General features: G+C 72.1%; 75 protein-coding genes and 1 pseudogene. 39 read left to right on the top strand and 37 right to left on the bottom strand.

Annotated elements, in window-relative coordinates:
- Nucleotides 1-99 precede the first annotated feature (99 nt).
- Nucleotides 100-1,401, bottom strand: a complete 1,302-nt coding sequence (locus tag Pma05_RS38225) for an MFS transporter (RefSeq protein WP_275414813.1) — start codon at nucleotides 1,399-1,401, stop codon at nucleotides 100-102.
- A complete protein-coding gene (locus Pma05_RS38220; protein WP_203862407.1) occupies nucleotides 1,398-2,042 on the bottom strand; it encodes a winged helix-turn-helix domain-containing protein in 645 nt (214 codons plus the stop codon). Before Pma05_RS38220 ends, Pma05_RS38225 begins: the two co-directional genes overlap by 4 nt.
- Nucleotides 2,043-2,384: 342 nt before the next feature.
- Between Pma05_RS38220 and rapZ the strand changes: the two genes are divergently transcribed.
- The 9 genes from rapZ (at nucleotide 2,385) to Pma05_RS38175 (ending at nucleotide 9,973) form a co-directional block, all read left to right on the top strand.
- Complete coding sequence (gene rapZ, locus Pma05_RS38215) at nucleotides 2,385-3,233, top strand: RNase adapter RapZ (RefSeq protein ID WP_203862423.1); 849 nt, start codon at nucleotides 2,385-2,387, stop codon at nucleotides 3,231-3,233.
- 79 nt (nucleotides 3,234-3,312) lie between these two features.
- The gene (locus Pma05_RS38210; RefSeq protein ID WP_203862406.1) at nucleotides 3,313-4,278 is read left to right on the top strand and encodes a gluconeogenesis factor YvcK family protein; all 966 of its coding nucleotides are present in this window, start codon (nucleotides 3,313-3,315) and stop codon (nucleotides 4,276-4,278) included.
- A gap of 75 nt (nucleotides 4,279-4,353) precedes the next feature.
- Nucleotides 4,354-5,334 carry a DNA-binding protein WhiA gene (gene whiA, locus Pma05_RS38205; protein WP_107263068.1) on the top strand — a complete coding sequence of 327 codons (981 nt, stop codon included), beginning with the start codon at nucleotides 4,354-4,356 and terminating at the stop codon, nucleotides 5,332-5,334.
- 266 nt (nucleotides 5,335-5,600) lie between these two features.
- The gene (gene gap, locus Pma05_RS38200) at nucleotides 5,601-6,605 is read left to right on the top strand and encodes a type I glyceraldehyde-3-phosphate dehydrogenase (RefSeq protein WP_203862405.1); all 1,005 of its coding nucleotides are present in this window, start codon (nucleotides 5,601-5,603) and stop codon (nucleotides 6,603-6,605) included.
- Between the two features lie 88 nt (nucleotides 6,606-6,693).
- Nucleotides 6,694-7,950 (top strand): phosphoglycerate kinase, encoded by a 1,257-nt coding sequence (locus Pma05_RS38195; protein WP_203862404.1) that lies wholly within the window; start codon nucleotides 6,694-6,696, stop codon nucleotides 7,948-7,950.
- A 32-nt stretch (nucleotides 7,951-7,982) separates the two neighbouring features.
- Complete coding sequence (tpiA, locus tag Pma05_RS38190; RefSeq protein ID WP_203862422.1) at nucleotides 7,983-8,747, top strand: triose-phosphate isomerase; 765 nt, start codon at nucleotides 7,983-7,985, stop codon at nucleotides 8,745-8,747.
- 51 nt (nucleotides 8,748-8,798) lie between these two features.
- The gene (secG, locus tag Pma05_RS38185; RefSeq protein ID WP_101367013.1) at nucleotides 8,799-9,053 is read left to right on the top strand and encodes a preprotein translocase subunit SecG; all 255 of its coding nucleotides are present in this window, start codon (nucleotides 8,799-8,801) and stop codon (nucleotides 9,051-9,053) included.
- Nucleotides 9,054-9,152: 99 nt separating this feature from the next.
- A complete protein-coding gene (locus Pma05_RS38180) occupies nucleotides 9,153-9,497 on the top strand; it encodes an RNA polymerase-binding protein RbpA (RefSeq protein ID WP_203862403.1) in 345 nt (114 codons plus the stop codon).
- 62 nt (nucleotides 9,498-9,559) lie between these two features.
- Entirely contained in the window at nucleotides 9,560-9,973 is a 414-nt protein-coding gene (locus tag Pma05_RS38175; RefSeq protein ID WP_203862402.1) for a hypothetical protein, read from the top strand.
- 18 nt (nucleotides 9,974-9,991) lie between these two features.
- On the opposite strand, the gene pgl is transcribed toward Pma05_RS38175, so the two are convergent.
- From pgl to tkt, 6 genes are all read right to left on the bottom strand, one after another.
- Nucleotides 9,992-10,756: a 6-phosphogluconolactonase gene (gene pgl / locus Pma05_RS38170; RefSeq protein WP_203862401.1), complete on the bottom strand. Its 765-nt coding sequence runs from the start codon at nucleotides 10,754-10,756 to the stop codon at nucleotides 9,992-9,994.
- Nucleotides 10,753-11,736, bottom strand: a complete 984-nt coding sequence (locus Pma05_RS38165; protein ID WP_203862400.1) for a glucose-6-phosphate dehydrogenase assembly protein OpcA — start codon at nucleotides 11,734-11,736, stop codon at nucleotides 10,753-10,755. The genes pgl and Pma05_RS38165 overlap by 4 nt, the downstream gene beginning before the upstream one ends.
- Nucleotides 11,737-11,790: 54 nt before the next feature.
- On the bottom strand, nucleotides 11,791-13,305 hold the full coding sequence (gene zwf, locus Pma05_RS38160) for a glucose-6-phosphate dehydrogenase (protein ID WP_203862399.1): 1,515 nt from the start codon (nucleotides 13,303-13,305) through the stop codon (nucleotides 11,791-11,793).
- Between the two features lie 139 nt (nucleotides 13,306-13,444).
- Nucleotides 13,445-15,124 (bottom strand): phosphoglucose isomerase-related protein, encoded by a 1,680-nt coding sequence (locus Pma05_RS38155; RefSeq protein ID WP_203862398.1) that lies wholly within the window; start codon nucleotides 15,122-15,124, stop codon nucleotides 13,445-13,447.
- Nucleotides 15,125-15,200: 76 nt separating this feature from the next.
- Nucleotides 15,201-16,388 carry a transaldolase gene (gene tal, locus Pma05_RS38150; RefSeq protein ID WP_203862397.1) on the bottom strand — a complete coding sequence of 396 codons (1,188 nt, stop codon included), beginning with the start codon at nucleotides 16,386-16,388 and terminating at the stop codon, nucleotides 15,201-15,203.
- Nucleotides 16,389-16,403: 15 nt separating this feature from the next.
- On the bottom strand, nucleotides 16,404-18,542 hold the full coding sequence (tkt, locus tag Pma05_RS38145) for a transketolase (protein ID WP_203862396.1): 2,139 nt from the start codon (nucleotides 18,540-18,542) through the stop codon (nucleotides 16,404-16,406).
- A 261-nt stretch (nucleotides 18,543-18,803) separates the two neighbouring features.
- On the opposite strand from tkt, the gene Pma05_RS38140 reads away from it, so the two are divergent.
- From Pma05_RS38140 to Pma05_RS38130, 3 genes are all read left to right on the top strand, one after another.
- Complete coding sequence (locus tag Pma05_RS38140; RefSeq protein WP_203862395.1) at nucleotides 18,804-19,751, top strand: heme o synthase; 948 nt, start codon at nucleotides 18,804-18,806, stop codon at nucleotides 19,749-19,751.
- Between the two features lie 195 nt (nucleotides 19,752-19,946).
- A complete protein-coding gene (locus tag Pma05_RS38135) occupies nucleotides 19,947-20,282 on the top strand; it encodes a hypothetical protein (RefSeq protein WP_203862394.1) in 336 nt (111 codons plus the stop codon).
- Between the two features lie 2 nt (nucleotides 20,283-20,284).
- Nucleotides 20,285-21,199, top strand: a complete 915-nt coding sequence (locus Pma05_RS38130; RefSeq protein ID WP_372441626.1) for an ATP-grasp domain-containing protein — start codon at nucleotides 20,285-20,287, stop codon at nucleotides 21,197-21,199.
- Nucleotides 21,200-21,233: 34 nt separating this feature from the next.
- On the opposite strand, the gene Pma05_RS38125 is transcribed toward Pma05_RS38130, so the two are convergent.
- Nucleotides 21,234-22,187 (bottom strand): COX15/CtaA family protein, encoded by a 954-nt coding sequence (locus Pma05_RS38125; protein ID WP_203862393.1) that lies wholly within the window; start codon nucleotides 22,185-22,187, stop codon nucleotides 21,234-21,236.
- 107 nt (nucleotides 22,188-22,294) lie between these two features.
- Here Pma05_RS38125 and Pma05_RS38120 point away from each other — a divergent pair, with 107 nt between their 5' ends.
- From Pma05_RS38120 to Pma05_RS38085, 8 genes are read left to right on the top strand one after another with little or no spacing between them, the layout of a single operon-like run.
- Nucleotides 22,295-23,059, top strand: coding sequence for a helix-turn-helix transcriptional regulator (locus Pma05_RS38120; RefSeq protein WP_275414812.1), 765 nt, complete (start codon nucleotides 22,295-22,297; stop codon nucleotides 23,057-23,059).
- Nucleotides 23,056-24,486 carry a Fe-S cluster assembly protein SufB gene (gene sufB, locus Pma05_RS38115; RefSeq protein WP_203862392.1) on the top strand — a complete coding sequence of 477 codons (1,431 nt, stop codon included), beginning with the start codon at nucleotides 23,056-23,058 and terminating at the stop codon, nucleotides 24,484-24,486. The genes Pma05_RS38120 and sufB overlap by 4 nt, the downstream gene beginning before the upstream one ends.
- A 55-nt stretch (nucleotides 24,487-24,541) precedes the next feature.
- On the top strand, nucleotides 24,542-25,699 hold the full coding sequence (gene sufD, locus Pma05_RS38110; protein ID WP_203862391.1) for a Fe-S cluster assembly protein SufD: 1,158 nt from the start codon (nucleotides 24,542-24,544) through the stop codon (nucleotides 25,697-25,699).
- Nucleotides 25,699-26,028: a non-heme iron oxygenase ferredoxin subunit gene (locus Pma05_RS38105; protein WP_203862390.1), complete on the top strand. Its 330-nt coding sequence runs from the start codon at nucleotides 25,699-25,701 to the stop codon at nucleotides 26,026-26,028. The genes sufD and Pma05_RS38105 overlap by 1 nt, the downstream gene beginning before the upstream one ends.
- A complete protein-coding gene (gene sufC / locus Pma05_RS38100) occupies nucleotides 26,025-26,798 on the top strand; it encodes a Fe-S cluster assembly ATPase SufC (RefSeq protein WP_203862389.1) in 774 nt (257 codons plus the stop codon). Before Pma05_RS38105 ends, sufC begins: the two co-directional genes overlap by 4 nt.
- 22 nt (nucleotides 26,799-26,820) lie before the next feature.
- Nucleotides 26,821-28,125 (top strand): cysteine desulfurase, encoded by a 1,305-nt coding sequence (locus Pma05_RS38095; protein ID WP_203862388.1) that lies wholly within the window; start codon nucleotides 26,821-26,823, stop codon nucleotides 28,123-28,125.
- On the top strand, nucleotides 28,125-28,613 hold the full coding sequence (gene sufU / locus Pma05_RS38090) for a Fe-S cluster assembly sulfur transfer protein SufU (RefSeq protein WP_203862387.1): 489 nt from the start codon (nucleotides 28,125-28,127) through the stop codon (nucleotides 28,611-28,613). Before Pma05_RS38095 ends, sufU begins: the two co-directional genes overlap by 1 nt.
- Nucleotides 28,610-28,987 carry a metal-sulfur cluster assembly factor gene (locus tag Pma05_RS38085; protein WP_203862386.1) on the top strand — a complete coding sequence of 126 codons (378 nt, stop codon included), beginning with the start codon at nucleotides 28,610-28,612 and terminating at the stop codon, nucleotides 28,985-28,987. Before sufU ends, Pma05_RS38085 begins: the two co-directional genes overlap by 4 nt.
- Before the next feature lie 92 nt (nucleotides 28,988-29,079).
- Here Pma05_RS38085 and Pma05_RS38080 read toward each other — a convergent pair whose 3' ends face one another.
- Nucleotides 29,080-32,349: a penicillin acylase family protein gene (locus Pma05_RS38080; protein ID WP_203862385.1), complete on the bottom strand. Its 3,270-nt coding sequence runs from the start codon at nucleotides 32,347-32,349 to the stop codon at nucleotides 29,080-29,082.
- Between the two features lie 362 nt (nucleotides 32,350-32,711).
- Here Pma05_RS38080 and Pma05_RS38075 point away from each other — a divergent pair, with 362 nt between their 5' ends.
- The 6 genes from Pma05_RS38075 (at nucleotide 32,712) to Pma05_RS38050 (ending at nucleotide 39,720) form a co-directional block, all read left to right on the top strand.
- A complete protein-coding gene (locus Pma05_RS38075; protein WP_203862419.1) occupies nucleotides 32,712-33,314 on the top strand; it encodes a LysE family transporter in 603 nt (200 codons plus the stop codon).
- 160 nt (nucleotides 33,315-33,474) lie between these two features.
- Entirely contained in the window at nucleotides 33,475-34,122 is a 648-nt protein-coding gene (locus Pma05_RS38070; RefSeq protein ID WP_275414811.1) for an acVLRF1 family peptidyl-tRNA hydrolase, read from the top strand.
- A gap of 308 nt (nucleotides 34,123-34,430) precedes the next feature.
- Nucleotides 34,431-36,038, top strand: a complete 1,608-nt coding sequence (locus tag Pma05_RS38065) for an ABC-F family ATP-binding cassette domain-containing protein (RefSeq protein ID WP_203862384.1) — start codon at nucleotides 34,431-34,433, stop codon at nucleotides 36,036-36,038.
- 556 nt (nucleotides 36,039-36,594) lie between these two features.
- On the top strand, nucleotides 36,595-36,822 hold the full coding sequence (locus tag Pma05_RS38060) for a helix-turn-helix domain-containing protein (RefSeq protein WP_007462679.1): 228 nt from the start codon (nucleotides 36,595-36,597) through the stop codon (nucleotides 36,820-36,822).
- A gap of 46 nt (nucleotides 36,823-36,868) precedes the next feature.
- The gene (locus tag Pma05_RS38055) at nucleotides 36,869-37,633 is read left to right on the top strand and encodes an enoyl-CoA hydratase/isomerase family protein (RefSeq protein WP_203862417.1); all 765 of its coding nucleotides are present in this window, start codon (nucleotides 36,869-36,871) and stop codon (nucleotides 37,631-37,633) included.
- A gap of 131 nt (nucleotides 37,634-37,764) precedes the next feature.
- A complete protein-coding gene (locus tag Pma05_RS38050) occupies nucleotides 37,765-39,720 on the top strand; it encodes an ABC transporter ATP-binding protein (protein WP_239314000.1) in 1,956 nt (651 codons plus the stop codon).
- On the opposite strand, the gene mug is transcribed toward Pma05_RS38050, so the two are convergent.
- The 7 genes from mug to Pma05_RS38015 all read right to left on the bottom strand — a co-directional run bounded on the left by mug (nucleotide 39,705) and on the right by Pma05_RS38015 (nucleotide 45,676).
- Complete coding sequence (mug, locus tag Pma05_RS38045; protein WP_203862383.1) at nucleotides 39,705-40,358, bottom strand: G/U mismatch-specific DNA glycosylase; 654 nt, start codon at nucleotides 40,356-40,358, stop codon at nucleotides 39,705-39,707. The two genes, Pma05_RS38050 and mug, sit on opposite strands and share 16 nt — an antisense overlap.
- A 334-nt stretch (nucleotides 40,359-40,692) precedes the next feature.
- Complete coding sequence (locus Pma05_RS38040) at nucleotides 40,693-41,454, bottom strand: SDR family oxidoreductase (protein WP_203862382.1); 762 nt, start codon at nucleotides 41,452-41,454, stop codon at nucleotides 40,693-40,695.
- A gap of 9 nt (nucleotides 41,455-41,463) precedes the next feature.
- Nucleotides 41,464-42,012, bottom strand: a complete 549-nt coding sequence (locus Pma05_RS38035) for an SCO6045 C-terminal-like domain-containing protein (RefSeq protein ID WP_239313989.1) — start codon at nucleotides 42,010-42,012, stop codon at nucleotides 41,464-41,466.
- 140 nt (nucleotides 42,013-42,152) lie between these two features.
- The gene (locus Pma05_RS38030) at nucleotides 42,153-43,061 is read right to left on the bottom strand and encodes an MbnB/TglH/ChrH family RiPP precursor modification enzyme (RefSeq protein WP_203862381.1); all 909 of its coding nucleotides are present in this window, start codon (nucleotides 43,059-43,061) and stop codon (nucleotides 42,153-42,155) included.
- On the bottom strand, nucleotides 43,058-43,984 hold the full coding sequence (locus Pma05_RS38025) for a TIGR04222 domain-containing membrane protein (protein WP_203862380.1): 927 nt from the start codon (nucleotides 43,982-43,984) through the stop codon (nucleotides 43,058-43,060). Before Pma05_RS38025 ends, Pma05_RS38030 begins: the two co-directional genes overlap by 4 nt.
- Nucleotides 43,985-44,222: 238 nt before the next feature.
- Entirely contained in the window at nucleotides 44,223-44,801 is a 579-nt protein-coding gene (locus Pma05_RS38020; RefSeq protein WP_203862379.1) for a TetR/AcrR family transcriptional regulator, read from the bottom strand.
- Nucleotides 44,802-44,878: 77 nt separating this feature from the next.
- Nucleotides 44,879-45,676: a thioesterase family protein gene (locus Pma05_RS38015; RefSeq protein ID WP_203862378.1), complete on the bottom strand. Its 798-nt coding sequence runs from the start codon at nucleotides 45,674-45,676 to the stop codon at nucleotides 44,879-44,881.
- Between the two features lie 72 nt (nucleotides 45,677-45,748).
- On the opposite strand from Pma05_RS38015, the gene Pma05_RS38010 reads away from it, so the two are divergent.
- The 3 genes from Pma05_RS38010 to Pma05_RS38000 all read left to right on the top strand — a co-directional run bounded on the left by Pma05_RS38010 (nucleotide 45,749) and on the right by Pma05_RS38000 (nucleotide 48,654).
- A complete protein-coding gene (locus Pma05_RS38010; RefSeq protein WP_239313986.1) occupies nucleotides 45,749-46,615 on the top strand; it encodes a carbon-nitrogen hydrolase family protein in 867 nt (288 codons plus the stop codon).
- Between the two features lie 83 nt (nucleotides 46,616-46,698).
- Nucleotides 46,699-47,343 (top strand): HAD family hydrolase, encoded by a 645-nt coding sequence (locus Pma05_RS38005; RefSeq protein ID WP_203862377.1) that lies wholly within the window; start codon nucleotides 46,699-46,701, stop codon nucleotides 47,341-47,343.
- Nucleotides 47,344-47,703: 360 nt separating this feature from the next.
- The gene (locus Pma05_RS38000) at nucleotides 47,704-48,654 is read left to right on the top strand and encodes a serine protein kinase RIO (protein ID WP_203862376.1); all 951 of its coding nucleotides are present in this window, start codon (nucleotides 47,704-47,706) and stop codon (nucleotides 48,652-48,654) included.
- Nucleotides 48,655-48,658: 4 nt separating this feature from the next.
- On the opposite strand, the gene Pma05_RS37995 is transcribed toward Pma05_RS38000, so the two are convergent.
- Nucleotides 48,659-48,904, bottom strand: a complete 246-nt coding sequence (locus Pma05_RS37995) for a DUF2630 family protein (RefSeq protein ID WP_203862375.1) — start codon at nucleotides 48,902-48,904, stop codon at nucleotides 48,659-48,661.
- A 355-nt stretch (nucleotides 48,905-49,259) separates the two neighbouring features.
- Between Pma05_RS37995 and Pma05_RS37990 the strand changes: the two genes are divergently transcribed.
- From Pma05_RS37990 to Pma05_RS37980, 3 genes are all read left to right on the top strand, one after another.
- On the top strand, nucleotides 49,260-50,381 hold the full coding sequence (locus Pma05_RS37990; RefSeq protein ID WP_239313983.1) for a pectate lyase family protein: 1,122 nt from the start codon (nucleotides 49,260-49,262) through the stop codon (nucleotides 50,379-50,381).
- A 299-nt stretch (nucleotides 50,382-50,680) separates the two neighbouring features.
- Nucleotides 50,681-51,325 (top strand): hypothetical protein, encoded by a 645-nt coding sequence (locus tag Pma05_RS37985; RefSeq protein ID WP_203862374.1) that lies wholly within the window; start codon nucleotides 50,681-50,683, stop codon nucleotides 51,323-51,325.
- A 6-nt stretch (nucleotides 51,326-51,331) separates the two neighbouring features.
- Complete coding sequence (locus Pma05_RS37980; RefSeq protein ID WP_203862373.1) at nucleotides 51,332-52,288, top strand: nucleoside-diphosphate kinase; 957 nt, start codon at nucleotides 51,332-51,334, stop codon at nucleotides 52,286-52,288.
- Nucleotides 52,289-52,312: 24 nt separating this feature from the next.
- On the opposite strand, the gene Pma05_RS37975 is transcribed toward Pma05_RS37980, so the two are convergent.
- From Pma05_RS37975 to Pma05_RS37960, 4 genes are all read right to left on the bottom strand, one after another.
- Entirely contained in the window at nucleotides 52,313-53,095 is a 783-nt protein-coding gene (locus Pma05_RS37975) for a TIGR03089 family protein (protein WP_203862372.1), read from the bottom strand.
- Nucleotides 53,096-53,210: 115 nt separating this feature from the next.
- Nucleotides 53,211-54,122, bottom strand: coding sequence for an NADP-dependent oxidoreductase (locus tag Pma05_RS37970; RefSeq protein WP_203862371.1), 912 nt, complete (start codon nucleotides 54,120-54,122; stop codon nucleotides 53,211-53,213).
- Between the two features lie 151 nt (nucleotides 54,123-54,273).
- Nucleotides 54,274-57,099 (bottom strand): aconitate hydratase, encoded by a 2,826-nt coding sequence (locus Pma05_RS37965; protein WP_203862370.1) that lies wholly within the window; start codon nucleotides 57,097-57,099, stop codon nucleotides 54,274-54,276.
- Between the two features lie 198 nt (nucleotides 57,100-57,297).
- Nucleotides 57,298-57,510 carry a hypothetical protein gene (locus tag Pma05_RS37960; protein WP_203862369.1) on the bottom strand — a complete coding sequence of 71 codons (213 nt, stop codon included), beginning with the start codon at nucleotides 57,508-57,510 and terminating at the stop codon, nucleotides 57,298-57,300.
- Nucleotides 57,511-57,528: 18 nt separating this feature from the next.
- Here Pma05_RS37960 and Pma05_RS37955 point away from each other — a divergent pair, with 18 nt between their 5' ends.
- Nucleotides 57,529-58,302 (top strand): hypothetical protein, encoded by a 774-nt coding sequence (locus tag Pma05_RS37955; protein WP_239313980.1) that lies wholly within the window; start codon nucleotides 57,529-57,531, stop codon nucleotides 58,300-58,302.
- On the top strand, nucleotides 58,299-58,994 hold the full coding sequence (locus tag Pma05_RS37950) for a hypothetical protein (RefSeq protein WP_203862368.1): 696 nt from the start codon (nucleotides 58,299-58,301) through the stop codon (nucleotides 58,992-58,994). The genes Pma05_RS37955 and Pma05_RS37950 overlap by 4 nt, the downstream gene beginning before the upstream one ends.
- On the opposite strand, the gene Pma05_RS37945 is transcribed toward Pma05_RS37950, so the two are convergent.
- Together Pma05_RS37945 and Pma05_RS37940 are read right to left on the bottom strand one after the other, a co-directional pair.
- A complete protein-coding gene (locus Pma05_RS37945) occupies nucleotides 58,954-59,415 on the bottom strand; it encodes an ankyrin repeat domain-containing protein (RefSeq protein ID WP_203862367.1) in 462 nt (153 codons plus the stop codon). The genes Pma05_RS37950 and Pma05_RS37945 overlap by 41 nt on opposite strands.
- A gap of 57 nt (nucleotides 59,416-59,472) precedes the next feature.
- Entirely contained in the window at nucleotides 59,473-60,402 is a 930-nt protein-coding gene (locus Pma05_RS37940; RefSeq protein WP_203862366.1) for a LysR family transcriptional regulator, read from the bottom strand.
- 71 nt (nucleotides 60,403-60,473) lie between these two features.
- Here Pma05_RS37940 and Pma05_RS37935 point away from each other — a divergent pair, with 71 nt between their 5' ends.
- Nucleotides 60,474-61,370 (top strand): dihydrodipicolinate synthase family protein, encoded by an 897-nt coding sequence (locus Pma05_RS37935; protein WP_203862365.1) that lies wholly within the window; start codon nucleotides 60,474-60,476, stop codon nucleotides 61,368-61,370.
- 57 nt (nucleotides 61,371-61,427) lie between these two features.
- Complete coding sequence (gene pulA, locus Pma05_RS37930; protein WP_203862364.1) at nucleotides 61,428-66,980, top strand: pullulanase-type alpha-1,6-glucosidase; 5,553 nt, start codon at nucleotides 61,428-61,430, stop codon at nucleotides 66,978-66,980.
- A gap of 125 nt (nucleotides 66,981-67,105) precedes the next feature.
- Here the strand turns inward: pulA and Pma05_RS37925 are convergent, their stop codons facing one another.
- The 3 genes from Pma05_RS37925 to Pma05_RS37915 form a co-directional block, all read right to left on the bottom strand.
- A complete protein-coding gene (locus Pma05_RS37925; RefSeq protein ID WP_203862363.1) occupies nucleotides 67,106-67,924 on the bottom strand; it encodes a hypothetical protein in 819 nt (272 codons plus the stop codon).
- Nucleotides 67,925-68,250: 326 nt separating this feature from the next.
- Complete coding sequence (locus Pma05_RS37920) at nucleotides 68,251-68,712, bottom strand: hypothetical protein (protein ID WP_203862362.1); 462 nt, start codon at nucleotides 68,710-68,712, stop codon at nucleotides 68,251-68,253.
- 101 nt (nucleotides 68,713-68,813) lie between these two features.
- Nucleotides 68,814-70,448 carry a peptide ABC transporter substrate-binding protein gene (locus tag Pma05_RS37915; RefSeq protein WP_203862361.1) on the bottom strand — a complete coding sequence of 545 codons (1,635 nt, stop codon included), beginning with the start codon at nucleotides 70,446-70,448 and terminating at the stop codon, nucleotides 68,814-68,816.
- Between the two features lie 260 nt (nucleotides 70,449-70,708).
- Between Pma05_RS37915 and Pma05_RS37910 the strand changes: the two genes are divergently transcribed.
- Nucleotides 70,709-71,689, top strand: a complete 981-nt coding sequence (locus Pma05_RS37910; protein ID WP_203862360.1) for an ArsR/SmtB family transcription factor — start codon at nucleotides 70,709-70,711, stop codon at nucleotides 71,687-71,689.
- Between the two features lie 113 nt (nucleotides 71,690-71,802).
- Here Pma05_RS37910 and Pma05_RS37905 read toward each other — a convergent pair whose 3' ends face one another.
- The 3 genes from Pma05_RS37905 to Pma05_RS37895 all read right to left on the bottom strand — a co-directional run bounded on the left by Pma05_RS37905 (nucleotide 71,803) and on the right by Pma05_RS37895 (nucleotide 75,706).
- On the bottom strand, nucleotides 71,803-72,285 hold the full coding sequence (locus tag Pma05_RS37905) for a hypothetical protein (protein WP_203862359.1): 483 nt from the start codon (nucleotides 72,283-72,285) through the stop codon (nucleotides 71,803-71,805).
- A gap of 20 nt (nucleotides 72,286-72,305) precedes the next feature.
- Nucleotides 72,306-74,039: a RyR domain-containing protein gene (locus Pma05_RS37900; protein ID WP_203862358.1), complete on the bottom strand. Its 1,734-nt coding sequence runs from the start codon at nucleotides 74,037-74,039 to the stop codon at nucleotides 72,306-72,308.
- Between the two features lie 149 nt (nucleotides 74,040-74,188).
- A complete protein-coding gene (locus Pma05_RS37895; protein WP_203862357.1) occupies nucleotides 74,189-75,706 on the bottom strand; it encodes an aminopeptidase P family protein in 1,518 nt (505 codons plus the stop codon).
- Nucleotides 75,707-75,919: 213 nt separating this feature from the next.
- Here Pma05_RS37895 and asnB point away from each other — a divergent pair, with 213 nt between their 5' ends.
- Nucleotides 75,920-77,878 (top strand): asparagine synthase (glutamine-hydrolyzing), encoded by a 1,959-nt coding sequence (gene asnB / locus Pma05_RS37890; RefSeq protein WP_203862356.1) that lies wholly within the window; start codon nucleotides 75,920-75,922, stop codon nucleotides 77,876-77,878.
- 140 nt (nucleotides 77,879-78,018) lie between these two features.
- Here asnB and Pma05_RS37885 read toward each other — a convergent pair whose 3' ends face one another.
- From Pma05_RS37885 to Pma05_RS37860, 6 genes are all read right to left on the bottom strand, one after another.
- Nucleotides 78,019-79,092 carry a lytic polysaccharide monooxygenase auxiliary activity family 9 protein gene (locus Pma05_RS37885; RefSeq protein ID WP_372441625.1) on the bottom strand — a complete coding sequence of 358 codons (1,074 nt, stop codon included), beginning with the start codon at nucleotides 79,090-79,092 and terminating at the stop codon, nucleotides 78,019-78,021.
- 605 nt (nucleotides 79,093-79,697) lie between these two features.
- Nucleotides 79,698-80,528, bottom strand: coding sequence for an MBL fold metallo-hydrolase (locus Pma05_RS37880; protein WP_203862410.1), 831 nt, complete (start codon nucleotides 80,526-80,528; stop codon nucleotides 79,698-79,700).
- Between the two features lie 8 nt (nucleotides 80,529-80,536).
- Complete coding sequence (locus tag Pma05_RS37875; protein ID WP_239313977.1) at nucleotides 80,537-81,016, bottom strand: thioesterase family protein; 480 nt, start codon at nucleotides 81,014-81,016, stop codon at nucleotides 80,537-80,539.
- Nucleotides 81,017-81,437: 421 nt separating this feature from the next.
- Nucleotides 81,438-83,726 (bottom strand): FtsX-like permease family protein, encoded by a 2,289-nt coding sequence (locus Pma05_RS37870; protein WP_203862355.1) that lies wholly within the window; start codon nucleotides 83,724-83,726, stop codon nucleotides 81,438-81,440.
- A gap of 103 nt (nucleotides 83,727-83,829) precedes the next feature.
- On the bottom strand, nucleotides 83,830-84,486 hold the full coding sequence (locus tag Pma05_RS37865; protein ID WP_203862354.1) for an ABC transporter ATP-binding protein: 657 nt from the start codon (nucleotides 84,484-84,486) through the stop codon (nucleotides 83,830-83,832).
- Complete coding sequence (locus Pma05_RS37860; protein ID WP_203862353.1) at nucleotides 84,483-85,037, bottom strand: PadR family transcriptional regulator; 555 nt, start codon at nucleotides 85,035-85,037, stop codon at nucleotides 84,483-84,485. The genes Pma05_RS37865 and Pma05_RS37860 overlap by 4 nt, the downstream gene beginning before the upstream one ends.
- Before the next feature lie 137 nt (nucleotides 85,038-85,174).
- Between Pma05_RS37860 and Pma05_RS37855 the strand changes: the two are divergent.
- Nucleotides 85,175-86,141, top strand: a pseudogene (locus tag Pma05_RS37855) (phosphatase PAP2 family protein); the annotation flags it as partial.
- A gap of 267 nt (nucleotides 86,142-86,408) precedes the next feature.
- Here the strand turns inward: Pma05_RS37855 and Pma05_RS37850 are convergent.
- Entirely contained in the window at nucleotides 86,409-87,800 is a 1,392-nt protein-coding gene (locus tag Pma05_RS37850; protein ID WP_203862408.1) for a PH domain-containing protein, read from the bottom strand.
- Between the last annotated feature and the right edge of the window lie 14 nt (nucleotides 87,801-87,814).

Raw genomic sequence — 87,814 nt, 5'->3', positions numbered from 1 at the left:
AGCACAAGCAAACAGGCACAAGCAGACAGGCACGAACCCGCTGGCCGGGTCCCCACCACCGGGGACCCGGCCAGCGGCGTCTTCGGATCAGGAACCGGATCACCCGGTGACGGCGTGGTCGTCTGGCTCCGGCAATTCGCGCAGCTTCGGGATGGCGGTCGGCAGTACCCAGAGCAGCCCGGCGACCGCCCCGACGGTGGCGATCCACAGCGTCGGGCGTACCCCGAGGGCCGCGCCCAGGCTGCCACCCAGCACTGCGCCGATCGGCCGGATGCCGTAGTTGACGGTCCGCTTCGCACCGGTGACCCGGGCCAGCAGCCTCTCCGGGATGACCGCGGTCTGTAGCGAGCCGACGGTGATGTCCAGCATCATCACCCCGAGCCCGGAGAGGAACTCCGCGACGAAGAGTGCGCCCAGCACCGCCGGGGTCGGACCGCCGCCGGCCAGCGGCACCAGCACCAGCGGTGCCGGAAAGAGTACGAAGCTGACCAGCACGGTCCGGCCGATGCCGAGCCGGCGGACGAGTCGACCGGTGACCGCCGCGCCGAGCAGCGCGCCGACCGACCCGGCACCGATCACGAGCCCGAGCAGGCCGGGGGAGAGCCCCAGTTCGGTGCTGGCGTAGAGCACGAAGAGCGCGCTGAACATGTAGTTGAAGAGGTTCAGCGTGGTGGTGCCGAGCAGCAGCGAGCGGAGGATCGGCGAGCGGGCCACGAACGTCAGTCCCTGCCCGATGCCGAGCCCGCGTCCGCCGGGCGACGCCGGCTCCGTCTGCCGAATCGGCCCGATCCGGGCCAGGAACAGTGCGGAGACCAGGTACGACACCGCGTCGGCGAGCAGTGCGACCGGTGCGGTGAGGGTCTGCACCAGGATTCCGCCGGCGCTCGGCCCGGCGACGTACGACATCGCCCGGCTGCCGTTGGTCAGCGCGTTCGCGTCGACGTAGTCCTTGCGGTGTACCAGCGAGACGAAGAGGGTGCTGTGCGCGACCTCGAAGAGCACCGCCAGGGTACCGGTCAGGAAGGCCACCACGTAGAGCTGGCCGAGCGAGAGCACCCCGAACAGGTACGCCACCGGCACGGCGGCGAGCAGCACCGCCCGGCCGAGGTCGGCGAGGACCATCACCCGGCGCTTGTGCGGGTAGCGGTCGATCCAGGCGCCGAGGAGCAGCGAGAAGAGCAGGTTCGGGATCAGCGCGGCGGCGGTGAGGTAGCCCATCTCGGCCGGGCCGGCGTCGGTGCCGAGTACTGCCAGCAGGGGCAGGGCGAGCGCGGAGATCTGGTCGCCGAAGAGTGACACGGTCTGGGCCGACCAGTACTGCCGGAACGGTGCCCGGCGCAGCAACTCCGGCACCCAGCGCCGGCGGCGGTCGACCGCCGGTGGAGTCAGCGTGCCGGTCACCGTCCCGGCTCCCCGGCCGACCCCGATTCCGACGGCGGTGCCGAGTCCGAGCCCGACGGCGGCGCGGACTCCGTTGGCGGCTCGATGGGTACGAGCAGTTGGATGAGGCCGATCGCCCGGGAGCCTTCGGGTCGGGTCGACGGGTCGGTCATCCGTTCGTCGTACTCGGCGAGCAGGGCTTCGATCCGGCGGGTCAGTTCGGCCAGTTCGGCCGAGGTGACGTGCACGAGCGCGTCGCCGAAGCCGAGCACGGCCCGCCAGTCCGCCGGCTCGTACGCCCGCTGTGCCAGGTGGGCGCGGGCCCGGGCGACGTAGTGGTCCAGGACCATCGCGTTGAGGTGGTTGGCCGCCGCCCGGGCCTCCGGATCGTCGGAGAGGTCGTCCCAGGAGGTGTTGAGTGCGGTCGCCTGCCAGGGCCGTTCCCGGGCGTCGGCGCCCTCGGACCGCTCGGCGAGGCCGTACTTGGCGAGCTGGCGCAGGTGGTAGGAGCAGTTCGGCACACTCTCGTCGAGCCGCTCGGCGGCCTGGGTCGCGGTCAGCGGGCCCTCTCGACGGAGCAGCCCGATCAGGGCCATCCGGAGCGGGTGCGCGTACCCCCGGAGAGCCCTCGGGTCGGTGAGTCGGATCTCGGACCTCGGCATATCCTAAAGGTAGCTCTAGAAAGATTCCTTTAGCAATTGCCGGCGGCGACCCGCCTGGGCCACCGGCCCGGGAGATTCCGACGGCCGGGTAGATTACGTCTCCTACCTCGCCGGGTGGTCGACCCTCGGGAACCCGCCTCCGGGCGCGTACCGTCGATCCGGCAGGCGGGTACGGCTGGGGGGTGGAACGTGAGCGAGACTCGGCTGGCGACCGACGAGTCGCCGACGGGCGCGGACGACCAGAGCAGGGAGCACGAGACGGAACCGGCACCGGACGGGGGAGCGCCGGCGCGGACCCGGTCCGAGGCGGAGTCGGCGGAACCGACCCGCTCGGACACCACGTTGGTGGTGGTCACCGGGGTCTCCGGCGGCGGGCGCAGCACGGTCGCCCGAGCCCTGGAGAACGTCGGCTTCTACGTGGTGGACAACCTGCCGCAGGCGCTCATGCTCGACATGGCCGAGCTGGCGTTCCGGGCCGGTGGGGCGGCCCGGCAGACCGCGATGGTGCTCGACGTGCGCAGCCGGGCGTTCTCCACCGACCTCGCCGGGGCGATCCGGGCGCTGAAGGAACGCGGCTTCCAGCCCCGGGTGGTCTTCGTGGACGCCGACGACGAGGTGCTGATCCGGCGCTTCGAGAGCGTCCGCCGGTCGCACCCGCTCCAGGGCGACGGCCGGCTCGCCGACGGCATCGCGGTCGAGCGCGGGCTGCTGGAGGAGGCCCGCGACCAGGCCGACGTGATCATCGACACCTCCCACCTGAACGTGAACCAGCTCCGCAGCCGGGTCGAGGAGCTGTTCGGCGGCGAGGACGCCCGCCGGCTCCGGGTGACCGTGCTCTCCTTCGGCTTCAAGTACGGCCTTCCGCCGGACGCCGACTTCGTGCTCGACGCGCGCTTCCTGCCCAACCCGTACTGGGTGCCGGAGCTGCGCGAGCACACCGGCCGGGAGGAGGACGTCAGCCGGTACGTGCTCGGCCAGCGCGGCGCGGTGACCTTCGTGGAGACGTACGCCCGGTTGATCAACGCTACCGCGCCCGGCTTCGAGCGGGAGGGGAAGCGCTACCTGACCGTGGCGGTCGGCTGCACCGGCGGCAAGCACCGCAGCGTGGCGATTGCCGAGGAACTGTCCGCCCGGCTGCGCCAGGCCCGGCTGGCCGCCACGGCGCACCACCGTGACCTGGGGCGCGAGTGAATCTTTTCCCACCTGACCCGCGCGGCGTGTGTCCCCCGACTTCCACCTGCGGTCACGACGGACCGCAAGGGGAGGTTCGGTGAAGCAGCGGGTGGTCGCCTTCGGTGGCGGGCACGGGCTGTCGGCGTCGCTGCGGGCGCTTCGCCGCTGCGCGCCGGAGCTGGACCTCGACATCACCGCGGTGGTGACCGTCGGCGACGACGGCGGCTCCAGCGGCCGGCTGCGGCTCGAACGCGGCGCGCTGCCCCCCGGTGACCTGCGGCAGGCGCTCGCCGCGCTGGCCGCCGACGAGGCCGGGACCCGGCGCAGCGCCGAACTGTTCCAGCACCGGTTCGCCGGCGGCGGCCCGCGGCCCGACCCGCTGGCCGGGCACGCGGTCGGCAACCTGGTGCTCTGCGGGCTGATGGAACTGCTCGGCGACCCGGTGGCCGCGCTCGACCACGCCGCCGCGATGCTCGGCGCGGTCGGCCGGGTGCTGCCGATGGCCTGCCAGCCGGTCGGCATCGAGGCCCGGGTCCGCGGCGCCGACCCGCGGCGCCCCAGCGCTGTCCAGACGGTACGCGGACAGCACGCCGTGGCGGTCACCGACGGCCGGGTCGAGTCGGTCCGGCTCGCCCCGGAGGGGCCGAGCGCCTGCCCGCAGGCGGTGGCGGCGGTCCGCGAGGCCGACTGGCTGGTCTTCGGCCCGGGAAGCTGGTACACCAGCGTCATCCCGCACCTGCTGGTGCCGGAGCTGGCCGCGGCGATGGTGGCCAGCCCGGCCCGTCGGCTGGTCACGCTCAACCTCGCCAACGAGGCGGAGACGCTCGGCCTCTCCCTCGCCGACCACCTGGCCGCGCTCGGCTGGTACCTGCCCGGGCTCACGGTCGACGTGGTGCTGGCGGACGGAAAGGCGGTGGGTGACCCCGAACCGGTGCACCGTGCGGCAGAATCGCTGGGTGCGCGGCTCGTGCTCGCCCCGGTGGCCGTACCGGACGGTGGGCCCCAGCACGATCCGGCAGCGCTGGGCGCCGCACTGGTGCCTCTCCTGGGCGCCGATCGTTAAGCACCTACGAATCAACAACGAAGCACCTACGAATCACCGGCACCCGCCGGGACCGGCCCACGAGGTGACGACAAAATGGCGATGACGGCTGCGGTCAAGGACGAGTTGAGCCGGGTGGACGTACCCAAGCCCTGCTGCCGGCGGGCGGAGATGGCCGCCCTGCTGCGTTTCGCGGGCGGACTGCACATCGTCTCCGGACGGGTGGTGGTCGAGGCCGAACTCGACACCGGCGCGGTGGCCCGTCGGCTGCGCCGGGAGATCGCCGAGGTCTACGGCTATCCGAGCGAGATCCACGTACTCGCCTCCGGCGGGCTGCGCAAGGGCAGCCACTACATCGTCCGGGTGGTCAAGGACGGCGAGGCGCTGGCCCGGCAGACCGGGCTGCTCGACGTACGCGGCCGGCCGGTACGCGGGCTGCCCCCGCACGTGGTGGCGGCGAACGTCTGCTGCGCGGTCTCGGCCTGGCGGGGCGCGTTCATGGCGCACGGCTCGCTGACTGAGCCCGGCCGCTCCTGCGCGCTGGAGATCACCTGTCCCGGCCCGGAGACCGCGCTCGCCCTGGTCGGCGCGGCCCGCCGGATCGGCATCACCGCCAAATACCGCGAGGTGCGCGGGGTGGACCGGGTGGTGGTGAAGGACGGCGACGCGATCGCCGCGCTGCTCACCCGGATCGGCGCGCACTCCAGCGTGCTCTCCTGGGAGGAGCGCCGGGTACGCCGCGAGGTGCGTGCCACCGCCAACCGGCTGGCCAACTTCGACGACGCCAACCTGCGCCGCTCGGCCCGGGCCGCCGTCGCCGCCGCCGCCCGGGTGACCCGGGCCCTGGAGATCCTCGCCGAGGACGCCCCGAACCACCTCACCTCGGCCGGCCGGCTGCGGCTGGAGCACCGGCAGGCGTCCCTTGAGGAGTTGGGGGCGCTGGCCGACCCGCCGCTGACCAAGGACGCGATCGCCGGGCGGATCCGCCGGCTGCTGGCGCTGGCCGACAAGCGGGCCCGTGACCTGGGGATCCCGGACACCGAGGCGGCGGTCACCCCGGACATGCTGGCGGTCTGAGCCGTCCCGGCGAGGGCGTCTGACCTCCACCGGGGGAGTCGATTGGCCGGATTGTGCCCCGACGCAACGCGGAGCGGCGCGCTCGGATAAGGTCGCAGCGTACGGCGACGGGGCCGGTACCGGCCTTCTCCGCCGTGCTGACCGCCCAGAGGTCGCGGTGAGACGGCCGGGGTGACATCCAGCGGCCGGCTCCAGGGTCGGCGCACCCACCTTCGCCGCCGCGCGCTCTCACCGACGGCGAACCGAAACACGAGGAGATGGACGCAGTGACCATCCGGGTTGGCATCAACGGATTCGGCCGGATCGGCCGCAACTTCTTCCGCGCGGTGCTCGCGTCGGGCGCTGACGTCGAGGTGGTCGGCGCCAACGACCTGACCGACAACGCCACGCTGGCGCACCTGGTCAAGTACGACAGCATCCTCGGCCGGCTGCCGCAGGAGGTCAAGGCGACTGCCGACGAGATCACCGTCGGTGGGCACACCCTGAAGGTGTTCGCCGAGAAGGACCCGGGCAAGCTGCCCTGGGGCGACCTCGGCGTCGACGTGGTGATCGAGTCGACCGGCTTCTTCACCGACGCCACCAAGGCGAAGGCGCACATCGACGGCGGGGCCAAGAAGGTCATCATCTCGGCGCCGGCCAAGAACGAGGACGTCACGGTCGTGATGGGGGTCAACCACCAGTCGTACGACCCGGCGAAGCACAACATCATCTCCAACGCCTCGTGCACCACCAACTGCCTCGCGCCGATGGCGAAGGTGCTCCAGGACACGGTGGGCATCGAGAAGGGGCTGATGACCACCATCCACGCGTACACCCAGGACCAGAACCTCCAGGACGGCCCGCACAAGGACCTCCGCCGGGCCCGGGCCGCCGCGCTGAACATCGTGCCGACCTCGACCGGTGCCGCCAAGGCGATCGGCCTGGTGCTGCCCGACCTGAAGGGCAAGCTGGACGGCTTCGCGCTGCGGGTGCCGATCCCGACCGGCTCGGCCACCGACCTGACCATCGACGCCGGCCGGGACACCTCGGTCGAGGAGATCAACGCCGCGATGAAGGCCGCCGCCGAGGGCCCGCTGAAGGGCATCCTCACCTACACCGAGGACGAGATCGTCTCCTCCGACATCGTCACCGACCCGGCCTCGTGCATCTTCGACTCCGGCCTGACCAAGGTGATCGGCAACCAGGTCAAGGTCGTCGGCTGGTACGACAACGAGTGGGGCTACTCGAACCGCCTGGTCGACCTCGTCAAGCTGGTCGGCGCCGGGCTGTGAGCACGGCACGAACGAACGGGGGGGCTCTCGCGGTGAACGCGAGGAGTGAGCTTGCGAGCCCCGCAGTCGTGAACGGAGGGCAAGCTCTGTGAGCATCCGCAACCTCGACGATCTGCTCGCCGAGGGGGTCTCGGGTCGGCGCGTGCTGGTGCGCGCCGACCTGAACGTGCCCCTCGACAAGCAGACCGGCGCTATCGACGATCATAATTCGGCCTCCGCGCCGCAAGGCGGCACTCCGGACCGAATGAGGATCGCTGACGACGGCCGGATCCGGGCCGTGTTGCCGACGCTGACCGCGTTGCGGGACGCCGGGGCCGCCGTCGTGGTCTGTTCGCACCTGGGCCGCCCCAAGGGTGCGCCCGACCCGAAATACACCCTCGCCCCGGTCGCCGCCCGGCTCGGTGAGCTGCTCGGCGCCGAGGTCGCGTTCGCCACCGACACGGTCGGCGAGTCGGCCCGCAAGGCGGTCGAGGAGCTCGGTGACGGCCAGGTCGCACTGCTGGAGAACCTGCGGTTCAACCCGGGCGAGACCAGCAAGGACGAGACCGAGCGGGGCGCCTTCGCCGACCAGCTCGCCGCGTTCGCCTCGGCGTACGTCGACGACGCGTTCGGCGCCGTGCACCGCAAGCACGCCAGCGTCTACGACGTACCGGCCCGGCTGCCGCACTTCGCCGGCCAGCTCGTGTTGCGCGAGGTCGAGGTACTGGCCCGGCTGCGGCACGAGCCGGACCGCCCCTACGTGGTGGTGCTCGGCGGCTCCAAGGTCTCCGACAAGCTCGCCGTGATCGAGGCGCTGCTGCCCACCGTCGACAAGCTGCTGATCGGCGGCGGCATGTGCTTCACCTTCCTGCGTGCCCAGGGGCACGAGGTGGGCAAGTCGCTGCTCGAGGAGGAGATGGTCGACACCTGCCGCGACCTGCTGGCCCGGGGCGAGGGGCGGATCGTGCTCCCGGTCGACGTCGTCGCGGCGACCGAGTTCAGCGCCGACGCCGCGCACGACACCGTACCGGTCACCGAGATCCCGGCCGACCGGCTCGGCCTGGACATCGGCCCCCGGACGGTCTCCGAGTTCGCCGAGGCGGTCGGCACCGCCCGGATGGTGTTCTGGAACGGCCCGATGGGCGTCTTCGAACTGGCCCCGTTCGCCGCCGGCACCCGGGGGGTGGCCGAGGCGATCACCACCGTGAAGGGCTTCACCGTGGTCGGTGGCGGTGACTCCGCCGCGGCCGTCCGCGCGCTCGGTCTGGACGAGTCGTCGTTCGGGCACATTTCCACCGGCGGGGGCGCCTCGCTGGAATACCTGGAGGGTAAGGCCCTCCCCGGCATCGTCGCTCTGGAGCAGTAGTGGCCACCCCTACCCCCGCCCGCCGTCCGTTGATGGCCGGCAACTGGAAGATGAACCTCAACCACCGGGAAGCCAACCTGCTGATCCAGAAGCTCGCCGCGAGCCTCAACGAGAAGCAGTTGACCGACGTGGAGACGGTGGTGCTGCCGCCGTACACCGACCTGCGGACGGTGCAGACCCTGGTCGACGGCGACAAGCTGCTGATCGGGTACGGCGCGCAGGACCTCTCGCCGCACAAGGGCGGGGCGTACACCGGGGAGATCTCGGCCGCGCTGCTGACCGCGCTGGGCTGCACCTACGTGGTCGTTGGGCACTCCGAGCGGCGGACGTACCACCACGAGGACGACGCGCTGGTCAACGCCAAGGCGAAGGCGGCGCTGGCCAGCGAGTTGACTCCGATCGTCTGTGTCGGCGAGGGCCTGGACATCCGCGAGCAGGACGGGCAGGTGGCGTACGTGCGCGGCCAGCTCGACGGCTCGCTGGCCGGGCTGACCGCCGAGCAGGTGGCCAAGCTCGTCGTCGCGTACGAGCCGGTCTGGGCGATCGGCACCGGCAAGACCGCGACTCCGGAGAACGCCCAGGAGGTCTGCGGCGCGATCCGGCAGCGGCTCGCCGAGGTGCATGGTCAGGAGACCGCCGACCAGGTCCGGGTGCTCTACGGCGGGTCGGTGAAGGCGGCCAACATCGCCGCGATCATGGCGCAGCCCGACGTGGACGGCGCACTGGTCGGCGGGGCGAGCCTGGATGCCGAGGAGTTCGCGCAGATCTGCCGGTTCCCGGAGCACATCGCCCGCTGAGGGTCGCTATCCTTGACGAGCCCCGCGTAGCTGAGAGGACTGACCCCTACCATGCCGATCTGGTTCGCATACACGTTGATCGTGTTGCTGGTGATCACGAGCGTGCTGCTCACCTTGCTGATCCTGCTGCACCGGGGCAAGGGCGGCGGGATGTCGAGCATGTTCGGCGGAGGGGTCAGCTCCAGCCTGGCCGGCTCCTCGGTGGCCGAGAAGAACCTCGACCGATACACCGTTCTGGTGGGTCTTGTCTGGTTCGCATGCATCGTCGGGCTGGGTCTCTGGCTGCGTCTCGCCGAGACCACCTGACAACCAGGGCGTACAAACTGCGCGCGGTCCGCTAACGTGGGCCGCGCGCAGTTTGTCATACCCCTCTGGGACCCCCTCTGACGAACGGAGCGAGCAGCCGTGCCCAGTGGCAGCGCCATCCGTGGCAGCCGAGTCGGTGCCGGCCCAGCCCGGCCGACCGAGCGATGCGAACCCGCCCCCCGCCGTCCGGTCACCTACTGGTGCGGCAGCGGGCACATGCTGGAGATCCTGTTGGCGGCCGAGGCCGAGATCCCGGAGACCTGGGACTGCCCGCACTGTGGGCAGCCGGCCGGGCAGGACGTGCACAATCCGCCGGGGCGGCAGCGGACGGAGCCGTACAAGTCGCACCTGGCGTACGTGAAGGAGCGGCGCAGCGAGGCGGATGCCGAGGCGATCCTCGCCGAGGCGCTGGCCGCGCTGCGGGCCCGCCGAGGTGAATCCTGACCGAAGCCGGGCCTGCGCCACCGGGCCGACCGTAGGGTGAAAGGGACGATGGGAGCACACCGGTGGCCTCGTTCCGAGACAACCTTGCCGAGAACGTCACCCTCGAAGGCGCCGTGATGAACGGGGTGCTCAAGGGGCGGGACGCCGTGCTGGCCCAGTTGGCGGTGGTGAACGACTTCTACCGGGATCGCGTCGACGTCGCCCGCTTCGACCAAGGTGAATATGTCGTCGAGCAGTACACGGCGGTGGTCGCCGGCCGCCCCGTCCAGGCCATCGCGATGATGCACCGGGGCGGGGACGGCCGGTTCGACCGGGTGGTCGTCAACCACTGGCCGCTCTCGGCCGCCCTCACCTTCTCGCGCCTGCTGGCGGAGTCCCCGGTCGGCCGGGCCGAGGATCCCGCCCGCTTCTACCGGCCGGACGGGCAGAGCTACCAGGAGTTGCTGGACTACGCGGACCGGCAGCAGGCAGGCTGAGCCAGCGGGGCGGTCCGGTCAGCGGAGGCTGCGGAACTGCGGCTTCACCTCGGCCGCCGCCGCCCGGTCCAGCAGCCACCGGGTCCGCTGCACCCCGGCGACCCCGGCCGCCGGCACCTGCACCGGGCCGGCACCGCGCAGCGCCATCCCGACCGCCCGGGCCTTGCCGCCGCCGCTGGCGATCAGCCATACGTCCTCGGCGGTGTTGATGGCACCCCTGGTCAGCGTGATCCGTACCGGTGGTGGCTTCGGGCTGCCCCGGACCGCGCTCACCGGCCGGCTCTCGTAGCCGACCGGATGCTCGGGGAAGAGCGAGGCGACGTGGCCGTCCTCGCCCACCCCGAGCATCAGCACGTCGAAGTACGGCAGGGTGGCCGTACCCGGGCCGGCGGCCGAGGCGAGTTCGGCAGCGTACCGGGCCGCCGCCGCCTCCGGATCGGCACCGTCCGGGCCGTCCGAGGCGGGCATCGGGTGCACCCTGAGCTGCGGCAGCGCGTCGAGCAGCGCCTCCCGGGCCTGGGTCTCGTTCCGCTCCGGGTGCCCGGTCGGCAGGAACCGTTCGTCACCCCACCAGACGTCGACCCGGGACCAGTCGACCGCGTCCCGGGCCGGCAGGTCGCGTACCGCCCGATGGACCGCCGCCGCGATCCGCCCGCCGGTCAGTACGACGCTCGCCTCGCCCCGTTCCGCCTGGGCGTCGATGATCCTGACCAGCAGCCGGGCCGCGACCGCCTGCGCGAGCAGCTCGGGGTCGGCGTGCACCACCACCGTGGTTTCGGTCACGCCACGCCCTGCGGCTGCTTCGACGGGTCCTTCCAGACGTGCACCCGCTGGGCCGGCCGGCTCTCCAGCCCGGCCACCCCGGCGGCGGCACCCAACGCGTCGGCGTAGATCTGGTCCGGGTCGAGCCGGCGCAGCTCCTCGGCGAGCTCGTCGCCGAGCGGGCGGCGTACCAGCGGCAGTTGCCGGTCGGCCTGCCCGGTACGCCGGAACGTCGCCTGGTTGTCGTCCCGGGTCAGCACCAGCTCGTCGCCGTTGGCGCAGCGCAGCTCCACCGAGCGCATCCGAGGGAACTCGCTGGTGTGCTCCCAGTGCGGGTGCAGCCCCAGCCGGGACCTCAGCCAGCCGATCATCAGGGCCGCGGTCGGGTCGGTGTGCGGCGCGACCACGGTGGCCGAGGTGACCCGGTTGCCCTCGGTGGTGTCGAACGCCCCGGCGACCAGGGTGCGCCACGGGGTGATCCGGGTCCACGCCAGGTCGGTGTCGCCGGGCGCGTAGTCCCGGGCCCGCTGCCGCAGCGCCTCCACCGGATCGGCCGCCTGCGCCGAGTCGGTGATCCGGCGGTCCGCCACCACCCCGAGGAAGTCGTTGGCGATCTCGGCCGGCGGTTCGCCGTGCCACCAGGTCACCACCGGCACGTCCGGCACCAGCAGCGGCATCACCACCGACTCGGCGTGCAGGGCGAGCCGGCCGTACATCCGGGTCACCACCGCCTCGCCCGGGCCGAGCCGGCCGCCGACGACGATCTCGGCATCGAGCCGGTTGCGGTCGCGTTCGATGTCGGAGCGGACCACCACCACCATCCGGCACGGGTGTGCGGCCGAGGCGATCGTCACCGCCGCCTCGGCCTCCCGGACCCGGGGCTCGTCGACGACGACGATCAGGGTCAGCGCCATGCCGCTGGCCACTCCACCCGCACTTCGCCGCTCGGCGGCAAGGGCCTTGACCACCTCGTTACCGGTGGTGTCCCACAAGCCGATCAACGATGCCTCCTGGTTGCTGCTGTCGTTGTTGTCGTTGTCGAGATCCTCGGGGAATCAGGCCCGCCGCCACGCCCGGCCCTCCCGGGCCAGCAGTTCGTCGGCCGCCCGGGGACCCCACTCGCCGGCCCGGTACGGCTCCGGCTTGACGCCGCTCCAGGACTCCTCCAGCGGGTCGATCACCTGCCAGCTCTGCTCGACCTCGGCGGCGTCCGGGAAGAGGGTCCGGTCCCCGATCAGTACGTCCAGCACCAGCCGCTCGTACGCCTCGGGGCTGGACTCGGTGAACGCCTCGCCGTACTGGAAGTCCATCGCGATGTCCCGGACCTCCATGGTGGTGCCGGGAACCTTGGAGCCGAACTTCAGCACCACGCCCTCGTCCGGCTGCACCCGGATGACGAGCTGGTTGTTGCCGAGCATCTCCATGTCGGCCGGGTTGAAGGGCAGGTGAGGCGCCTTCTTGAACATGATGGCGACCTCGGTCACCCGGCGCGGCAGCCGCTTGCCGGCCCGGATATAGAACGGCACCTCGGCCCAGCGCCGGTTCTGGATGCCGAGCCGGACCGCCACGTACGTCTCGGTGGTGGACTCGGGAGGTACGCCCTCCTCGTCGAGGTAGCCGACCGCCCGCTTGCCGGCCACCCAGCCGGGCAGATACTGCCCGCGTACGGTGCCGGTGTGCACGTCCTTCGGCAGGGTGATCGCGCGCAGCACCTTCAGCTTCTCGGCCCGGATCTCGCTGGCGTCGAAGCTGGTCGGCTCCTCCATCGCCACCAGGGCGAGCAGTTGCAGCAGGTGGTTCTGCAACACGTCCCGGGCGGTGCCGGTCGCGTCGTAGAAGCCGGCCCGCGAGCCGATCCCGACGTCCTCGGCCATGGTGATCTGCACCGAGTCGACGTACTTGGAGTTCCAGAGCGGCTCGAAGAGGTTGTTGGCGAACCGCAGGGCGAGGATGTTCTGGACGGTCTCCTTGCCCAGGTAGTGGTCGATCCGGAACACGTCGTCCCGGGTGAAGACGTCGTCGACCAGGTCGTTGAGCGCCTTCGCCGAGGGCAGGTCGTGCCCGAACGGCTTCTCCACCACCACCCGCCGCCAGCCGCCGCACTTGTCGTTGTCGGCCATCCCGGTCCGGGCGAGCTGCTTGAGCACGGTCGGGAACGCGGCCGGCGGGATGGAGAAGTAGAACGCGGCGTTGCCGCCGATCCCGTGGGTGTCCCGCAGCTCGTCCAGGCAGGTTGCCAGCTTGTCGAACGCGTCGTCGTCGTCGAACGCGCCACCGACGAACTTGATGTTGCCGGCCAGCCGGGCCCAGACCTCTTCCCGCCACGGTGTCCGGGCGTGCGCCTGGGCCGCGTCCCGGGCCATCGACTCGAAGTCGCCGTCACCCCAGTCGCGCCGGGCGAACCCGAGCACCACGAAGCTCGGCGGCAGCAGCCCCCGGTTGGCCAGGTCGTAGACCGCCGGCAGCAGTTTCTTGCGGGCCAGGTCCCCGGTGACGCCGAAGATCACCAGCGCGCACGGCTCCGGGATCCGCGGCAACCGCCGGTCCTGCGGGTCGCGCAGCGGATTCACGGCTTCCCCTCCTCGCTCGGTCGGTTCCCGGACCTTTTCAGCCTGAAAAGGGTGGAGCCTGCGCCCCGACCTTCTCCCGGGCCACGACGGACCGCAAGGGAAGGCTGGAAAGGTTCACTGTCAGGATGCCCGGTCGTCGTCAACTCCGCAGACCCCGTACCGCATCGAGCAGGTGTGGAATTCCGGCGGCCCGGTCCGTCAGGTGCAGCCGGAGCACCGGCCGGCCCCGCTGGGCGAGGGCCTCGCGGTCGCCCGCGGCCTGCGCGGCCTGCAACTGCCCGAACGAGTACGGCTTGCCGGGCACCGCCAGGTCGTCGGCCACGTCCCCGGTGATCTGGAGGTACGACCCGAGCTGCGGCCCGCCCTTGTGGTATTGCCCGGTGGAGTGCAGGAACCGGGGGCCCCAGCCGAAGGTGACCGGTCGACCGGAGGCGGCGGCGAGCCCGGGGCGCACCTGTGCGGTCTTGGCATCGGCGAACCGGTCCAGGTACGCCATCACGGCCAGGTAGCCGCCGTCGCCGAGCCCGTCCAGCAGCCGCCGCAGCGCCCCGGCCAGGTCACCGGGGAGCGGGTCGGTCCGCTGCGGCTCGCCGGGGAACCAGTACCCCTCGATCCCGTTGTCGGCGAAGGTCGGCGTCTCGATCGGCAGCCCGGTGCCGAGCAGCCGGTTGGTGTTCTCCTTGGACTCGGTCACGTTCGGCTGGTTGAACGGGTCGATCCCGAGCACCACCCCGGCGACCGCGGTCGCGTACTCCCAGGCCAGGAACTGCGCGCCGAGCGGTCCGTTCACCGCCAGGTCGGGCCGGATCCCGCCGCCGGGTACGGCACCGGCGGCGAGCCCGCCGCCGTAGGTGACGGTGAGTACGTCCGGCCCGGTCGCCCCCGGGCTGCCCGGGTCCTCGACCACCACCGGCAGGATGCCGACGCCGTTCTTGCCGGTCGACTCGGCGATCAACTGCTCGGCCCAGTCGCCGAGGCCGTCGATGCCGGTGCCGTCCGAGACCAGTGCGACCTTGTCCCGGCCGGTGGTGGCGGCGGCACCGAGCGCGGCGCCGAGCGCCAGCCCGGGGTTGTCCTGCGGCCCGCCGAGCGCCCCGGCCAACTCCTCGGCCTGGTCCAGCAGTTCGGCCACCTCGACTCCGGCCAGTGCCGACGGGACCAGCCCGAACGCGGTCAGCGCCGAGTAGCGCCCGCCGACGTCCGGGTCGGCGAGCACCACGAAGGCGCCCATCTCGGCGGCGGTGTCGGCCAGCGGCGAACCGGGGTCGGTGACCACCACGAAGTGCCGGCCGGCCTCCGCCTCGGTCAGTCCGGCGTCCAGGAACGCCTGCCAGTACGCCCGGCGGTGGCTGTCGGTCTCCACCGTCGAGCCGGACTTGCTGGCCACCACCACGACGGTCCGGTCCAGCCGGTCGGCGATCGCCGCGCGTACCTGCCCGGGGTCGGTGGTGTCCAGCACCGTCAGCGACCTGCCGAGGGTACGAGTGATCACCTCGGGGGCCAGCGACGAGCCGCCCATCCCGGCGAGTACGACGTGGTCGAGGTCGGCCAGTTCGGCCTTCAGCTCGGCGAGTTGGGGGAGCAGCTCCCGGCCGCGCCGGAAGGTGTCCACCCAGCCGAGCCGGATCGCCGCCTCGGCCTGCGCGTCCGGCCCCCACAGCGTCGGGTCCTTGGCCACCAGCCGGGCCGGTACGTCCTCGGCGAGCAGTGCGGCCCGGGCCGAGGCCGGGGCGGCGGCGTCGACCGCCTCCGCCCCGTAGACGGCGAGCCCCGCCGCCCCCTCACACCCGCCGTCGAGCAGGTCCCCACTGTTGCTCATGCCGGCACTCCGCTTCGCTCCGTGCCGTCATGAGGCACATTGGCACTGAGCTGGCTGGTTCGCTCACTACGTTCGTTCACGCGTTGCCTCCGGCTTGGACGGCCGCGTCGGCGTTCTCCCCGGCGGCCTGGTTCGGCTCCCCGGCGCCCTGCGCGGCGGCCTCCAGCGACTTGCGAACCCCGTCCAGCAGCTCCAGCCAGCTCGCCTCGAACTTCTCCACGCCCTCCCGCTCCAGGGTGGCGATCACGTCGTCGAAGTCGATGCCGGTCGCGGCCAGCCCGGTGAAGACCTCCTGGGCCTCGATGTAGGCGCCGGTGACGGTGTCCGGGCGGGTCTCGCCGTGGTCGGCGAAGGCGTCGATCACCGGTTCCGGCATGGTGTTCACGGTGCCGGGGGCGATCAGCTCCTCGACGTAGATCACGTCGCGGTACTCCGGGTTCTTGGTGGAGGTGGAGGCCCAGAGCGGGCGCTGCGGGTGGGCACCGGCGTCGGCCAGCGCCTGCCAGCGGTCCGAGGAGAAGACCTTGGAGTATCGCTCGTACGCGAGCTGGGCGTTGGCGACCGCCGCCCGGCCCTTCAGCGCCTTGATGTCCGGCCGGCCGGCGCCGCCGAGGTTGTCCAGCCGCTTGTCCACCTCGCTGTCGACCCGGGAGACGAAGAACGACGCCACCGACGCGATCCTGCTCAGGTCATGCCCGTTCGCCTTCGCCTGCTCCAGGCCGGTCAGGAACGCCTCCATCACCTGCGAGTAGCGGTCCAACCCGAAGATCAGCGTTACGTTCACGCTGATCCCGGCGGCCAGCGTCGCGGTGATGGCCGGCAGCCCGGCCTCGGTCGCCGGGATCTTGATGAACAGGTTCGGCCGGTCGATCAGCCACCACAGCGCCTTCGCCTCGGCCACCGTCGGCTCGGTCTGGTACGCCAGCCGCGGGTCCACCTCGATCGAGACCCGACCGTCCACCCCGGCACTGCTGTCGTACGCCGGGCGCATCACGTCGCAGGCCCACCGCACGTCGTACGTGGTCAGCGAGCGGACCGCCTCCTCGACGCTGACCCCGCGCACCGCCAGGTCCCGCAGTTGCCAGTTGTACTCGTCGGCGTCGCTGAGCGCCTTGGCGAAGATGGTCGGGTTGCTGGTCACCCCGACCAGGTGCTTCTCCCTACGCAACTGGTCCAGGCCGCCCGAACTCAGCCGTACCCTCGAAAGATCGTCGAGCCAGACCGCCACTCCCGCGGCGGTGAGCTCACCCAACCGGTCAGTCATGTCTGCAACGCTCCCTCAGTTGCCGGTGGTCTCACCGGTGATCTGGCCCACCCGGGTCAGCGACGCGTGTGCGGCCGCGACGACCCGGTCGGGGGTGAATCCGAACTGTTCGAAGAGCACGCTGTGCGGTGCGCTCGCGCCGTAGTGCTCCAGGCTGACCGCCTCGCCGGTGTCGCCGATCAGGTCCCGCCAGGACATCGCGATGCCGGCCTCGACGCTGACCCGGGCCTTGACGTCGCGGGGCAGCACCGAGTCCCGGTAGGCGGCGTCCTGCTCCCGGAACCACTCCTGGCAGGGCATCGAGACCACCCGGGTCGGGGTGCCCTCGGCCTCCAGCCGCTCCCGGGCGGTCAGGCAGAGCTGCACCTCGGAGCCGGTGCCGATCAGGATCACCGCCGGCTGCGCGTTCGACGCCTCGGCCAGTACGTAACCGCCCTTGGCGGTCTGGTCGGCGCCGGCCAGCTCGGTGCGGTCCAGCGTCGGCAGCGGCTGCCGGCTCAGCGCCAGCGCGGACGGCCGGTCGGTGTGCTCCAGCGCCTGCCGCCAGGCCCAGGCGGTCTCGTTGGCGTCGGCCGGCCGGATCACGTCCAGGCCGGGAATGGCACGCAGCGCGGTCAGGTGCTCGACCGGCTGGTGGGTCGGGCCGTCCTCGCCGAGACCGATCGAGTCGTGCGTCCAGACGTAGACCACCGGCAGCTTCATCAGCGCGGCGAGCCGGACCGCCGGGCGCATGTAGTCGCTGAAGACCAGGAAGGTACCGCCGTAGGGGCGGGTGCCGCCGTGCAGCGCGATGCCGTTCAGGATGGCACCCATCGCGTGCTCGCGGATGCCGAAGTGCAGGGTGCGGCCGTACTCGTTGCCCGGGAACGCCTTGGTGGCGTACTGGCTGGGGATGAAGGACGGCTCGCCCTCCATGGTGGTGTTGTTGCTCTCGGCCAGGTCGGCCGAACCGCCCCAGAGTTCGGGCAGCACCGGGGCGAGGGCCTGGAGGACCTTGCCGGAGGCGGCCCGGGTGGCGATCCCCTTGGCGTCCGCCGGAAACTCCGGCAGCACGTCGGTCCAGCCGGCCGGCAGGGTACGGGTGGCCAGCCTGTCGTGCAGCGCCCTGCCCTCCGGGTTGGCGTCGGCCCACGCCTGGTACCCGGTCTGCCACTCGGCGTGCGCCGCCCGGCCCCGCTCCAGTACCTGGCGGGCGTGTGCCAGTACCTCCTCCTCGACCTCGAAGTGCTGGGCCGGGTCGAAGCCGAGCAGCTTCTTGGTCTCGGCCACCTCGTCGGCACCGAGCGCCGAACCGTGGATCTTGCCGGTGTTCTGCTTGGTCGGCGCCGGCCAGCCGATGATGGTGCGCAGCGCGATGAACGACGGCCGGCCGGTCTCCGCCCTGGCGGCCAGCAGTGCGGCGTGGAGCGCCTGGACGTCCTCGTGGTAGTGGCCCTCGTCCGCGTCCCCGGCCCGCCAGTCCACGGTCTGCACGTGCCACCCGTACGCCTCGTAGCGGGCGGCCACGTCCTCGCTCTTGGCGATCCGGGTGTCGTCCTCGATCGAGATCTCGTTGTCGTCGTAGATCAGGGTCAGGTTGCCGAGCCGCTGGTGCCCGGCGAGGGCGCTCGCCTCGTGGCTGATCCCCTCCTCGATGTCGCCGTCCGAGGCGATGCACCAGATGTGGTGGTCGAACGGGGAGGTGCGGGGTGCGGCGTCCGGGTCCAGCAGGCCGCGTTCGCGGCGGGCGGCCATCGCCATCCCGACCGCGTTGCCGAGCCCCTGGCCGAGCGGGCCGGTGGTGGTCTCGACGCCCCGGGTGTGCCCGTGTTCGGGGTGGCCCGGGGTCAGCGAACCCCACTGGCGCAGTGCCTTGAGGTCGGTCAGGCCGAGGCCGTATCCGCTCAGGTAGAGCTGGATGTAGAGGGTGAGGCTGCTGTGGCCCGCCGACAGCACGAACCGGTCCCGCCCGGCCCAGTCAGGGTGCGTCGGGTCGTGCCGGATGACCCGGTTGAACAGCAGGTAGGCGGCCGGCGCCAGGCTCATCGCCGTACCCGGATGGCCGTTGCCGGACTTCTCCACGGCGTCCATGGCCAGCACGCGGACGGTGTCGACGGCACGCTGGTCGAGATCGGACCAGTTCAGCGAGGTTTGCTCGGGTCGATTGTCAGCCACGATCGTGTGTGCTCCTCGGCGTGATGGGCGGAACCCTCCCTCAAGACCCTAGCGACCGCTTCCGCGCGCCAACCCCCGGATCTCGTCCACCGGCGACACGGTTCGCCGGAAGTGTGATCGTTCGCACCGAAGACGGGTCGCCCGGGCAGCGAAAACGACGACGCGTAGGCTGTCGGTCGGCGTGCTGGCCCTTCGGTCGGCCGCCACCCGTGCTGCCTCCGCAGCCAATCACTTCTGCCCGACGCCGGAAGGTGGCAATCCGTGAGCATGATCACCGAGCGCCCCGTGACCGGCGGTGCCCCGGCTGCGGGGACCCCGGGCGAGGTGACCCGGCGACGCGACGTCGCCGCCCTGATCCGGGCGTACGTCGCGTTGACCAAGCCACGGATCGTCGAGCTGCTGCTGATCTCCACGGTGCCGACGATGATGCTGGCGGCGGGCGGGATCCCGTCGCTCTGGCTGGTCGGGGTGGTGCTGGTCGGCGGGTCGCTGGCGGCGGGCGCGGCCAACGCGCTGAACTGCTACATCGACCGCGACATCGACCAGGTGATGAAGCGGACCAAGCGCCGGCCGCTGCCGACGCACACCGTGGCGCCCCGCAACGCGCTGGTCTTCGGGCTGGTGCTCGCGGTGGTCTCGGTGACCCTGATGGCGGTCTTCACCAACTGGCTGGCCACCGGCCTGACCCTGGGCGCGATCCTCTACTACGACCTCGTCTACACGCTGTGGTTGAAGCGGACCACCTGGCAGAACACCTTCTGGGGCGGCATCTGCGGCTCGGCCCCGGTGCTGATCGGCTGGGCGGCGGTGACCGGCTCGCTGGCGCCGCGGGCCTGGGGGCTGTTCGCGGTGGTGTTCTTCTGGCAACTGCCGCACTTCTACGCCCTGGCCATCAAGTTCAAGGACGACTACGCCCGGGCCGGCATCCCGATGCTGCCGGTGGTGGCCTCGATCCGCCGGGTCACGGCCGAGATCGTGGTCTACACCTGGTTGACCGTGGCGGCGTCGGTGCTGGTCTGGCCGCTGGGCATGGGGCCGGTCTACGGGGTCACCGTGCTGGTGGCGGGCGGGATGTTCATCGTCGAGGCGCACCGGTTGAGCCAGCGGGCCGCCCGGGGCGGGCCGGTCAAGCCGATGCGGCTGTTCCACTGGTCGATCACGTATCTGACGATCGTCTTCGCTGCGGTCGCGGTCGACGCGCTGCTTTGAGGTTTTCGAGGCTTTCGTGCCTCTTCGTCCTGTTCGCCGGGCTTCAACGTGAATGATGGCTTTGAATTAATCGCGTATACACCGAAAAATCACCCAAAGATGGTGAGTGGTTTCGGTTAACCCCACCGTAATCGGCATCACAAATTATCGGTAGCTGCCCCTCGCGGTGGGAGAAGTCTGCTTAGGCTTCGCGTTATGGCAGAAGGTTCCGATACGACGCCGACGGCCGAGCAGACCGTCGCGGGTCAGACCCCCAACGGTCTGGTCGCCGGCATCCAGTCGTTCGCCGCCGGGCACGGCGGCGCGAAGGCGGTCATCGAGTACGTCGGCAAGCGGGGCGCACGCATTGTCCTGGTGGGGGAGGACGGCGTGTGGGCTGACCAGTTCGCGGAGAGCACCGATGTCGCGCGACTGGCCTGCGCCAAGGCGGGGGTTGCCGTGGAAAACGAATGGGAGCGGGAACTGATGGACCAGATGCGCCCGAGTAATGACCTATGGCGGTCGATGGCTCGACGCACCCTGGCTCGTTGATAATTTTGTCCGATAACAACCGTGCGGCCCGGGGTGAGCCCCGGGTCGCTCTCATTACCTGCGCCGACCTTCCCGAACTCGACCCCGACGACCGGCTGGTACTGGAGCCGCTCGCCGAACGCGGCATCCGGGTCGAGGCGGCGGTCTGGGACGACCCGGACGTGGACTGGGCCGGCTACGCCCTGGCGGTGCTCCGCTCGGCCTGGGACTATCCGAGCCGGCGCGCCGAGTTCGTCGCCTGGGCCGACACCGTGCCCCGGCTGGCCAATGCGGCCGACCTGGTGCGCTGGAACACCGACAAGCGCTACCTGCGGGAACTCGCCGAGGCCGGGCTGCCGACGGTGCCGACGAGCTGGCTCGGCCCCGACGCCGACTGGACGCTCCCGGCCGAGCCCGGCGAGTACGTCGTCAAGCCCGTCGTCGGCGCCGGGAGCGTGGACACCGGCCGGTACGACCTGGCCGACGAGGAGAACCGGGAGTTGGCCGCCGGACACGTCAAGCGGCTGCACGCGGCCGGACGGTGGGTGATGGTGCAGCCGTACCTGACCGCCGTGGACACCGCCGGGGAGACGTCGCTGCTCTTCGTCGCCGGCCCGGACGGGCTCCGGTTCAGCCACGCGGTCCGGAAGGGGCCGATGCTGGTCGGCCCGGACTACGGCGTCGACGGGCTGTTCCGGCCGGAGCGGATCACCCCGCGTACCCCGGCGGAGCCGGAACTCGCGGTCGCCGAGCGGGTACTCGCGGCGCTCCCCGGCGGTCCGGGTCGGCCGCTCTACGCCCGGGTGGACCTGATTCCGGGCCCGGACGGCGCGCCGATGCTGGTCGAGCTGGAACTCACCGAGCCGTCGCTCTTCCTGGCCCACGAGCCGGGCGCGGCCGACCGCCTCGCCGACGCCATCGCCGCCCGGCTCGGCTGATCTCCTGCCGCCGGGCCGGGCACAGTTCCGATCGTCAGTGCGCCGTGCCGGCGTACTCGGGCTGGGCCTGGCTCGGCGGGACGGCCGGTGCGGCGGTGCGTTCCCGGGTCGACCAGAGCACCGCGAGCGCGGCGAGCCAGACCAGGCAGGAGCCGAGCATGTGCGCGCCGACCAGTGCCACCGGCAGGCCGGTGAAGTACTGCACGAAGCCGATCAGGCCCTGGCCGAGTTCGGCGAGCACGAGCAGGCCGGCCGCCCGGACCGCGCCGGCCGGTGCGCCCACCGCGCGGAACGCGAACCAGGCCGCGATCGAGAGCCCCAGCAGCAGGAAGACCGTGTCGGCGTGCACCTGGGAGATGGTCTCCGGGTCCAGTCCGTTGCGGGCCGCCCCGGAGTCGCCGGAGTGCGGGCCGCTGCCGGTCACCCAGGTGCCGACCACGAGTACGGCCGCGGCCACCCCGGCGGTGAGCCAGCCGAGGGCACGCAGCGGTGCCGGTACGGTCGGCCGGGCCGGTCCGTCCGGTTCGAGGGTCCGGCGCCAGAACGCGTACGCCGCCGCGATCACCGCCATCGAGGCGAGGAAGTGCAGCCCGACCACCCACGGGTTCAGATCGGTGAGCACGGTGATCCCGCCGATCACCGCCTGTGCCGGGATGCCGAACGCGGCGCCGACGCTGAGCCACCGGAGCCCCCGGCGGGCCGGGCGCTGCCGCCAGGCGGCCACCACTGCGGCGATGACCACGGCGGCGAGCGCGAAGGTGAGCAGCCGGTTGCCGAACTCGATCACCCCGTGCACGCCCATCTCGGCGGTCGCCACGTACGACTCGTCGGTGCAGCGGGGCCAGGTGGGGCAGCCGAGCCCGGACTTGGTCAGCCGGACCGCGCCACCGGTCCCGACGATCAGCACGTTTCCCACCACGGAGGCGAGAGCCAGTCGCGATAGGGTGGGTTTGCCGGAAAATTCGCCGAATCGGCTCACGCCGGCCATGGTACGTGCAAATGTGATCATGCTGGGCGGCGCGTCCGCCGCCCGGTGGTCTGGATCACCGGACCCCGGGTTTGCGGACCTTCGAGGAAATACGTAACGTTGGCGTAGTGAAAAACCTGGCGGCGTACTCGGAGCAGGAGCGGGTGACCGATCCGGTCGCCGGTTCCGCCGCGCCCGCCGCCGCTGAGGTCGCCGGTCCGGACGGCCGCCCCACCCGGGACAGGGTGACCCAGTTGCTGCTGGAGCACGGCGCGGCAACCGCCGCGCAGCTCGGCGCGGAGCTGGGGCTCAGCCCGGCGGCGATCCGCCGGCACCTGGACGCGATGCTCGCCGACGGCGACGTGGTCGCCCGTGACCAGGTCATCCGTGGCCAGCGCGGTCGCGGCCGGCCCGCCCGGATCTTCCGGCTCACCGACTCCGGCCGGCGGCGCTGCGGCACCCACACCTATGACGGGATGGCCACCGCCGCGCTGCGCTGGATCTCCCGGCACGGTGGGCCGGACGCCGTCGACGCCTTCGCCGCCGAGCAGGTCGCGGCGCTGGAGGCCCGCTGCCGGGCCGCCCTGGAGGATGCCGGGGACGACCCGCTGGCCAGGGCAGAGGCACTCGCCGAGGCGCTGACCGCCGAGGGATACGCTGCCAACGCGTCCACGATCGCCTCCGGCGGGCAGCTCTGCCAGCACCACTGCCCGGTGGCCCACGTGGCCGTGGAGTTTCCCCAGCTGTGCGAGGCCGAGACGGCGGTCATCTCCCGCCTGGTCGGCACCCACGTGCAGCGGCTCGCCACCATCGCCCACGGCGACGGGGTGTGCACCACGCACATCCCGACCCAGCCCAAACCTTCCGTCAGCAGTGTGAGGACAGATAGATGACCGAGCAGATCGTCCAGCCCATGACGCAGGAGGAGCAGCTCGCCGCCCTGGGTCGCTACGAGTACGGCTGGGCCGACTCCGACGTCGCCGGTTCCGCCGCCCAGCGTGGCCTGAACGAGGCCGTGGTCCGGGACATCTCCGCCAAGAAGAACGAGCCCGCCTGGATGCTCGACCTGCGGCTGAAGGGGCTGCGGCTGTTCGGCCGCAAGCCGATGCCGAACTGGGGTGCCGACCTCGGCGGGATCGACTTCGACAACATCAAGTACTTCGTCCGGTCCACCGAGAAGCAGGCCGCGAGCTGGGAGGACCTGCCCGAGGACATCAAGAACACCTACGACAAGCTGGGCATCCCGGAGGCCGAGAAGCAGCGGCTGGTCGCCGGTGTCGCCGCCCAGTACGAGTCCGAGGTGGTCTACCACAAGATCCGTGAGGACCTGGAGGAGCAGGGCGTCGTCTTCCTGGACACCGACACCGCGCTCAAGGAGCACGAGGACCTCTTCAAGGAATACTTCGGCACGGTGATCCCGGTCGGGGACAACAAGTTCGCCGCGCTGAACACCTCGGTCTGGTCCGGCGGCTCCTTCATCTACGTGCCGAAGGGCGTCAACGTCGAGATCCCGCTCCAGGCGTACTTCCGGATCAACACCGAGAACATGGGCCAGTTCGAGCGGACGCTGATCATCGTCGACGAGGGCGCGTACGTGCACTACGTCGAGGGCTGCACCGCGCCGATCTACTCCTCCGACTCGCTGCACAGCGCGGTCGTCGAGATCGTGGTGAAGAAGAACGCGCGCTGCCGCTACACGACCATCCAGAACTGGTCGAACAACGTCTACAACCTGGTCACCAAGCGGGCGGTCTGCCACGAGGGCGCGACCATGGAGTGGATCGACGGCAACATCGGCTCCAAGGTGACGATGAAATACCCGGCGGTCTGGATGACCGGCGAGCACGCCAAGGGCGAGGTGCTCTCGGTGGCGATGGCCGGCGAGGGCCAGCACCAGGACGCCGGCGCCAAGATGGTGCACGCCGCCCCGCACACCTCCAGCACGATCGTCTCCAAGTCGATCGCCCGGGCCGGTGGGCGGACGTCCTACCGGGGCCTGGTGCAGGTGCTGGAGGGCTCGCACCACAGCAAGAGCACCGTCAAGTGCGACGCGCTGCTGGTGGACACCATCTCCCGGTCGGACACCTACCCGTACGTCGACATCCGCGAGGACGACGTGGCGATGGGGCACGAGGCGACCGTCTCGAAGGTCAGCGAGGACCAGCTCTTCTACCTGATGAGCCGGGGGCTGACCGAGGACGAGGCGATGGCGATGATCGTGCGCGGCTTCATCGAGCCGATCGCCAAGGAACTCCCGATGGAGTACGCGCTGGAGCTGAACCGGCTGATCGAGCTCCAGATGGAGGGCGCGGTCGGCTGACGCCGGTCGCCCCGCCGATCCGCCTCGGACCTCGCGAGACAAGACCAAGGAAGAGATGACTACCGAAGCATTCGCGCCCGCCGCGCCGGTCGCGCAGACCAAGGCGCAGACGCTCCGCTCGTACGACGTCCGCGACTTCCCGGCCCTGACCGGCCTGGAGGAGGAGTGGCGGTTCACCCCGCTGAAGCGGCTGCACGGCCTGGCCGACGACACGTTCACCCCGGTCGACGGCCGGCTGCGCTACGAGGTCGCCGCGCTGCCCGACGGGGTGACCTTCGGCGGCGTACACGAGGGTGACGCCCGGATCGGCAGCGTGCTGACCCCGTTCGACCGGATCAGCGCGCTGGCGCACGGCCGGGCCGGCGAGGCGGTGGTCGTCGCGGTGGCCCCGGAGACCCGGCCGGCCGAGCCGGTGACCGTCCGGCTGGTCGGGCAGGGCGCCGACGGTGCCTCCTTCGGGCACACCTTCGTCGACGTCGGCCGGTTCGCCGAGGTGACGCTGGTGCTGGAGCAGACCGGTTCGGTGACCCTGGCCGACAACGTCGAGGTCGCGGTCGACGAGGGTGCCAGGCTGACCCTGGTGACCGTCGCCGACTGGGCATCGGACGCGGTGCAGGCCCAGCACCTGAAGGTCCGGCTCGGCCGGGACGCCAAGGTGACGCACGTCCAGGTGAGCCTGGGCGGGGAGCTGGTCCGGCAGTACACCAGCGTGGAATACACCGGCCGGGGCGGCGAGGCCGAACTCTACGGCCTCTACTTCGCCGACGCCGGCCAGCACCTGGAGCACCGCCAACTCGTCGACCACAGCGTGCCGGACTGCCGCAGCTACGTCGGCTACCGGGGCGCGCTCCAGGGCGCCAGCGCGCACACCGTCTGGGTCGGCGACGTGCTGATCCGGGCCGCCGCCACCGGTACCGACACGTACGAGATCAACCGCAACCTGGTGCTGACCGACGGCGCCCGGGCCGATTCCGTACCCAACCTGGAGATCGAGACCGGCGAGGTGGCCGGCGCCGGGCACGCCAGCGCGACCGGGCGCTTCGACGACGAGCAGCTCTTCTACCTGATGGCTCGGGGCATCCCGGAGGACGAGGCGCGCAAGCTGGTGGTCCGGGGCTTCTTCGCCGAACTGCTGAACAAGATCCCGGCCGAGGGACTGCGGGACCGGCTGGGCGAGCAGATCGAGACCCGACTCGCGAAGGCTGCGGCCTGATGATCCGGATCTGTTCGACCGAGGACGTACCGAAGGGCACCGCCATCTCCGCCGACGTGGACGGCACGGAGATCGCCGTCGTGCACGCCGAGGACGGCAACTTCTATGCCGTACGCGACGAGTGCTCGCACGCCGCCGTCGCGCTCTCCGAGGGCGAGGTCGACGGCTGCACCCTGGAGTGCTGGCTGCACGGCTCCCGCTTCGACCTGCGTACCGGTGAGCCGACCGGGCTGCCCGCCACCGAACCCGTACCCGTCTATCCCGTCGAGATCCGCGACGGCGACATCTACCTGAGTCTCACACCGAGCAATGGAGTTACCGCACCATGAGCGTTCTGGAGATCCGTGACCTACAGGTGTCGGTCCGGCTGCCCGAGGGCGAGCTGAAGCCGATCCTGGCCGGGGTCGACCTCACCGTGCGGGCGGGGGAGACCCACGCCATCATGGGCCCGAACGGGTCCGGCAAGTCGACGCTGGCGTACTCGATCGCCGGGCACCCGAAATACGAGATCACCGGCGGTTCGGTGACCCTGGACGGCGTCGACGTGCTGTCGATGGCCGTCGACGAGCGGGCCCGCGCCGGCCTCTTCCTGGCCATGCAGTACCCGGTCGAGGTGCCCGGGGTGTCGGTGGCGAACTTCCTCCGCACCGCGAAGACGGCGGTGGACGGCGAGGCGCCGAAGCTGCGCACCTGGGCCGGCGAGCTGCGCGGCGCGATGGAGCGGCTCCAGATGGACCCGGCGTTCGCCCAGCGGAACGTGAACGAGGGCTTCTCCGGCGGTGAGAAGAAGCGGCACGAGATCGTCCAGCTCGAACTGCTCAAGCCGAAGGTGGCGATCCTCGACGAGACCGACTCCGGCCTCGACATCGACGCCCTGCGGGTGGTCAGCGAGGGCGTCAACCGGGTCCGCGAGACCGGCGAGACCGGGCTGCTGCTGATCACCCACTACACCCGGATCCTCCGCTACATCACGCCGGACTTCGTGCACGTCTTCGTCGCCGGCCGGATCGTCGAGGAGGGCGGCCCGGAGCTGGCCGAGAAGCTCGAGGCCGAGGGCTACGAGCGGTACGTCGCCGGCGCCGGCACGGCCCGGGCCTGAGAGCCGGAAGGGCACCATCGAGATGACCAGCATCGCGATCCCACCGGGGATGCCACAGTACGACGACGTGCCGCGCTACGACGTCGAGGCGGTACGCGCCGACTTCCCGATCCTGGGGCGCGAGGTCAACGGCCACCCGATGGTCTACCTCGACAGCGCGAACACCTCGCAGAAGCCCCGGCAGGTGCTGGACGCGCTGCGCCAGCACTACGAGCGGCACAACGGCAACGTCTCCCGCTCGGTGCACACGGTCGGCACCGAGGCGACCGAGGCGTACGAGGGGGCCCGGGCGAAGGTCGCGACCTTCATCAACGCGCCGAGCCCGGACGAGGTGGTGTTCGTCAAGAACTCCACCGAGGCGATCAACCTGGTCGCGTACGCCTTCTCCAACGCCTCGGTCGGCGCGGGAGGTGACCCGAGGTTCCGGCTCGGCCCCGGCGACGAGATCGTGATCTCCGAGATGGAGCACCACTCCAACATCGTGCCGTGGCAGCTCCTCTGCGAGCGGACCGGCGCGACGCTGCGCTGGTTCCCGGTCACCGACGGCGGCCGGCTCGACGAGTCGGGGCTGGAGGAGCTGGTCAACGAGCGGACCAAGCTGGTCTCGTTCGTGCACATGTCCAACATCCTCGGCACGATCAACGCCACCGCCCGGATCACCGAGCGGGTCCGCCAGGTCGGCGCGCTGCTGCTGCTCGACTGCTCGCAGTCGGTGCCGCACCTGCCGGTCGACGTGGTCGACCTGGACGCCGACTTCATCGCGTTCACCGGGCACAAGATGTGCGCGCCGAGCGGGATCGGGGTGCTCTGGGGCCGGGGCGAGCTGCTGGCCGCGATGCCGCCGGTCTTCGGCGGTGGTTCGATGATCGAGACGGTCGCGATGACCGGCTCGACCTACGCGCCGCCGCCGGCCCGGTTCGAGGCGGGTACCCCGCCGATCGCCGAGGCGGTGGCGCTGGGCGCGGCGGTGGACTACCTGACCGGGATCGGCATGCGGGCGATCCAGTGGCACGAGAAGGAGCTGACCGCGTACGCGCTGGACGCCCTGGAGACCGTTCCCGGGCTGCGGATCTTCGGTCCGACCGTACCCGTCGGCCGGGGCGGGACGATCTCGTTCGGGCTGGAGGGCATCCACCCGCACGACGTGGGTCAGGTGCTGGACGCCGAGGGCGTCGAGGTGCGGGTCGGCCATCACTGTGCGCGACCGGTCTGCGTCCGGTTCGGCGTACCGGCGACCACCCGCGCCTCGTTCTACCTGTACACCACGACCGGCGAGGTCGACGCTCTGGTGCGCGGGCTGGAACAGGTACGGAAGGTGTTCGGGTAATGCAGGTCGACCAGCTCTACCAGGAGATCATCCTGGACCACTACAAGCACCCGCACGGGCGCGGGCTGCGCGAGCCGTACGCCGCCGAGGCGCACCACGTGAACCCGACCTGCGGGGACGAGGTGACCATCCGGGTGGCCCTGGACGACGACACGCTCAGTGACGTCTCGTACGACGGAATGGGTTGCTCGATCAGCCAGGCGTCGGCAAGTGTGCTGCACGAGCTGCTCACCGGCCGGGACACCGGGCAGGCGTTCGCGGTGCACGCCGCCTTCGTCGAGCTGATGTCCGGGCGCGGGCAGGTGACCCCGGAGGAGGAGCTGCTCGGCGACGCGGTGGCGTTCGCCGGGGTGGCCCGCTATCCGGCCCGGGTGAAGTGCGCGCTGCTGCCCTGGATGGCGTTCAAGGACGCCGCGGCCCGGGCCGGCGTGGACGTCGAGGCCGGCAACGAGGACAGTAACGAGCGGAGCGAGGTGAAGACGGCATGACTGATCAGGACACGACGACCGCGTCGGCCGAGTCGACGGGGTCGACCGGCAAGGCGGCGGTCGCCGACATCGAAGAGGCGATGAAGGACGTCGTCGACCCCGAGCTGGGCATCAACGTGGTCGACCTGGGTCTGGTCTACGGGGTACACGTCGACGACGAGAACGTCGCGACCCTGGACATGACGCTCACCTCGGCGGCCTGCCCGCTGACCGACGTGATCGAGGACCAGGCCCGCTCGGCGCTGACCACCGGCCCCGGCGGCGGCCTGGTCAACGACATCCGGATCAACTGGGTCTGGCTCCCCCCGTGGGGCCCAGACAAGATCACCGACGAGGGCCGCGACCAGCTCCGCGCCCTCGGCTTCAACGTCTGAGCGGCTCGTCCGGGTGTGGTAGATGTTGACGACTTGTTGTCGCCGGAACGACAGTCGCCGGAACGACAACACGTCGTCAAGGTCTGCCGATCTCAGTGTGCGTACGCCTCGAACTCCCAGAGGGAGAAGCCGTAGGTGGTGGCGCGGGTGAGGCCCTGCATCCGCAGGTAGCGGGTGGTGGTGTCGGGGAAGTCGAGGGTGTCGGTGCCGCCGTCGCCGGCCGTGGTCGACCAGACCGGGCTCCAGTTCGTACCGTCGGCGGAGACCTCGATCCGGTACGACTTCGCGTACGCCGCCTCCCAGTGCAGCACCACCCGACCCACGGTCCGGGTCGACCCGAGGTCGACGGTGATGGACTGGTTGTCGGACCAGGAGCTGGCCCAGCGGGTACCCGGATCGCCGTCCACCGCGCGGGCGGCGCCGTTGCCGAGTTGGCTGCTGGACGCGGAGACCGGTCGCCCGGCGGCGAGGTTGGTCAGGTCGTCGCCGCGCCCGGCCGGGAACGACACCACCTGCTGGTACGTCGGCCGGTTCTGCCAGGCGATCGTGCCGTGCCGGATCCCGCCCAGCGGGGACTGCACGATGGCGTCGGCGCACCACTGGTCCCCGGCGGCGCAGTGCTCGTCGCCGGGATAGACCTCGGCGGCCGGCTGGGCGGCGGCGGTCCGCAGCGTGTCCAGCAGGATCTGCCGGCAGGCGGTCAGCCCACCGTCCCCGCAGTACGTCCGGCCGAGCCCGCCGGACACCGGCTCGCCGAGTACCGCCCGCAGGTCGGCGTCGACATAGCCCCACCAGCCGTACTGGAAGGACGAGCCCTTGTGCGTCTGCGCGTCGGCGGCCGACCCGGGCAGGTCCGAGGTGTCCCCCTGCTGGTGCCCCGAGGGTGACTCGTTGAGCTGCATCGCGTTGACCAGCGCCTGGTAGAGGTCGCCGCCGAGCGGCCCGGCGAACTGGCCCCGGACCAGCAGCGGCCACCAGGCGTCGAAGACCCGGATCGCCTCGGCGTGCTGGTAGGTCTTCGCGCCGGCGGAGGTCTCCACCCGCAGCGCCCCGGCCTGCCGCCACGCCTTCAGCCGGCCGACCACCCCGGCCAGCCCGGCGTCGCCGACCGGTTGGCTCTCCAGCACCCGGATCAGCTCGTCCAGCACCTCGACCCCGCGCAGGTCGGTGAGGCCGGCCCGCTGTACCAGCGCGGTCAGCGAGGCGCGGTCGAACTTCTGCCCGGCCTCGATCGCCGCCCGGATCGGCTTGTCCAGCAGGTCGCCCCGGTGCACCGGGGCGAAGCTGAAGTTGCCGTCCGAGGCGCCGTAGTCGGCGGCCTGCTTGTTGTTCCAACTCACGTAGTAGTCCTGGTCGACCGAGTTCGGGTGCGCCGACGCGGGGTGGTAGGTCGCGGTGTTGGTGGCCGGGTCGAAGCCCTGCCACTCGTACGCCGGCTCGGCCCGGATCGGCAGGTTCGGGTTGCTGCCGGCGGCCCGGACCGGGTTCAGCCCCGAGTTGACGTATGCCGCCTGGCGGGAGTTGACGTAGAACCAGTTGAAGGCGTACCCGATCTCGGACGCCGCGGCGGTGAACTGGGCGGCGGAACCCATCGCGGCGGGGTCGTTGAACATCTGGAACCCGATCGCCGAGTCGGCCTCGTGCCGGTACGTCGACCGGAGCTGGGTGAACGCGTGCGGCACCCCGCCGACCGTGCCCCGCCAGGCCACCAGCCCCAGCCTGGTCCGTCGGGCGACCATCGTGTACGAGCCGGCCGCCGTGCCGTCCGCGACCGTCGGCCGCCACGAGTTGACGTGCGAGATCTCCTCCATCGCCAGGCACTGGCCGCGATAGCGGTAGAAGGTGCTGTTGAGCGTCGGCGCACTGCCGTCGGTGGTGCAGAGCGGCACCGCGTAGGTGTCGGTGATGTCCTGGGTGGCCGAGGTGGCGCTCCAGGCGTAGTCCTGGCCCCGGCCGAGCAGCACGTAGAGGTTCACCCCGGCGAACGCGGCGCCCCGGGCGCTGATCCCCGGCCCCTGCAACTCCTGCATCATCAGCAGTTGCGGCGCGAAGTAGCCGGTCTGCGGCCCGAAGACCGCGATCGGATGTCCGGTGACGGAGTGCGCGCCGGAGATCACGGCCGCGTTCGACATCCCCCGCGGTGTGATGGTCAGCCCCGACAGCGCGGCGGCCAGCTCGGACGGCCCGCCGGTGGCCTGCCGGGCCGAGCCGGTCGGGTTGGCGGTGACCGCCTCCGGCCGGGCCGAACCCGGGTCCGGCAGTACCACGCTGGGCGCGTCCGGGTCGGCGGCGCCGTACGGGAAGCGCTGCCCGTCGTGCAGGGTCAGCACGGTCTCCGGGTTGTTCTGCATCCGGAACGCCGTCCACACCCGGTCACCCTCGACCGGCCCGTACTTCGCCCGGGCGGCGATCCGGACCAGTGCCGACTGCATCTCGTGCCCGCCACCGCCGCCGAAGAGCCCGCCGACCACACCGGAGATCGCGATCAGGTCGGTCATCTGGAACGGCTCCGGCCCGCCCGCGTTGGTGATCGCGTCCAGGTGCCCGGTGAGGACGTACTCCCCGGGGCAGTTGCGGTTGGCCATGCAGTGCCGGATGTACGCGTTGATCCCGGCGATGTACTCCTGCACGTCGGCGTGGAGCTGTTCACCCCGGGGACCGCGCTGGCGCAGCGCGGCGACCTGGGCCGCCAGGTCCGCCTCGGTGTACGGCGAGTTCCGCCAGACGCTCTGTTCGAGTGCCCGGTTGCCGGGTGCCCCGCCGGCGAACGGGGTGAGGGTGCCCCGGCCGACGTGCCGGAGCAGGTCCATGGTGAAGAGTCGATCCTCCGCGCCGACATACCCGGCGCCAAACATCGTGCCGCCCCGGGTGCTGCCGGTGACGTGCGGGACGCCGGTCGCCCGGTCCCGCACCACCGTGACGTCGGCGCGCGGCGAGTAGCTGCGTTCCACCTGGCCGGGCGGTACCCCGAAGGAGGCGTCGTTGAAGAACGCCCCGAGTTGCTCCTCGCGCAGCCCGGCGTACCCGTAGACCAGGCTGGCGTACCGGTCGAGCTGGTCGCCGGCGTGCCGGGGCAGTACCCCGAGCGCCTGGTTGGCCAGTACCTCGACCAGGGTCGCGTTGCCGTTCTGGCCCGGCGGCAGGATGTCGGCGCACTCGCCCAGGCAGTAGTCGTCGGCCGTGAAGGCGGTGCTGGCCCGGGTGGCGGCGGGAGCGGCGGCCAGCGCGGCGCCCAGGCCAGCCGGCGCGGCGGGCGGGGCGGCGGGTGCGGCGGCCGGGGCCGGGGCGGCGGTGAACGCGAGCACGGCCGCGCCGAGCAGCGCGATCCCGGCGGCGACGTGGCGGCGGGGACGGTGGGCCATCGGAAGATCCTTCCGCCGGTACGGGCGAATGTGAGCAACATTCGGCTACCGGATGGTAACGAGTTCACCGGGCCGATAGATAGTCCTGGATCGGCGCCACCGTGCTGGCGATCTCTCCTCGGGCGAACATGGCGGACCTCGCCCGTGCCGGCGGAGAACCTGTGCCGGCGGATAACCGCCACCGGCGGATAATCCGTCGCGGGCCGGTGCGGGACGGGCCAGAATCGTCCCGTGATCGCGCCTACCTCGTGCACCTCCGCTCCCGCCGCCGCGCCCGTCCGGGCCGCCCGGCGACAGCGGAAGCGCACCCGGCCGGCCCCGATCACCCCGGCATCGTCGTGACCGACGCGCTCGTCGCCGGCATGCTCGCCGGATACGGCGTAGCCGTGCCGGTCGGCGCCATCGCCATCCTCGTGATCGGACTGACCGCGCGTACCTCGATCCGGGTCGGCGTCGCCGCCGCGCTCGGGGTCGCCACCGCCGACGGGCTGTACGCGGCTGTCGCCGTGCTCGGCGGTGCCGCGCTGGCCGGCCTGATCGAGCCGATCGCCGAGCCGCTGCGCTGGGTCGCGGTCGGCGTACTGCTGCTGCTGGCCGGTACGGGAGCCTGGGGCGCCATCCGGCACCGGGCCGATCCCGGCCGGGCTGCCAGGACCGACCGGAGCCTGGGTACGCCGTTCCGGGCGTACGGCGGGCTGCTGGCGCTGACCCTGCTGAACCCGATGACGATCCTCTACTTCGCCGCCCTGGTGCTCGGCCGGCGGGCCGGTACCGACTGGTCGGCCGGCGCGGAACTGGTCTTCGCGTTCGCCGCCTTCGTCGCCTCGGCGAGTTGGCAGTTGCTGGTCGCCTCCGGCGGTTCGCTGATCGGCCGGGTACTCTCCGGGCCCCGGGGCCGGTTGGGCACCGCCCTCGTCTCCAGCACACTGATCGCCGCGCTCGCCGTCCAACTGCTGCTCCGCTGATCGGCGCGCTCGCCGTCCAGCACTGCGCTGAATCTCGCTGTCCTGCCGCTGATCCCGGTGGAGCCGGAACTCGACCGGGTGACTGCGCTGAATCTTGCTGTCCTGCCGCTGTTCGGACCCGGTGACGGGGTGGCGGTGGTGGGCGTCGTACCGTTCGGGGGTGAACAGCCGACCCGCTGCCGGTGGCGGCCGGTGGGTGGACGTGCCCCCGGCCCGGCTCGCCCGCTGGCTCGACGGCTTCGCCGAGCGGCACGGCGGGCCGCCCGAGGTCGCCGCCGAGCCGGACGGGCTGCGGCTGACCGCCCCGGACGGCACGCTCGCGGTGCTGCACCCGCCGCCGGGCGCGCCCGGCGCGGAGGACCTGCCCGGCTTTCTGACCGGTGCCGAGGCGCCCCGCCGGCTGGGCCTGCTGCTGGCTCGCAAGGGGGCGGTGGCGGTCGGCGTCGCCGACGGCGACCAACTCGTCGTCTCCAAGGTGGACAGCCGCTACGTGCAGGGCCGTACCGCGGCCGGCGGCTGGTCACAGCAGCGGTTCGCCCGGCGGCGGGACAACCAGGCGAAGGCAGCCGCCGCGGACGGGGCGGAGTTGGCCGTCCGGCTGCTGCTGCCCGAGGCCGGCCGGCTCGCCGCGGTGGTGGCCGGCGGCGACCGGCGGGCGGTGGAGACCATCCTGGCCGACCGGCGGCTGGCCCCGGTGGCGGCGCTGCGGGCCGAGCGGCTGCTCGACGTACCCGAACCCCGGCACACCGTACTGGTCGACGCGATCTCCGCCGCCCGGGCGGTACGCGTGCTGGTCCGCGACCCCTGACGGGCCGCCGAGCCGGTCAGGGTTCGGTGCCGTAATCGATCCGGACGTCCTCCTGAGTTCCCTCACGTACCCTGATCGCCCTGGTCGCCGATGTCTTGCCGGATGTCGTGTGCCCGGCCGTACGTCGCGAATGGTCGATATCCGGTGATCTTGATCGGTAATCCGGCACCGGTCCGGTTCGGGCGCCCGGTACAATCGGACCGTGCTGCTCTGCGAAGGCTGAACGCCCCGAGCCGACGGATCCGTGGTCCGCCGGCTTGTTCGTGTGCCCTGAGTCAGCCTTCGACCCCGAGAGCGAGTCCTCCGACATGATCACTGCGAACGGCCTGGAACTCCGTGCCGGCGCCCGGATCCTGCTGTCCGACACCACGCTGCGGGTCCAGCCCGGCGACCGGATCGGCCTGGTCGGCCGCAACGGCGCCGGCAAGACCACCACCCTCAAGGTGCTGGCCGGCGAGGGTCAGCCCTACTCCGGCCAGCTCGACCGGCGTAGCCAGGTCGGCTACCTGCCGCAGGACCCGCGCACCGGCGACCTCGGCGTCACCGCCCGGGACCGGGTGCTCTCCGCCCGGGGCCTGGACGTGCTGATGGCCCAGATGAAGGAGATCGAGCAGCGGCTCGCCGACGAGGCCGGCGACGACCGGCTGGTCCGCCGGTACGGCGCGCTGGAGGACCAGTTCGCCTCCCTCGGCGGGTACGCCGCCGAGGCGGAGGCGGCACGGATCTGCGCCAACCTCGGCCTGCCGGACCGGGTACTCGCGCAGACCATCGGCACCCTCTCCGGCGGCCAGCGCCGCCGGGTCGAGCTGGCCCGGATCCTGTTCCGGGACGCGGCCGAGAACGGCGGCGGGATCCTGCTGCTCGACGAGCCGACCAACCACCTGGACGCCGACTCGATCACCTGGCTGCGCGGTTTCCTCCACGGGCACAAGGGCGGGCTGATCGTGATCAGCCACGACGCCTCGCTGCTGGAGGCCGTGGTCAACAAGGTCTGGTTCCTGGACGCCACCCGCTCGGTGGTGGACGTCTACAACGTCGGCTGGCAGAAATACCTGGAGCAGCGGGAGACCGACGAGCGGCGCCGCCGCCGGGAGCGGGCCAACGCCGAGAAGAAGGCCGGCGCGCTGATGGCCCAGGCCGACAAGATGCGGGCCAAGGCGACCAAGACGGTGGCCGCGCAGAACATGGCCCGGCGGGCCGAGAAGCTGCTCTCCGGACTGGAGGAGGCCCGGGTCGCCGACAAGGTGGCCAAGGTCCGGTTCCCCAGCCCGGCGCCGTGCGGCAAGACGCCGCTGACCGCCAGCGGGCTCTCCAAGTCGTACGGCTCGTTGGAGATCTTCACCGACGTCGACGTCGCCGTCGACCGGGGCTCCCGGGTGGCGATCCTCGGGCTCAACGGTGCCGGCAAGACCACCCTGCTGCGGATCCTCGGCGGGCTGCTGGAGTCGGACACCGGCGAGGTGCGGCCGGGCCACGGGCTGCGGCTGGGCTACTACGCGCAGGAGCACGAGACGCTCGACGTGGACCGCAGCGTGCTGGACCACATGCGCAGTGCCGCCAGCGAGCAGTCCGACACCGATCTGCGAAAGATCCTCGGCGCGTTCCTCTTCTCCGGCGACGACGTGGACAAGCCGGCGGGGGTGCTCTCCGGCGGTGAGAAGACCCGGCTGGCGCTGGCCACCCTGGTCTGCTCGGGCGCGAACGTGCTGCTGCTGGACGAGCCGACCAACAACCTCGACCCGGTGAGCCGGGAGCAGGTGCTCGACGCCATCGCCCGCTATCCCGGCGCCATCGTGCTGGTCACCCACGACCCGGGCGCGGTGCTGGCGCTCAAGCCCGACCGGGCGATCCTGCTGCCCGACGGCGACGAGGACGCCTGGAGCGACGACCTGCTCGAACTGGTCGAGCTGGCCTGACGGCGGTCCCGCCGCCGCCCGGCGGCGGGATTTTCGGGTACTGACCGACGACGATCTGCCAGGATCGGCAAGGTCCCGCCCGTGCCGAGGTGACGAAGAGGACGGTCAGTACGACAATGTCTCGGGGTTGCCGCCGGCGAGCACAGACGACACTGCGGGGACCGGAACGCCATTCTGCGGAATCCGCCCCGACGGAATCCGCGCCGGGAACGAAACTCTCCGCGACCTGAGCCGAAACTTGACGTCGGCGGAACGAAACTCGCCGGATGATGAGGCGAAACTCCCGTGGCGTGGAAGGAAACTCGACCGAGGGGCGGGAAAACCGCGTCGGCCGCGGTCGTGACCGGACGGTCGCGGCCCGACATCCCCGCTGACGTGCGGCGGAAGCCCGGATGGTGGGTGTGGACGACGTCGGCGGCGCAATCACTCAATCGGGAAACTGACACTGCTGTGCGTGTCGGTTGGCGAAGAGTTGATATCTAGCGCATGATCGTTCGAGGCGGTCTAATAGGTGGGACCGTATCGAACCGCACAGTCTGGGACGTGAGGAATCAACATGGCAGCCACTGGCACAGCCACCAGCACTGAGAAGGGTCGCCGGATCGTCGGAGCCGAGCGTCAGACGCTCGCCAAGGACCTGGTCAAGCGGTATACCTCCGGCGAAAGCATCCGCGCCCTGGCGGCCTCGACCGGCCGTTCCTACGGGTTCATCCACCGGGTGCTCACCGAGTCTGGTGTACAGCTTCGTCAGCGTGGCGGCGCGCGCCGTCGGAAGAAGGCGTGACCCGCTCAGCAGCCTGGTCCGGACCCGTACGCCTGCGGAGTTCTTCGTGACCGTCGGCGTACGACTCAATTGCGACGGGCCGGTCGCGACACTGACGTTGTGCCGGCCCGACGTACTCAACGCACAGACGCCGCAGATGTGGCGGGCGATGCACGACTTCTCCCGGGACCTCCCGGGTGACGTCCGCGTCGTGGTGGTACGGGGCGAGGGTCGGGCCTTTTCCGCCGGGCTCGACCTCTCGGTGCCGACCGGGGGCGCCGGGGCGGAGAACTCCCTGGTCGAGCTGGCCGGGTTGCCGCCCGAGGAGTGTGCCGAGCGGATCGCCGGCTTCCAGGCCGGCTTCACCTGGCTGCACCGCCCCGACCTGATCTCGGTCGCGGCGGTGCAGGGGCACGCGATCGGGGCCGGCTTCCAGCTCGCGCTCGCCTGTGACCTCCGGGTGCTGGCCTCGGACGCCACCTTCGTGATGGCCGAGGTCACCCTCGGCCTGGTCCCCGATCTCGCCGGCACGAAGCGGCTGGTGGAGTTGGTCGGCTACGCCCGGGCGCTGGAGATCTGCGTGACCGGCCGGCGGATCGACGCGGCCGAGGCCGAGCGGCTCGGCCTGGCCACCGTGGTCGTGCCGCCGGACGACCTCGACGCGGCGGTCCAGGACCTGACCGCGGCGATCCTGAGCGGCAACCGGGACGCGGTGGTGGAGATCAAGGCGCTGCTGGCCGGTGCCTCCGGGCGCTCCCCGGCGGAGCAGCAGCGGGCCGAGCGCGAGGCGCAGACCCGCCGCATGCGCGATCTTGTCGGAGCCGGCGAATAGGCTGTACGCCGACGGCGTGCATGATCAGCCGGCGGCGTGTGTGACCAGGGGATCATTCGGGAAGAATCGGGCCGCCACTCCGGTTGTCGTAGTCGTCGAGGACGACTGGGAGGTCGCGCGTGGTGAACCCGATGGGTGCCGGTGCCAGCATGGGCGGTTGGAACATGCTGCGCTCGTTGCGTAACCGCGACGAGGTGACCGCACACCGGGTGAGCCGGCGCAGCGTACGCCGGGTCGTCGAATTCGCCCGACCCTACCGGCGCGACATCGTGGTGTTCCTGGTCACGGTGGTCTTCGCCGCGATCATCGGGGTGGCGACCCCGGTCCTCGCCGGTGACGTGATCAACGCGATTTCCCGGGGCGGCTCCGACGCGGGCGGGCTGGTGATCCGGCTGGCCTTGGTGATCGCCGGCCTCGCGGTGCTGGACGCACTGCTCTCGCTGGCCCAGCGCTGGTATTCGGCGCGGATCGGCGAGGGGATCATCCTCAACCTGCGGACCCGGGTCTACGACCACGTCCAGCGGATGCCGCTGCCGTTCTTCACCCGTACCCAGACCGGGGCGCTGGTCAGCCGGCTCAACAACGACGTGACCGGCGCGCAGCGGGCCTTCACCAGCACCCTCTCCGGGGTGGTCAGCAACATCATCCAGCTCGTGCTGACCGCCGCCGTCATGTTCACGCTCTCCTGGCAGATCACCGCGCTCTCCCTGATCCTGCTGCCGATCTTCATCATCCCGGCCCGCCGGGTCGGCCGGCGGCTGGCGGAGATCACCCGGGAGTCGTACGACCTCGACGCCAAGATGAACGCCACCATGACCGAGCGGTTCGGGGTGTCCGGGGCGCTGCTGGTCAAGCTCTTCGCCCGGCCCGACGTCGAGGCGCGGCGGTTCGGCGACCGGGCCGAGCGGGTCCGGGACATCGGCATCCAGTCCGCGATGTACTCCCGCACCTTCTTCGTGGCGATGCTGCTGGTCGCCTCGCTGGCCCAGGCGCTGACCTACGGGCTCGGCGGCTGGCTCGCGGTGCAGGGCAACGTCAGCGCCGGCACGGTGGTGACGCTTGCCCTGCTGCTCACCCGCCTCTACGGCCCGCTGACCGCGCTGTCGAACGTCCGGGTGGACGTGATGAGCGCGCTGGTCTCCTTCGACCGGGTCTTCGAGGTGCTCGACCTGACCCCGTCGATCGCCGAGAAGCCGGCCGCGGTCGAGATCCCGCGCGGTGCCGGGCGGCTGGAGTTCTCCGACGTACGGTTCCGCTATCCGACCGCCGCCGAGGTGTCGCTCGCCTCGCTGGAGGAGGTCGCCACACTCGACCGTACGGTCAACGAGCCGGTGCTGCGCGGCGTCTCGTTCACCGTCGAGCCGGGCCAGATGGTGGCCCTGGTCGGGCCCTCCGGTGCCGGCAAGTCCACCACCTCGATGCTGGTCTCCCGGATCTACGACGTGACCGACGGGGCGGTCCGGGTCGGTGACGTCGACGTCCGGGACGCCACCCTCGACTCGCTGCGCGACACCATCGGGGTGGTGACCCAGGACTCGCACCTGTTCCACGAGACGATCGCGGAAAACCTGCGCTACGCCAAGCCCGACGCGACCGACGACGAACTCTGGGCGGCGCTGCGCGGCGCCCAGGTGGCGGAGCTGGTCCACTCGCTGCCGGACGGGCTCGACACCATGGTCGGCGAGCGGGGCTACCGCTTCTCCGGCGGCGAGAAACAGCGGATCGCCATCGCCCGGCTGCTGCTCAAGGCCCCGTCGATCGTGATCCTCGACGAGGCGACCGCGCACCTCGACTCCGAGTCGGAGGCGGCGGTACAGCGGGCGCTGTCGGTGGCGCTGAGCGGGCGTACGGCGCTGGTGATCGCGCACCGGCTGTCGACCGTACGGGAGGCCGACCAGATCCTGGTACTGGACGGCGGGCGGATCGTCGAGCGGGGCCGGCACGAGGAACTGGTCGCCGTCGGCGGCCTCTACGCCGAGCTGTACCGGACGCAGTTCGCCGTCGCCGGCTCCCCGGCCCCATACTCCGACGCGGTCGGCCCGGAGCCGGTGATCACGATGCCACGCCCCGACTACGACCCGGTCTGACCGAGTCCACTCTTCAGGCGGTCGCCCGGCCCCTGGCCCCGCGTCTCCGCCAGGGTCGCCGCCCGCAGCGCCGCGAACTCGGCGGCCAGCCCCGGCCCGGTGAAGTGTGCGTTCAGCCCGCTCGGGTTCGGCAGTACCCACAGGTGTGCCCCGCCGATCGTCTCCGGTTGCCGGCCGATCCTCGCCGTACGCCGCTCGAACGCCGTCCGGTACGCCGTGACCCCGAGCACCGCCACCCAGCGCGGCCGGTACCGCCGGACCTTGCGGACCAGCAGCCGACCGCCCTCGACGAGTTCGTCCCGGGTCAGTTCGTCGGCCCGGGCGCTGGCCCGGGCCGCCAGGTTGGTGATGCCCAGCCCGTGACCGAGCAGTTCGGCCTGGTCGGCCGGGTCGACCAGGTGCGGTGTGAACCCACCCCGGTGCAGGGCCGGCCAGAACCGGTTGCCGGGCCGGGCGAAGTGCCAGCCGGTCGCCGCCGAGTAGAGACCCGGGTTGATCCCGCAGAAGAGTACGTCCAGGTCCGGGGCGATCAGGTCGGGGAGCAGCCGGTCGGCCGCCGCCGCCACCTCGGCCGGGGTCGGACGGGGCCGGACCCGTCGGGCCGTCGTCAACTCTTGTTGTTTCGCCTGACCGCCCATACCACCACCAGCACCACAGCCGTCACCACCGCCAGACAGCAGAGCGCGCCGACGGCGAGCACCACCAGGCTCAGCAGTTCGATGATGGAAACCTCCAGGCTCGACGGGTGGCAACTCTATCCCGGCCCGGGGCCGGGCCGGCGGCAGGCCGAGACCGGCTCGGCGGCCGAGTCGCATGGTCTTCCGGAACTGGCCGTACCGGGAGCGGATCGGTGACGCGCCGCGACCCGGACCCGTCACCCGGCCCTCCATCTGGAGGGCGACCGGAGTCAGCCGGTGGCGGGCGAAGGTCGGTTCGGCGGCTGGCGGGAGCCGGTGGCCGGCCGGAGGCAGCTCAGAGGCTCCGCAGTGCGCCGCCGTCGACCGGGATGGTGACCCCGGTCAGGTAGCTGGCGGCGGGGGAGAGCACGAACGCGGCCACCCGGCCGAACTCGTCCGGGTCGCCGATCCGGCGCAGCGGTATCGCCGCCTCCGCGTCGGCCCGGGCTCGCTCCGGGTCCCCGCTGGCGGCGAAGAGTTCCCGGTTACGGTCGGTGAGAATCCGGCCCGGCAACAGGCTGAGTACGCGTACGCCGCGCGGACCGTACTCGTCGGCCATGTCCTTGGCCACCCCGGCCAGCCCCGGCCGCAGCCCGTTCGAGATGCCGAGCCCCGGAATCGGTGCCCGGACCGAGTTGGAGAGCACCAGGCCGAGCGCGCCGCCGACCGGCAGTGCCGCCGCGATCGTCCGGGCGGCCCGGACCGTGCCGAGGAAGATGGTCTCGAAGGAGTCCCGCCACTGCGCGTCGGTGGCCTGGGCGGCGCTGCCCGGCGGCGGTCCGCCGACCGAGACCAGCCCACCGTCGAGCCCGCCGAACCGCTCCAGGGCGGTGTCGACCAACCGGGTCGCGGTGTCCGGGCTGGCCAGGTCGGCGGTGACCCCGACCACCCGGTCGTCCGGGCCGAGTCGTTCTGCCGCCGTGGCCACCTGGTCGGGATCCCGGGCCGAGATCACCACCCGGGCGCCGTCGGCCACCAGGGCGCGTGCGGTGGCGAAGCCGAGTCCCTTCGATGCGCCGGTCAGCACGTACACCCGGTCCGCGAGTCCGAGATCCATAGCGGGATCCTATGACCCGGGCGACGCCGAGTCGATCTTCGGGTTGGTGGAGCCGGGCGCGGTCCAGATGCGTACCCGGCCGGCGAACTGCACCACCAGCACGTTTCCGGCCCGGCGCAGTGCCGGCAGCCGGCGTCGGCGCGGGGGCGTGTGGCCGTCGTACCGCCAGCCGGCCTCCCGGACGGCGAGTTCCTCGGCGGCGGGCGCCGGCAGCGCCTCCTCGGCGGCCAGGTGCCGGGCCAGGTCCCAGCCGTCCCGGACCGAGCCCGAGGTCGGGCGCTCGGCCGCCCAGGCCGCGAAGACGGCCCGCCAGCTCCGGCCGTGCCCTGCGGCGAGCAGCGGCCAGTGCCGGGCGACCTCGCCGGCCCGCTTGTGCAGCAGCGCCGACCGGGCCACCCCGACCAGCCGGGCGTCGAAGCCCGGTGGCAGCGGCGCCCCGGCCACCAGGGCGGCTACCAGCGCGGCCTGCCGGTCGGCCAGCGTCCCGGCCGCTCCGGCCCGACTGCTCCGGTCGTTCCGTGATCGTGGTCGGTCCGCAGGCCGGGTCTCGTCGGTCATCTGCGGTCACCGCCGGGCAACCGGAGGCGGGCGGTGATCGGGTCAGTCATCTCCGGTCACCTGCGGATAGCCGGAGGCGGAAGGCGATCGTGTCGCTCATCTCCGGATGACCGGAGGCGGCGGCGATCGTGTTCGACATCTCAGGTCACCCTCGGATAGCCGGAGGCGGCGGCGATGGCGTCGAGTTCGGCGCGCAGGGTGGCGGCCGGTGGATAGTGTCCGTCGCGCTCCAGCAGCAGCGCTGGCGGCCGGTGCCGGGCGGAGAGTTCGGCGACCAGGTCGAGTACCTCCGGCGGGACCGGGTCGGTGTGCGTGTCGTGGTAGATCCCGTCGCTGGCCGCACCGCCCGCGACGTGTACGTAGCCGACCCGCTCCAGCGGCAGCCGGTCGAGCAGGTCGAGCGGATCGGCACCCCGGTTGCGGGCGTTGGCGTAGACGTTGGCGATGTCCAGCAGCAGCAGCGCGCCGGTACGGTCGAGGATCTCGGTGAGGAAGTCCGCCTCGTCCAGTTCGTCGTCCGGCCAGTCGAAGATGGCGGCGATCGGCTCCAGGGCGAGTGGGACGGAGAGTTCGGCCCGTACCCGGGCGACGTTCCCGACCACCGCGTCGACCGCCTCCCGGGTACGCGGCAACGGCAGCAGGTGCCCCGCCTCGATCCCGCCGGCCCGGACGAAGGCGATGTGCTCACTGGCCAGCGGCGCGTCCAGCAGTTCGGCGGCCCGGGCGAACTGGCGTACCCGAGCAGGCTCGACCGGGTCGGCGCCGCCGAGGGAGAGCCGCACCCCGTGCGGTATCACGGTCACGCCGCGTTCACGCAGTTCGGCGAGGCCCGGCGGTGGCCCGGCAGCGGGTATCGACTCGGCGATCACCTCGACGAAGCGCAGGCCGGGCAGGTCCGCGACGAAGCCGGCGATCTCGGGCCGCCAGCCGATCCCCACGCCGTATCCGGCCTCCGGTGTCCGCACACCGGCCGGCACCGGCACACCGGAGGCCGGCACCGGCACACCGTCTCCAACCTCCGGCGCCCGCACACCATCCCCGGTCGTCATCCGCCGCACCCGCCGCACCCACCGCACCCGCCACCACCACCGCAGCCACTGCCGCCCGAACCGTCGCCGCCACCGGAGCTGTCCCCGCCGCCGGATCCGCCGCTGCCGCCCACTGCCGGTGTGCTCACCGCGCGCTGCACCTCCGCCTCGACCGCGAACGCCGGGTCGAACTGGACCAGCGCGGCCGTGCCGAAGAGGGCGATCCCCAGCGCCGCACCGGCCGCCCCGTAGGTGGCGTAGGCGGGCGAGTGCCGGGGCGCGAGGTGCTGGTGCTGCCGGCGCAGGTCGCGCAGGAGTGCGTTCGCCGCCCGGGTCCGGTGGGGGACCACGCAGAGCAGCACCACGCTGGTGGGCGCCAGCACCAGCAGGCTCAGCCCGAGGTAGCCGACCGGCTGACCGCCGACCAGACCGGCGATCAGCCGGGCCAGGCCGACCGCCAGCAGCCCGAGCAGCAGTACCGGCCCGATCCGGGCGACCGGCCGGGCCGACCGGGGCAGCGCCAGTCCGTTCCGGACCAGCTCGGCCCGCAGGTCGGCGAGCGCGGTGCGGACCCGTGGATCGTCGCCGAGCTTTCGCCCGCGTACGCCCTGGCCGGCCGCCTGGTGGACGGCGGCGTCGAGCGGCGTGGCCTGGACCGGCAACGGCCCGGCCTGCACCAGCCGGCGCTGCGGTGTGGTGCCGACCGCCCCGGCGGCGCGCAGCCCGCCGAGCGTGGCGTACACGGACAGCCGGTCACCGCCGGACAGCCAGGCGAGCTGGATCGGGTGCAGCCGCTCGGCCCCGGGCGGGCGGTGCCCGGCGAACCCGACCAGCCGGTGGACCAGGGTGCCGAGCAGGACCAGTCCGGCGATCGTGAGGTAGATGGTCAGGAAGACCGGCCCGGGTACGCCCCAGGTCTCGGCTTGCACCGGCAGCACGTCCATCGGGTCACTCCAGGCGTACGTGGGTCGGGACTGCCACCATTGTGGATCGGCTACGCCAGCCCGCCCGATCGCGGTTCGGCAAACCTGCCGCGTGCCGAGCGGCGCCGCAAGGGGCGAGCAGGGCCGCAAGGGGCGAGCAGTGCTGTCCGGGGCAGCAGCGCCGCCGGAGACGCGATCAGTGCCAGAAGGAGCGAGCAGAGCTACAAGGGGCGAGCAGTGTTGGCCGGAGTGGGCGTGCTCAGCGGCCCGGTCGGCGGACCGCCTCCTCGACCAGGTCCAGTACCGGACCGAGGTCGCCCGCCGGCCGGGCCATCGCCAGTTGCAGCACCAGGCCGTCGTAGGCCAGCTCCAGGAACCGGGCCAGCGTCTCGATGGGTACGTCGTCGCGGAGTACCCCGGCGTCCCGCTGCCGGGCCAGCCGCTCCCGGGTGGCCTCGGCGAGACTCGCCGAGCGTTCCGCCCAGCGCTTCGCGAACTCCGGGTCGGTGCGCAGTCGCCGGGACACCTCGAGTTGGCTGCCCAGCCAGCCGGTGGTGTCCGGCGAGGTGGCACCGGCCAGCAGGTCCCGCATGACCTGCACCAGACCGTTGCGGGCGACCGTGGCGACCATGGCGGCGGCGTCGTCCTCGGCGACCGCGAGGAAGAGCGAGTCCTTGTCCCGGAAGTGGTGGAAGATCGCTCCCCGGGAGAGCCCGGTCGCCTCTTCGAGCCGGCGCACGGTGGCGCCCTCGTAGCCGTGTCGGGCGAAGCAGGCCCGTGCCGCGCCGAGGATCTCCTGACGGCGGGCGTCGAGCTGGTCCTGACTTACCCTGGGCACCACCCGATCGTGCCAGGCGGGGACCCGGTATGCAATCCGTACGTACGTCTTGGATTGGTGCCGGTCCGGCGCGCGGGTCAGCCGGCCCGGCGGCCGACCATCAGAGCCTGGGCGCCCCGGCCCAGCGGACCGGTGGCGTCGGAGAGCACGGTGCTGGCCAGCCCGGACCCGTGTTCGTCCAGCGTCGTGCCGGCCCGTACGTGCAGCCACTCGTCGACCGGCTGCCGGTGCAGGTGCACGGTCAGTTCGGTGTTGATGAACCACCAGTGCGCGATGTCCAGCAGCCGGCTCAGTCCGTTGCCGGAGTCGGCGAGCAGGGTGACCCGTTGCAGCGGGCTCGGCTCCTCACCGGCGACCAGCGGAATCCGTTGCCGGGCCCAGACCGAGGCCGGGCCGGGGCGCTCGAAGTGGCCGTCGACGAACCGCCAGTCGACCGCCCGCAGGTAGCCGGTCTGCCAGCGCGGCTCGGTGAACCGGGAGGGCTCCGCCGGCCGGGACGGTGGTGGTGCCGGGGCGGTGACCACCTCGGCGGGCAGCTCGACCGGGGTACGCCGGATCCGCCATACCCGGGCCCGCAGCACCACCCGCCCGGCGGCGTGCAGTTCGGCCTCGACCAGTTCGACGGAGCGTCCGGGCCGGGCCACGGTGGCCCGGACGGCGACCTCGGCCACCGGTACCCCGCCGAGGAACTCCACCGTCAGCCGGGTGACCTGGGCCGGCCCGTCCAGCGAGCTGGGTAACCGTTCCACGGCTCGGGTCAGCAGCGCGCTCGGCGGTCCGCCGTGTTGCAGGCCGCTGCTCCACGGTCCCTCGGTGGCCGGGGTGGCGACGTACCGCTCGGGGTCGTCGGTGGGCAGGTAGAAGGCGTCGGGCACGGGCCGATTTTCCTCTCCGACGGCGGGTTCGCAAGATCGGCGCCGGATCGCCGGCCGGTTATCATCGCGGCCGTGACGCAGACCACCATCGCCCCGCCGGCCGCCGCACTGCCGGTCGCCGCGGTCCAGGCCGAACCGGAACCCGGGAACGTGGCCGGGAACGCCGGCTCGGCCGCCCGGCTGGTGGCGCGGGCCGCCGCCGACGACGCCCGGGTCGTCGTGCTTCCGGAGCTGTTCCTGCCGGCCTACCACCCGCCGAGCCTGGCCGGCGATCCGGCCGCTACCGACGTCGCCGCCGACGACGACGGCGAGGTGGCGGACTCCCGGCTCGACCCGCTGCGGGCGGTCGCCCGGGACCACCGGGTGGTGGTAGTGGTCGGCGCGGCGGTCCGGCACCCGGACGGCCGGCGGACCTGCTCGGCGCTGGTGGTGGACGGCGCGGGCCGGGTCGGCGCCGGATACGCCAAACAGCACCTCTGGGGCCCGGACGAGAACGCGCTGTTCACACCTGGGCGGCGCGGCGCGACCCTGCTGGTCGACGGTTGGCGGCTCGGTCTCGGTGTCTGCTACGACGGCTGTTTCCCCGAGCACGGCCGGGCGGCGGCGGCCGACGGGGCGCACGGCTACCTCTGCCCGAGCGGTTACCTGGTCGGCTCCGAGCACCGGCGTGACCTCTACTACCGGGCTCGCGCGCTGGACAACACCATGTACGTGGTCTTCGCCAACGCGGTCGGTGGCGCGCCGCCCTGGCGGTTCAACGGCGGCGCGGCGATCTACGATCCCGAGGGCCGGGTCATGCGCCGGGCCGTGGACTCCGGCGAGGCCGTCGTCGTCGCCCGGTTCGACCCGACCGAACTGCATCGGGTACGCGACGCGCACCGGATGCTCGCCGACCGGCTTCCGGGACAGGGCGGGGTACGGACGCTGTTGACCGGTTGAGCGCCTGTTGTCAGTCTGGCCAACCCGGGTTGTTTACATGCTGGGACTGTTGTCCGACCGGCTGCGTCCCGTACTGTGCGCAAGTGCCGCTGTTGCTCCTCGATCTGGACAACACTCTGCTCGACCGGGCGGGCCCGTTCCGGACCTGGGCGCAGGGGTTCCTGGACGAGATCGGAGCACCCGAGAGCGACGTCGACTGGCTGCTCTCGGTGGATGCCGACGGCCTGACCAACCGCTGGGACGTGGCCGACGCGATTCGCGACCGCTACCGCCTCCGGATTCCCTCCATCGACCTGGTCGAGGCGTTGCACGAGGGAGTCGTGGAATACACCCGGCTCGATCCGTTGATCGCCTGCGCGTTGCGGATCGCCGACGACGCCGGCTGGGTACCGGTGGCGGTCACCAACGGCACCGAGCGGCTACAGGAGATGAAGATCAGGCGTACCGGCCTGGACCGCTATCTGGCGGACTGGGTGATCTCCGAGGAGGTCGGGGTCAGCAAGCCGAACCCCCGGATCTTCGCGCTCGCCGCCGAACGGGTCCGGATGCGGCTGCGTGGTGCCTGGATGGTCGGGGACAGCCCGGAGGCCGACATCGGCGGGGCCGCCGCAGTCGGGCTGCCCAGCGTCTGGCTGCACCGGGGCCGCCGCTGGATGGAGCGCCGGTACGCCCCGACGAAGACCGTGGACGGGCTGATCGCCGCCGTCGCCACGGTGCTGGCCGCCTGAACCCGACCGCCCCGCCCCGCACTCCCGCTCCGGCCCCTGATCCCTGCCCCGCCCCAGCGGCTGATCCTGTCCCGCCCCGGTTGTTTGGCCCTGTCCCGGCGTTTGGCCCTGTCCCGGCGTTTGGTCCGGTCCCGGTGTTTGGTCCTGCCCCGCCCCGGCGCCTTTCCGGTTCGGCGGTAATTCGGTTGACGGTCGCTTTCCAGACCGGCGAGCATTGCGCGTCGGAGGACCCTGCCTGGTCTCTCCGGGTCGTATCGCATCCCGGGCACCGCCCGGCCGAGTGGAAGGAGGGGTAACCGTGGCTGTCGTTGTGCTGCGCTCTCGCCTGTCTTCTTCCGACTCGACCAGAGGATTCCTCCAGTGCCACGCGATTATGACGACTATTCCGGTTCGGCCCGCTCCCGTGGCGGTCGTACCACCCGCCGGTTCGACGACGACGAGCCGCGCTTTCTGAAACGGAACCGGCACGCCACCACGGCCGCGTTCGACACCAACGCCGACACTGACGTCCCGGACGTCGGTGACCGCTGGTCGACCTGGGACCAGGCGGTGCACGGGCCGGAGCCGCACCCCGACTGGCTCGTCACCGAATTGGCCGCCGTCGACACCGAGCTGGGTGTGCTGAAGACCGGCAAGGAGGCGGACGTACACCTGGTCCGCCGGGCAATGCCGGCCAGCGACCGGAGCTGCCTGCTCGCCGCCAAGCGCTACCGCGAGCCGGAGCATCGGCTCTTCCACCGGGACGCCGGCTATCTGGAGGGGCGGCGGGTACGCCGGTCCCGGGAGAACCGGGCGATGGAGGGGCGTACCGCGTTCGGCCGGCAGATGATCGCCGGTCAGTGGGCCGCCGCCGAGTTCGCCGCGCTGACCCGGCTCTGGCAGGTGGGGCGGGAACTGGGCAGCATCGCCGTGCCGTACCCGGTGCAGTTGATCGGGACGGAGCTGATGCTCGAATTCGTCGGCGATCCGGTGCAGGGGCAGGCGGCGCCCCGACTGGCCCAACTCCGGCCCGACCCGGTGCTGTTGCGCCGGCTCTGGGACCAGCTCGTCGACGCGCTGGTCGTACTGGCCCGGGCCGGGTTGGCGCACGGTGACCTGTCGCCGTACAACCTGCTGGTCGACGGGGACCGGCTGGTGCTGATCGACCTGCCGCAGGTGGTGGACGTGATCGCCAACCCGAGCGGACGGGAGTTCCTGGCCCGGGACGTACGGGTGGTGGCCGCCTGGTTCGCGGCGCGGGGACTCCCCGGCGAACTGGTCGACCCGGGCGTACTGACCGAGCGGCTGCTCCGGGAGGCAGGTCTGGGCTAGCGGTTCACTGGAGGTACTTCTCGACCTCGTTCACGCTGCGCGCTCCGGTGCTGTCCGGGTCGGTGCCGGCCTGCCGGGCGGCCCGGCGCCGGCGGAGCAGGTCCCAGCACTGGTCGAGCGACTCCTCCAGCTCGCGCAGCCGGGTCCGGTCCTCGTCGGTCGAGTTCTCGACCTGCTGGGCGTGGTTGCGGAGCCGGTGTTCCTCGTCGACCAGGTCGGAGATCCGGCTCAGAATCGTCCTGTCGTCCATGCCCAAGATCCTGGCACAGCGTCGAACGTGCCGCCCACCATCCGCAGCGGGTGGTGGGCGGCCCGCGTCGGGGCGTCGCCTTGCCGGGGCGGGACACATTCATTGACATAGTTCCCTCCGGTTCCTATCGTGACGTTAGGAAAGCGCTTTCCAGTCTTCTCGAAACACCGTCCCGACCCTTCCCGCTTCCCCGAAGTGCAGAGACTCCCGTCCGGCCGGCATACCCGTCCCAAGGCCGCCCGGTGGCGCTGCCCGCTGCCCCGCGCGCCTCCCGCTGCGCCGGCCGAGCCCGCTCCGCACAAGCCGGCACACCACGCCCGCGCATCCCCGCCACCACCGGAAAGGCAGAAGACCCGTGACTCCACCACGCACCAGAGCCGGGGTACCCGTCCCGGGCGACCGCCGTTGGCGACGCCGCGCCGCCCTCGGGCTCGCCGTCGCGCTGGCTGCCGCCCTCAACCACGGCGGCGGCGCCGCGCAGGCCGCCCTCTCCACCGACACCGCTCACGAGGTCACGGTCGAGGCCGCACCGCCCGGTCCGCCCCCGACCTCCGCGACGCCCGGCATCGCCGGCCCCACCGTGCTGGTGCCGGCCGGCCAAGCGGACGGCTTCGCCAGCCTGAACGCGCTCGGCCAGAACGGCACCACCGGCGGGGTCGGCGGACCGGTGGTCACCGCCACCACCTCGGACGACTTCCTGGAGTACATCGACACGGTCGGGCCGCTGGTGATCCGGGTACAGGGGACCATCCGGATCACCAGCAAGCAGGGGGTACGGCCGAACAAGACGATCATCGGCGTGGGGTCCAACGCCACGATCGACGGCGGCGGGCTGGACTTCTACCGGTCGTACAACGTGATCGTCCAGAACCTCAACTTCACCAACGCCGAGGACGACGCGGTCAACGTGGGGCAGCAGTCGCACCACATCTGGATCGACCACAACCGGTTCACCGGCGCGGTGGACGGCTCGGTCGACATCGTCCGGGGCGCCGACTACGTGACGGTCTCCTGGAACCACTTCGACCACGCCGACAAGAGCATGCTGATCAGCCACTCAGACGGGGCCGCCTCGACCGACGTCGGGCACCTCAAGGTCAGCATCCACCACAACTTCTTCGACAACAGCCGGCAGCGGCACCCCCGGGTCCGGTTCGGCGAGCCGGTGCACGTCTACAACAACTACTTCCTCGGCAACGAGCTGTACGCCGTCGCCTCCACCGAGAACGCCGGGGTACTGGTCGAGGGGAACTACTTCGAGAACGTGCCGTACCCGCTCTACTCGGCCAGCGGCTATGCCGACAGTGGACCCGGCCGGGCGGTACAGCGGAACAACATCTTCGTGAACTCCGGCGTACCGGAGACGGCGGGTTCGGTGGTGGAGCCGCGGACGTACTACGCGTACCAGCTCGACCCGGCGGCCGGGGTGCCGGCCTCGGTCCGGTCCGGAGCCGGCACCGGCAGGATCACCGGCTGACCCGATCCCCAGGCTGACCGGTCCGTTGGCTGACCGGTCAGTCCGTGGCCAGCCGGGGCGGACGGTCGGGAGGTGGGTCCCGACCGTCCGCTGCCGCCGGTGCATCAAGGCAGGGGCACTGCCTGTCGCCGGTCGGTGACGGCCGCTGCTATTTGGTCAATCGGCTCCAACCGGGGTGTCTGTTTGATATGAACTACCAAACTCGGTGCCGGGAAGCCCGCAGATCGGGCATTCTCGATGCCGGGAAGGTAGTCCTGTCCTCAGGGGACCAGACCCGGAACGGAAAGAGCCCGAACATCATGGACCAAGCTACGTTGCCGACACCGCTTCGCGAGGCTGTCACGGTCACCACGGCCGGGGCCACCGGAGTGGCCAGGCTGGTGATCCAGGGTCTGCTCGACCTGATCGACGATCCCGCCGCGGCGGCCGACGCGACGGAGTTCCTGACCGCCCGGCTGCCCGGCTACGCACCGATGTGGCACATCGCCAACGCGGTACGCTCCGCCGAGCCGGCCGAGGCGCTCCGCCGGATCCGGGCCGAGCTGGACCACGCGGTGGAGAACACCGTGAAGGCGGCGGTGACCTGGGTCGGCGAGCAGGGCGTCCCGGTCACCTCCGCGCCGAGCAGCTCCATCGTCAATCAGATCCTGGCCCAGTTGCCGGAGTCGCTGCGGGTCGGTGAGCCGGCGGTCGCGCTGGCCGGCGCCGACGCGATCGGGCCGGACACCGTGCTCAACATCCGGGGTACCCGGGAGCTGGCGCAGCGGCTGCCCACCCTGATCGTCACCACCGCGCTGAAGCTGGTCCCCGAGCCGGTCTTCGCCCGCCTCGGTGCGCCGGTCTTCGAGCACATCCCGCTGGACGGCTTCGTCGGCGTGGTGCTCGACGGTGAGCTGCTCACCCCCGGAGAGGTCGGACGGCGAGCCGCGGAACTGCGTGAGTGACCCGAGATGGCCACCCCCGGCGCCCAGCAGATCCCCGCCTTCCTGTCGACGCTTCCCCAGAAGCGGTCCCTCTACGCGGTCGACACGTACTTCCGGGAGAGTTTCGAAGACCTGCTCGCCGTCGGTGGTGGCCGGATCGAGGAGTTCTGTCACGACCACGCACTCCTGCTGCTGAAACCGGACGCCGTGGTCAGCCGCCGGCTCGGCTCGGTGTTGCGCTGGGTGCTGGCGTACGGGTTCGGCATCGTCTGGGCGGCGACGGTGACCATCGACCGGCACGGCGTACGGGCGCTGTGGCAGTACGGGCTGAACGCCGCCAGCCGGGACCGGCGGGACGCCGCCGACCTCTACGTCACGGCGTCCGAGTGCCTGCTCCTGCTGCTCGCCCTGCCCGGCCGTACCGAGCCGGCCTCGCTGGTGCTCTCCACCGCCAAGGGGCCGGCCGACCCGGTCCGCTGCCGGCCGGGGCAGCTCCGCTACGACGTCGGCAGCTTCAACTACCAGCTCAACCTGGTGCACGCCGCCGACGAGCCGGCCGACCTGCTCCGGGAGCTGGCCGTGCTCTGCAACCACGAGACCCGGGCCGGCCTCTACCGGCGTACCCTGGCCGGGTCGGCGGACCCGTCCGGTGACGGTCGGTCGGAGGCGTTCGCCCTGGCCGACCGGCTGGAGGCGGCCACCCCGAAGGTGGATCTCGAACTGGACCGGACCCTCGGCGAGTTGGCCGACGCGGCCGAGGCGCGCCGACGGTCCGGTCCGGGTACCGCTGCCGGCGAACTGGTCTCGCTGATCGACCGGATCCGGGCCCGCTGCTCCCGGGACTGGCGGACGGTGGTGCGGCTGGCCGAGTCGAGCGGGGTACCGGTCAACCGGTGGCAGCGGATCGTGCTCGCCACCCACCTGCTCGACCCGTACGTGCCCGGCGCCACCAGCCTGCTGCCGGACGCCTCCACCACCCCTTGACGCTGCCGGGCGGGACGGGTGAGGTCAGAGCACCCGGGTCACCCGTTCGGCCCGGCTACGCCGCGCGACGGTGGCCGGGTCGAGGTTGGCGCAGAGCACCACCGTGGCACCGGCGGCCAGCGGTGCCAGCAGCCACTTCACCGGGTGCTCGTGCTCGGCGGCGTCGACGAGCAGCCGGTCGCCGGGGCGCAGGTCGAAGACCTCGTCCGCCATTCCCCGGGCCAGCCGGCCCCAGTCGGCGTAGCTGGTGCCGTCCACACTGGCCGCGTCGTCCGGCCGGAGCGGCACGTACGGCCGCAGGTTGGCGTCGTGCCGGCGTACCTCGGTGAGGTAGTCCCGGTAGCCGGTCGGCGGTTCGGCCAGCGGGGCGGCGTCCGGCGCGTACCCGAGCACGAACCGGTGCTCCGCCTCGGGTACGTGGTCGAGCCAGTCGTCGATCCGGCCCAGCGCGGCGTACGTGACGTCGAACGGCTCCTCGACGCCCGGGCCGAGCCGGGGCAGCCCGGCGGTGGCGGTGCCGTGGAAGCTCACCGACACCCCGGCCGACCAGGTGCCGAGCAGTACGGCGGCGGTCTGCCAGTGCGGCGGCAACAGCACCGCGGCCCGGGCGCCGATGCCCAGCCCGCATCCGTGGACCAGCAGGTTCGCCGTCCGGGCCACCCACTCGGCCAACGCCTCGGCGGAGAGTTCGGTGCGTTCCCCGGTGGCGTCGTCGTAGTAGGTGAGCAGCGGCCGGACCGGATCCGTCGCCAGCGCGGACGCGAACAGCGCCGGCACCCGGCCCACCCGGGTCGAACTCTGCTGCATGGCGAAGCCCCTCGTCTCGCGGCTCGTCCGGCGGCGGAGCGGGGCCGGAGTCGTTCCGGGCCGGAGCCGTCCGGAGCCGTCCCCCGCGTCGTACCGACCCTACCGGTCGGCCCGGTCAGTCGATGGTGAGCACCAGCTTGCCCCGGCCGTGTCCCGTCTCCACCTCGCGGTGTGCCTCGGCGGCGCGTTCCAGTGGCAGCGTCCGGCGGACGTGGATCCGCAGCTCGCCCCGGGCGTAGCGGTCGACGAGCCCGGCCAGCCGGGGTGCCGACCGGAGGTTGCGGCTGAGCCGGACGCCGAGTTCCTCGGCCCGGTCGTGCTCCACCAGGGTGAGGATCCGCCGCCGGTCCGGCACCAGCTCCAGGCTGACCCGCAGCGCGTCCCCGCCGGCCCCGTCCAGCGCCGCGTCCACCCCGTCCGGCGCGAGCGCGCGGACCCGGTCGGCCAGGCCCGGCCCGTACGCCATCGGGGTGGCGCCGAGCGACCGCAGGTAGTCGTGGTTGGCCGGGCTGGCGGTACCGAGCACCGTCGCGCCGGCCGCCACGGCGAGCTGTACCGCCACCGTGCCGACCGAACCGGCGGCGGCGTGCACCAGCAGCGTCTCGCCACGGGTGATGCCCAACTCGCCGAGGGCGATGTGCGCGGTCTGTGCCCCGGCGGTGAAGCCACCGGCCACCTCCCAGGGCATCGTCGGTGGCTTAGCGGTGATCTGGTCGGCCGGGATCACCAGGTATTCGGCGTAGCAGTTGAGCTGGCCGAAGCCCAGCACCTCGGCACCGACCGCGACACTCGTGACGTCCGGCCCGAGCTGGTCGACGATGCCGGCGAACTCGTTGCCGGGCACCCTCGGCAGGCCGCCCGTCACCCCCGGCGGCGTCCAACCGGCCCGGACCGCGCAGTCGTACGGCTGCACCCCGGCCGCCTTGACCCGGATCCGTACCTGGCCGGGGCCGGGCACCGGTGTGGGCAGCTCCAGTATCCGGAGCACCTCCGGACCGCCGTACTCGGTGAAACCCGCAGCTCGCATCGGACATCCTCCCCGTCGTCGTGACGGGGCCGAGTCTGTGCCCTCAACCTCGATTGAGGTCAACTCCGTGCGCTCAGCCCGGCGGAAACGGGCCGGGCCGGTCACCCCCGCTCGGGGTGACCGGCCCGGTCTCGTGGAGCTGGCGGATAACTCAGGCGGCCAGCATCTTGCGCAGCACGTACCGCAGGATGCCGCCGTGCCGGTAGTAGTCGGCCTCACCGGGGGTGTCGATCCGGACCACCGCGTTGAACTCGACGCCGGTGTCGGTGGTGACGCAGACGGTACGCGGGATCTGGCCCTCGTTCAGCGCGGTCACCCCGCTGATCGAGAACGTCTCGGTGCCGGTCAGCCCGAGCGAGGCCGCGTCGGTGTCGGCCGGGTACTGCAACGGCAGCACGCCCATCCCGATCAGGTTCGACCGGTGGATCCGCTCGTACGACTGGGCGATCACCGCCCGTACCCCGAGCAGCATGGTGCCCTTGGCAGCCCAGTCCCGGGACGATCCGGAGCCGTACTCGGCACCGGCCAGGATCACCAGCGGGATGCCGGCCGCCTGGTACGCCTCCGAGGCGTCGTAGATCGAGGTCTGTTCGCCGGTCAGGTGGTTGACCGTGAACCCGCCCTCGACGCCCGGCACGAGCTGGTTGCGCAGCCGGATGTTGGCGAAGGTGCCCCGGATCATCACCTCGTGGTTGCCGCGCCGGGACCCGTAGGAGTTGAACTCGTGCCGGGCCACCCCGTGGTCCGCCAGATAGCGACCGGCGGGGGAGTCGGGCTTGATCGAGCCGGCCGGCGAGATGTGGTCGGTGGTGACCGAGTCACCGAGCTTGGCCAGTACCCGGGCGCCGGAGATGTCCTCGACCGTGCTCGGCTCCCGCTCCATGCCCTCGAAGTACGGGGGCTTGCGGACGTACGTCGACTCGCCGTCCCAGGCGAAGGTGTCGCCCTCCGGGGTCGGCAGCGAGCGCCACTGCTCGTCTCCGGCGAAGACGTCGGCGTAGTCCTTGGTGAACATCTCGCTGCGCAGCGCGTTCGCGATGACCTCGTCGATCTCGGCGGCGCTGGGCCAGATGTCCCGCAGGTAGACCGGCGCTCCGTCGGCGCCGGTGTCGATCGGCTCGTTGGCCAGGTCGATGTCCATCGTGCCGGCCAGCGCGTACGCCACCACCAGCGGCGGGGACGCCAGGTAGTTCATCTTGACGTCCGGGTTGATCCGGCCCTCGAAGTTCCGGTTGCCGCTCAGCACCGAGACCACCGACAGGTCGTGCGAGTTGACCGCCGCCGAGACCTCCTCGGGCAGCGGGCCCGAGTTGCCGATGCAGGTGGTGCAGCCGTAGCCGACCAGGTGGAAGCCGAGCTTCTCCAGGTAGGGGGTGAGGCCGGCCCGCTCGTAGTAGTCCATCACCACTTTGGAGCCCGGAGCCAGGGTGGTCTTCACCCACGGCTTGCGGGACAGTCCCCGGTCGACGGCGTTCCGGGCCAGCAGCGCGGCGCCGATCATCACCTGCGGGTTGGAGGTGTTGGTGCAGGAGGTGATCGCGGCGATCACCACCGCGCCGTGGTCGAGTTCGTATTCGACGCCGTCGTCGCCGGTGACCCGGACCGGGCTGCTGGCCCGGCCCTTCGCCCCGGTGGCGGCGGAGACCAGCTCGCGCGGGGCGTCGGCCGGGTCGCTGACGTTGTTGGCCGGCGGGTCACTGGCCGGGAAGGACTCCTCGCTCGCCTCGTCGGCGTGGCCGTGCGCGCCGTTGCCGCCGTCACCGACGTAGTCGATAAGCGCGGACCGGAACAACGTCTTGGCGTTGCCCAGCGGCACCCGGTCCTGCGGGCGCTTCGGGCCGGCCAGCGACGGCTCGATGGTGGAAAGATCGAGTTCGAGCCGCTCGCTGTAGTCGGGCTCGGCGGCCGGGTCGTGCCACATGCCCTGTTCCTTGGCGTACGCCTCGACGAGCGCGACCTGCTGCTCCGAGCGCCCGGTGAGCCGCAGGTAGCGGACCGTCTCCTCGTCGATCGGGAAGATCGCCACCGTGGAGCCGTACTCCGGGGACATGTTGCCGATGGTGGCCCGGTTGGCCAGCGGCACCGCGCTGACGCCGGGGCCGTAGAACTCGACGAACTTGCCGACCACGCCGTGCTTGCGGAGCATCTCGGTGATGGTCAGCACCAGGTCGGTGGCGGTGGTACCGGCCGGCGCCTCGCCGTGCAGCTTGAAGCCGACGACCCGGGGGATGAGCATGCTGACCGGCTGACCGAGCATCGCCGCCTCGGCCTCGATGCCGCCGACACCCCAGCCGAGCACGCCGAGCCCGTTGACCATGGTGGTGTGCGAGTCGGTGCCGACCACGGTGTCCGGGTATGCCTGGTCGCCCCGCTCCATGATGGTCCGGGCCAGGTATTCGATGTTGACCTGGTGCACGATGCCGGTGCCGGGCGGCACGACCTTGAACTCGTTGAAGGCGTTCTGCCCCCAGCGGAGGAACTGGTAGCGCTCCCTGTTGCGGCCGTACTCCAGCTCGACGTTGCGGACGAAGGCGTCCTGCCGGCCGAAGAGGTCGGCGATCACCGAGTGGTCGATCACCAGCTCGGCCGGTGCGAGCGGGTTGACCTTGGTCGGGTCGCCGCCCAGCTCGCGGACCGCCTCCCGCATGGTGGCCAGGTCGACCACGCAGGGCACGCCGGTGAAGTCCTGCATCAGCACCCGGGCCGGGGTGAACTGGATCTCCACGCTCGGGTCGGCGCTCGGGTCCCAGCCGCCGAGCTGCCGGATGTGCTCGGCGGTGATGTTCGCGCCGTCCTCGGTGCGGAGCAGGTTCTCCAGCAGGATCTTCAGGCTGTACGGCAGGCGCTCGTGCCCGGGTACCGTGCTGATCTTGAAAATCTCGTAGCTCGCGTCTGCGACGCGCAGCTGGCTCTTCGCACCGAAGGTGTCGAGGCTCGCCACGTCGTACTCCTTCACGCTGTCTTCGTCCCGGCCCATGCCGTCGGTGTTCGGGGGCGGGTCCGGCCGGCCTCCCGACCGGCGGGCGACCGGGCGTAGTACCGAGCAGTCTTTCCTACCTGTTACCTGGGCACCCGGCTCAGGTAACCCTTACCGACGTTCGTTCGACTCAACAAAACCGTACGTCCGTCTTGCTATAAACGCAAGCCCGCCCGGATCCCGGGACAGGGGGTACGGCTAAGCCGCAGGCTCGGTGGCGTCCGGCCCATCCGCCGGTCGACCGTTGTCGGAAGTCGCACCGCCGACCGCCGCGGCGTGCCGTTCCCGCAGCCGGCCGCGGATCTGTTCCGGGGTGTACGCCCGGCGGCGTCGCTCGGCCCGGGCCAGCACCACTCCGGTGGCGGCCACCCCGACGACGCTCGCCACACCGATTACCTTCCACCAGCGCATCCGCCTAGGGTAGTCGGCATGCCCGGGGCGGACGGGTGGACCGAGGTGGGAGCGATGGCCGAGGAGCGCAGCGAACTCAGCCTCGACGAGGCGGTCGAGTTGACCCGTACCGGCGACGTCTGGGTCTTCCGGGGGCGCAGCGTGCCGGATCGGGCGATCCAGTTCACCACGAACAGTCCGGTGAACCATGTCGGAATGTCCGTGGTCATCGAGGACCTGCCGCCGTTAATGTGGCACGCCGAACTCGGCCGGTCGTTGCCCGACATGTGGTCGGGCAGCCACCACCGGGGCGTGCAGCTGCACGACCTGCGCGACGCGGTCCGGGTCTGGGGAATCCGGTACGGCCAGCGCGCCTGGCTGCGGCAACTCGAACCGCCGGCAGACGACGAGATGGAGAACGGGGTGCTGCGTACCATCGCCCGCCTGGACGGAACGCCGTTCCCGTCCACCGCCCAGCTCGGCTGGCGGTGGCTGCGTGGCCGGGCGCCCGCAATGCGGCGCCGACCGAACGACCGCACGCTGAACCCTTCTCCACCTGAACCGCGTGGCGCTCACACGCCGCGTCCGACCGTGCGCTCCGACGCGGCGCAACGGGAGGTCGAAAAAGGTTCCTTGGAGACGGCCTACTGCGCCGAGGTCGTCGCGGCGACCTACCAGGCGATGGGGCTGCTCCCGGCCGGGCGACGGCCGAACTGGTACGACCCGGGGCGGTTCTGGAGCGGCGACGACCTCGAACTCTCCGCCGGACGGCGGCTCGGCAACGAGATCTCGGTGCGGATCCCGGCTCGGTGAGCACACCCGAACCGACCCGGCCGCGGTTGCTCGCGGCGGCGCCGTGGATCGTCGTGCTGGCCGGCGTCCTGGTGATGACCGTGATCTTCGTCTTCGCCACCGGATACCTCGCCCGCGACCGGCGCACCTCCGGCGCCCCCGAAACCGCCTGGCCGTTCGCCCCGGGCGCGACCCCGTCACCGGTGGCCTCCGACACCGACCCGGCGAGCCCGGGCGGTTCGCCGCCGGCCGGGCCCCGTACCCCGACGCCGACCTCGGCCCGGCCGAACGGCGGCGACAAGCCGGCGGCGTCCCGGGCCGCGCCGCCGCGCACCACCACCACCCCACCGCCGGCCCGGCCGACCACCGCCGCGCCGAAGCCGCCCGATCCGCTGACCGGCCGCTATCGGGTACTCGCCGACTACCGGGACTCGTTCATCGCCGAGGTGCTGGTCCGCAACGACGCCGGCTCGGCACAGTCCTGGACCGTGGAGCTGCGGTTCCGCAACGAGGTGCACGACCTGCGGGCGTTCTGGGTCGAGAGTGCGCCCCGGCCGTCGGTGGATCGCGACAACGGGCGGTGGATCTTCCGGAGCGGGACACCGCTCTCCAATGGACGCTCCGATCCGCTGCGGTTCCACTTCGCCCGCTGGGGCGACGGCGAGCAGCCGATCAGCTGCACGGTGAACGGTCGGGCCTGCGAGATCCGGTAGCCGCCCGGAGCAGTTCGACGGCTTCCCGGTGCCCGCCGCGTACCGCCCAGTGCAGGGGGGTGGCTCCGGTGCCGGCGTCCTCCCGACGGTCCGGGTCGGCGCCGTACGCCAGCAGTGCGCGTACCACCTCGGTGTGTCCCCAGGCCGCCGCACCGGTCAGCGGGGTGCCCTCGTCGCCGTGTCCGCTCTCGGTGTCCGGCGCCGCCCCGGCGGCCAGCAGCAGCCGTACGACCGGGGCCAGACCCTGCACGGAGGCCCGGTAGAGCGGAGTGCTGCCGTCCGGGGTCGCCGCGTCCGGATCGGCGCCGGCGGCCAGCAACGCGACGACCTGCGGCACGTCCTCCCGGAGCACCGCGTCGGCGAGCCGCTTGCCGAGCTTCTTGCGTCGCCGCGCCCCGAGCTTCGTCCGCCGTGTTCGCACTCGGCCAGGGTAGGAGCCGTGGTCGCCCGGCGCCGCCGGATATCGAGTGCCCTCGGGTCAGCGGCCGAGGAAACTGCTGGTGGCGGCGTGGATCGCGGAGACGAAGGCGGCGGTCGCCGGATGGCTGGCGGCACCGCGCCGGTATGCGATCCGGGTCCGCCGCCGGGTGTCCAGCGGTAGCAGCCGGACCCCGACCGGTGGCTGTGCGGCGGCGAGCTGGGGGATCACCGAGACGCCCTGCCCCGCGGCGACCAGCGCCAGCACGGTGGCGAAGTCGTCGGCGTGGTGCCGGGCCCGGGGCGTGAAACCGGCGGTCCGGCAGACGTGCAGGGTCGCGGTGTGGCACAGGGTGCCGGGGCTGGCCAGGATCCAGGCGGCGTCCCGGGCCTCCCGCAGCGGTTCGGCGGCTTCCGGGACGCTGTCCGGCACGGCGACGCTACCGGGAACGGGGACGCTGTCGGGCACCGCGAGGAAGACCGTCTCGTCCAGCAGTGGCACCGTGTCCAGCCCCGGATCGGGCTCCACGGGTACGACGTCGTAGTCGTGCAGCAGGCCCACGTCGAGCCGGCGCTCGCGCAGCCCGGCCGGTACCGCGACCGGGTCCAGTTCGGTGACCCGCAGTTCGAGCCCGGGATGCTGGTGCCCGAGTGCGACCAGGGTCGCCGGGAGCAGCGTACGGACGGCGCTGGGGAAGGCGCCGATCCGCAGCGGGCCGGTCAGGCCGGTGGCGACCGCGGCGAGCGCTGCCGTGGTCTGCTCCAGGGCGGTGAGGACCGTCTCGGCGTGCCGGACCAGCACCTGGCCGGCCGTGGTGAGGGTGACCCGCCGCCCGGTACGTTCCAGCAGCGGTACCCCCGCCTCCCGCTCCAGTACGGCCAGTTGCTGGGAGACCGCCGACGGGGTGTACGTGTGCGCCTGCGCCACAGCCGCGATCGTGCCGAGCCGGGCGAGGTCGCAGAGCAGCCGGAGCCGACGTACGTCGAGCATCAGGAAAGCTTACGCTTCTGTTCAGAAAGGTGCACTGGACCTTACTGGTCTGCCTGTCGGACGCTGTGATCATGAGGTTAACCGGTGTCTACGTACCGCTGATCACCCCGTTCGACGCCACCGGCGCGGTGGCGCTCGGCGCGCTCGAAGCCCTGGCCCACCAGGTACTGGAGGCCGGCGCGGCCGGCGTGGTGGCGCTGGGTACCACGGCCGAGCCGGCGTCGCTGAACGTGCGGGAGCGGCAGGCCGTGGTCGACGTCGTCGCCCGGGTCTGCCGGGAGCGGTCCGCCCCGCTGATCGTCGGCGCCAACGCGGTGGAGGCGGTGGCGGCGCTGCCCGGCCGGGCCGAGGTCGTGGCCGCGCTCAGCGTGGTACCTCCGTTCCTCCGCCCCGGCGAGGCGGGGGTACTCGCGCACTTCGCGGCGCTCGCCGCCGCCAGTCCGGTACCGCTGGTGGTCTACCACGTGCCGTACCGGACCGGTCAGCACCTCTCCACGGCCGCGATCCGGCGGCTGGCCGCGCTGCCCGGGGTGGCCGGGATCAAGTACTCGGTCGGGAACATCGACAGCGGCACCGTCGAGTTGCTGGCCGACCTGCCGCCCGACTTCGCGGTGCTGGGCGGCGACGACGCGCTGATCTCGCCGCTGCTGGCGCTCGGCGCGCACGGCGGCATCCTGGCCTCGGCACACGTCGGCACGGCCGCGTTCGTGCAGCTTGCCGAGGCGTGGCGGTCCGGCGGGACCGTCCGGGCCCGGTCGCTCGGGCACCGCCTCGCCGTGCTCTCCACCGCGCTCTTCGCCGAGCCGAACCCGACGGTGATCAAGGCGGTGCTGCACGCGCAGGGCCGCATCCCGACCCCCTCGGTACGGCTCCCGCTGGTGCCACCCCGCCCGGAGGCCGTACGGGCGGCGGTGCGGCTTGCGCAAGATGATGTATGGCGGAAGCTTCTGCTGCAAGGTCTTGCATAGACTTTCCGCAAAGGACTAGCGTGCGGGCGAACTTCAGAGACCAGAGGAAGGCCGTCGATGAAGCCGCTGCCGCCGCGTACCGCTCTGCCGCGTACCGCCTTGCCGCGTACCGTCCTGCTGGTTCTCGCCGCCGCGCTCACGCTTCCGCTGGCCGGCGCCGGAGCGCTCGCCGGGCCGGGGTTCAGCCCGACCGCACTGCGGGGTGGGGCCGGCGACCCGGACGCGACCGGCGGCGCCGCGCTGGCGGCACAGTGGACGGCGGAACCGTCGGCCGAGGCGCTGCTCGACGCGGCCGACGCCGACCGGGGCCGGGCCGAGCAGTTCTACTTCGTCCTGCCGGACCGGTTCGCCAACGGCGACCCCCGCAACGACCGGGGCGGGCTGACCGGCGACCGGCTGCGCACCGGGCACGATCCGACCGACAAGGGCTTCTACCACGGCGGCGACCTGCGCGGCCTGCTGGACCGGCTGGACTACGTCCAGGGGCTCGGCACCACCGCGATCTGGCTGGCCCCGGTCTTCAAGAACCGGCCGGTGCAGGGCAGCGGAGCGGACGCCTCGGCCGGCTACCACGGCTACTGGATCACCGACTTCACCCAGGTCGACCCGCATTTCGGCACGAACGACGACCTGCGGAGGCTGGTCCGGGAGGCACACCGACGGGGCATCAAGATCTATCTGGACGTCATCGTCAACCACACCGCCGACGTCATCCGGTATCCCGGAAACCAGACCGGTTACCAGGACAAGGCGAGCCGACCCTACCGGGACGCGCAGGGGCGGCCGTTCGAGGACCGCAACTACGCCGACGGCAGCCGCGCCTTCCCGGCGGTGGACGAGGAGTCCTTCCCGTACACCCCGGCCTTCCCGACCGGGGCGGATCGGCGGGTCAAGGTGCCGGCCTGGCTGAACGACCCGACCATGTACCACAACCGGGGCGACTCGACCTTCGTCGGCGAGAACAGCGAGTACGGCGACTTCGCCGGCCTGGACGACCTGTGGACCGAGCGCCCCGAGGTGGTCCGGGGCATGACGAAGATCTTCGCCGACTGGGTCACCGAGCTGGGTGTCGACGGCTTCCGGCTGGACACCGCCAAGCACGTCAACCTGGAGTTCTGGCCGCAGTTCCGGGCCGGCGTCGAGCGGGCCGCCCAGCGGGCCGGCAAGCCGGACTTCTTCATGTTCGGCGAGGTCTACGACGCCAATCCCGAGGTCACCTCGACGTACGTCCGTCGGGGCGGGCTGCCGGCCACCCTCGACTTCACCTTCCAGAACGCCGCCCGGGGCTACGTGGCGAGCGGCGGCGGCTCGGCCAAGGCTCTCGCCGACGGGTTCGCCGCCGACGACCTCTACACCGCCCGGGACACCGACGCGGGCCGGCTGCCGACCTTCCTCGGCAACCACGACATGGGCCGGATCGGCTCGTTCGTCGCGAACGGCGGTACCGACCCGGCCAGCCACCTGCGCCGGGACCAGCTCGCGCACGAGCTGATGTTCCTCACCCGGGGTCAGCCGATCGTCTATTCCGGCGACGAGCAGGGCTTCACCGGGCCGGGCGGGGACAAGGACGCCCGGCAGGACATGTTCGCCTCGCGTACCGCCGACTACCTCGACGACGACCTGCTCGGCACCGACCGGAGCCACGCCGTCGACCAGTACGACCCGACGCATCCGCTCTACCGGACGATCGCCGGGCTCGGCGCACTGCGCAAGGCACACCCGGCGCTGCGTGACGGCATCCAGGTCACCCGGTACGCCGCCGACGGCCCCGGCGTCTTCGCCTTCTCCCGGATCGCCCCCGCCGACCGGGTCGAGTACGTCGCCGCGGTCAACAACGCCCCGACCGCGCAGACCGTCACCGTCGACACCTGGTCGGCCGGCACCCGGTTCACCGGCATCTACGGATCCGACGTGACCGCACAGGCCGGCCCGGATGGCAGGCTGACCGTCACCGTGCCGCCGTTGGGCGCGATCGTGCTCCGGGCGGGCGCCCCGATCGCCCGGACGACGGCCGCGCCGAGCGTCCGGATCACCGACCCGGCACCGGACGCGGCCGTACCGACCCGGGCCGGGGTGGTTGCCCAGGTCACCGGGGACCCGCTGGCCACCGTCACCGTGGCGGCCCGGGTCGACGGCGGGGCATGGACGCTGCTCGGCCAGGCCCGCAACCAGGGCGGACCGGTGCCGTACCGGGTGCACCACGACCTGCTCGGATTGCCGGGCGGCGCCCGGATCGAGTACAAGGCGGTGGTGCGGGACTCGTCGGGGCGTACCGGCACCGGGCGGTCGACGGCGAGGGTGGGTACTCCGCCCCGGGCCGACGCCCGGGACTGGCTGGTGGTGCACTACCAGCGGCCGGCCGGCGGGTACCCCGACTGGCAACTGCACGCCTGGGGCGACATCGATCCGGGGTACCAGACGCCGTGGCCGACCGGGCAGCCGTTCGCCGGGGAGGACTCGTACGGCCGGTTCGCCTGGGTGAAGCTGAAGCCGGGTGCCGCAAACGTCGGTTTCCTGGTGGTGGACGCCGCCGGCAACAAGGACGTGGCGGTGGACCGGAGCGTCGACGTGACCCGGACCGGCGAGGTCTGGCTCAAACAGGGCGATCCGACGGTCTATCCGAGCCGGCAGGCGGCCACCGGCGAACCGGACCCGCCGGTCGACGAGAGCGTGGCGGTGCTGCACTACCGCCGGGCGGACGGCAACTACGACGGTTGGGGGCTGCACGTCTGGGACGGCGCGGCGGACCCGACCGACTGGGCCAGCCCGCTGCCGCCGGCCGGCCGGGACGAGTTCGGGATCACCTTCCGGGTGCCGCTGGCCGCCGGGGCGACCGGACTGAGCTACATCATCCACAAGGGAGACACCAAGGACCTGCCGGACGACCAGCGACTCGATTTCGGTAGCGCCGGCCGGAAGGCGTGGCTGCTCGCCGGCACCCCCGGTCGGCTGTTGCCGGTCACCGGCAGCGCCGCCCCGGACCTCGACATCACGAAGCAGCGGGCACACTGGATCGACCGGTCCACCCTGCTCCGGCCACCGGGGCAGCCCACCGACGGCCGGCGGTACGCCCTGGTCAGCGCCCCGGCCGGCGGACTGGCGGTGCGGGACGGCGAGCTTGTCGGGACGTACGCCGAACTGCCGTTGCGGGCGGTGCCGGGCGGGCCGACGGAGGCCCAGCGCGCGAAGTTCCCGCACCTGTGGCAGTTCCAGGCCCTCAAGCTGGACCCGCGCGAGCTGGCGAAAGCGCCGGCGGCGCTGCGCGGACAGCTCGTGCTGACCGAGCGGGACGCCGCCGGGGCGCTGCTCGGCGCGACCGGGGTGCAGGTGCCGGGCGTCCTCGACGACCTCTACGCGTCGGCCACCGACGCGCGGCTCGGCCCGATCGTCGAGAGTGGACGGCCGAGCCTGTCGGTCTGGGCACCGACCGCCCGGACCGTGGCGCTGGAACTCTTCGACACACCGGGCGGGACGCCCCGGATGGTGCCGATGCGCCGCGACGACCGGACCGGCGTCTGGTCGGTGCGCGGCGAGCGGGACTGGCTCGGCCGCTACTACCGCTACCGGATCGAGGCGTGGCAGCCGGCCGCGCAGCGGATCGTCACCGCCTCGGTCACCGACCCGTACTCGCTGGCGCTGACCGCGAACTCCACGCACAGCCGGATCGTCGACCTGACCGACCCGGCGTCGGCCCCGGCCGGCTGGGCGGGGCTGCGCAAGCCGGCGGCGGTGCCGTCGACGCGTACCCAGATCCAGGAGGTGTCGGTCCGGGACTTCTCGATCGCCGACGCGTCGGTGCCGGCGGAGCGCCGGGGGACGTACCTGGCCTTCACCGACCCGGCGACCACCGGGATGCGGCACCTGCGGTCGCTGGCCGACGCCGGGGTCAGCCACCTGCACCTGCTGCCGGCGTTCGACTTCGCGACCATCCCGGAGCGCCGGGCCGACCAGGCCGTGCCGCCCTGCGACCTGGCGGCGCTGCCGGCCGATTCGGAGCGCCAGCAGGAGTGCGTCGGCACGGTCCGGGACACCGACGGCTACAACTGGGGGTACGACCCGCTGCACTACACCGTCCCGGAGGGCGGGTACGCGGTCGACCCGGACCGGCGGACGGCCGAGTTCCGGCAGTTGGTGGCCGGAGTCAACGCGGCCGGGCTGCGGGTGGTGCTGGACGTGGTCTACAACCACACCTCGGCGGCCGGTACCGACCCGCGCTCGGTGCTGGACCAGATCGTCCCCGGCTACTACCACCGGCTGCTCGACGACGGCACGGTGGCCAACTCCACCTGCTGCGCCAACACCGCGCCGGAGCACGCCATGATGGGCAAACTCGTGGTCGACTCGGTGGTGACCTGGGCGAAGGCGTACAAGGTCGACGGGTTCCGGTTCGACCTGATGGGGCACCACCCGAAGGCCAACATCCTGGCGGTGCGGGCCGCGCTGGACCGGCTCACGCTGGCCCGGGACGGGGTGGACGGGCGCGCGATCCTGCTCTACGGCGAGGGCTGGGAATTCGGCGAGGTGGCCGGCGAGGCCCGGTTCGTCCAGGCCACCCAGGCCAACATGGCCGGTACCGGGATCGGCACCTTCAACGACCGGCTGCGGGACGCGGTGCGTGGTGGCGGGCCGTTCGACGCCAACCCCCGGGTGCAGGGCTTCGGGTCGGGGCTCTTCACCGACCCGAACGGCGACCCGGTGAACGGCACCCTGGCGGAGCAGCGGGCCCGGCTGCTGCACCAGCAGGACCAGATCAAGGTCGGGCTGACCGGCAACCTGGCGGGTTACCGGTTCGTCGGGTCGTCGGGCGAGACGGTGACCGGGGCGGAGGTCGACTACAACGGCGCGCCGGCCGGCTACACCGCCGCGCCGGGCGAGGCGGTCACGTACGTCGACGCGCACGACAACGAGATCCTGTACGACGCGTTGGCGTACAAGCTGCCGGTCGGGACGAGCGCGGTGGACCGGGCGCGGATGCAGGTGCTGGCCTTGGGCACGGCGGTGCTGAGTCAGGGGACCGGGTTCGTCACGGCGGGGAGTGAGCGGCTGCGGTCGAAGTCGCTGGACCGGAACTCCTACAACAGCGGGGACTGGTTCAACCAGATCCGCTGGGACTGTGCCGAGGGGAACGGGTTCGGGGCGGGACTGCCACCGGCTGCCGACAACGCTGACAAGTGGCCGTACGCCCGGCCGCTGCTCGCCGACCCGGCGCTCGTACCGGACTGCGCCGCGATCGAGCTGGCCGAGGAACGTTACCGGGAACTGCTGCGGGTACGGGAGTCGTCGCCGGTCTTCGGGCTGGCGGATGCGGCCCAGGTACAGCGCCGGGTGTCGTTCCCGCTCTCCGGAGTGGACGAGACGCCGGGGGTGCTGACGATGACGCTGGACGGGACGGGGCTCGACCCGCGCTGGCGGTCGGTGACGGTGGTCTTCAACGCGACTCCGGAGACGGCCACCCAGACCGTTGCCGGGCTGCGGGGTGCGGAGATCTCATTGCATCCAGTGCTGCGGAATTCGGCGGATCCGACCCTCCGCACGGCCTCCTTCGACGCCGCCACCGGCACCTTCACCGTCCCGCCCCGCACCGTCGCCGTGTACGTCGAGCCGGTTTGAGCCGGAGGCATCTGCTGAGTCGTTCGGAGTCGATAATGGCGAGGTGTCCGACGAGCAGGCTGGCAGGTCGACCCGGTCCGGGCCTGCCCACGCCGGTCACCGGGCCGGTGTGACCTGTCCGGCCATCACTGCCACGCGGTCGTCGTCTGTGGCGGGTCGGCGCTGCCGCCGGTCAGCGATTCCAGCTTCTCGGCTATCCGGCGTCCGGCAGACCCCTGCAACTCCTCGTAGACCCGGCTACCCCAGGTCTCGCCCGGTCTGATGTTGACGACGTGCAGCGCAGAGTATCTGCCGGCGGCGCCGAACGAGCAGAGCAGTTTCGGCTGTCGCAGGTCGACCACGAAGCCGTCCAGTTCGACGCTTGCGACGAAGCCGACCTCGGTGGGACCGTCCTGCGAGGTCGGCGGGGTGTACGCGCGTACCCGCAGCACCACCAGGTAGGGCGTGTCGAGGGCGCGGTCCATCTTGGCCCGCAGTTCGCGGTCGTCGCCCTCGTCCCAGTAGTTGGGCGGCGGTCCGAGTTCGAAGCGGTTCTCGCCCAGCGGGCCGCGCGGTCCGGTCCAGTGCAGGGCGTCGAGCAGCAGCGTGTCACCGTACTGGAAGCTGCGGTCCCAGTGCAGCCGGGTGTCCGGTTCGGTCAGGGACCGCTCCATGAAGACCTCGGCGGTGTTCCCGTCCTGCTCCTCGTCCCCAGTCCGGTAGGTGAACGCCGGATCCGGCGGGGCCGGGGCCTGGCAGCCATCCCGGCCCACCTTGCCGGCCGGCAGCACCGACCCGACCTGGACGAGCCTGCGCCGTAGTTCCTCGAACCGGGGCTGGTAGGCGCGCAGGGTCTCCGCCTGCGACGGCCGCTCCTGCTCGTCCTGCCGGTCGCAGCCGAGCAGCGTGGCACAGGCGGCCAGCACCGGCAGCACGACCAGGCTCGTCCACCTCCGGGCGCGCATGTCGACCCTTTCCGCCGGAATATCTCGATCAATCGTGCCACGGGAGGAGTACCGGGCGGCGCCGGCCACCAGGATCGAGCAGGCAGTGCGGCGACCGCGGCCGGTCCGCGCCGTCCAGCGGCAACACCCGGGCGGACCGGCTCGATACGGTGTGGAGTCCAGTCCGGCGGTCAGGCGCGGGTCAGAGCACCGACCCGTCACCGGGCTCCAGCAGCCAGAGGTCACGCTCGGGCGGCGCGACCCGCACGGTGTCCCAGTCGATCAGCCGCCAGCCGTCGGCGGCGGACCAGTGCCGTGAACCCGCCTGCCGGCGTACCCGTCGAAAGTCAGGAACCCGCGACCACCTGGACGACGGACGCGGCGCCGAACGAGCCACCGGGCTCGTCCGCCGACCAGACCAGGTTGTAGTAGCCGGGCCGGGCGGCGGCGGGGATCTGGATGACGCTGGTCGGCACCTCGTCCGCCGCCCCGGTCGGCCGGACCGGCGCTGCCGTCAGCGTCATCTCTCCGGCCGCGTTGCCCGCTGCCGAGGCGGCCTTGAGCGCCGCCACGTCGGGGTGCGGGCCGGTCAGTCCGGCGTTGAGTTCCACCTGCGACGGCCCGCTCGGGGTGCCGATCGTCCGGACCGTCCAGTGCAACATCACCGTCTCGCCGGTCCGATACGGCACCTGCGGGACGGGATCGGCGCAGCACGAGTACTGCCGCCCCGGTGTCACCGTGGGGCCACTGTGACATGCCGTGCCGACGGTGGCGAGCAGGGCGGCGACCGCCAGGCGGACCGGTCTCATGGCGGCAGGCTACGCCCCGTCCTCCCCAGCCGGCGGCGGCGGAGGACGGGGCATCGGGTACGGCCCGCGACGGACCGTTCAGTCCGTCGTGTCGGCGCCGGTCAGCCGGTCACCTCGATCTTCAGCAGGTCGACCCGGCCGAACGGGTCCATTTCGACGTTGCCGACCCGGGTCGAGTGGCCGAAGTTGTTCTGGCCGAACCGCAGCGGGATCACCGGCATCTCCCGGGCCAGGATCTGCTCCGCCTCCTGGTACTTCTTGATCGCCTCCTCCTGGTTCGGCGCCCGCTCGCCCTCGGCGACCAGGCGGTCGAAGTCGGCGTTGCTGAAGCCGTAGTAGTTCGACGACCCGTTGGTGCCGTAGAGCGGCCCGAGATAGTTCTGCATCGACGGGTAGTCCATCGACCAGGCCATCCGGAACATCCCGACCGGGGTCTTCGCCTCCACCTTGTTCAGCAGGTCGGCGAACCTCGTCTCGGGAGTGCTGACGCAGTCCACGCCGAGGTTGTTGGAGAGCTGGTTGCAGGTGGCCTCCACCCACTCCTTGTGGCCGCCGTCGCCGTTGTAGGAGATCTGCAACTTGGCCGGCCCGCCGGCCGCCTGGTACGCGGCCTTCGCCTTCGCCGGATCGAACTGGCACGCCTCGCCGCAGGTGTCCGGCCGGGCACCGGCGAGCAGCGGGGAGACGAAGGACCGGGCCGAGGTCTGCGAGTCCTTGAAGATCGTCTTCACCAGTTCGTCGCGGTCGATCGCCATCGAGATCGCCTTGCGTACCTCCGCCTTGGCGAACTCTGGTTGGAAGGTGGGGAAGGCGAGGAACTGGAACGCCGACAGCGGGCTCTTCTTGAACCGGTCGCCCAGGTCACCCGGTGCGCTGCCCAGCGCCTCGATCGGCACCTGCCGGGTCACGTCGTTGTTTCCGGCGATCAGGTCGGCGTAGTCGGCGCTGAGCACCTGGTAGATCTGGAAGACGACGCCGCCGATCTTCGGCTTCGGGCCGGGGTGGGCGTCGTACCGCTCGACCTCGATCCGGCTGTCGTGCTGCCAGGTGCCCTTCATCTTGAACGGGCCGTTGCCGATCGGCGCCTCCTCGAAGCCCTCCTTCAACACCCCGTCCGAGGCCCACGCGGCGTTCGGCAGCGGTGCGAAGACGTGATAGCCGAGTACCGACTCGAACTCCGCGAACGACCCGGAGAGGGTGATGGTGAAGGTGAGGTCGTCGACCTTCTTCAGGCCGGTCAGCTTCTTCGCCTTCGGCTCCGGACCCTTCTGCGGACCCTCGCCGTCCGGGTCGGTCGACTGTAGGTCGTCGTACCCCTCGATCTGGCCGAAGAAGTATGCCCCGCCGTTGCCGTTCGGCCCGTACGCCGCGTGGTTCCAGGCGTTGATGTAGCTGTCGGCGGTGACCGCCTCGCCGTTGTGGAAGGTGTACCCGCCCTTCAGCTTCACCGTCCACAGTTTGTTGTCGGTCGACTCGATCGACTCGGCCGCCACCTCGAACGGCTTCTTGTCGGCGTCGAACTCGACCAGCGGGGTGTAGAGGGCGGCCAGCACCTGCGCCCCGGCGCTCTCGGTGGCGTTCGACGGGATCATGTGCTGCGGCTCGGCGATTCCGATCCGCACCACGGCGTCGGCGTCCGGGGTGCTCGGATCCTCGCCGTCGCCACTGCACCCCGTCGCGGCGAGTACGACGGCCAGGGCCGCCGCGCTCCAGGTCATCCGTCTGGACACCGGCATGGAGACTCCTTCGCATCGGCGCCGCACGGCGAGCACCGGGCGGCGTGACCTCGCCGGGCGCGACGGTCGTCCGTCCGGCCGGACCGGGCCATCACCGGCCGGCTCCTGCCTCCCAGTTACGAGCCGACCAGCCCGTCCCGGCAATGCTTTTGACTGGGTCCAAACCGTCCGGAGAGGCGACAACTGGGCGGCGGGGCGTCGGCGTCTCGTGAGCAGACAACAGCCGTGCGGTGCCGCCCGGCCGAGGCGTGGAGGTGGTGATGATCCGGATCTGGCTGGGCCCCGAGGACATCGCCCGGACCCGGATCGCACCCACGCCCCTCCCGCTCTACGAGGTCGTCGTCAGCCTCGCCGGGTCCGCGGCCGACGGCAGGGCGGATCCGGTGGCCGGACCGGAAACGGATCCGGTGGCCGGACCGGAACTCGCCGGCTGGCTGCGCGAACTGGCCGAGTCGACCGGTGCCGCCTCGGGCGCCCGGCGGCGGTCGACGTCGGCCCGGGTCGGCCGGGACGGGTCGGCCAACCTGCTCGCCCCGCTCTCCGAGGACCGGACCCTGGAGGGCGCACTCGCCTGGCTGCTCACCACCTCGGTACGCCGGGCCCGGAGCCTGGCGGCGGCGGTACGGAGCTACCACGACCGCCGGATCGCCGCCGAGCTGACCGCCTGGGAGTCGGTCGTCCGGCTCGACGTCAACGAGCGCAGCCGTGCCCTGGCCACCGGTGGGGTGGAGGCGCTGCTGGCGATGTTCGACCCGTGGGCGGCGTGGCGTAACCCGGTGCTCTCGGTCTCCTCCGGCGTCGACCTGGACCTGCGGCCGAACGGCGCCGGCCTGCTGCTGGTGCCGTCGGTCTTCGCCCGGAAGCTCTGGGTCGGCGGCTCACCGGACTCGGTCGTACTGGCCTATCCGGTACGCCGGCCCCGCACCCCGGCCGGTCGTACGCCGGGGCACCGGCCGGTCCCGGCGTACGCGCTCGGTGCCGGGGCGGCCACCGGTGATCCGCTGACCGCGCTGCTCGGGCGCTCCCGGGCGGCGGTACTCCGGGCCGCCCTGGTCGGGGCGAACACCACCGACCTGGCCCGCCGGGCCGGCATCAGTACCCCGTCCGCGTCGCAGCATGCCAGCGTGCTGCGGGACGCCGGACTGCTGCGTACCACCCGGCATGGGAAGGCCGCCCACCACACGCTCACCCCGCTGGCCCGCGCCCTGCTCACCGGCAACGACGCCGTCAGCCGCCGCTGACCGGGATCACGGCGCAACTGACCGGAATCACGGCGCAACGGCACCAGTCAGTCAGCGCCACCGGTCAGCGGCGAGCGGTCAGCGGTGGCGGGCGCCGGTTGGCCAGAGCACGGTCAGCGGCGCCGGGCGCCGGTCGGCCAGAGCACGGTCACCGGCAGGTCCCGGGACTGCGCCACCCGGACCACGTCGGCGGTGTCGCCGACGTCCGCCGATGGGTTGCCGTCCCAGACCGCGAAGAGCCGCTCGCACCGGCGCAGCATCTCCAGGCTCGCCGCCAGGTATGCATCCCGCCCCGAGCGCGGGAACGGCATGTACGACACCGAGCTGGCCCGGCACAGCAACTCGTCGAAGTCGGGCAGATTGTGTGCCTGGACCGCCCGCTGCCGGTAGTCCCGGGCCGGGATCACCGCCTCGTAGCTCCCGCCGCTGGCGAGTATCGCCCGGGCGAAGAGCTGGTCGGCGCCGTCGGCGAGACAGGTGATCCCGCGCAGTTCCGGCCCGGCGTACCGGCGAAGCTCCTCGGTGAGCCGGGCGTAGACCAGCTCCGCCGTGCCGTCGGCGAGTACTACGTGCCCGGTGACACCGATGCGGGCCATCCAGCACCGTCCGTTCGTGGTTACGCGTGCCCGACGCGGACGATACGAAAGCCCGCGTCGGCCAGGATGACCGGGAGTTCCCGGACCGCCTCGTGGTTACGCTCCCGGAGATCTTCCCGTAGATCCTCCCAGGGGCTCAACGCCGGATGCAGTCGGCGCTCGTCGTCGCGGTGTGGCGCGTACCGCCAACCGCTCGCCACCTGCTCCGCCAGCCAGCGCTGGTGCTCCAGGATGGCCAGTCGTTCGATCTCCGGCTCCTCCAGGGCGTGCTCGTCGCCCGGCCCGACCCGGGGCGAGAGGGCACAGCCCAACTCGCGCAGCTTCCGGCCGATGTCCTTGGCCTGGTCCCGGTTGGCCCGGCGCAGCGACTCCGGCAACTCCTCCCAGGGCACCAGCGCGGGATTGCCGCCGGGCCGTTCACCGTGCCGGCGCCGGGCCACCACGTAAGCCTCGTGGATCACCCGGGCCAGCCGTTCCACCAGGTCGTCCCCGATCAGCGCGGGATCGCAGGCGGCGTGCACCACGCCGTAGAGCCGGAGCGCGCCGGAGAGGTCGTCGAGGACGCCGAGGCCGTGCCCGCTGCCGAACGCCTCCCGCAGGTTGGCCAGCCGGTCCAGCCGGACCACCATCGAGCCGGGCCCGCCGTGCCAGAGCTGCTCGGCGGTGAGCGCGGTCTTCAGCGCCCGCTCCTCGTCGTCGTAGCAGATGAACACCCGGTCCGGCGGGAGCGGGAAGCCGGCCCGGGGGAGTTGGCCGAGCAGTTCGCCGAGGCCGCCGTCGAGCGGGATGATCCGGCAGACCCGGGACAGGAACGGATAGCGGTGGGTGAGCTGGGCCGCCGCCTCGGTCGCCGCCTCGTCGACGAGTACCAGCGGGACGAGTCGGGCGCCGTGCGGGTCGCGTACCCGCCAGCGCCGGGCCAGCTCGACGAGTACCGCCCGGCCGAAGGCGGTGGCGCCGAGCACCACCACCCGGGGTGGCCGGCCGTCCACCGCGGTCAGCGGGTCCTCGGCGAAGAGCTTCCGGGCGGCCAGGTCGTCGATGTTGAAGAAGTCCAGCCGGGCGCCGGGGTGCCGGGCCAGCCCCAGGTGCCGGGCCTGCAACGCGAGGCACAGCTCGGGGTCGGCGACCTGGGCGTACACGGCGAGCGGGGAACGGCCGTGCCGGGCCGCCGCCAGCCCGATCGCCGCGTTGGTCGCGCTGTCGTCGGTACACGCGTAGACCGCCCTGGCCCGGCCGATGCCGGCGCTGCGCAGCACGCTCGGGTCCCGCGCGGCCCGAGCCACCTTGCCGGAGCCGGACGGGGGCGTGACGTCGGAGCGGACCGCCACCACCCGGTGCCCGGCGGCCTGGAGCCGGCGGGCCAGGGTGTCCGCCACCAGGCCGTCGCCGCAGACGATGACGTGCCCCCGGGCGTTGCGGTCGCGCAGCCGGCGCAGTTCGGTGGCGAAGAGCAGCCGGCAGGCTTCCACCACGGCGTACGCGGTGACGGCCGGTGCCGCGAACCGGGCGAAGTCCAGCAGCGGCGGGAACGGCCCGCCCTCGTCCAGCGGCGGGGCGCCGAGCACGAAGAGCTGTAGGTCGTAGTAGATCAGGTCGAACGGGTCGGCCCCGTAGCCACCGATTCGGTTGATGTGCTGATAGAGCCCGATGTAGCCACAGACGAAGGCGACCACTCCGGCGAGCGCGAACACCAGTCTGAGCACACTCTTGGTCGGTGCGCGGGGCGGCTCGCCGAGGCTGTTTCCGGGCACCACACCTCTCCTGCTGTCCGGTGCGGGACGCAGCGCCATCGTACCGTCGCGGTTTGTCGGCAGCGAACGTGAAACGATCGAGGGATTTCTTCGGGTCGGACGCCGACGCCGGCCGGGGAGTGCCCGGCCGGCGACGGAACCCGGTCGGATCAGCCCGGCAGCCGGAACCCGGCCTCGCGCTGGGCCGCCAGCCACGCCTCCACCTCGTCGGCCTGCCGGGGCAGCCCGGCCGAGAGGTTGACCGCGCCGTCCGACGTCACCAGTACGTCGTCCTCGATCCGGATGCCGATCCCGCGCAGCTCCGCGGGCACCAGGTCGTCCTCGGGCTGGAAGTAGAGCCCCGGCTCGACGGTCAGCACGTACCCCTCGCCGAGGGTGCCGTCCCGGTAGCTCTCCTTGCGCGCGTTGGCGCAGTCGTGCACGTCGAGCCCGAGCATGTGGCCGAAGCCGTGCAGCGTCCACCGGCGGTAGACCATCGACGTCTCGTCCATCGCCTCCTCCACGCTGACCGGCAGCAGGCCCAACACGGCGAGCCCCTCGGCGAGTACCCGCATGCAGGTCCGGTGCACGTCCTTGAAGGTCACCCCGGGCCGGATGACGTCGATGCCGGCCTGCTGGGCCGCGTACACGATGTCGTAGACCTGGCGTTGCAGCGGGGAGAAGGTGCCGGAGACCGGCAGTACCCGGGTCACGTCGGCGGTGTAGAGGTGCCGCCCCTCCACGCCCATGTCCATCAGCAGCAGCTCACCCGGGCGGGTGACGCCGGTGTTGTGGATCCAGTGCAGGATCGTGGCGTGCTCGCCGGAGCCGACGATCGAGTTGTAGCCGACGTCGTAGCCGTCGTGTCGGGCGCGCAGCCCGAAGACCCCCTCCAGCAGCCGTTCGCTGACCGGGCGGTCGGCCGGCAGCACCCGGGCGACGTCCTCGAAGCCGCGTACGGTGGCGTCGATCGCCTCCTGGAGCTGGGCGATCTCCCACTCGTCCTTGACCAGCTTCTGCTCGGACAGCAGCGCGGCCAACTCCCCGTCCCGGCTCAGCCGGGGACCGGACTCCTCGGCCGTCCCACTCTTCGGCGGCTCGTACGGCCGCACCGCGCCGTCCACCGACGGGTCCAGCCCGCGCAGCACCCGGGTACGCCCGGGAGCGCAGTCGGCCAGCGCCGCCGGCAGGTCGGACAGGGGTGCGGTCTCGATGCCCAGCTCGATCGACTTCTCGGCCAGGGTGTGCCGGCGGCCGACCCACAGCTCGCCGTCCCGGCTGCGGAAGAACTCGTCGCTCTCCCGGGACGACCGGGGACGGGTGTAGAGCACCACGTCGTGGCCGGAGCCGTTCGGGCGCATCACCAGTACGCTGCCCGGATCGTGGTCGCCGGTCAGGTAGACGAAGTCGCTGCCGGGGCGGAACCGGTAGGCGGTGTCGTTGGCGCGTACCTTCTCCGGACCGGTCGGGATCACCAGGGTCTCGCCGGACAGGGCGGCGGAGAGCGCGGCCCGCCGCTTGGCGTGGTTGGGCACCTCGGGCCGGGGACCGACCGGCAGGCTACTGTCCCGCCAGCCCTGCCGCATGAACTCCAGGAACTTCTCCGGAAAGTCCGGGTCGTGTGACTCCGTCCGGGCCGTCTCCACCTCGGCCGGCTCTGCCGTGATGTCGGTGCGCTCGTCTGACATCGCCGCTCCTCCCTCGTCCGGCCTGGTCCGCGCGAGGCGTGATCGGCGTGCGGGCGGGGGATCGGTCCGACTCCCCGCCGCTGGCGACCTGGTCCCTCGTCCGGCTGACCTGATCTGCGCTTCTGGCGTGCTCCGACCGTACCGTGCCGGAACCGGTCGGTCTCGATGGCGGTGCCGGCACAGCGGGCGGGTCCGCGTGGAAAGATGACCGCCATGTGCGGACTCCTGGCTTTCTTCAGCGCGCACGGCAACGCCGGCGCACACCGAGATGCCCTGGCCGGTGCGTTGGAATGCCTGCACCACCGGGGACCGGACGAGACCGGGGTAGAGGTGATTTCCACCCCGGACGGGTATACCGACGCCGTATTCGCGCACAAGCGGCTCTCGATCATCGACGTGGCGAACAGCCACGAGCCGCTGCCGTACGCGGGCGGGCGCTACCTGCTGACCTTCAACGGCGAGATCTACAACTACATCGAGCTGCGCGAGGAGCTGGCCCGGGACTACGGTGCCCAGTTCGCCACCCAGGGCGACGGCGAGGTGATCGTCGCCGGCTTCCACTACTGGGGTGAGCAGGTGCTCACCCGGCTGCGCGGGATGTTCGCGTTCGTGATCTGGGACCGGCAGCAGCGCCGCGCCTTCGGCGCCCGGGACTACTTCGGGATCAAGCCGCTGCACTACCTCCAGACCCGGGACGGGGTCTATCTCGCCTCCGAGAAGAAGGCGCTGCTGCCGTTCGCGCCGTCGGCGCATGCCGGTGACGCCGGGGTGGACACCGCCAACCTGTCGCACTACCTGACCCTGCAGTACGTCCCCGAGCCCGGCACCCTGCACCAGGGGATCAGCCGGATCGGCTCGGGGGAATACCTGACCTGGAGCCCGGGCCGGCAGATCGAGGTGCGCCGCTGGTACCGGCCGGTGTTCCGGCCCGCCCCGGTGCAGGAGCCGCAGAAGCTCTACGACCGGATCCGGGAGACGCTGCGGGAGAGCGTCCGGATGCACATGCGGTCCGACGTGCCGGTCGGCTGCTTCCTCTCCAGCGGCATCGACTCGACCGCGGTGGTGGCGCTGGCCCGGGAGTTCAACCCCAACATCCTCACCTTCACCGTCGGCTACGACGTGCCCGGCTACTCCGAGATCGAGGTGGCCCAGGACTCGGCCCGGCATCTCGGGGTCACCACCATCCCGACCAAGATCGGTCCCCGGGACATGATGGAGGCGCTGCCGAAGATCGTCTGGCACCTGGACGACCCGGTCGCCGACCCGGCCCTGGTGCCGCTCTACTTCGTCGCCAAGAAGGCCGCCGAGCATGTCACGGTGGTGCTCTCCGGCGAGGGCGCGGACGAGTTCTTCGGCGGGTACACGATCTATCGGGAGCCGCTCTCGCTCGGCTCGGTCAACGGCCTGCCCGGCGGGGTGCAGAAGGGCCTGCGCGCGGTCTCCAAGGCGATCCCGCAGGGGGTCAAGGGCAAGAGCTTCCTGGAGCGCGGCACCACCCCGATCGAGCAGCGCTACTACGGCAACGCCCGGATGTTCACCGAGGAGGAGAAGCAGAAACTGCTCCGCCGGTACGACCCGGCGGTGCGCTACACCGACGTCACCGCGCCGATCTACGCCGAGTGCACCGAGTTGGACGACGTGACCAAGATGCAGTACGTCGACCTCTACACCTGGCTGCGCGGCGACATCCTGGTCAAGGCGGACCGGATCTCGATGGCGCATTCGCTGGAGGTGCGGGTGCCGTTCCTCGACCGGGAGGTCTTCGAGGTCGCCGCCGGCATTCCGGTGGACCTGAAGCTGCCGCCCCGCTCCGACGCGACGAAATACGCGATGCGGCAGGCGTTGCAGGGCGTGGTACCGCCGGCCATCGTCAACCGGCGCAAGCTGGGCTTCCCGACCCCGACCCGGGTCTGGCTGGCCGGCGAGATGTACGACTGGGCCCGGCACGTCTTCTCGATCTCCGGCGCGGGTGAACTGCTCGACCTGTCGTACGCGATGCGGCTGCTCGACGAGCACCAGCGGGGCGAGGCCGACCACTCCCGCAAGATCTGGACAGTGCTGATCTTCTGCGTCTGGCACGCCATCTTCGTGGCCCGCACCCTGGACCCGGGCATCCAGCGCAACCAGTCGGCGCTGCTGACCAAGCCGGTCGTCGGCTCGATGGTCCGCTGACCGGCTCGACGGCACGCTGACCGGCTCGATGGTCCGCTAAACCAGTTCGATGGTCGGCTGACCGTTCCGGCACGAACGTCCGGAGGGCAGCGAACGGGCCCGGCGCCGCCGACGCCGGGCCCGTCGCGGTGCGGTGGTGGTTACGGGCTGGTGCAGGTCGGCGCCGGGGCGCCGGTACTGGTGCCGCTGCCCACGAAGCCGAACGTGGCGCTCGCCCCGGGGGCGAGACTGCCGTTGTGAGCGACGTTGCGGACGGTCACCGTACTGCCGCTCTGGCTGTGCGTGCCGTTCCACAGGCTGCCGATGGTCTCGCCGTTCGTCCAGCTCCACTGGGTGGTCCAGCCGCTCAGTGCGGTGGTACCGCTGTTCCGGATGGTCACCTCGGCCTGGAAGCCACCGCTCCAGCTACCGGTCGACCGGTACGTGGCGGTGCAGGCGGCCGGGCCGCCCGGGTTGCCGGTCGGCGGGTTGGTCGGGTTGCCGGTGGGCGGGTTGGTCGGGGTGCCACCCGGGCCGACCCCGGTAACCTGGCCGTTGCCGCCGTCGAAGACCACGTCCGAGCAGCCGAAGAAGTTCTCGGCGCTGTCCGAACGGACCCAGCGGGAGTAGATGATGTGCCGGCCGCTCTTGCCGCTCGGCAGTTGCCCGCTGAAGTAGTAGTGACCCTCGTTGGTGCCGACCGCGCCGTTCTGCGGCGGGTTGGTCACCGTCAGGAACGGCGTGGCCTCCAGGTCACTCCAGTTCAGCGCCCGGGTCGGGCTGAAGCCGTCCCGGGTCACGTAGAAGTAGAACGTGCCGGGGTGGTGGGCCCAGTTGCTGTACTTGAAGTTGAAGTTGCCACCGGCGGTCAGGTGGGTCAGCGGCCAGTCGTTGCGGGCCAGGTTGTAGCCGCTGAAGCTGGTGTTGCCGCCGCTGCACAGCTGCCCGTCCGGTACGAAGCCGGTGGTCCGGCCCGCCGCGTCCGAGCGCAGCACGCTGAACCAGTTGTAGAGCGAGTTGGCCCCGCTCTGCGCGACCGCCGCCGCACAGGCCGGGTTGTTCGGAATGATCTGGCCGGTCTGGCTGAGCCCGTCCTTCCAGCAGAGGAAGGTACGGCTGCCCGGCGCCATGGCGGCACCGTGCGCGAGGGCCGGAGTGGGACTGACCACCGTGATGACACCGGCGGCGAGCGCGGCCACGGCGCCGAGCACCGCGATCCTGCGTAGACGTTTCACCGAGTTCTCCTTCAGGGGCGGTGAACCTCTTCGACCTCCCGTTGCGGTCCGTCGTGGCCGCCGGTGGAAGCCGGGGCGCACTCGCCGCGCTGTTCAGGTTGGAAAAGGTTCAGTGACGCAGCTGGTAACCAACGCTGCGGACGATCTGCGGGGGACCCGCGACACGGCGGGCGCCCGCTTCCGACACTGGTTGCGGTCTCGCCGGTCCGCCCCGCCAGAGGTGGTGGGCTGGTATCTGCCGGACGGCAGACGGGCGACACGGCGCACAGTCCGATCACGGATGTGTGCCCTTCGCGTGGCCCCTTGCCGGCACCCGGCACAGCGCGTCAGCCCCCGCACTGGCTCGGTACGGGCAATCGCATCACGGAACCCGGCCCTGATGCAATAGGAAACTCTCGATGAAATGTTTCCGGGCGTACTGGCCGGACGGATCCGCCGACCTCCTGACCGTCGCCGAGGTCGGCCGGCGGAGGCGTGCTGTCCACCCCGTCCCGACCGCGCTGGGCGTGCCACCGGCTCGGGTGGCTCTCCCCAGGCTGCCCCGGGTACGTGCACGGCCGTTACCCAGGCTGCCTCGACCCAGGCTGGCTCGCCTGGCCGCTGCTTCAGGCGTCGCCGCGCAGTTCGGCGTAGCCGCGCTGGACGGCGGCGAGGCCGGCCTCCGGGCCGAACGGTGTGCGCTGGGCGACCCGTTCGGCGGGAGCCCGGTCGGCGTCACCGTTGCGGATCAGCCAGCTCATCGTGGCCAGGTCGTCGTGCTGAACCCGGACGAACTCGGTGTCCACCACCGTGCCGTGCCCCGGGACGACCACCGTGCCCGGGGTGAGGCAGCGGAGCAGCCCGGCTACCGTCTCCACCCACTCCAGCGGGAAGGCGTCCTCGAAGGCGGGCGGGCCGCTCTGCTCGATCAGGTCACCGGCGACCAGTACGTCGGCGTCCGGCACCTGCACCACCAGGTCACCCTCGGTGTGGCCCCGGCCGAGGTGGCGCAGCAGCACCGTCCGGCCGCCGACGTCGACGGTGGCCTCCTGGCGTACCGGGTGGGTGGGGGCGAGGATCGTGGTCCGGACCAGTTCGGTGGCGAGCCCGGGGTCGGCGGGCAGTACCTCGTCGTACGCCTGCCGGCGCACCAGCGCGGGCTGTTCGCGGAGCAGCCGGACGGTCTCCTCGTGCGCGTAGATCGGCACCGGGCCGTCGGCGGCCAGCGCCGCGTTGCCGAAACAGTGGTCGAAGTGGTGGTGCGTGTTGACCACGACCAGCGGGTCGGTGGTGAGCCCCCGGACGGCGGAGAGCAGCTCGGTGGCCTGGCGGGCGGTGGAGAGCGTGTCCACCACCAGTGCCGCGCCGTCGCCGACCACCAGGGTCACGTTGACGTCGAGCAGCGGCTGGCGCAGCAGGTATACCCGATCGGCGATCTCTTTGAAGGCGATGCCCATGGTCGTCGTCATGCCGTACCGAGGGCCCGCTCGACGAACCGGTGCCGGTCCACCAGTACCCGTTCGACCCGGCCCTCGGCCACCGTGGTCGCGCCCTCGGTGACCGCCACCTCGAAGAGCAGCCGCCGCCCGTCGACCTTGGCCAGCCGGGCCTGCGCCACGGCGGTCCGGCCGACCGGGGTCGGCACCCGGTGGTCGAGTTCGACCCGCATCCCGACGGTCGTCATCCCGGCCGGCAGCCGGCTCGCGGTGGCGGCGACGGTGGCCGCCTCGGCCAGTGCCAGCACCCGGGGCGTACCCAGCACCGGCACGTCGCCGGAGCCGACCGCCTGCGCGGTGTCGACGTCGGTGACGATCAGCTCGACCCGGGCGGTCAGGCCCGGCGGAAATACGCTCTGCGGCTCCGGCGCGGACGCGCTGACCTGCGGTTGCGTCGAATCATCCGATGCTGACTCCGGCACCTGTTCGGCCGGGTGTTCCTGATCCATCAGCAAAGCGTAGATGTTCCGCCGACTGCCGTTGCCGACACACGGCGACACGCCGTACCGCTATCGGATTGCGGACCAGTGCTCCGCCCTTCAGGGCGGGGGGTGGAGGCCCCGTGGTGCGGGGCGAGGCCCGAGCGGTGTTTTGAGCTGGGTGGTTCTGCTGCCGGATAGTCCACAGCCGGACCGGCCGGCGTCCGGGAGCTGCGTGGAATCTCGTAGCCGAACGCGGGGCGAGGTGCCGATCGGGGTCACCCCTCGGCTCCGCGTGCTCGCGAGCGACCCGAGGCCGAGGAGGCCGACCCGTACCCCTGGCGGGTCTTCGTCGGGGCGGTGCCGGCGGCCCGCCCGTAGCGGCGATCCAGCCGGTATCCGGGGCCGAACTGCCCCCGGGTACCGGCTGCCCCCGATCGCCCCGCTCCGGTCAGGGCCGGCGGAGCTGTTCGGCGGTGATCCGCTGGGTCGACCAGGCCGGTACGGCGATCAGCACCAGCCCGACCACCAGCGCCCCGCCGGCCAGCCAGAGCGTCGGGGCGACCCGGTCGAACACCCGATCCCGGTCGAGGTCGAGCAGGCCGGCGAGCACGGCCGCGATGGCGACCGTCGCCCCGCTGGCCAGGCCGAGCCCGATCACCAGTGGCAGGGTGCCGAACCCGACCTCGCCGGCGGTGATGGTGCGCGGGCTGGTACCGACCACGGCCAGTGTGGCGTTGTCCCGGCGCCGCTCCATGGTCCGGTCGATCGCGGCGGCGGCGAACGCCCCGATGCCGAGTACGAAGCTCAGCACCAGCCCGGTGACCAGCACCGTCACCAGCAGTTCCGCGTCGAACCCGCGTCGGGTCCCGAGGTCGCCGCCGAGGTAGCGGGTCGGCACCCGGGCGGCCAGCACCTGGGCGGCCCGGTCGGCGGCGTCCGGGTCGGTCGCCACCAGGTCCACCGAGGAGGACGGCGGTACGTCCAGCGCGGCGGCGACCGGTGCCTGCCGGGTGACCAGGATCTGCCCCGACATGCCCACGGCGAACCGCGTTCGGGTGTGCAGGATCGGCTCCGGCGCCGGGATCCGGGTGCCGTCCTGCGCGACCACCTCGGCGCCCGGTTCCGGCAGCGCTGCCCCGGACGAGAACTGGTGCACCAGCCGGTAGGTCTGGCCGTCCACGCAGGACTCCCCGGCGTCGAGCGTGAACATGCCGGTGAGGTCCGCGCAGTCGCCGACGATCAGGTAGCCCTGCTCGCCGGAGACGGTCGCCGGGACGCTGGCCAGGTCGACGACCTGCACGCCGGGGACCTGTCGCAGCTCGTCGGCGGGGAGTGGCCCCGGGCCGAGGACCTGGTACATCCGGCGTCCGCCCGGGTCGTCGATCGGGCTCAGGTTCCGGTCGTCGGCGATCAGGCCGACGCCGAGCGAGCCCATCCCGGCCACGTAGATCATCACGGTGAAGGCGGCGACCAGCCGGGGTGCCACCCCGGGAGCGTGCCGCAGCCGGGCCGTGGCCAACTCCAGCCAGACCGGGGTACGGGGCAGCCGGGCCAGCAGCGCGGCGACGGCGTACCCGAGGGTGGGCAGGGCGAGCGGCAGGGCGAGTCCGGTGAGCAGCATCGAGGCGGCGAAGAGCAGGGCGTCGCCCTGGCTGGGTTCGTGGCGGCCGGACCAGCCGGCCAGTACCGCCCCGGCGAGCCCGGCCAGCAGTGGGAACAGCCGCCAGACGCCGGGCCGGCGGTGCGGCGCGTCCCGGCGTACGGCCAGCGGGTCGACCCGGGCCGGCCGGGTGGCGAGTACGCCGATGGTGACCGCGTACGCCACGGTCAGCGCGACCATGCCGACCACCACCGGCACCGGTACGGCGAGGTCGGCGGCGTACCACTGCAGCCGGCCGATCCGCCAGCCCTCCGACAGCGGGGCGAGCAGCGCGAAGCCGGCCAGCCCGAGCAGCGCCCCGCCGAGGGTGACCACCCCGGTCTCCACCGCGTTGACCAGGGTCGCCTGCCGGGCCGAGACGCCGAGCAGCCGCAGTGCGGCGATCCGGCGATCCCGGGTGGAGGCGGAGAGCCGGGCGCAGGTGGCCAGGAAGACGCCGAACGGGACCAGTACGAACAGCCCGAAGGCGCCGGCCAGGATCCGGGCCGGGGTGAAGACGTCCGGTGCGGCCCCCTCGCCCAGGGCGTAGCCCAGCGGGTAGCCGAAGCCGGTGACCGCCCAGTGCTCGTCGAGCATCCGCTCCTCCGCCGACACCGGTGCCGGCGGGGCGCCGACGTAGGCCAGCAGTTCGTCCGGGGCGAGCAGCCCGGCCGGGCCGACGGTGCCGATCACCCGCTGCGGGAAGCGTGCCGCCGCCCTCGGGTCGGTGCCGAGCAGGTCGCGCAGGGCCGGCGATACCACCACCTCCCCGGGCGCGGGCAGCACGGCCACGCCGGGCGGGCGCGGGCTGGTCGCGGTGGCACCGATCACGGCGGTACGCCGGAGCACCCGACCGCCGAGCGCGTCCTCGATGTCGTAGATCCGCAGCGTCGACGGGGTGCTCGGCTGCTCCTCCCGGACCGGGCTGCGTGCCTCGGCCCGCTCGTGTTGCGCCCCGGCCGCCGAGAACGTGGCCAGCGACCCCAGCACCACCAGTACGCCGAGCGCCGCCCCCGACGACATCAGCGCGGTACGCAGCACCCCAGCGCGCCCGGAGCCGATCGAGAGCCGCAGCCCGAGCCAGATCCACCGCCTCACGCCGTAACACCATCCATCCGGCTCGGCCGGCCCTGCCCGCTCATGCCGGCACTCCGCTTCGCTCCGTGCCGCCATGAGGCACCTTCGCGCTGAGTTCGCTCGCTCACGCGGCTACCCGCCCGTCGCGGAGGAAGACCGTGCGGTCCGCGTACGCCGCCACCCGGGCCTCGTGGGTGACCATCACGACCGCGCTGCCCTCCTGCCGGGCCAGTCCGGTCAGCGCGTCCAGCACCACCTCGCCGGCCGCGCTGTCCAGCGCCCCGGTCGGCTCGTCAGCGAAGATCACCGACGGCCGGTGCGCCAGTGCCCGGGCCACCGCCGCTCGCTGTCCCTCGCCGCCGGAGACCTGCCCCGGGCGGCGGTCGGCCAGCTCGGCCACGGCCAGGTGCCCGAGCAGTTCGGCGGCCCGGCGCCGGGCCTCGGCCCGGGGCGTGCCGAGCAGCCGCAACGGCAGTGCGACGTTCTCCCGCAGGGACAGCTCGGGCACCAGGTCGCCGAACTGGAGCACGAAGCCGAACGACCGGAGCCGGAGTTTGCTGCGCCGGCTGTCGGGGAGGTTGTCGATGCGCTGGGCGTCGAGGCGTACCTCGCCGTGCTCGGGGCGGAGGATGCCGGCGAGTACGTGCAGCAGGGTCGACTTGCCGGACCCGGACGGTCCCATTACGGCGACGATCTCGCCGGGCGAGATGGTCACGTCGGCGCCGTCGAGCGCGACGGTCCGGCCGAACCGGAGGGCCAGGTTGCTGCCCTGGAGTGTCATCGGGACTCCTTCTGCGGGTTGTCGACGCGGGACACCAGCGCGGCCAGCCGGGCGAGCCGGGCGACGGCGCCGTCGATCCACTTCAGGTCGGCGTCGAGGTGGTACATCTCGAAGTCGGCGTCGAGCTGCCCGAGCAGGTCGCCGGACTGTCGCTGGACGCGCATCTCGCGCATCCGGGCCAGGTGCGCCTGGCGCTGCCGGTCGAGCATCGGCTCGGCCGGCCGGCCGCTGGAGAGCGCGATCAGCACCTTGGCGAAGAGCACCCGGCGGCTGGCGGTCACCTCGGGCACCTCCGGCTCGTCGAGCCAGCGGTCGAGTTCGCCGACGCCCGCCTCGGTGATGGCGTAGACCCGGCGGTCCGGGCCGACCCCGCTGGCCACCCCGGTGAGGTCGATCAGCCCGTCCCGGTCGAGCCGGCCGAGGGTGGCGTAGACCTGCGCCGACTTGAGTGGACGGCTGTTGCCGAACCACTCGTCGTAGCGGCGGCGCAGCACGTAGCCGTGTTGGGAACGCGGTTCGAGGAGGCCGAGCAGGATTCGGGAGACCGACATGGCCGGGACACTAGCAACTCGGTTACTAAGCTAGCAAGCGAGTTGCTAGTTCGAGACCCGGGCAGGTCACGCCGCGCCGTACCGTGGGGTCGTCCCTCTCGGAGTCCGTCGTACCGACGCCGTTAACCTGGACGGCGATGCTCGTTACCGTCACCGACACCCCGCCCGCGCCGCCGCCCGGTCCGGCGGCCCAGGACGGCCGGCGCCGCCGGTTCGTCGCCATGTCGATCTGGGCGGTGGCCTTCGTCGCCGCCTGGCTGCTGATCGGCCTGCCCACCGACCCGCTCTACGCCTTCGGCTGGCTCTGGGCCGCCACCATCGCCTGGCGCAGCGACCGGCCCTGGCGCACGCACCTGGGATTCGCCCGGGACTGGCTGCCGGTGGTGGTGCTGCTGGCCCTGTACAACCTCTCCCGGGGGTTCGCGGACAACGGGGCGACACCGCACGCCATCGAGCTGATCGTCGCCGACCAGTGGATGTTCGGCTGGGCGATGGACGGCCAGGTGCCGACGGTCTGGCTGCAACAGCACCTCTACGACCCGGACGGCATCCACTGGTGGGACATCGGGGTGAGCTGGGTCTACTTCTCGCACTTCGTGGTCACCCTGGCCGCCGCGGTGGTGCTCTGGCTGCGCTCCCGGGCCCAGTGGGCTGCGTTCATGCGCCGCTGGGGCTTCCTCTGCGCCAGTGGCCTGGTCACCTACTTCCTCTACCCGGCCGCGCCGCCCTGGTGGGCCGCCCAGTACGGGATGCTGGAGGAGGTCGCCCGGATCTCCACCCGGGGCTGGCGGGAGTTCGGTATGCACGGCGCCGGCAACCTGCTGAACGCCGGGCAGATCGCCTCCAACCCGGTCGCCGCGATGCCGTCGCTGCACACCGCCTGGGCGCTCTTCGTGGTGGTCTTCTTCCTCGGCGCGACCCGGCGACGCTGGTGGCCGCTGCTGCTCTGCTATCCGCTGGCGATGACCTTCACCCTGGTCTACGCGGGCGAGCACTACGTGATCGACGTACTGGTCGGCTGGGCGTACGTCGGGTTGACGTTCCTGGTCGTCGGGCTCGCCGAGCGCTGGTGGGCGGCGCGCAAGGCCCGCCGCCGGCCGGTCGAGCCCGATCCGGTCGAGTCCGATCCGGTCGGGGCCGATGCGGTCGGGGCCGAGACTTCCGAGCCCGGGAGTTCCGAGCCCGGGAGTTCCGAGCCCGGGAGTTCCGAGCCCGAGACTTCCGGGGCCGGCACTGGACCGACCCGGGGTGGGTCGGTCGTCGACAGCGCACCAAAGGCCAGGACGGGTGCCGAGGCTGGGGCGACAGGTGCCGAGGCGGGGGCCGAGACCGACGCCGGGCCGGAGTCGGGGCCGGCGCCGGAGCGGACGGTCAGCGCGGGTCGCTGACCCGGGCGGCCCGGGCCCGGGCGGTCAGTTCGGCCGCCAGCGCCCACGCCTCGTACAGGTCCCGGTCCCGGGCTGCCGCGCCGGGCCCACCGGCGGTGTCCGCGTAGACGGTGGCCAGCCGCAGCCGCCGCTGGAGCGGACCCTGCACCACCCGTACGCTCTGGATCCGGGCGTACGGCACGACGAGGAGTTCCCGGGTCAGCAGTCCGGAGCGGACCGCGAAGACCCGGGCGGAGAGCCCGGCGCCGAGCGCGGTACGGGCCAGCGGGTGTACCCAGCGGGCCCGGGCCGGCGGCGGCGTGAGGGTGCCGGTGATCGCCACCCCGGGCAGTATCTCCGACATGATCATCTGTGCGGTGGCCAGGTCGCCGACCGGCAGCAGCCGGTCCGGGTGGCTCCGGTCGTCCAGTTCACCGCTGGCGAACCCGGCGACCGAGAGTCGCATCCGCAGCCACCCCCTCATCCGCCAGAGCAGCGGCCAGGTGACCCCGATCGCCTGGAGCCGGTCCAGCGGTACGGTCTGGGCCCGGGTCTCCAGCAGGCCGTGCCGTACCCGCAGCGCGGCGTCGTCCCGGGCCAGCCGGAAACTCCAGTCGTCCAGTACCCGCCGGATCGGCTGGAGCACCACCCCAGCCATCGCGGTGAGGGTGCTGGCGACCGCGATGAACGACCAGGAGCCCTCGGTGAAGAACTGGGTCAGCACGAAGGCGAGGCCGAACGGCAGCAGGAACGCCTGCGGGGTGAGCAACTGGCTGACCAGCAGGTCGCGATTGGAGACCGCGTGCAGGCGCCGGCCGGCCGGTGGCTCGGCGGTGCCGACCAGTCCGGGCAGGCCGGTGACGCCGGGCTGACCCGGCCACGGGGCACCGGGCTGCCCGGGGTACACGGTCCCGGGACCGGCCGCCCCGGCGGGCGCCCCGGTCGGGCCGGAGGGCGCTCGGCCGGCCAGCACCAGCAGGCGTTCCCGCAGGGCCACCGCGTCGGCCACCGTGACGTACGCCAGCGGCGCCTCCGTCTTGCCGCCGCCGACCACCTCCAGCCGCAGTTCGGCGAGCCCGCTGAGCTGGGCCAGCAGCGGCCGGACCACCTCCACGGACTGCAACCGCTCCAACGGGATCGCCCGGGTACGCCGCCAGAGCAGACCCTCGTGGATCCGCAGCTCCCGCCCGACGATGTGGTAGCCGGTGTTGTACCAACTGACCACCGAGAGCGCGAGCGCACCGACCAGCAGTACCACCACCAGCAGGGTGAAGACGCCGAGACCGACCCGGGACAGCGTCGACCAGGAGAGCGCGGCGACGATCACCACCAGCGACTTCGCCCCGTGCAGCAGCGGACTCAACGGATGCAGCCGCTTCCGCGGCTCGGCGGTGATTTCCTCGGCGGTCA

It is taken from the genome of Plantactinospora mayteni (genome assembly GCF_016862935.1).
Lineage (GTDB): Bacteria > Actinomycetota > Actinomycetes > Mycobacteriales > Micromonosporaceae > Plantactinospora > Plantactinospora mayteni.
This window is presented reverse-complemented; position numbering and strand designations above follow the sequence as displayed.

Bases quoted from the DNA above. Each gene is read 5' to 3' on its own strand.
- Pma05_RS38135 (WP_203862394.1), top strand. From the start codon at position 19,947: ATGGCAGAAGGTTCCGATACGACGCCGACGGCCGAGCAGACCGTCGCG.
- Pma05_RS37940 (WP_203862366.1), bottom strand. From the start codon at position 60,402: ATGCTCGACGTACGTCGGCTCCGGCTGCTCTGCGACCTCGCCCGGCTC.
- Pma05_RS37985 (WP_203862374.1), top strand. From the start codon at position 50,681: ATGGACCAAGCTACGTTGCCGACACCGCTTCGCGAGGCTGTCACGGTC.
- Pma05_RS38025 (WP_203862380.1), bottom strand. From the start codon at position 43,984: ATGGACGTGCTGCCGGTGCAAGCCGAGACCTGGGGCGTACCCGGGCCG.
- Pma05_RS38030 (WP_203862381.1), bottom strand. From the start codon at position 43,061: ATGACGACCGGGGATGGTGTGCGGGCGCCGGAGGTTGGAGACGGTGTG.
- Pma05_RS38105 (WP_203862390.1), top strand. From the start codon at position 25,699: ATGATCCGGATCTGTTCGACCGAGGACGTACCGAAGGGCACCGCCATC.
- sufD (WP_203862391.1), top strand. From the start codon at position 24,542: ATGACTACCGAAGCATTCGCGCCCGCCGCGCCGGTCGCGCAGACCAAG.
- whiA (WP_107263068.1), top strand. From the start codon at position 4,354: ATGGCGATGACGGCTGCGGTCAAGGACGAGTTGAGCCGGGTGGACGTA.
- sufB (WP_203862392.1), top strand. From the start codon at position 23,056: ATGACCGAGCAGATCGTCCAGCCCATGACGCAGGAGGAGCAGCTCGCC.
- Pma05_RS37955 (WP_239313980.1), top strand. From the start codon at position 57,529: ATGCCCGGGGCGGACGGGTGGACCGAGGTGGGAGCGATGGCCGAGGAG.
- Pma05_RS37905 (WP_203862359.1), bottom strand. From the start codon at position 72,285: ATGGCCCGCATCGGTGTCACCGGGCACGTAGTACTCGCCGACGGCACG.
- Pma05_RS37975 (WP_203862372.1), bottom strand. From the start codon at position 53,095: ATGCAGCAGAGTTCGACCCGGGTGGGCCGGGTGCCGGCGCTGTTCGCG.
- Pma05_RS37965 (WP_203862370.1), bottom strand. From the start codon at position 57,099: ATGGGCCGGGACGAAGACAGCGTGAAGGAGTACGACGTGGCGAGCCTC.
- Pma05_RS37935 (WP_203862365.1), top strand. From the start codon at position 60,474: ATGAGGTTAACCGGTGTCTACGTACCGCTGATCACCCCGTTCGACGCC.
- Pma05_RS37880 (WP_203862410.1), bottom strand. From the start codon at position 80,528: ATGGGCATCGCCTTCAAAGAGATCGCCGATCGGGTATACCTGCTGCGC.
- Pma05_RS38065 (WP_203862384.1), top strand. From the start codon at position 34,431: ATGATCACTGCGAACGGCCTGGAACTCCGTGCCGGCGCCCGGATCCTG.
- Pma05_RS38060 (WP_007462679.1), top strand. From the start codon at position 36,595: ATGGCAGCCACTGGCACAGCCACCAGCACTGAGAAGGGTCGCCGGATC.
- Pma05_RS37895 (WP_203862357.1), bottom strand. From the start codon at position 75,706: ATGTCAGACGAGCGCACCGACATCACGGCAGAGCCGGCCGAGGTGGAG.
- pulA (WP_203862364.1), top strand. From the start codon at position 61,428: ATGAAGCCGCTGCCGCCGCGTACCGCTCTGCCGCGTACCGCCTTGCCG.
- sufC (WP_203862389.1), top strand. From the start codon at position 26,025: ATGAGCGTTCTGGAGATCCGTGACCTACAGGTGTCGGTCCGGCTGCCC.
- Pma05_RS37925 (WP_203862363.1), bottom strand. From the start codon at position 67,924: ATGCGCGCCCGGAGGTGGACGAGCCTGGTCGTGCTGCCGGTGCTGGCC.
- Pma05_RS37920 (WP_203862362.1), bottom strand. From the start codon at position 68,712: ATGAGACCGGTCCGCCTGGCGGTCGCCGCCCTGCTCGCCACCGTCGGC.
- Pma05_RS37915 (WP_203862361.1), bottom strand. From the start codon at position 70,448: ATGCCGGTGTCCAGACGGATGACCTGGAGCGCGGCGGCCCTGGCCGTC.
- Pma05_RS38075 (WP_203862419.1), top strand. From the start codon at position 32,712: ATGCTCGCCGGATACGGCGTAGCCGTGCCGGTCGGCGCCATCGCCATC.
- Pma05_RS37860 (WP_203862353.1), bottom strand. From the start codon at position 85,037: ATGTCGGTCTCCCGAATCCTGCTCGGCCTCCTCGAACCGCGTTCCCAA.
- tpiA (WP_203862422.1), top strand. From the start codon at position 7,983: ATGGCCGGCAACTGGAAGATGAACCTCAACCACCGGGAAGCCAACCTG.
- Pma05_RS38050 (WP_239314000.1), top strand. From the start codon at position 37,765: ATGGGTGCCGGTGCCAGCATGGGCGGTTGGAACATGCTGCGCTCGTTG.
- Pma05_RS37980 (WP_203862373.1), top strand. From the start codon at position 51,332: ATGGCCACCCCCGGCGCCCAGCAGATCCCCGCCTTCCTGTCGACGCTT.
- Pma05_RS37995 (WP_203862375.1), bottom strand. From the start codon at position 48,904: ATGGACGACAGGACGATTCTGAGCCGGATCTCCGACCTGGTCGACGAG.
- Pma05_RS37960 (WP_203862369.1), bottom strand. From the start codon at position 57,510: ATGCGCTGGTGGAAGGTAATCGGTGTGGCGAGCGTCGTCGGGGTGGCC.
- Pma05_RS38125 (WP_203862393.1), bottom strand. From the start codon at position 22,187: ATGGCCGGCGTGAGCCGATTCGGCGAATTTTCCGGCAAACCCACCCTA.
- secG (WP_101367013.1), top strand. From the start codon at position 8,799: ATGCCGATCTGGTTCGCATACACGTTGATCGTGTTGCTGGTGATCACG.
- Pma05_RS38095 (WP_203862388.1), top strand. From the start codon at position 26,821: ATGACCAGCATCGCGATCCCACCGGGGATGCCACAGTACGACGACGTG.
- Pma05_RS38035 (WP_239313989.1), bottom strand. From the start codon at position 42,012: ATGACCGACGAGACCCGGCCTGCGGACCGACCACGATCACGGAACGAC.
- Pma05_RS38085 (WP_203862386.1), top strand. From the start codon at position 28,610: ATGACTGATCAGGACACGACGACCGCGTCGGCCGAGTCGACGGGGTCG.
- Pma05_RS37970 (WP_203862371.1), bottom strand. From the start codon at position 54,122: ATGCGAGCTGCGGGTTTCACCGAGTACGGCGGTCCGGAGGTGCTCCGG.
- mug (WP_203862383.1), bottom strand. From the start codon at position 40,358: ATGGGCGGTCAGGCGAAACAACAAGAGTTGACGACGGCCCGACGGGTC.
- asnB (WP_203862356.1), top strand. From the start codon at position 75,920: ATGTGCGGACTCCTGGCTTTCTTCAGCGCGCACGGCAACGCCGGCGCA.
- Pma05_RS38220 (WP_203862407.1), bottom strand. From the start codon at position 2,042: ATGCCGAGGTCCGAGATCCGACTCACCGACCCGAGGGCTCTCCGGGGG.
- Pma05_RS37865 (WP_203862354.1), bottom strand. From the start codon at position 84,486: ATGACACTCCAGGGCAGCAACCTGGCCCTCCGGTTCGGCCGGACCGTC.
- sufU (WP_203862387.1), top strand. From the start codon at position 28,125: ATGCAGGTCGACCAGCTCTACCAGGAGATCATCCTGGACCACTACAAG.
- Pma05_RS38080 (WP_203862385.1), bottom strand. From the start codon at position 32,349: ATGGCCCACCGTCCCCGCCGCCACGTCGCCGCCGGGATCGCGCTGCTC.
- Pma05_RS37910 (WP_203862360.1), top strand. From the start codon at position 70,709: ATGATCCGGATCTGGCTGGGCCCCGAGGACATCGCCCGGACCCGGATC.
- tal (WP_203862397.1), bottom strand. From the start codon at position 16,388: ATGACTGACCGGTTGGGTGAGCTCACCGCCGCGGGAGTGGCGGTCTGG.
- Pma05_RS38155 (WP_203862398.1), bottom strand. From the start codon at position 15,124: ATGAGCAACAGTGGGGACCTGCTCGACGGCGGGTGTGAGGGGGCGGCG.
- Pma05_RS38040 (WP_203862382.1), bottom strand. From the start codon at position 41,454: ATGGATCTCGGACTCGCGGACCGGGTGTACGTGCTGACCGGCGCATCG.
- Pma05_RS37875 (WP_239313977.1), bottom strand. From the start codon at position 81,016: ATGGATCAGGAACACCCGGCCGAACAGGTGCCGGAGTCAGCATCGGAT.